99 protein-coding genes and 1 other RNA gene (2 of these 100 cut by a window edge) are annotated in these 115,343 nt (G+C 68.6%); 57 read left to right on the top strand and 43 right to left on the bottom strand.

Annotated features, from left to right (window positions below; genetic code table 11):
- A protein-coding gene (locus tag ACO0LU_RS09975) for a hypothetical protein (RefSeq protein ID WP_424791206.1) crosses the window boundary here: on the bottom strand, positions 1 to 230 show its 5' portion. The gene continues 49 nt to the left of window position 1, outside the view; the window shows 230 of its 279 coding nt (coding positions 1-230); the start codon lies at positions 228 to 230; its stop codon lies beyond the left edge, outside the window.
- 232 nt (positions 231 to 462) lie between these two features.
- Here ACO0LU_RS09975 and ACO0LU_RS09970 point away from each other — a divergent pair, with 232 nt between their 5' ends.
- Positions 463 to 1,773 (top strand): alpha/beta hydrolase, encoded by a 1,311-nt coding sequence (locus ACO0LU_RS09970; protein ID WP_424791205.1) that lies wholly within the window; start codon positions 463 to 465, stop codon positions 1,771 to 1,773.
- Here ACO0LU_RS09970 and ACO0LU_RS09965 read toward each other — a convergent pair.
- A complete protein-coding gene (locus tag ACO0LU_RS09965; RefSeq protein WP_424791204.1) occupies positions 1,700 to 2,008 on the bottom strand; it encodes a DNA cytosine methyltransferase in 309 nt (102 codons plus the stop codon). The two genes, ACO0LU_RS09970 and ACO0LU_RS09965, sit on opposite strands and share 74 nt — an antisense overlap.
- A gap of 296 nt (positions 2,009 to 2,304) precedes the next feature.
- Between ACO0LU_RS09965 and ACO0LU_RS09960 the strand changes: the two genes are divergently transcribed.
- Positions 2,305 to 3,216, top strand: a complete 912-nt coding sequence (locus ACO0LU_RS09960; RefSeq protein ID WP_424791203.1) for an SDR family NAD(P)-dependent oxidoreductase — start codon at positions 2,305 to 2,307, stop codon at positions 3,214 to 3,216.
- A gap of 85 nt (positions 3,217 to 3,301) precedes the next feature.
- On the opposite strand, the gene ACO0LU_RS09955 is transcribed toward ACO0LU_RS09960, so the two are convergent.
- The 4 genes from ACO0LU_RS09955 to ACO0LU_RS09940 form a co-directional block, all read right to left on the bottom strand.
- Positions 3,302 to 4,084, bottom strand: a complete 783-nt coding sequence (locus tag ACO0LU_RS09955) for a methyltransferase domain-containing protein (protein WP_424791202.1) — start codon at positions 4,082 to 4,084, stop codon at positions 3,302 to 3,304.
- A 9-nt stretch (positions 4,085 to 4,093) separates the two neighbouring features.
- Entirely contained in the window at positions 4,094 to 4,654 is a 561-nt protein-coding gene (locus ACO0LU_RS09950; RefSeq protein WP_424791201.1) for an OsmC family protein, read from the bottom strand.
- A gap of 125 nt (positions 4,655 to 4,779) precedes the next feature.
- Positions 4,780 to 7,365, bottom strand: coding sequence for an ATP-binding protein (locus ACO0LU_RS09945; protein ID WP_424791200.1), 2,586 nt, complete (start codon positions 7,363 to 7,365; stop codon positions 4,780 to 4,782).
- Between the two features lie 151 nt (positions 7,366 to 7,516).
- Positions 7,517 to 7,984, bottom strand: a complete 468-nt coding sequence (locus ACO0LU_RS09940) for an Lrp/AsnC family transcriptional regulator (RefSeq protein WP_424791199.1) — start codon at positions 7,982 to 7,984, stop codon at positions 7,517 to 7,519.
- A gap of 60 nt (positions 7,985 to 8,044) precedes the next feature.
- Between ACO0LU_RS09940 and ACO0LU_RS09935 the strand changes: the two genes are divergently transcribed.
- On the top strand, positions 8,045 to 8,929 hold the full coding sequence (locus ACO0LU_RS09935; protein ID WP_424791198.1) for a phenylalanine 4-monooxygenase: 885 nt from the start codon (positions 8,045 to 8,047) through the stop codon (positions 8,927 to 8,929).
- 34 nt (positions 8,930 to 8,963) lie between these two features.
- On the opposite strand, the gene helR is transcribed toward ACO0LU_RS09935, so the two are convergent.
- Positions 8,964 to 11,126, bottom strand: coding sequence for an RNA polymerase recycling motor ATPase HelR (helR, locus tag ACO0LU_RS09930; RefSeq protein ID WP_424791197.1), 2,163 nt, complete (start codon positions 11,124 to 11,126; stop codon positions 8,964 to 8,966).
- Between the two features lie 257 nt (positions 11,127 to 11,383).
- On the opposite strand from helR, the gene ACO0LU_RS09925 reads away from it, so the two are divergent.
- Positions 11,384 to 11,878: a beta-class carbonic anhydrase gene (locus tag ACO0LU_RS09925; RefSeq protein ID WP_424791196.1), complete on the top strand. Its 495-nt coding sequence runs from the start codon at positions 11,384 to 11,386 to the stop codon at positions 11,876 to 11,878.
- Between the two features lie 27 nt (positions 11,879 to 11,905).
- On the opposite strand, the gene ACO0LU_RS09920 is transcribed toward ACO0LU_RS09925, so the two are convergent.
- Positions 11,906 to 12,490, bottom strand: coding sequence for a TetR/AcrR family transcriptional regulator (locus tag ACO0LU_RS09920; RefSeq protein WP_424791195.1), 585 nt, complete (start codon positions 12,488 to 12,490; stop codon positions 11,906 to 11,908).
- Between the two features lie 36 nt (positions 12,491 to 12,526).
- A complete protein-coding gene (locus ACO0LU_RS09915; RefSeq protein ID WP_424791194.1) occupies positions 12,527 to 14,056 on the bottom strand; it encodes an MFS transporter in 1,530 nt (509 codons plus the stop codon).
- Between the two features lie 481 nt (positions 14,057 to 14,537).
- Between ACO0LU_RS09915 and ACO0LU_RS09910 the strand changes: the two genes are divergently transcribed.
- From ACO0LU_RS09910 to ACO0LU_RS09895, 4 genes are read left to right on the top strand one after another with little or no spacing between them, the layout of a single operon-like run.
- Entirely contained in the window at positions 14,538 to 15,350 is an 813-nt protein-coding gene (locus ACO0LU_RS09910; protein WP_424791193.1) for a serine hydrolase, read from the top strand.
- Between the two features lie 52 nt (positions 15,351 to 15,402).
- The gene (locus ACO0LU_RS09905; RefSeq protein WP_424791192.1) at positions 15,403 to 16,977 is read left to right on the top strand and encodes an N-acyl-D-amino-acid deacylase family protein; all 1,575 of its coding nucleotides are present in this window, start codon (positions 15,403 to 15,405) and stop codon (positions 16,975 to 16,977) included.
- 41 nt (positions 16,978 to 17,018) lie between these two features.
- Entirely contained in the window at positions 17,019 to 17,651 is a 633-nt protein-coding gene (locus ACO0LU_RS09900) for a bifunctional 4-hydroxy-2-oxoglutarate aldolase/2-dehydro-3-deoxy-phosphogluconate aldolase (RefSeq protein WP_424791191.1), read from the top strand.
- Entirely contained in the window at positions 17,648 to 18,589 is a 942-nt protein-coding gene (locus ACO0LU_RS09895; protein WP_424791190.1) for a sugar kinase, read from the top strand. Before ACO0LU_RS09900 ends, ACO0LU_RS09895 begins: the two co-directional genes overlap by 4 nt.
- A 173-nt stretch (positions 18,590 to 18,762) precedes the next feature.
- On the opposite strand, the gene ACO0LU_RS09890 is transcribed toward ACO0LU_RS09895, so the two are convergent.
- From ACO0LU_RS09890 to ACO0LU_RS09880, 3 genes are all read right to left on the bottom strand, one after another.
- Complete coding sequence (locus ACO0LU_RS09890) at positions 18,763 to 20,082, bottom strand: ABC transporter substrate-binding protein (protein ID WP_424791189.1); 1,320 nt, start codon at positions 20,080 to 20,082, stop codon at positions 18,763 to 18,765.
- A 47-nt stretch (positions 20,083 to 20,129) separates the two neighbouring features.
- Entirely contained in the window at positions 20,130 to 20,936 is an 807-nt protein-coding gene (locus tag ACO0LU_RS09885; RefSeq protein ID WP_424791222.1) for a carbohydrate ABC transporter permease, read from the bottom strand.
- 119 nt (positions 20,937 to 21,055) lie between these two features.
- Positions 21,056 to 22,054 (bottom strand): carbohydrate ABC transporter permease, encoded by a 999-nt coding sequence (locus tag ACO0LU_RS09880; protein ID WP_424791188.1) that lies wholly within the window; start codon positions 22,052 to 22,054, stop codon positions 21,056 to 21,058.
- 239 nt (positions 22,055 to 22,293) lie between these two features.
- Here ACO0LU_RS09880 and ACO0LU_RS09875 point away from each other — a divergent pair, with 239 nt between their 5' ends.
- Complete coding sequence (locus tag ACO0LU_RS09875) at positions 22,294 to 23,460, top strand: Nif3-like dinuclear metal center hexameric protein (protein WP_424791187.1); 1,167 nt, start codon at positions 22,294 to 22,296, stop codon at positions 23,458 to 23,460.
- Positions 23,461 to 23,462: 2 nt separating this feature from the next.
- On the top strand, positions 23,463 to 24,197 hold the full coding sequence (locus ACO0LU_RS09870; protein ID WP_424791186.1) for a zinc ribbon domain-containing protein: 735 nt from the start codon (positions 23,463 to 23,465) through the stop codon (positions 24,195 to 24,197).
- A 3-nt stretch (positions 24,198 to 24,200) separates the two neighbouring features.
- On the opposite strand, the gene ACO0LU_RS09865 is transcribed toward ACO0LU_RS09870, so the two are convergent.
- On the bottom strand, positions 24,201 to 24,971 hold the full coding sequence (locus ACO0LU_RS09865; protein ID WP_424791185.1) for a YaaA family protein: 771 nt from the start codon (positions 24,969 to 24,971) through the stop codon (positions 24,201 to 24,203).
- Positions 24,972 to 25,246: 275 nt separating this feature from the next.
- Between ACO0LU_RS09865 and ACO0LU_RS09860 the strand changes: the two genes are divergently transcribed.
- From ACO0LU_RS09860 to ACO0LU_RS09840, 5 genes are all read left to right on the top strand, one after another.
- Positions 25,247 to 26,863 (top strand): ABC transporter substrate-binding protein, encoded by a 1,617-nt coding sequence (locus ACO0LU_RS09860; RefSeq protein ID WP_424791184.1) that lies wholly within the window; start codon positions 25,247 to 25,249, stop codon positions 26,861 to 26,863.
- Positions 26,864 to 26,979: 116 nt separating this feature from the next.
- Positions 26,980 to 28,008 carry an ABC transporter permease gene (locus tag ACO0LU_RS09855; protein ID WP_424791183.1) on the top strand — a complete coding sequence of 343 codons (1,029 nt, stop codon included), beginning with the start codon at positions 26,980 to 26,982 and terminating at the stop codon, positions 28,006 to 28,008.
- The gene (locus ACO0LU_RS09850; protein WP_424791182.1) at positions 28,008 to 29,156 is read left to right on the top strand and encodes an ABC transporter permease; all 1,149 of its coding nucleotides are present in this window, start codon (positions 28,008 to 28,010) and stop codon (positions 29,154 to 29,156) included. Before ACO0LU_RS09855 ends, ACO0LU_RS09850 begins: the two co-directional genes overlap by 1 nt.
- Positions 29,149 to 30,171 carry an ABC transporter ATP-binding protein gene (locus ACO0LU_RS09845; RefSeq protein WP_424791181.1) on the top strand — a complete coding sequence of 341 codons (1,023 nt, stop codon included), beginning with the start codon at positions 29,149 to 29,151 and terminating at the stop codon, positions 30,169 to 30,171. The genes ACO0LU_RS09850 and ACO0LU_RS09845 overlap by 8 nt, the downstream gene beginning before the upstream one ends.
- Positions 30,161 to 31,531, top strand: coding sequence for an oligopeptide/dipeptide ABC transporter ATP-binding protein (locus tag ACO0LU_RS09840; RefSeq protein ID WP_424791180.1), 1,371 nt, complete (start codon positions 30,161 to 30,163; stop codon positions 31,529 to 31,531). Before ACO0LU_RS09845 ends, ACO0LU_RS09840 begins: the two co-directional genes overlap by 11 nt.
- Before the next feature lie 40 nt (positions 31,532 to 31,571).
- On the opposite strand, the gene ACO0LU_RS09835 is transcribed toward ACO0LU_RS09840, so the two are convergent.
- Positions 31,572 to 31,925 (bottom strand): cupin, encoded by a 354-nt coding sequence (locus tag ACO0LU_RS09835; protein WP_424791179.1) that lies wholly within the window; start codon positions 31,923 to 31,925, stop codon positions 31,572 to 31,574.
- A 161-nt stretch (positions 31,926 to 32,086) separates the two neighbouring features.
- Between ACO0LU_RS09835 and ACO0LU_RS09830 the strand changes: the two genes are divergently transcribed.
- Positions 32,087 to 33,205 carry a tryptophan 2,3-dioxygenase family protein gene (locus ACO0LU_RS09830; RefSeq protein WP_424791178.1) on the top strand — a complete coding sequence of 373 codons (1,119 nt, stop codon included), beginning with the start codon at positions 32,087 to 32,089 and terminating at the stop codon, positions 33,203 to 33,205.
- Entirely contained in the window at positions 33,202 to 34,368 is a 1,167-nt protein-coding gene (locus tag ACO0LU_RS09825; protein WP_424791177.1) for an aminotransferase class V-fold PLP-dependent enzyme, read from the top strand. Before ACO0LU_RS09830 ends, ACO0LU_RS09825 begins: the two co-directional genes overlap by 4 nt.
- Before the next feature lie 26 nt (positions 34,369 to 34,394).
- Here the strand turns inward: ACO0LU_RS09825 and ACO0LU_RS09820 are convergent, their stop codons facing one another.
- The gene (locus ACO0LU_RS09820) at positions 34,395 to 34,922 is read right to left on the bottom strand and encodes a pyridoxamine 5'-phosphate oxidase family protein (RefSeq protein ID WP_424791176.1); all 528 of its coding nucleotides are present in this window, start codon (positions 34,920 to 34,922) and stop codon (positions 34,395 to 34,397) included.
- Positions 34,923 to 35,051: 129 nt separating this feature from the next.
- Between ACO0LU_RS09820 and rnpB the strand changes: the two genes are divergently transcribed.
- Positions 35,052 to 35,417: RNase P RNA component class A (gene rnpB, locus ACO0LU_RS09815), an RNA gene on the top strand.
- A 104-nt stretch (positions 35,418 to 35,521) separates the two neighbouring features.
- Here the strand turns inward: rnpB and ppgK are convergent.
- Positions 35,522 to 36,331 (bottom strand): polyphosphate--glucose phosphotransferase, encoded by an 810-nt coding sequence (gene ppgK, locus ACO0LU_RS09810; RefSeq protein WP_424791175.1) that lies wholly within the window; start codon positions 36,329 to 36,331, stop codon positions 35,522 to 35,524.
- Between the two features lie 85 nt (positions 36,332 to 36,416).
- Here ppgK and ACO0LU_RS09805 point away from each other — a divergent pair, with 85 nt between their 5' ends.
- A complete protein-coding gene (locus ACO0LU_RS09805; protein ID WP_424791174.1) occupies positions 36,417 to 36,647 on the top strand; it encodes an SPOR domain-containing protein in 231 nt (76 codons plus the stop codon).
- On the top strand, positions 36,634 to 37,470 hold the full coding sequence (locus ACO0LU_RS09800) for an N-acetylmuramoyl-L-alanine amidase family protein (protein WP_424791173.1): 837 nt from the start codon (positions 36,634 to 36,636) through the stop codon (positions 37,468 to 37,470). The genes ACO0LU_RS09805 and ACO0LU_RS09800 overlap by 14 nt, the downstream gene beginning before the upstream one ends.
- Positions 37,471 to 37,497: 27 nt before the next feature.
- Here ACO0LU_RS09800 and panB read toward each other — a convergent pair whose 3' ends face one another.
- Both panB and ACO0LU_RS09790 read right to left on the bottom strand, forming a co-directional pair.
- Positions 37,498 to 38,352 carry a 3-methyl-2-oxobutanoate hydroxymethyltransferase gene (gene panB, locus ACO0LU_RS09795; protein ID WP_424791172.1) on the bottom strand — a complete coding sequence of 285 codons (855 nt, stop codon included), beginning with the start codon at positions 38,350 to 38,352 and terminating at the stop codon, positions 37,498 to 37,500.
- Positions 38,353 to 38,361: 9 nt separating this feature from the next.
- Positions 38,362 to 40,005 (bottom strand): NAD+ synthase, encoded by a 1,644-nt coding sequence (locus tag ACO0LU_RS09790; RefSeq protein ID WP_424791171.1) that lies wholly within the window; start codon positions 40,003 to 40,005, stop codon positions 38,362 to 38,364.
- A 106-nt stretch (positions 40,006 to 40,111) separates the two neighbouring features.
- On the opposite strand from ACO0LU_RS09790, the gene glnA (ACO0LU_RS09785) reads away from it, so the two are divergent.
- Both glnA (ACO0LU_RS09785) and ACO0LU_RS09780 read left to right on the top strand, forming a co-directional pair.
- The gene (gene glnA / locus ACO0LU_RS09785) at positions 40,112 to 41,446 is read left to right on the top strand and encodes a type I glutamate--ammonia ligase (protein WP_424791170.1); all 1,335 of its coding nucleotides are present in this window, start codon (positions 40,112 to 40,114) and stop codon (positions 41,444 to 41,446) included.
- A gap of 73 nt (positions 41,447 to 41,519) precedes the next feature.
- On the top strand, positions 41,520 to 44,558 hold the full coding sequence (locus ACO0LU_RS09780) for a bifunctional [glutamine synthetase] adenylyltransferase/[glutamine synthetase]-adenylyl-L-tyrosine phosphorylase (protein WP_424791169.1): 3,039 nt from the start codon (positions 41,520 to 41,522) through the stop codon (positions 44,556 to 44,558).
- 17 nt (positions 44,559 to 44,575) lie between these two features.
- Here the strand turns inward: ACO0LU_RS09780 and ACO0LU_RS09775 are convergent, their stop codons facing one another.
- Entirely contained in the window at positions 44,576 to 46,039 is a 1,464-nt protein-coding gene (locus tag ACO0LU_RS09775; RefSeq protein WP_424791168.1) for a dihydrolipoyl dehydrogenase family protein, read from the bottom strand.
- Positions 46,040 to 46,234: 195 nt separating this feature from the next.
- Positions 46,235 to 47,659 carry a type I glutamate--ammonia ligase gene (glnA, locus tag ACO0LU_RS09770; protein WP_424791167.1) on the bottom strand — a complete coding sequence of 475 codons (1,425 nt, stop codon included), beginning with the start codon at positions 47,657 to 47,659 and terminating at the stop codon, positions 46,235 to 46,237.
- 190 nt (positions 47,660 to 47,849) lie between these two features.
- Between glnA (ACO0LU_RS09770) and ACO0LU_RS09765 the strand changes: the two genes are divergently transcribed.
- Complete coding sequence (locus ACO0LU_RS09765) at positions 47,850 to 48,227, top strand: RDD family protein (RefSeq protein ID WP_424791166.1); 378 nt, start codon at positions 47,850 to 47,852, stop codon at positions 48,225 to 48,227.
- A 130-nt stretch (positions 48,228 to 48,357) separates the two neighbouring features.
- On the opposite strand, the gene ACO0LU_RS09760 is transcribed toward ACO0LU_RS09765, so the two are convergent.
- Complete coding sequence (locus ACO0LU_RS09760) at positions 48,358 to 49,068, bottom strand: DUF4191 domain-containing protein (RefSeq protein WP_424791165.1); 711 nt, start codon at positions 49,066 to 49,068, stop codon at positions 48,358 to 48,360.
- A gap of 137 nt (positions 49,069 to 49,205) precedes the next feature.
- On the opposite strand from ACO0LU_RS09760, the gene ACO0LU_RS09755 reads away from it, so the two are divergent.
- Complete coding sequence (locus ACO0LU_RS09755) at positions 49,206 to 50,606, top strand: serine/threonine-protein kinase (RefSeq protein ID WP_424791164.1); 1,401 nt, start codon at positions 49,206 to 49,208, stop codon at positions 50,604 to 50,606.
- Here ACO0LU_RS09755 and ACO0LU_RS09750 read toward each other — a convergent pair whose 3' ends face one another.
- The 4 genes from ACO0LU_RS09750 to ACO0LU_RS09735 form a co-directional block, all read right to left on the bottom strand.
- Positions 50,607 to 51,503 (bottom strand): TIGR01777 family oxidoreductase, encoded by an 897-nt coding sequence (locus ACO0LU_RS09750; protein WP_424791163.1) that lies wholly within the window; start codon positions 51,501 to 51,503, stop codon positions 50,607 to 50,609.
- A gap of 64 nt (positions 51,504 to 51,567) precedes the next feature.
- Positions 51,568 to 53,460 carry a 2-oxoglutarate dehydrogenase, E2 component, dihydrolipoamide succinyltransferase gene (sucB, locus tag ACO0LU_RS09745; RefSeq protein WP_424791162.1) on the bottom strand — a complete coding sequence of 631 codons (1,893 nt, stop codon included), beginning with the start codon at positions 53,458 to 53,460 and terminating at the stop codon, positions 51,568 to 51,570.
- Between the two features lie 25 nt (positions 53,461 to 53,485).
- Positions 53,486 to 54,871 carry a dihydrolipoyl dehydrogenase gene (lpdA, locus tag ACO0LU_RS09740; RefSeq protein ID WP_424791161.1) on the bottom strand — a complete coding sequence of 462 codons (1,386 nt, stop codon included), beginning with the start codon at positions 54,869 to 54,871 and terminating at the stop codon, positions 53,486 to 53,488.
- A gap of 118 nt (positions 54,872 to 54,989) precedes the next feature.
- Positions 54,990 to 56,471 carry a leucyl aminopeptidase gene (locus ACO0LU_RS09735; RefSeq protein ID WP_424791160.1) on the bottom strand — a complete coding sequence of 494 codons (1,482 nt, stop codon included), beginning with the start codon at positions 56,469 to 56,471 and terminating at the stop codon, positions 54,990 to 54,992.
- Between the two features lie 29 nt (positions 56,472 to 56,500).
- On the opposite strand from ACO0LU_RS09735, the gene ACO0LU_RS09730 reads away from it, so the two are divergent.
- The 3 genes from ACO0LU_RS09730 to ACO0LU_RS09720 are packed head-to-tail and all read left to right on the top strand — an operon-like array spanning position 56,501 to position 58,498.
- On the top strand, positions 56,501 to 56,857 hold the full coding sequence (locus tag ACO0LU_RS09730; RefSeq protein WP_424791159.1) for a hypothetical protein: 357 nt from the start codon (positions 56,501 to 56,503) through the stop codon (positions 56,855 to 56,857).
- The gene (locus ACO0LU_RS09725) at positions 56,854 to 57,288 is read left to right on the top strand and encodes a hypothetical protein (RefSeq protein WP_424791158.1); all 435 of its coding nucleotides are present in this window, start codon (positions 56,854 to 56,856) and stop codon (positions 57,286 to 57,288) included. Before ACO0LU_RS09730 ends, ACO0LU_RS09725 begins: the two co-directional genes overlap by 4 nt.
- Positions 57,289 to 57,313: 25 nt before the next feature.
- On the top strand, positions 57,314 to 58,498 hold the full coding sequence (locus tag ACO0LU_RS09720) for a quinone-dependent dihydroorotate dehydrogenase (protein ID WP_424791157.1): 1,185 nt from the start codon (positions 57,314 to 57,316) through the stop codon (positions 58,496 to 58,498).
- 78 nt (positions 58,499 to 58,576) lie between these two features.
- Here the strand turns inward: ACO0LU_RS09720 and ACO0LU_RS09715 are convergent, their stop codons facing one another.
- Positions 58,577 to 59,176: a DUF3043 domain-containing protein gene (locus tag ACO0LU_RS09715; RefSeq protein WP_424791156.1), complete on the bottom strand. Its 600-nt coding sequence runs from the start codon at positions 59,174 to 59,176 to the stop codon at positions 58,577 to 58,579.
- Between the two features lie 107 nt (positions 59,177 to 59,283).
- Here ACO0LU_RS09715 and ACO0LU_RS09710 point away from each other — a divergent pair, with 107 nt between their 5' ends.
- The 6 genes from ACO0LU_RS09710 (at position 59,284) to ACO0LU_RS09685 (ending at position 65,268) form a co-directional block, all read left to right on the top strand.
- On the top strand, positions 59,284 to 60,450 hold the full coding sequence (locus ACO0LU_RS09710; protein ID WP_424791155.1) for a glycerate kinase: 1,167 nt from the start codon (positions 59,284 to 59,286) through the stop codon (positions 60,448 to 60,450).
- A gap of 184 nt (positions 60,451 to 60,634) precedes the next feature.
- Positions 60,635 to 60,988, top strand: coding sequence for a HesB/IscA family protein (locus tag ACO0LU_RS09705; protein WP_424791154.1), 354 nt, complete (start codon positions 60,635 to 60,637; stop codon positions 60,986 to 60,988).
- The gene (locus ACO0LU_RS09700) at positions 60,961 to 61,962 is read left to right on the top strand and encodes an FKBP-type peptidyl-prolyl cis-trans isomerase (RefSeq protein WP_424791153.1); all 1,002 of its coding nucleotides are present in this window, start codon (positions 60,961 to 60,963) and stop codon (positions 61,960 to 61,962) included. The genes ACO0LU_RS09705 and ACO0LU_RS09700 overlap by 28 nt, the downstream gene beginning before the upstream one ends.
- Before the next feature lie 314 nt (positions 61,963 to 62,276).
- A complete protein-coding gene (gene coxB, locus ACO0LU_RS09695; RefSeq protein WP_424791152.1) occupies positions 62,277 to 63,038 on the top strand; it encodes a cytochrome c oxidase subunit II in 762 nt (253 codons plus the stop codon).
- The gene (gene ctaD / locus ACO0LU_RS09690; RefSeq protein WP_424791151.1) at positions 63,038 to 64,804 is read left to right on the top strand and encodes a cytochrome c oxidase subunit I; all 1,767 of its coding nucleotides are present in this window, start codon (positions 63,038 to 63,040) and stop codon (positions 64,802 to 64,804) included. The genes coxB and ctaD overlap by 1 nt, the downstream gene beginning before the upstream one ends.
- The gene (locus tag ACO0LU_RS09685) at positions 64,801 to 65,268 is read left to right on the top strand and encodes a cytochrome c oxidase subunit 4 (RefSeq protein WP_424791150.1); all 468 of its coding nucleotides are present in this window, start codon (positions 64,801 to 64,803) and stop codon (positions 65,266 to 65,268) included. Before ctaD ends, ACO0LU_RS09685 begins: the two co-directional genes overlap by 4 nt.
- A 176-nt stretch (positions 65,269 to 65,444) precedes the next feature.
- Here the strand turns inward: ACO0LU_RS09685 and ACO0LU_RS09680 are convergent, their stop codons facing one another.
- The 5 genes from ACO0LU_RS09680 to ACO0LU_RS09660 form a co-directional block, all read right to left on the bottom strand.
- Positions 65,445 to 66,065: a superoxide dismutase gene (locus ACO0LU_RS09680; protein ID WP_424791149.1), complete on the bottom strand. Its 621-nt coding sequence runs from the start codon at positions 66,063 to 66,065 to the stop codon at positions 65,445 to 65,447.
- 223 nt (positions 66,066 to 66,288) lie between these two features.
- The gene (locus ACO0LU_RS09675; protein ID WP_424791148.1) at positions 66,289 to 68,064 is read right to left on the bottom strand and encodes a cytochrome b; all 1,776 of its coding nucleotides are present in this window, start codon (positions 68,062 to 68,064) and stop codon (positions 66,289 to 66,291) included.
- Positions 68,061 to 69,131: a Rieske 2Fe-2S domain-containing protein gene (locus tag ACO0LU_RS09670; protein ID WP_424791147.1), complete on the bottom strand. Its 1,071-nt coding sequence runs from the start codon at positions 69,129 to 69,131 to the stop codon at positions 68,061 to 68,063. Before ACO0LU_RS09670 ends, ACO0LU_RS09675 begins: the two co-directional genes overlap by 4 nt.
- A complete protein-coding gene (locus ACO0LU_RS09665) occupies positions 69,128 to 69,907 on the bottom strand; it encodes a c-type cytochrome (RefSeq protein ID WP_424786071.1) in 780 nt (259 codons plus the stop codon). Before ACO0LU_RS09665 ends, ACO0LU_RS09670 begins: the two co-directional genes overlap by 4 nt.
- 46 nt (positions 69,908 to 69,953) lie before the next feature.
- On the bottom strand, positions 69,954 to 70,592 hold the full coding sequence (locus tag ACO0LU_RS09660) for a cytochrome c oxidase subunit 3 (RefSeq protein WP_424786070.1): 639 nt from the start codon (positions 70,590 to 70,592) through the stop codon (positions 69,954 to 69,956).
- 254 nt (positions 70,593 to 70,846) lie between these two features.
- Between ACO0LU_RS09660 and ACO0LU_RS09655 the strand changes: the two genes are divergently transcribed.
- Positions 70,847 to 71,287, top strand: coding sequence for a hypothetical protein (locus ACO0LU_RS09655; RefSeq protein ID WP_424786069.1), 441 nt, complete (start codon positions 70,847 to 70,849; stop codon positions 71,285 to 71,287).
- Positions 71,284 to 72,354, top strand: coding sequence for an anthranilate phosphoribosyltransferase (trpD, locus tag ACO0LU_RS09650; RefSeq protein WP_424791221.1), 1,071 nt, complete (start codon positions 71,284 to 71,286; stop codon positions 72,352 to 72,354). Before ACO0LU_RS09655 ends, trpD begins: the two co-directional genes overlap by 4 nt.
- 39 nt (positions 72,355 to 72,393) lie before the next feature.
- Here the strand turns inward: trpD and ACO0LU_RS09645 are convergent, their stop codons facing one another.
- From ACO0LU_RS09645 to ACO0LU_RS09630, 4 genes are all read right to left on the bottom strand, one after another.
- Positions 72,394 to 72,675 carry an Lrp/AsnC ligand binding domain-containing protein gene (locus ACO0LU_RS09645; RefSeq protein WP_424786068.1) on the bottom strand — a complete coding sequence of 94 codons (282 nt, stop codon included), beginning with the start codon at positions 72,673 to 72,675 and terminating at the stop codon, positions 72,394 to 72,396.
- Positions 72,669 to 74,564 (bottom strand): DEDD exonuclease domain-containing protein, encoded by a 1,896-nt coding sequence (locus ACO0LU_RS09640; RefSeq protein WP_424791146.1) that lies wholly within the window; start codon positions 74,562 to 74,564, stop codon positions 72,669 to 72,671. The genes ACO0LU_RS09645 and ACO0LU_RS09640 overlap by 7 nt, the downstream gene beginning before the upstream one ends.
- 128 nt (positions 74,565 to 74,692) lie before the next feature.
- The gene (locus ACO0LU_RS09635; protein ID WP_424791145.1) at positions 74,693 to 76,510 is read right to left on the bottom strand and encodes an AMP-dependent synthetase/ligase; all 1,818 of its coding nucleotides are present in this window, start codon (positions 76,508 to 76,510) and stop codon (positions 74,693 to 74,695) included.
- Between the two features lie 146 nt (positions 76,511 to 76,656).
- Positions 76,657 to 77,139: a hypothetical protein gene (locus ACO0LU_RS09630; RefSeq protein WP_424791144.1), complete on the bottom strand. Its 483-nt coding sequence runs from the start codon at positions 77,137 to 77,139 to the stop codon at positions 76,657 to 76,659.
- Between the two features lie 89 nt (positions 77,140 to 77,228).
- Between ACO0LU_RS09630 and ACO0LU_RS09625 the strand changes: the two genes are divergently transcribed.
- Positions 77,229 to 78,464 (top strand): pyrophosphate--fructose-6-phosphate 1-phosphotransferase, encoded by a 1,236-nt coding sequence (locus ACO0LU_RS09625; RefSeq protein WP_424791143.1) that lies wholly within the window; start codon positions 77,229 to 77,231, stop codon positions 78,462 to 78,464.
- 42 nt (positions 78,465 to 78,506) lie between these two features.
- Positions 78,507 to 79,859: a class II 3-deoxy-7-phosphoheptulonate synthase gene (locus ACO0LU_RS09620; protein WP_424791142.1), complete on the top strand. Its 1,353-nt coding sequence runs from the start codon at positions 78,507 to 78,509 to the stop codon at positions 79,857 to 79,859.
- Between the two features lie 50 nt (positions 79,860 to 79,909).
- Here ACO0LU_RS09620 and pknB read toward each other — a convergent pair whose 3' ends face one another.
- Positions 79,910 to 81,853: a Stk1 family PASTA domain-containing Ser/Thr kinase gene (pknB, locus tag ACO0LU_RS09615; protein ID WP_424791141.1), complete on the bottom strand. Its 1,944-nt coding sequence runs from the start codon at positions 81,851 to 81,853 to the stop codon at positions 79,910 to 79,912.
- A gap of 38 nt (positions 81,854 to 81,891) precedes the next feature.
- Entirely contained in the window at positions 81,892 to 83,049 is a 1,158-nt protein-coding gene (locus tag ACO0LU_RS09610; protein ID WP_424791140.1) for a lytic transglycosylase, read from the bottom strand.
- A gap of 7 nt (positions 83,050 to 83,056) precedes the next feature.
- On the opposite strand from ACO0LU_RS09610, the gene ACO0LU_RS09605 reads away from it, so the two are divergent.
- Complete coding sequence (locus ACO0LU_RS09605; protein ID WP_424791139.1) at positions 83,057 to 83,395, top strand: hypothetical protein; 339 nt, start codon at positions 83,057 to 83,059, stop codon at positions 83,393 to 83,395.
- 566 nt (positions 83,396 to 83,961) lie between these two features.
- Positions 83,962 to 84,354: an Rv2175c family DNA-binding protein gene (locus ACO0LU_RS09600; protein ID WP_424791138.1), complete on the top strand. Its 393-nt coding sequence runs from the start codon at positions 83,962 to 83,964 to the stop codon at positions 84,352 to 84,354.
- 89 nt (positions 84,355 to 84,443) lie between these two features.
- Here the strand turns inward: ACO0LU_RS09600 and ACO0LU_RS09595 are convergent, their stop codons facing one another.
- Positions 84,444 to 85,556: a polyprenyl synthetase family protein gene (locus ACO0LU_RS09595; protein ID WP_424791137.1), complete on the bottom strand. Its 1,113-nt coding sequence runs from the start codon at positions 85,554 to 85,556 to the stop codon at positions 84,444 to 84,446.
- Between the two features lie 226 nt (positions 85,557 to 85,782).
- Between ACO0LU_RS09595 and ACO0LU_RS09590 the strand changes: the two genes are divergently transcribed.
- The 6 genes from ACO0LU_RS09590 (at position 85,783) to ACO0LU_RS09565 (ending at position 93,424) form a co-directional block, all read left to right on the top strand.
- The gene (locus tag ACO0LU_RS09590) at positions 85,783 to 86,928 is read left to right on the top strand and encodes a DUF4192 domain-containing protein (protein WP_424791136.1); all 1,146 of its coding nucleotides are present in this window, start codon (positions 85,783 to 85,785) and stop codon (positions 86,926 to 86,928) included.
- A gap of 93 nt (positions 86,929 to 87,021) precedes the next feature.
- Positions 87,022 to 87,408: a universal stress protein gene (locus ACO0LU_RS09585; RefSeq protein WP_424791135.1), complete on the top strand. Its 387-nt coding sequence runs from the start codon at positions 87,022 to 87,024 to the stop codon at positions 87,406 to 87,408.
- A gap of 20 nt (positions 87,409 to 87,428) precedes the next feature.
- Positions 87,429 to 88,523, top strand: coding sequence for a glycine cleavage system aminomethyltransferase GcvT (gene gcvT, locus ACO0LU_RS09580; protein ID WP_424791134.1), 1,095 nt, complete (start codon positions 87,429 to 87,431; stop codon positions 88,521 to 88,523).
- Positions 88,524 to 88,542: 19 nt separating this feature from the next.
- Positions 88,543 to 88,914 carry a glycine cleavage system protein GcvH gene (gcvH, locus tag ACO0LU_RS09575; protein WP_424786054.1) on the top strand — a complete coding sequence of 124 codons (372 nt, stop codon included), beginning with the start codon at positions 88,543 to 88,545 and terminating at the stop codon, positions 88,912 to 88,914.
- 14 nt (positions 88,915 to 88,928) lie between these two features.
- On the top strand, positions 88,929 to 91,793 hold the full coding sequence (gene gcvP, locus ACO0LU_RS09570; RefSeq protein WP_424791133.1) for an aminomethyl-transferring glycine dehydrogenase: 2,865 nt from the start codon (positions 88,929 to 88,931) through the stop codon (positions 91,791 to 91,793).
- Positions 91,794 to 92,032: 239 nt separating this feature from the next.
- Positions 92,033 to 93,424 carry an RNA polymerase sigma factor gene (locus ACO0LU_RS09565; protein WP_424791132.1) on the top strand — a complete coding sequence of 464 codons (1,392 nt, stop codon included), beginning with the start codon at positions 92,033 to 92,035 and terminating at the stop codon, positions 93,422 to 93,424.
- A gap of 153 nt (positions 93,425 to 93,577) precedes the next feature.
- Here ACO0LU_RS09565 and ACO0LU_RS09560 read toward each other — a convergent pair whose 3' ends face one another.
- Complete coding sequence (locus ACO0LU_RS09560; RefSeq protein ID WP_424791131.1) at positions 93,578 to 93,802, bottom strand: DUF7455 domain-containing protein; 225 nt, start codon at positions 93,800 to 93,802, stop codon at positions 93,578 to 93,580.
- A 167-nt stretch (positions 93,803 to 93,969) separates the two neighbouring features.
- Between ACO0LU_RS09560 and ACO0LU_RS09555 the strand changes: the two genes are divergently transcribed.
- Both ACO0LU_RS09555 and ACO0LU_RS09550 read left to right on the top strand, forming a co-directional pair.
- Complete coding sequence (locus tag ACO0LU_RS09555; protein WP_424791130.1) at positions 93,970 to 96,099, top strand: DNA gyrase/topoisomerase IV subunit B; 2,130 nt, start codon at positions 93,970 to 93,972, stop codon at positions 96,097 to 96,099.
- A gap of 109 nt (positions 96,100 to 96,208) precedes the next feature.
- Positions 96,209 to 97,243 (top strand): GNAT family N-acetyltransferase, encoded by a 1,035-nt coding sequence (locus tag ACO0LU_RS09550; RefSeq protein ID WP_424786049.1) that lies wholly within the window; start codon positions 96,209 to 96,211, stop codon positions 97,241 to 97,243.
- Between the two features lie 238 nt (positions 97,244 to 97,481).
- On the opposite strand, the gene ACO0LU_RS09545 is transcribed toward ACO0LU_RS09550, so the two are convergent.
- Positions 97,482 to 99,932, bottom strand: coding sequence for a DNA gyrase/topoisomerase IV subunit A (locus tag ACO0LU_RS09545; RefSeq protein ID WP_424791129.1), 2,451 nt, complete (start codon positions 99,930 to 99,932; stop codon positions 97,482 to 97,484).
- Between the two features lie 72 nt (positions 99,933 to 100,004).
- Here ACO0LU_RS09545 and ACO0LU_RS09540 point away from each other — a divergent pair, with 72 nt between their 5' ends.
- The 4 genes from ACO0LU_RS09540 (at position 100,005) to ACO0LU_RS09525 (ending at position 105,166) form a co-directional block, all read left to right on the top strand.
- Positions 100,005 to 102,668: a GNAT family N-acetyltransferase gene (locus ACO0LU_RS09540; RefSeq protein ID WP_424791128.1), complete on the top strand. Its 2,664-nt coding sequence runs from the start codon at positions 100,005 to 100,007 to the stop codon at positions 102,666 to 102,668.
- A 79-nt stretch (positions 102,669 to 102,747) separates the two neighbouring features.
- Positions 102,748 to 103,329, top strand: a complete 582-nt coding sequence (locus tag ACO0LU_RS09535) for a DUF5998 family protein (RefSeq protein ID WP_424791127.1) — start codon at positions 102,748 to 102,750, stop codon at positions 103,327 to 103,329.
- Entirely contained in the window at positions 103,326 to 104,474 is a 1,149-nt protein-coding gene (locus ACO0LU_RS09530) for an alkaline phosphatase family protein (protein WP_424791126.1), read from the top strand. The genes ACO0LU_RS09535 and ACO0LU_RS09530 overlap by 4 nt, the downstream gene beginning before the upstream one ends.
- Positions 104,474 to 105,166 (top strand): thymidine kinase, encoded by a 693-nt coding sequence (locus ACO0LU_RS09525; protein WP_424791125.1) that lies wholly within the window; start codon positions 104,474 to 104,476, stop codon positions 105,164 to 105,166. Before ACO0LU_RS09530 ends, ACO0LU_RS09525 begins: the two co-directional genes overlap by 1 nt.
- Positions 105,167 to 105,170: 4 nt before the next feature.
- Here the strand turns inward: ACO0LU_RS09525 and sepH are convergent, their stop codons facing one another.
- Positions 105,171 to 106,373: a septation protein SepH gene (gene sepH, locus ACO0LU_RS09520; RefSeq protein ID WP_424791124.1), complete on the bottom strand. Its 1,203-nt coding sequence runs from the start codon at positions 106,371 to 106,373 to the stop codon at positions 105,171 to 105,173.
- 323 nt (positions 106,374 to 106,696) lie between these two features.
- On the opposite strand from sepH, the gene ACO0LU_RS09515 reads away from it, so the two are divergent.
- Positions 106,697 to 106,996: a DUF4193 domain-containing protein gene (locus ACO0LU_RS09515; protein WP_424786042.1), complete on the top strand. Its 300-nt coding sequence runs from the start codon at positions 106,697 to 106,699 to the stop codon at positions 106,994 to 106,996.
- A 32-nt stretch (positions 106,997 to 107,028) separates the two neighbouring features.
- Here ACO0LU_RS09515 and ACO0LU_RS09510 read toward each other — a convergent pair whose 3' ends face one another.
- A complete protein-coding gene (locus ACO0LU_RS09510) occupies positions 107,029 to 107,535 on the bottom strand; it encodes a DUF3093 domain-containing protein (RefSeq protein ID WP_424791123.1) in 507 nt (168 codons plus the stop codon).
- 89 nt (positions 107,536 to 107,624) lie between these two features.
- On the opposite strand from ACO0LU_RS09510, the gene dut reads away from it, so the two are divergent.
- From dut to ACO0LU_RS09485, 5 genes are all read left to right on the top strand, one after another.
- Positions 107,625 to 108,134 (top strand): dUTP diphosphatase, encoded by a 510-nt coding sequence (dut, locus tag ACO0LU_RS09505; protein ID WP_424791122.1) that lies wholly within the window; start codon positions 107,625 to 107,627, stop codon positions 108,132 to 108,134.
- Positions 108,131 to 108,928, top strand: coding sequence for a DUF3710 domain-containing protein (locus ACO0LU_RS09500; protein WP_424791121.1), 798 nt, complete (start codon positions 108,131 to 108,133; stop codon positions 108,926 to 108,928). The genes dut and ACO0LU_RS09500 overlap by 4 nt, the downstream gene beginning before the upstream one ends.
- Positions 108,925 to 109,770, top strand: coding sequence for a DUF3159 domain-containing protein (locus tag ACO0LU_RS09495; protein WP_424791120.1), 846 nt, complete (start codon positions 108,925 to 108,927; stop codon positions 109,768 to 109,770). The genes ACO0LU_RS09500 and ACO0LU_RS09495 overlap by 4 nt, the downstream gene beginning before the upstream one ends.
- Before the next feature lie 78 nt (positions 109,771 to 109,848).
- Positions 109,849 to 111,123 (top strand): class I SAM-dependent RNA methyltransferase, encoded by a 1,275-nt coding sequence (locus tag ACO0LU_RS09490; protein WP_424791119.1) that lies wholly within the window; start codon positions 109,849 to 109,851, stop codon positions 111,121 to 111,123.
- A 123-nt stretch (positions 111,124 to 111,246) separates the two neighbouring features.
- On the top strand, positions 111,247 to 114,090 hold the full coding sequence (locus tag ACO0LU_RS09485; protein ID WP_424791118.1) for an aconitate hydratase: 2,844 nt from the start codon (positions 111,247 to 111,249) through the stop codon (positions 114,088 to 114,090).
- A 191-nt stretch (positions 114,091 to 114,281) separates the two neighbouring features.
- On the opposite strand, the gene ACO0LU_RS09480 is transcribed toward ACO0LU_RS09485, so the two are convergent.
- On the bottom strand, positions 114,282 to 115,343 hold the 3' portion of the coding sequence (locus tag ACO0LU_RS09480) for a GuaB1 family IMP dehydrogenase-related protein (protein WP_424791117.1). The gene runs 396 nt beyond the window's last position; only the last 1,062 of its 1,458 coding nucleotides appear in the window; its start codon lies off the right edge, out of view; its stop codon occupies positions 114,282 to 114,284.

Genomic DNA, 115,343 nt, shown 5'->3' with positions numbered 1-115,343 from the left:
ACGATGCCGTCTTCGGGCAGGACGATGAGCTTGTCGAAGAAGACCTGGTTGGCGATGCGTCGAAGTTCGTCGTCGATGCTCATGTAGATCGCGTGGCAGTCTCCCGCGAGAGCGAGGCAGTCTTCGATGTGGGCTTTGGCTTGCTCGTACTCGATGTATCGATGACGCGCGGGCCTGAAGACAGCCCGCCCGCCGGGCGGGTGGCAGTCTTCATCGACCCGTTCGGCCACTGCTGGTTCCTGAACCAGCCCCCGAGAGCTGACTCACGAGCTGCTTGGCCACGCGAGTCATCCCTGGAGGAGCGGCGGTGAGTCAAGGGCTCTTGGTGAGCGGATTTCGGCTTGTTCGCGTAGTTGACGCCGACACCGTGCGGCGCACTTCGTCGGACACAGCCCTGTTGTCTGGATGCCAAGCGCACAAGGCGTGGACCGGACACACGGCAATACGACCGGGGTATCGCTGATGAGTGCTGACTCCGGGGTCCGGCGCAGTGATGAGCCGCGGCTATGGCGCCTTGTTGGGCGGGTGGCCATCGTCGTGGCCGCATCGATCACGGTGGGTATGGCCACGGTCGTGGGTGTAGCCGTCGTGAGCCTGCGTCCGATGGTGCTCCTCGTCTCCGGGCTGGGCGCGGGCGCTGCCGTTGGAGCGGCTGGAATTCTCTGGGTTGCCCGCCGTCAGGTTGGACCGCGCCGCCGGAGGCTCCTCTGGGGTACGAGTGCCATACTGGCGGTCAGCATGGGGGTGGTGACGCTGCTCTTCGCGGTGCCATCCGGCGACGTCGGGAGTCCGGCAGCGGCCGTGGACGGTGAGAGCTACTGGTCGCTGCCGACAGGCTCGAAACTGCGCTACGTCGGGGTCCCGGCCAGCGGCACCGCCCGTCCGACACCGGTGGTGTTCGTCCACGGTGGGCCGGGCACGCCGGACCTCGTCAGGGACATCGCATACTTCGGCAGGCTCGCCGAAGATGGCTTTGACGTGTACGTCTATGACCAGTTCGGCGCTGGTGGCTCGACCCGGCTGACTGATCCAGAGCAGTACGGCCGTGACCGCGACGTCGCCGACCTCGAAGCTATCCGGCAGGCTATTGGTGCCGAGCAACTCATCCTGATTGGCCATTCCTACGGCGCCACCGTCGTCGCGGGTTACCTTGCTGCCCACCCAATGCGGGTTGCTCGCACGCTGCTTGCCTCACCCGCATCGCTCGACCCAGCGGACTCAAGCGGGGGCAACCTGCAGAGCCGGCTCACCCGTGACCAGCGGTTGGAGCTGTATGCGCGACTGCTGCGTCCGCGCAACCTCCTCATATACACGCTGCTACAGGTCAATCCCGCCCTCGCGCACCAGGTGGCGGGAGACGCGGAGATGGACGCCCAGAACGATCTCGTCTACGCGGCTACGGAACCCGCCCTGCATTGTCCGGGGCACGCCCTGGAGACTCCACCAACCGGCCTGGGCTTCTACCGGCTTCAGTATCCTCAGTCCGCCGCCGCCCCCGCCGATCGAGACCTCCGTCCGCTGCTGGCCGGCAACGACACCCCGACTCTGCTGGTCAAAGGTTCGTGCGACTACCTGTCCTGGGAGTCGGTTGTCACCTACCTGGAGACGCTGTCCGACGCGCAGCTCGTCTACATGAGCGGCGGACACAACGTACACCACGACGCGCCGGAGGAGTTCCTCGCGACGGCACGCGCCTTCCTTACCGATAGTCCGCTTCCGATCGCGCCCTACAGCGGCACCACCGTACCGTCCGACTACGAAGGTGCGCGCTGACGGACCTTCGGCAAAGATCGGGCGTCGGCGTACCTCGCGCGACCTGCACAGGCAACGTAAGCGACACCTCGCTGGCCGACGGACGAAATGTCCTGGCGGGGAAGCCGCCGATGAGGATGTCCACGGGCTCGACGTCCTGCCAGTTGATGGTGGTGATGTCGCCGAGGTTCGGAATGCCGGGCCAATGGCGAGAGAAGACGGCGGCGACGGATTCGTTGAGTTCGGAGAACCACACGGTGTCGGCGATGAAGACCCTTATCGCCCCGGGCCTCGCCGTCACTCGACGGCCCGCTGCGCCGAGTCCGACCACCCCGATGGCTCGCCCCTCGGACCCACCGCCTGAGACGACACGCGTCTTGCAGGTCGAGGGTTGTCAACCTACGTTGACGGCGCATCGCGCGGTCGTCGTGCGCTCACCTGACCGTCGAAAGGCGGTGGCGCAGTGACGGTCTCGATGCGCGTGATGAGCGCGGGTGATGGCTACAAGTACCTGCTGCGCACGATCGCGGCCGCGGACGGCGACCGGACCCTGTGCTCTTCGACAGGCCACGCGAGTTGCATCGTGCCGATGACGTTCTGGAAGGCGACCTGTCTTCTGCGGGCGAGCACGAAAATGGTTCGACCGATGGACGGCCGCTACTGCTAATGTTCCCGAAGCCTATTCCTCAGGGGGAGTCGAACGTGTTGCTCGAAGGAAAGAACGCCATCATCTACGGAGCCGCAGGCCCGATCGGGCGCGCAGTCGCCCTTGGCTTGGCCCGCGAAGGAGCCATTGTCCACCTGACCGGACGCACCCTCAGCGCTCTCGATGCCGTCGCCGCCGACATTCGAGGCACCGGCGGCACGGCGCACACCGCCACGGTCGACGCCCTCGACGAACGCCAGGTCACGACCCACGCCGACCATGTCGCCGAGAGCGCAGGAAGCATTGACATCAGCTTCAACTCCATCGGCCTTGGTGACGTTCACGGCACCCCACTGGCCGAGATGTCCCTCGAACTGTTCGAGCGCCCGATTATCAATGGCGCGCGCACGATGTTCCTCACTACCCAGGCTGCCGCCCGGCACATGGTCCAGCAGCGTTCCGGGGTGCTTCTATTCTTCGGTGGGAACGGGGGGCGTGACCCGATTCGCGACTACAGCATCGGCGGCTTCCAGGTCGCGATGGGGCTGATCGATACCCTGCGTCGCCAACTCGCCGCCGAACTCGGCCCCCAGGGAATCCGTGCCGTGACATTACATTCCGGCGGGGTTGCCGAAGCCGTTCCGCTGAACGTGCCGGACCGTGAGGCCATCAAGGACATGATTATCGCCCCGACCCTGCTCGGACGGAGCGCGACCCTCGAGGACGTCGGCAACGTCGCTGCCTTCGTGTGCTCCGATAGGGCTGGCTCCATCACCGCCGCATCCATCAACATCACCGCCGGCGCCGTCGCCGACTGAAGCACTCCGCGCGGGACCGATGGCTCTCATCGATCGCCACCGGTATAGCGGTGACCGATCTCAGCGGAAAACGTGACTGGGCGTCCTAATCGGGCTGACGGGCCAAGACACAGACGCTCTTGACGCCGAACCGGTCGCTCGCGCCACGGGCCTGGTCGGACAGGAACCGGTACGGGTTGGTCGTGACCATCTCGATCCGCAGGCCTGCGTCCTCAATGGCGGCGAGGTAGGCATCCTCCTGGGGCGCGCCACCGATACACGAAGCCCACAGTTCGACGTCGTCGACGATGGCGTCGGTCAGGGTGGTTTCGGTGACGATGTCCGCCACCGCCAAGCGGCCTCGGGGACGGAGTACGCGAGCGGCCTCGGCGAAGACCTGTGACTTGTCCGGCGCAAGGTTGATCACGCCGTTGGAGATCACCGCATCGAAACTGCCGTCTCCGTACGGCAGTTGCTCGATCCTGCCGGAGCGGAAGGTGACCTGGCCGAATCCCGCAGCCGCCCGCAGGCGCTCGGCCTTGTCCAGTTGCTCGGGCGTCATGTCGACGCCGACGACCTGTCCGCCCGGGCCAACCTGCACGGCAGCGAAGAAGGAGTCCATCCCCGACCCCGATCCCAAGTCGATGACCGACTCTCCCGCACCGAGATCGGCGAGGGAGAAGAAGTACCCAACGCCGGCGAACGACTCGACGGCCCCCGTGGGAACTTGATCGAGAATCTCGGAGGGATAGCCCAGCCGGTCCGCGAGTGGCCGACCTAGTTCGAAATGGAACTCGGCGTCGGGATCCTGGGCCACCGCCCGGTACATCGCCTGCACCCGGGTGGTCAATTCATCGACATCGATGCGCGCGTGGCGAATAGTGCTCATGTCCGCTCCTCAGATCACGTCGAGGGTGGTCTCGACCGGGACGGCGTTGGCCAGGCAATCGCGCACCGGAGAGGTCTCCTGCACGTACTGGCACAGCGCCTGCAGTTGCTCCTGGCTGGCATTGGGGCTCGACACGCGGCCATGCGCACGGATCGCGGTGAATCCGGGCCGGGCGCCCTCGAGACCGAGGAAGGGCCGCACGTCCAGTTCACCTTCCACCTCGTACTCCATACGGGTGATGTGGATACCTTGGGCTGCCGCGTTCGCGACGTATCCGACGGCGTAACAGAAGGCGAGGGCCTGCAGAAGCAGTTCGACTGCGTTGGCCCCCTTGTTGGACCCGAGCAGTACCGGTGGCTCGTCACCGTGCAGCACGAACGACGCCGAGCGGCTCTCGTCGGGCTCTCCTGCGTGGGTGAATGTGGAGATCTCTCCGATGTTGTGGGTGCCCTCCTCCCAGTTGCTCCGTGCTCGGAACGTGAACGTGGCCAACTGGGGGTCGTCCTTGATCGCATCGATCGTGGCGCCGAGTCGCTCGACGTCGATGCCATTATCGGTGGTGGTAGTCACGCGTGGCTCCCTTCGCGAGTGTGTGGGCACCCGACGCTACGAGGACCACGGTGACTGCGCATCGGTGCCTCGCCCCTATCTTTCCCGGCGGCCCCACCCATATCTCCTGACCCGCCGGGCGCGGCCTACTCAGGCGAGGGGCTCAACACCCCTAGGTCGATCGCGCGGCGTACGGCCGCGCGCCGGTTGCCGACGGCAAGTCCGGTCAGGATGGCGGCCACGTGGTGCTCGATGGTCCGTTGTGATACCGCCAATCGGGCACCGATCTCGGCGTTGGTCAGATCCTGTGCCAGCAGCGCCAGCACCTCGGCCTGCCGCTCGGTCAGACCTGCTGGATTGGCGCGCGTGGAGCGAATCGGGCCACGCCGCACGGTCATGCCGTGGGCACGCATCTTGCGGCGCAGGTGCGCCTCCAGCGGTCTCGCACCCAGGTTCTGCGTGATGTGCACCGCGGCAGCCAATTCGTTTTCCCTATCGCTCATGGACAGCAGTAAGGCCTGGTCATAGCGCCAGCCCTGAGCGTCGAATGCGTGGGCGGCCTCGTGCCATGCCTGCCGGATCATGGCGGCGTGCGGCAGGGGCGCGACCCCGTGATAGTCAACAGGTACCCCCACGACCGTGGCCCAGGCGGCAAGGCGAGCGCCCAGGAAGCCCTCTACTGCGGTTTGCTGGGCGATCCTTGCCAGGAGCTGTTCGGTCCTGCTCACCGGGGGAGTGCGACTATGGGTGAGGGCCCATTCGATCTCGAGTTCGAGGACCGGACCCGACAACTTGGGTTCACCTGCTTCGTCCACCAGGGCGATCAGATCGCTCAGGCGCCCGGCGGCGTCATCGTCGCCGCGCCGCACCGCGACCTCGGCGAGCACGGTCTGGGCCTGTAGGCCCGCGATCGTGCTGCTGGCCCGTCTCCCGATCACACGTTCGGCAAGGGTCCGGGCCTCATCGAAGTGTCCCGATCGTGCCTTCAGCCAGGCGAGCAGAGTCTCGAAGTGGTCCCTGAAGACATCGCGCTGACGCTCCTCGACCAGTTCCAGACCCTGGGTGATGCTGCGAAGTGCCGCGTGAGGTCGCACCCACCCCAGATTGAAGAAGGCGAGCGCAACCAGGCCGTTCATGACCGGTTCGTGCGCACCGGCCCGGCGCGCACCGTCGATCACACTGTGCAGCGTGCTTGCCTCGGCTGGGTTGAGTTGCATACCCATCGCCGCCATCGCGACCAGCGCGCGCCATTTGGCGTCCTCGTTGCCCACTTCCTCGGCCAGACGCACGGCGCGGCGGCCGCTACGTTGCGTCTGCTCGGAGTTCCCGGAACGCGTGGCCAGGTCGCACAACTGACTGTGGGCGGAGGCCAGTTCGGTGGTGGCGCCGAGCGGCTCGAGCACCACGATTGCGCCCTGGGCTTGTTCCCAGGCCGCACGGCTGTCACCCGCCAACCAGTTGAAGCGGGCCCGGTCGGTCTTGCACCGCCCGACCCCACGCACGTCGCCGTGTTCGCGGTGCAACGCGATCGCACGGTCCGAGGCGTTGAATGCTTCGCTCAGGTCTCCGACGTGACATGCCTCCTCGGCGTACGCCTCGTACAGGCCGGCCCGGTCACCGATGGGGAACTCGTGGGCGAACTCAGCGGCGCGGCGGTAGTACTCGAACGCCTCGCGATGTGATTCCAGTGCGGTCGCCTCGCGCGCCGCGGCCAGGGCATGCGAGGCAGCCGCGTGGGTGCTCCCGGCTGCCTCTGCATGGTGAACGATGTCGGCTGCGGCGCCTCCGGTGGCCAGAAGCGCTTCCAGGACCTGCGCGTGCAGGTGACGTCGGCGGGTGGCGGTCAGGCTCGAGTGGACCGCGCGACGGATGAGTTCGTGCCGGAAACGCACGTGCGTCGGCTCGAGGGTCAACAGCCGAAGACGTTCGGGCGCCTCCGCTGCTGCCGTCCACTCAGGCAGGGCGGCGTCGAGGGCGGCGATAGGAAGACGTGTCGGCGCAACCGAGACCAGTTCAACCAGATGGCGTGAAGACGGATCGAGCCGGGCACAGCGCCCCAGGATCGCACTCGTGACCGACTGCGGCAGATCACCGGGAAGGTCAGCGACCAACTCTGTGACGAAGAAGGGGTTGCCGCCGGTCACGTCATAGACCCAGTCGGCGTTCTCCTCGCCGCTGAGCCTGGCCACGGCGGCACGTGACAACGGGGGCAGTTCCACACGCACCGCGGCGACACGGTGCAGCACGCCCAACGCCGAGTGCACCGGGTGGTCGGGGGCTGCCTCTCCGGATCGCAATGTCAGCACGAGCACAGCGGGCAGGTCGGCGATGCGGCGCCCGAGGACGGTGATGGCATCGATGGTGGCGTCGTCCGCCCAGTGGATGTCCTCGATCACGATCACCGTCGGTCGCTCGGCGGCGGCCAACTCCTCCAGAACCCGGGTGTGCAGTCGATACGGAGGGTCGCCGGCGTCGAGCATGGACTGTAAACCCCACGGCGCCTGCGCGGCGATATCCCAGAACGGCCCGAATGGCCGGGATGTGGACAGATCATCACACGTGCCCCAGTAGACCTCGGCATCGGTCGTGGGCGCGAAACTCGACACGAGCATCGTCTTGCCCATGCCGAGTTCACCGGCCACGATGGCCACCGATCCACGACCGTCGGCGGCGACGTCGACGGTCCTGCGCAGTGCGCGTAGGGCGGCGTCGCGTTCAAGCATGGCACCCATGGCCACCACCTGCACCTCGCCTTCGCCTGCAGGGTCCGACCGAATCCTGGTCCGCCTTCCCGGTTCCGATGCTAGCGGGAACCTCCCGGACCAGGGGTCTCATCAGCAAATCCGTGGTTGCCCCCAGCGGGAGTCGGTGGGCTCGGCCGGGTCAGGAGCCGTTCAGACCCGTGGGCCGGTCGACCAACACCGACAGGATCACCATCGTGCGGGTGCGGATCACCATCTCATGGCGGCGAAGGTTCTCCACCACCCGCTCCAGGTGCCGGACGCCGTCGACCTGGACGCGCAGCACCGCGTCGGGATCACCGGAGACGGTCACGGCGCTGAGCACCTCTGGCAGGTGCTGTACAGCGGCCAGCACGTCCCGGGGAGCGGTGCGCTCGGCGCAATAAACCTCCACGATCGCCTCGATGCCCTGACCGCTGATCGTGGAATCCACCACCGCCGCATATCCGCGGATCACGCCGCGCTCCTCGAGCCGGTCCACCCGACGTTTGACCGTAGGCGTGGACAGTCCCAACTCCCGGCCCAGGTCGGTGAAGGTGCGGCGACCGTCCAGGCGCAGCGATGTAAGGATCTGTCGATCCACCTCATCGATACGTACACGTGTTCCCACTTTCGATACTTTACGCAAGATCTGGTGGTACTTCACGTCACATCGGGGTACAACGGCGACATGTTCGAAGAAGCACAGTTCTACGCCCCCGTGACCACCGATGAGAACGGTGTCCAGGTGCACCTGGCCGATAACCACCCCGGCGTGAACGATCCGGAGTACCGCCGTCGTCGTAACGAGATCGCGGCCCCGGTGATGACGTGGGAGCCCGGGATGCCGATCCCACAGGTGGACTACACCGATGAGGAGAACCAGATCTGGGCCCGGGTCTGCGCGGAGTTGGCACCCAAGCATGAACGCCTCGCAGTGCGGGCCTTCCTGGAGGGAAAGGAAGCGCTGGGGCTACCCACCGACCGGGTGCCGCAGTTGGACGAGGTCTCAGCCGGCCTGGAGCCGCTCACCGGTTTCCGGCTGCATCCGGCCGCCGGACTGGTGCCCCTGGACGTCTTCTACGGGTCCCTGGCGGATCGGGTGTTTCACTCCACCCAGTACCTCCGGCACTCCTCCCAACCGCTGTACACACCCGAACCGGACATCATCCACGAGGTCGTCGGCCACGGGAACCTGCTCGCCTCCCCGCAGGTTGCCGAGGTCAAGCGCCTGGCCGGAGAGGCGGCCCGGCGGTGTGAGACCGAGGAAGGGCTGCAGTACGTTGCCGACGTGTTCTGGTTCACCATCGAGTTCGGGGTCATGTACGAAGACGGTGAACTGCGCTGCTACGGAGCCGGCCTGTTGTCCTCCTACGGGGAGATCGAGGAATTCCGCGGCGCTGATGTGCGCCCGCTCGACTTCCATCTGATGGCCACGCTGGACTACGACATCAGCAAGTACCAACCGATCCTGTTCGCCTGCGACGGCATGAACGAACTCACCGAGCGGGTCGGGCAGTTCTTCGCCGAGTTCGACGACGACACCCCCGCTCGCCTGGCCGCCGCCGCGGCCTGAGGTGCTGGGCCCGCCCGCCGCTCGTCACGCCGGGTCAGGGTGCGGAGTCGGTGAGAACGACCAGTTGCTGGGTGGCGCGGGTCATCGCGACATAGCGGTCCACGCCGCCCTGCACGCCGATGCCGAACCCCTCGGGGTTGATCAGCACCACCAGGTCGAACTCCAGGCCCTTGGCCAGTTCGGGAGTCAGGGACTGCACCCGTCGTGAAGGCAGGGCAGCGGCAAGGGGATGTGCGGCGATGACGCATCCGACCCCCTCGGCGTGAGCGGCGGCCCACTCCTGCAGGATCGCCTGTAGTTCCGAGGTATGTCCGTGCCGCACCGGCAGACCGTTGCTGCGCACCGAGCGGGGCACATTGGCATCGGGAAGCACCTTCCGGATCACCGGCTCGGCATAGGACATCACCTCGACCGGCGTGCGGTAGTTGAGGCTCAACGTCGCGATCCTGGCCTCACCCAAGCCCGCGCGGTGGAGGCGCTGGGACCACGACTCGGTGAACCCCTCCCTGGCTTGGGCACGGTCGCCCGCGATGGTGAAACTACGTGAGGGGCACCGGCGAAGCAGTATCTGCCATTGGGCCTCGGTCAACTCCTGCGCCTCATCGACCACGATGTGTGCGAACGGTCCGGCGAGCCGGTCTGCATCGGCGACGCCATCGGCCGCGTCCTGGACCAGCGCGTCGCGCAGGTCCTGCCCGTGCAGCATCGTCATCACACTCTCGCCGTCGTGATCGGCGGCGATGAGTTCGGTCACCACGGCATCGATCTGGTCACGTTCCGCCTGGGCGGCCGCTGCCTGCCGCCGCCGGCGTCGAGCATCACCTGCCTCACCGAGCCGGTGCCGCGCCGCATCCAGCAACGGCAGATCGGACTGGGTCCAGGCGTGCGGGTCCTGGCGCTGGAGCGCGCGAATCTGCTCTGGCCCGAGCCACGGGGCACACAAGCGTAGGTAAGCCGGAACCGACCAGAGATCGCCGATCAGGTCCGGGGCACTGAGCAGCGGCCACGAGTGATTCAGCGTGGCGGTCAGTTCGGGATCCCGGGACACCTCCCGGCGTACCAGGTCTGCGGGCACCTCACTATCGTGCTGATCGATCAGGAGTTGCACCAGCGCGTCCCACACCTGCTCGCGGGCCTCATTGTGCGGGGTGCCCGGATCCGGCGCAGCAAAGGCCTGCGCCCAGTCGGCATCGGTCACCTGGACGTCGGCCCAGGAGGTCGACACCTCCAGCGGCTCGGTGGGGGGTTGCTCGTAGAAGGCCACCGCCTTCTCGATCGCCCCGGCCATCCGTCCCGAGGCCTTCAGGCCGGCCACCACCGGGTCGCGCTCTGCCGGGGTGTGTTCGCGCGCACCGGCGAGGTCGGTCAGCGTGCAGGTGAGCACACCCTCCTCACCGAGGCTGGGCAGCACATCGGCGACGTAGGACAGGTAGGGCTGGTGCGGGCCGACCACCAGCACGCCGCCACTACCAACGCCCAGCCGGGGGTCGGAATAGAGCAGGTAGGCCGCCCGGTGTAGAGCCACCACCGTCTTCCCGGTGCCGGGCCCTCCGTCGACCACGAGCGGGCCGCGCGATCCGGCCCTGATGATCGCGTCCTGGTCGCCCTGGATCGTGCTGAGCACATCGGGCATCGCTCCGGTGCGGCTCGTTCCCAGGCTGGCGATGAAGGCCGACTGATCATCCAGGGCCGCGTGCCCCTGCAGCGCACCGGGAGCGAAGACCTCATCCCAGTAGTCGGTGATCCTCCCCGCACTCCAGCGGTAGCGCCGCCGGGTGGTCAGCCCCATCGGGTTGGCGTGGGTGGCGGCGAAGAACGGTTCTGCCGCCGGTGCGCGCCAGTCGACCATCAGGACCTCGCCACTCTGGTCGGTCAGGCCGATGCGGCCGATGTAGACCGGACCGGTATCGCCCGCGCGCACGATCCGGCCCAGGCACAGGTCCATCCCGTACCGGTACAGGAGCCTGAGTCGGGCGGTCAGGTGGTGCACGCGCTGATCACGCTCCAACGCCGCTTGCACACCACCACCGGGGGACTTGCGCTCGGTCGCGAGTCGGTCGGAGGTGGCGGTGACCTGCTCGCTCAGGCGTTCGGCGATGATCCGCAACCGAGCCTGGTCGGTACCGATGAGGGCGGGATCGGCCTTGGCGGTCCTGGCTTCGGAGAGGTCGAAAACGTCGGTCCGGGTGGTGGGCACGCTCAACTCCACAGGTCACAGGGGCATGGGCTCGGCTGGGGAACCCGCATTCTGCGGTACGGAGGGGGTCTTGCGGCAAGGCCCCCCTCGCGCGATACGGTAGGTGTACGGCAGAGGATTCCTCGGTGTTGAGGTGCTCGCGGCGTCCCGGTCCGCGAGACTCCCGGGTGGGTGACAACCCGCGGCCTCACCGCAGGTGAAAGGTGGCTGAGGAGGCGCCGACCGACGCCGACCCACGGACGCGAAAGGACCGAGGCATGACTGTCACCGACGACCTGCTCCGCAACGCGGAGGCCTATGCCGCAACGTTCGACAAGGGTGATCTGCCGATGCCGCCGGGGCGTCAGGTCGCCGTCGTTGCCTGTATGGACGCCCGGCTGAATCCCTACGGCCTGCTCGGCCTGGAGGAAGGGGACGCCCACGTGATCCGCAATGCCGGCGGGGTCATCACCGAGGACGAGGTCCGCTCCCTCGCGATCAGCCAGCGCCTGCTCGGCACGCGGGAGGTCATCCTCATCCATCACACCGACTGCGGGATGCTCACGTTCACCGACGATGAGTTCAAAGCTCAGATCGAGGCCGACACCGGCATCCGGCCGCCGTGGGCACCGGAATCCTTCCGGGACCCTGCCGACGACGTGCGTCAGTCCCTGGCCCGCATCGCCGCCAACCCGTTCGTGCCACACAAGGACCGGGTCCGAGGGTTCGTCTACTCGGTCACCGACGGCACGCTGACCGAAGTCAACTCCTAGATCGACCGGCTGTCGGGGCGATGGGGTTCACCCCGCCGCCGTCGCCCGCGCCGGGTTCAGTGCCCGGCACAACAGCCGGTGGATGTACTCGGGGTCTGCTGGGACGTTGTTGATGAGGACGGCCGTGCACAGGCCGTCCGAGGTGGCCACGAGGGAGGCGATCGCCTCGGGATCCTCGGTGAGGGCGGCGCCGAGTTCGGCGACGTTCTCGCGCCACCGGCGTGACACTTCGGCAAGAGCGGGCCGGCGGGCCGCCATGGTGGCCAGTTCCCGCTCGGCCAATGCCCGGTCACGACCCGGACCGGCGGAGTCGGCGATCAACTGGGCCAGGCCGTGGAGGTTGTCGCCCGGGCCATCGATGATGGCGCGGATGTGCTCGGTATAGGTGTCGGCGACGCTGGCCAGGGCCGCAACGAGCAGGTCATCCAGGGTGACGAAGTAGTAGGTGATGAGGCTGGTGGTGATGTCCGCCTGCGCGGCGACGGTGCGGTGGGTGACCCCCGACGCGCCGTCACGAGTGACGACGGCTAGGGTCGCCTCGATGATCTGGGCGCGGCGCTTGCTGCCCCGGGCACGCCGTCCATCGATGTGGCGTTCCTCGTCCGCTCCCATGCACCTCACCTCGAGTTTACAGGGTAGTGGCATCGCTCACCGCTGATCGGCCTCGACAGGTTGCTCCTGGCCGAGCGGGGGGAGGTGCCGGAGCGCCACCAGGCAAAGGAGGGTCGCGAGGATGATCGCTGATCCCGCCGTGGCGGCCGCAACGTTCATCGCGCCCGTGAATGTCTCCTGCGCACGGACAAGGACATCGGCCGAGAGCCGGTCGGCAAGGGCCAGTGCCTCGGGGAGGCTGCCGGTGAGGCCCTCGGTGATCTGCGGTGCGGTCCCGGGCGGCGCGGTCATTCTCGCGGCGTAGAGGGCTGTGGTGAGGCTGCCCAGGAGGGCGACGCCGACGGCGATCCCGAGTTCCATGACGGTTTCCGACATCGCCGCTGCCGAGCCGGACTTGGAGGCAGGGGCAGAACCGACGACCACGTCCGTGCCGAGCGCGCTGATGGCGCCCAGGCCCAGGTAGACGAACGCGAATCCGACCACCACCCACGCTCCGTCGTCGCTGCCGACGATGGTGAGCAGCACGTATCCGATCACGGACAGGCCCAGCGTGAGCGCCATCACCAACCCGGGTCTAAGGCGCCTGGCGACGAATGGGGCGCCGATGGCAGCGGCGAACATGGCCAGCGCGGGAGGTCCCATCCAGAGGCCAGCCACGAATGGTGTGAGGCCCTGCACCAGCTGCAGGTACTGGGTCACCAGGTACATGGTTCCTCCGACGCCGATCAGGCCGACCAGGAGCACCACCAGGGCGGCGGAGAATGAACGGTTGCTGAACAGGCTGACGTCGAGCAGGGGAGCGCGCAGTCCACGTTGGCGGCGAACGAACGCGGCCCCGCTGATCAGACCGACCGCCAGGAGGAACGCCGACTTCACCTCGGGGCCGTGAACGGCGGTGTGCTTGACGGCGTAGATCACCGGAAGGATGGCCGCGAGCGAGAGCGCGACACTGGCCAGGTCCAGCCGCCCCGCGGCCGGGTCGGCATACTCGGGTAGCACCCTGCGGGCGCCGAGCAGGACGATGACGGCGGCCGGAACCGCGAGCAGGAACGCCGCGCCCCACCAGAGCGCGTCCACCATGGCGCCGCCGGCCACGGGACCGGCAGCCATCCCGGCCGCGAACATCGTGGCCCATACCCCGATGGCCAGCGCGCGCTGACGCGCATCGGTGAACATGTTCGAGATCAGCGACAGCGTCGAGGGCATCAGGGTCGCGCCGGCGATGCCCAGCAGGGCCCGGGCCAGGATCAACAACTCGGCGTTCGGGGCCAGGGCCGCGAGGATCGAGGCGAATGCGAACGCTGCCATCCCGATCATGAGCAGACGCCGTCTGCCGATCCGGTCCCCGAACGTGCCCATGGTGATGAGGAACCCGGCGATGAAGAACCCGTAGGCATCCATGATCCACAGCGTCTGGGTGGTGGAGGGATCGAGGGCCGCCACCATGCTCGGCACCACCAGGTACAGCACCGTGACATCGAGACCCAACAGCATCGTTGGTACCGAGAGCAGGGCTAGGCCCGCCCACTCGCGCCGTCCGGCCAGGTGGGGTGGCGCATCGAGCATAGATCTCTCCCTCGGGGTCACTAGTTGTACAAATATGCAAGTAGGACGATCGCACAAGTAGGACGATGGTGCAAGAGAGTCTTTCGGGACGACGGTGACCGCGAAGGCCTGGACGGTGTCGCTCGGCCGGCGAGGAGAAGTAGGTAATGGGTAAGGTCCACCCCGAGATCACACTGCGGTCGCGTGAGTTCATCGCCGCACAGCACGTCTTCTTCGTGGCCACCGCGCCAGAACGGACGGATCGCCGTGGTGTTCTAACGCCTTCTCCATCGACGGACTGCCGCAATGGTCGCCGAGGACGGTCGATGAGGCGGCTCGTTAAGGCGCAGGCCTTGATTGCGCAGGATAAAGGGGGCGCGGTTGTGTGGCACCGGCGCGTGCCCACACGCGCGGTCGCAGGACCTGGGTCATGTGGGCCCCGCGTGCCCCGAGAACCTCGAGCCCATTCATGCGACAGGATGGCTGGCTGGAGGAGGTCTACATGACGACGTGGCCGGAGAAGAACCAGCACGCGCTGCAGCAGCACCTGACCACGATCGCCCGGGAGGCGCCGGGGCACTGGAGTTTCGCGGTCCGGGAAGCCGGGCAGGTGATCGCCCAGGTCGAGGCCCACCGAGTGACGACCCCAGCGAGCACCATCAAGGTCGCCGTGCTGCTGATGGTGCTGCAGGACGTGGCCGAGGAGCAGCTCACGCTCGAGCAGATGGTGGAGGTACCCGAGGAACGCGTGGGCGGTAGCGGCGTGCTGGTGCACCTGCCCTCGGTGCAGCGGCTCACCGTGGCCGAAGTGGCCGAGATGATGATCGTGGTGAGCGACAACGAGGCCACCAACATGCTGATCCGCCTGCTCGGCCTGGACCGCATCGCCCAGCACCTGGCCCGATGGGGCATGCACGACACGCAGATCCAGCGCACCCTGATGGACACCCACCTGCCGGGCCGAAACGCCACCACCGCCGCCGACCAAGCCCTGTTGCTGGATGCGCTGTGCGCCGACCTGCTGCCATCTCACCTGCGCACCCTGGCCCTGGACATGCTGTTGCGCCAGCAGTTCAACTCCCGCATGCCCGCCCGCCTGGGCCCGGACGTGCTCTGCCGGCACAAGACCGGGGAGATCATCGGCATCCGCCACGACGTGGGGGTGCTGGACTTCGACGACCGGATGATCTCCTTCGCCGCCCTGGGCAGCGACCTTCAGGAAGTGATCGACGACGACGGTCCCGGTCCCGTCGATGACATCGTCGCCCGGGCGGCAGCGACCGTGGTGGCAACCGCGCGGGGCTCGGCCGACTGAACCGTCGCAACCGATACCGCTGTGGTGACACAGCACCGGGAGGATACGCAACATGACCGACCACGACGTCGTCGTCCACGGGGGCAGCATCATCGACGGAACCGGCACCGACCCGATCCGCGCCAACCTGGGAGTGCACCGGGGACGGATCGCCGAGATCAGCCGGGCCGACCTGCGCGGAGCGCAGGTCATCGACGCCACCGGACTGGTCGTCACCCCGGGCTTCATCGACCTGCACTCCCACGCAGACTTCCGGATCCAGGGCCACCCGCAGGCCAGCACCCAACTGCCGCAGGGCGTGACCACCCTGGTGGGTGGCAACTGCGGCTTCTCCCCGTTCCCGGTGGCCGATCTGGAGACGATGCGGACGTCCTCGGCCTTCCTGGAACCCGAACTGGGCTGGGAGTGGACCGATGCCGGCGGGTTCGCCGACGCGGTGGACGCGGCAGGGCCGGCGATCAACATGGTGACCCAGGTGGGCCACAACGCCCTGCGTGAAGCCGTCATGGGCGGGGAGCAACGCCTCGCCTCCGACGACGACCTGGCTGCCATGGGTGGGTTGCTCGCCACCGCAGCGGCCCAGGGGGTACACGGGTTCTCCACCGGCCTGATCTATGCCCCCGGCACCTACTCCGACGAACGCGAACTGCAGTACCTGGTCAGCGCGGCGGGCCGGCTCGGGCTGTTGTACTCCACCCACATACGCAACGAGGGGGCCCGACTCACCGAGGCGGTCGAGGAGGCGATCCGGCTCGCCACCGCTGGTGGCGCGCGGTTGCAGATCTCCCACCTCAAGGCCGCCGGGGAGCGCCACCACGGGCGTACCGCCGAGGCACTCGGGCTGATCGACGAGGCCGCCGAGGCCGGCCTGGACGTCGCCGCCGACGTCTACCCCTACACCGCCTCCTCCACCACCTTGACCACCCGGTTGCCCACCTGGGCCCTGGACGGCGGTACTGCTGCACTGCTGCGCCGGCTGGCCGACACCGAGGCGCGTGAGGGTATCCTCGCCGAGATGCGGCAGGGGCAGGCCACGGTGGCCTCCGGGGTGATGATCGCCCACCTCGGCCCGGGCCGTTACCAGGACGCTGCCGGGCAGAGCCTGGCCCAGATCGCCCGGGCCGAGGGCGTGGACGACGCCGAGGCCACGCTGCGGATCCTGGCCGCCCACGACGGCGGGGCCAGCGTGGTGCTGCACTCCATGTCCGATGAGGATGTGGACCGGGTGCTTGCCCACCCACGGGTGGCCGTGGCCAGCGACGGGTGGGTGTTACGGGACCAGGGCCAAGGACGCCCGCACCCGCGCAGTTTCGGCACCTTCCCCAGGGTGATCTCCCATTACGTGCGCGAGCGGGGACTGCTCACCCTGCCCGAGGCGGTGTGGAAGATGACCTCCCTGCCGGCCTCCCGGCTCGGCTGGTCCGACCGTGGCATCCTGCGCGCCGGGTCCGTGGCCGACGTCGCCGTCTTCGATCCCCGCACGTTCACCGACAACGCCACCTTCTCAGACCCCTGGCGGCTGGCCACCGGGATGCACGCGGTGCTGGTGGCCGGGCGGGTCGCCTTCAACGGCGGCGAGGTCACCGGCGTGCGAGCCGGGACGATGCTGCGGGCGGGCAGCGACTAACCTGGTGGCGTGATGATGCAAGCATCTGGGCAGGGCCCGCGATGAGCACCGACGTCGGGGTGGTGGCCATTATCCGGCTCCGCCGGCACAGCCCGCCCCTGGAGGTGCTGGAGGCGCTGACCGCCGGGGGGATCGCCCGCCTGGAGGTGACGCTGCCCACGCCGGACGCACGTGCCACGATCACCGAGTGGCGGGACCGCACCGAGGCCCAGGTCGGTGCCGGGACGGTGCGCAGCGCTGACCAGGCGGTCCAGGCGATCAGCGCCGGGGCGCAGTTCCTGGTCACCCCCACGATCGACTCCGGCGTGCTCGGGGCCGCAGCACCGGCGGGCCGGCCGGTCTACTGCGGCGCGAGCACGCCCACCGAGATCGAACTGGCTCACCGCCACCCCGCGGTGGCTGCGGTCAAGGTGTTCCCGGCCGGACCGTTGGGCGGGGTGGACTACATCAAGGCGATCGCCGAGCCCCTCGATGACGTCCCGTTGCTGCCCACCGGGGGCGTGGGCGCGGCCGAGGCCACCACCTACGCCGCGATGGGATGCGTCGGCGTGGGTGTGGGTGGACACCTGGTCAACGACGACCTCGTCGCCGACCAGGCGTGGGCGGAGATCCGCGACCGGGCCGCCGCCATGGTGCGTGCCTGGGACGACGGCGTGGAACGTCGCCACCGATGAGCGGCATCGATGTGCTCACCCTCGGGGAGACCATGGGCACCATCCGCGCCGAGGGGACCCTCGGCGTCGGTCCGGAGCCGAGGATCTCGATCGCCGGTGCCGAGTCGAACGTCGCGATCGGGCTGGCCAGGCTTGGGCACCGGTCGGCATGGGCGAGCGTGCTGGGCAGTGATGCGATCGGTGACCTGATCGTGCGCACCCTGGCCGCCGAGCGGGTCGACACCACCGCGGTACGCCGTGAACAGGGCGCTCCCAGCGGCATCCTGGTGTCCCAGCAACGCCCGATGGGGCGAGCCCGGGTGGACTACCACCGGGCCCATTCGGCTTTCACCGCGATCGGGGCGGCCGACGCCCGTGCCGCGTTGGACCCGGGGCCCACAGTTGTGCACCTGAGCGGGATCACCCCGGCGCTGGGCCCAGGGCCTGCCGAGGCGACCCTGGCGCTGACCGGGGCCGCGCGGACGGCCGGTATGAAGGTCAGCCTGGATGTGAACTTCCGCTCCCGGCTCTGGTCACCGGAGCAGGCCCGGCCGGTGCTGGCCGAACTGGCCACGTACGCCGACGTCGTCTTCGGTGACCCCGGGGAACTTGCCCTGCTCACGTCCGGTGCCCAGATGGACCTCGAGGCCCTGTTCGGTCTGGGCGTGGGGGAGGTGGTGATCAAACTCGGTGGGGACGGCGCCCGGGTGCGCACCGTCGGGGATGACGTACTTCGCCCGGCCCTGCGCGTTGACGTCGTCGACCCCATCGGCGCCGGCGACGCGTTCGTGGCCGGGTACCTCTCTGCCCTGCTTGAGGACTTGCCGCTGCCGCAGCGACTAGAACGCGGGAACGCCTGCGGGGCCGCAGTGGTCTCCAGCCGCGGTGACTGGGAGGCGATGCTCACCCGCACCGACCTGGACTCCCTGGACACCGCCCCCGGCGCCGTCCAGCGCTGACCGGCCCGGTCAGGTCAGCGAGGCAGTCGATGTCGTCGCGCCCCCCGGGCCGGCATCGCCCAGCATGCGGATCGGCCCGGGCGACCGAGGGCCCGGATGGGCGCCGCGGGCGTCGCACTAGCAACGCCCGCGATACCCATCCGGGCCCACCGGGATCGGGGTGAAGGGCTGACTCAGCCCTCCACCTCCGAGGCCACGTCGGAGTCGTACAGGGACTGCAACTCCTCCTCCACGCGCTGCATCTCCTCGGCCACGTCCACGTCGGAGGTCAGGATGCGCTGCAGGGTCTGGGACAACTCCAGGTCACCACCGGGCACGAACAACCGGGCGAAGTCCTGCACCCGGGCGCGCTCGAGCTGTTCCACCGCGGTCTGGAACTGCGGGGTCTCGGCGTAGACGTCGGACATGTCCGCATCCTGGTGGACCGGCACGTACCCGGTGGCAGCGGAGAACGCGGCCGTCGAGTCCGGGTTGCCCATGAAGCCGGCGAACATCGCCGCGGCCAGCTGACGTTCCGGAGTGCTGTCGGAGGCGATCATCAGACCGGCACCACCGGTCGGGGTCTCACCCTCGGCGGCCGGACCGCCGGGCAGGAACGCGGTGCCCACCTCGAAGGATGCCGAGTCCAGGATGCCGCCCAAGGAACCGGTGGACTGCACGATCTGGCTGGTGGCGCCGGCGGAGAAGTCATCGGCCGGGTTGCCCGAGGACACCGAGGCCCAGGAGTTGGTTGCTTCCTGTGCGAATTCCAGCGCCTCGATGGTGGCATCGGAGGAGACGGGGGAGAAGTCCCACTCATCGGACCAGGCACCGCCGTAACCCCACACGATGTTCGCCATCCACCAGGCCGGGTACTCATCCTGCGGCGGGAAACTGAAGGCGGAGTTCGCCACCCCGGCGTCCATCAACTGCTCGGAGACCTCGGCGACTTCGTCCCACGTCTCCGGGGGCGCGTCGATGCCGGCCTCTTCGTAATGGTCGACGTTGTAGTAGAACAGCGGGGTGGAGCGGGCGTAGGGGACGCCGTAGTGGCTGCCTTCGTACTGGTAGTCCTCGTACAGCGCTTCGACGTATCCGCTGGTGTCGACCCCGGCCTCCTCCATCAAGCCGTCGACCGCGACCAGGGAGCCGTTCAGGTAGTTGGGGAACCAGGTGGCATCGGACAAGACCACCACGTCCACCTCAGCGCTGCCCTGTGCGGTCTGGAACCGCTGCGAGGTCTCCTCGTAGTTCGCCCCGGAGGTCACCACGTTGACCTCGATGCCGGTCTCGTCGGTGAACTGGGCGATCAATTCGTTCTCGATGTCGGCCGAACCACCGGGGTGGTTGGTCCAGAAGGTGATCTCGTCGGCCGGCTCCACGCCGGAGACATCCACGTCTTCCTGGGCGTCACCGTCACCACCGCTGGTGTCCGGGCCGCACGCGGCCAGGACGAGGGTCGCGGCACCGAGCGCAGCAAGGCTGCGTACGGTGCGGCTGGTGGACTGTTTCATGGGTACTCCTTCTTTCGTTTCTTCGTTGGTCGTCGGAGTCGATGGGTTCACTTGACCGCCCCCTGGGTGAGGCCGGCCACGATGTAGCGCTGGAGGGCGGCGAAGATGAGTAGGACAGGCACGATCACCAGGACCGCACCGGCCATCAGCACGCCGTAGTTGCCGGTCTGGCCCTCGATCGACTGCAGCATGTTCAGACCCACCGGCAGGGTCATCCGTGCCGGGGAGTCGATGATGATCAGGGGCCACAGGAAGTTGTTCCACTCGTTGACGATGGTCACCAGGGCCACGGTCGCGATGGCCGGTAACGACACCGGTGCGGCGATCTGGAACAACTTGCGCAGGTGTCCGGCGCCATCGAGTTCGGCGGCTTCGAACAACTCCTTCGGGAGTGCTTTGAAGTGCTGCCGGAGCAGGAAGGTCCCGAATGCGGTCCCGAGTCCGGGCAGGATGATGCCCCACAGGGTGTCCCGGCCGCCGAGCGCGGTGATGGTCAGGTAGTTCGGCAGCATCGACACCTCCGGCGGCACCATGAGCGCAACCAGAATACCCAGGAAGATGAGGTTCGCCCCGGGTACCTTGATGAACACCAACGCGTAGGCCGTGGTCACCGCCAGTAAGACCTTGATGGTGGCGCCGACGATGGTGACGATCACGCTGTTGCGCAGCACGGTGAGCAGCGGCACCCGGTCCGCCACGGCTCCGTAGTTGTTCAGGGTGGGGTCCTGGGGCAGCAACGTGGGTGCCAGGGTGAGGATCTCCGGCGGCGGTTTGAAGCTGGAGGAGATCATCCAGGCCAGCGGCAGCACGATCACCAACAGTGCGATCAGGATCGGTAGGTAGCCGGCCAGCATCGTGTCGGCCAGGTTGCGCGGGCTGAAGGCTTTCGTCCAGTCCGGGCGCGTCTTCTTCGTCGGCTGCCGGCCGTCAAGACGCCCGGGATCGGCTCCGGGTGTGGCGAGGGGTTGCTGCGTCACTGGTAATGCACCTTCCTCTCCACGTAGCGCAACTGGACGGCGGTGATGAGGAACAGCGTGAAGAACAGCACCACCGCGATAGCGGCGGAGTACCCGGCCCGCTGGTAGGCGCCGAAGGACTGCAGATAGATCTCGAAGATGATCGTATTGGTGCCGTGCCCGGTGGGCGTCATGATCCGCAGGATGTCGAAGGCGTTGGTCATCGAGAAGATGATGTTGGTGACCAGCAGGAAGAAGACCGTGGGAGTCAGCAGTGGTAGCACCACGGAGAAGAACCGTCGCGCCGCCCCGGCCCGGTCGAGAGTGGCTGCCTCCAACAGATCCTGGGGGACTGCCTGCAGTCCGGCGAGGAAGACCACGGCGCAGAAACCGAGGTTCTTCCAGACGTAGACGATGATCACCATCACCAGTGCCCAGTTCTCGTTCAGATACCACTGCGGTGAGGCGATACCGAGGAACCCGAGGAGGTAACTGAGTGCACCCCTGGTGGGGTCGAAGATGAAGTTCCACACCAGCGCCACCCCCACGCCGGAGAGCACATAGGGTGCGAACACGGCAGTACGGGCCGCTGTGCGCCCGGGGATCTTCTTGTTCAACACAAGGGCGATAAGTAGTCCCAGCACCATGGAGCCCACCACTGCGCCACCGGTGAAGATGGCGGTGACCCGCCACACCTCCAACCCGGAGGGCGAGGTGAAGAAGCGCGCATAGTTGTCCAGCCCCACGGGTGTGGCACTGGGGGAGCCCAGCCGCCAGTCCAGGGTGGAGTAGTACATGTTGCTGATCAGCGGGAAGTAGATGAACGCCAGGATCAGCAGGATGTTCGGCCCGGCGAACAGCAGGAAGAGCGACCAGTTCCGCGACAGCCGACGACGGTGCGCCAGTTTGCGTCGCCGCGCGCGTTCCTCCTCGTCCACCGGGCCCGCGCCGCCTGCCGCCGGCGCATCGACCGGTCCCCGCGAACGCGACCCTGCCGGACTAGGCAGTGCCGTCATCGACCCTCCTTCTGCATGCTTCGGTGCAATAGCCACCTCTCGACGCGCCAGCGTCGGGGTAACCCGCGATGAATCTACCCTGAACTCTGGCAACCGGGCACCGAGCGCTTCCTTTGCACACCCGTGGCAGACCCTCGGTGCGCAGTCGGCGAGCCGTTGTGCGCGTGCGCAGCCGCAGGCCGATCGGTGCTGCTCGAGTGGGGCTTGCTTCCCCGGCAGGTGGCCGACAGCCTGGTGACATGCACACCACCCTCACCCTGCAGGACCTGATCCAGTCCCTCGAACGACGCTATCCGCCATCGACTGCACAGGGGTGGGACGCCGTGGGTCTGGCTGTGGGCGACCCCCGGGCCCCCATCGGCCGGGTGCTGCTCGCGGTGGACCCGGTCGATGCCGTGGTGGACGAGGCGGTCGAGTGCGGGGCGGACCTGATCATCACTCATCACCCGCTGCTGCTGCGCGGCGTCCACTCGGTGGCCACGACCACCCCTAAGGGTGCGCTGGTGCACCGGCTGATCCGCTCCGGCATCGCCCTGTACGTGGCACACACCAACGCCGATGCCGCTGCGGGCGGGGTCAACGAGGCCCTCGCCGACCTGCTCGGTCTCACCGGCGCCCGGCCGCTGCAACCATTGCCCGGTGCCGACCTGGATCTGCTCATCAGCTATGTGCCCACACCCCAGGCAACCTCGGTGCGCCAGGCCCTCGGTGCTGCCGGCGCCGGGCAGGTCGGGGAGTACACCGGGTGCGCATGGTCGGTGACCGGTACCGGGGAGTTCACCCCGGTCGGGGCGGCCAACCCGACAATCGGTACCGTCGGGCAGCACGAGCGCGTGGAGGAGGTGCGCCTGGAGATGGTGCTGCCGCCCAGCCGGCGGAGCGTCGTCGTGGAGGCGTTGCGCCGGGCGCACCCGTATGAGGAACCCGCCTTCTCCCTGGTGCCCACCGCAGCGCCACCGTCTCCGGCCGGAATGGGCCGGATCGGAGAACTGGCTGATCCGATCACCGTGCGTGACCTGGCTGAACGCGTCGCCGACGCCCTGCCCGCCACGGCCCATGGGGTGCGCGTGGGCGGCGACCTGGATGCGACAGTGCGCACCGTCGCCGTCTGCGGCGGCGCCGGAGACTCGCTGCTGGAGGTGGTCGCCGCCGCCGGCGCCGATGCCTACGTGACCGCGGACCTGCGGCACCATCCGGCGGCCGAGGCTCTGGCCCGCACCGGCGCTCCGGCGCTGATCGACGTGGCGCACTGGGCCAGTGAGTGGCCCTGGCTGCCCGTGGCGGCCGAGCATCTGCGAGCCGATGCCGAGGCCGCCGGGGGACGGATCGAGGTGCGGGTCAGCACGCATCCCACCGACCCGTGGACCGATAGGCTGGAATCCACCAACCAGGAAGGACGTGTGTGACTGTGAGCACTGCGCCCGTATCCGACCAGCGAGCGTTGCTGGACCTGCAGGCACTCGACACCGCCCTGGCCAAACTCGCCCACCGGCGCAACTCCCACCCCACGCTGGCGACCCTGGCGGAACTGACCGCACGGGCCGAGGACCTGGACCGCAGCCGGGCGCAGACCCAGATGCTGGTCTCCGACACCCGCCGCGAACTCCTCAAGGCCGAGACCGATGTGGAACAGGTGCGCAACCGGGCCGACCGGGACCGCCAACGGCTGGAGTCCGGGACCGGTTCGCCCAAGGACCTGCAGGCGCTCTCGGCCGAGCTGGAGTCGCTGGGCAAGCGCCAGAACGACCTGGAAGAGGTTGAACTGGAGGTGATGGAACGCCTGGAGGCCGCCGAGCACGAACTGCAGGCCACCACCACCCAGCTCGAAGCGATCCGGGCCGATATCACCAGGGTCGAGGCCGAGCGTGATGCCGCGTTCGCCGAACTGGACGCCGAGAGCGAGCAGCACAAGGCCGCTCGGGACGAACTCGCCGCCGGGATTGATGAGGCGCTGCTGGCGCTGTACGAGCGGGTACGCGCCAAGACCGGAGGGCTGGGGGCGGTGGCCCTGCGGGGCAGTGCGACCCAGGGCGTCCAGGTACCGCTGTCCCTCACCGAGAAGGCAGCGATCGAGGCGGCCCCGCCCGAGCGGGTGCTGCGCAGCGAGGACTACGACTACATCCTGGTGCGCCTGGACGACTGAGCGTCAGTGCGACAGCACCAGTTCCAGCGTGGCCGGCCCCGACCGGACGGGGGGATGCATGCCGACGTCGGCCAGTACCGGGCCGATGAGTTCGGCCGCGGCTTCGGCCACGCCCGCCGCGGTGCGCGGTAACGGCTCGGGCCGGCGGAACAGGTGACCGGTGAGCACGCCCCGGGTGTGCTTGGCGTGATGGGAGACCACGACGGGCCTGCCCGCCCGGATGGCCACCACCCGGACCGCCAGCCACTCCCGGTCCGGGGCTGGTGACCAGGCCCGCGCGTAGTCCTGCGAACGGCAGTCGAGGACGACGTCGGAACCTCCCGGGTCGAGGGCCCCGCCCAGGTGCCGGGACCAGAAGGTGCCCAGCGGCGCCAGAGGCTGCAGCGGTGTGGACATGGACAGCCGGTAGGCAGGGATCGCGTCGTCCGGACGGAGCACCCCCCACAGCGCCGAGACGATCCGCACCGAACTGTTGCTACGCCGTCGGGCCGTCCCGGACAGGTTCGCCAGGCCGGCGGCGTCGTAGAGCACGCCGCTGTAGACCTGCGTCGCCGGCGCCGCCCGGGCGTCGCGCAACCGGGTGTTCGCCTCGACCTGCTCGGCCAGGGAGGTACCGAACCGCAGACGGGTGGTGGCGTCGGCGCCGGCCGAGGCGCGTATCAGCGTCTGCAGCACCTGCTCACGCGGGCCGGCCAGTTCCGGGTGGCTCAGCGCGCCGGGATCGAACCGGCGTCCCCGCTCGGGCGCGGCCTTGCCCTCCGAGGGAGGAAGCATGATCAGCACGGGCGTGTCCGCAGGTGCCGCCGCATTCGGGTCCTTTCGCCAACCGGTCCGGGAGACATCGGGCAGCCTATCCGCGCCGGACCACTGCGCCGGCCACCTGTTCTCACGCTGCTTCGTTGGATATCGGTTTGGACACAACCCCGCGGGGAGAGGCTGATGGGCTCGCTCGGTGGGTTAACCTGCCCAGAAGCTCGCCGGCAAGGATGCCCGACCGGCATCTGGTCCCACGCGAGATCCAAGCGATGATGACATCGAGGTAGATGCAGATGCGTGTACGTAGTTTGAAGGCCGCCGCGGCTATCGCCGCGGTCGGTGCTCTCACGCTGGCCGCCTGCGGCAACGGCAATGGCGATGAGGACACCAACGGAACCGGCACCGACACCAATGGTGCCGAGCAGGATGACGCAGCGAGCACGATGCCCGTGGTGATCGGCACCACGGACACGGTGACGAACATCGACCCAGCGGGTTCCTACGACAAGCCGTCCTGGAACATCATCTACAACACCTACCAACGACTGCTGTCGGTCCCGTTGGGGGAGACCGAGCCCACCCCGGATGCGGCCGAGGCCTGCGACTGGGACGACGAGGTCACCTACACCTGCACGATGAAGTCGGGCCTGATGTTCGCCGACGGCAGTGAGTTGACCGCAGAGAACGTGGTGCACTCGGTCGAGCGCCAGCTCGCGATCCAGCACTCCTCCAACGGGTGGCAACTGCTGGACGGCATCGAGTCGGTGGAGGCGCCGGATGAGTCCACGGTGACGTTCACGCTGTCCAACGCCGACGCCACTTTCCCGTACATCCTGACCACCGGTGCGGCGGCGATCGTGCCGATGAGTTTCCCCGGCGATGACTTGCAGCCCAACGCCGAGGTGTTCGGCTCCGGCCCGTACACGGTGGAGACCTTCGACGCCACCCAGCAGATCCAGCTCGGGCTGAACGAGAACTACTCCGGTGACTCGGAGTTGAGCAACTCCGGGGTGATCCTGCAGTTCTACCAAACCGAGTCGGCGCTGAAGCAGGCGATCGAGGAGGGTGACGTGATGGTCGCCTACCGGTCCCTGGCCGTGACCGACATCGAGGACCTGCGCGAGAACGGCGCCGAGCGCGGCGTGCAGGTGGTCGTCGGTGAGGGCACCGAGATCAACTACCTGGTGCTGCAGGTCTCGCGCCCACCCTTCGACGAGCCCGCGGTCCGGCAGGCGCTCGCGCAGGTGATCGATCGGGAGACCATCGCCTCCTCGGTCTACCGGGACACCGTGACCCCGCTGTACGGCCCGATTCCCGATGGGGTGGCCGGGCACGTGCCCGCCTTCGACGACGCCTACGGTGAACCCGATGTGGATGCGGCGCGCGCGCTGCTCGAGGACGCGGGCGTGGACATCCCGGTGGCCTTCGACGCCTGGTGGATGCCGGATCGCTACGGGGAGGAGATCGGTGACATGTACGGCGAGATCCAGCGTCAACTCAACGACTCCGGCCTGTTCGAGGTGAGCCTGGAGCAACTGTCCTGGGCGCAGTACGCCGAGACGTTCTCCGACCAGTCCATGGACGCGTTCGACCTGGGGTGGTTCCCGGACTTCCCCGATGCCTCCAACTACATCCAGCCCTTCTACGGCACGGCGAACATCTTCAACAACGGCTACTCCAACGACGAGATGGATGAGTTGATCGACACGATCGTGACCGACACCGACGAGGACGCCCGCCTGGCGGCGTTCGAGCGGGCCTCGGAGATCGCGGCGGAGGATGTGCCGATCGTGCAGTTGTGGCAGCGCGACCAGATCGCCGCCGTCCGCGACGGGGTGACCGGCGTGGAGGAGACCCTCGACCCCTCGTTCATCTTCTACTACGCCGGCGTGAGCGGCGCCACCGAGTAGGTGGCGCGGGCCGGATCGGTGCCGGTGCGTGCGGGACTCCCCAGCGCACCGGCACCGACCGGTCCCCACGAGTTCGTACCCCATCGGGGTGCGCCATGCGCGGGAAGGATGGGTGAGTGTCACAGGCCACCGGTTCACTACGCACTTACCTGATCACCAGGCTGCTGCTGTTCGTGCCCCAGGTGCTGATCATCCTGACGATCGTGTTCATCCTGATGCGGGTGGCCCCGGGGGACCCGGTCAGTGTGGCCCTGGGGGGCCAGCGCAGCGCCGAGGAACTGCAGGCACTGCGGGAGGCGGCCGGGTACAACCGGCCGATCCTGGTGCAGTACGCGGAATACATCGGGGGCGTGCTCCGGTTCGATCTGGGTACCACCATCGTGGACAACCGGCCGGTCACGCAGATCTTCGCCGTCAACGGTGGCGCCACGCTGACGCTGACGTTGGCGGCCTTCCTGGTTGCCCTGGTCCTGGCGGTGCCGCTGGGCCTGCTCGCCGGGCGGTTCCGCGACACCGCCCTGGACGCGGTGCTGAGGGTGCTGGGCATCCTGACCTACGCCGCGCCGGTGTTCTTCGTCGGGCTGTTGATGCAACTGCTGTTCGCCCGCACCTTGGGGTGGCTGCCGTCCAGTTCCCAGGCGTCGCCGGTGATGTTCGCCTCGGTGCCGGCGCGCACCAACTTCTTCCTCATCGATGCCCTCCTGGCCCAGAACACCGCGGCGTTCCTCAACGGCCTGCAGCACCTGGTGCTGCCGGCGCTGACCCTGGGGCTGCTCCTGACCGGGGTGTTCATCCGGATCATCCGCATCAACCTGATCCAGACGCTGCGCAGCGACTACGTCGAGGCAGCGCGGGCCCGGGGTGTGGCCGAATCGCGGGTGGTGATCAGCCATGCGTTCAAGAACGCGATGGTCCCGTTCGTGACCATCCTCGGATTGCAGGTGGCATTGCTGCTGGGTGGGGCGATCCTGACCGAGCAGACCTTCAATTGGAACGGCATCGGCAGCCAGTTGGTGCGCTATCTGGACTCCCGTGATTACGCCGCGGTGCAGGGCATCATCACCTTCTTCGCCCTGGCGGTGGTGACCGCGTCGTTGTTGATCGACATCATCAACGCGATGATCGACCCGAGGGTGAGGTACTGATGGCCGTCGAAGCCGTTCCGACCGCCCCGTCGTCCCAGATGCGGGGCAACGGAGGCTCGCGCCTGCGGCGGATCCTGCGCGGGATCGCCCGCCCGTACACCAACTCCCACGGCGTGGGCCGGTTCATGCTCGTCACCGGCACGGTGCTGACGGCGCTGATGCTGCTGGTGGCGCTGCTCGCGCCGGTGCTGGCCCCGTTCGGGCACGCGCAGGTGGCCGACGACGCCGGCCGGTTCGCCAACCATCTGGCCCCCGGCGGGCAGCACATCTTCGGAACCTCCACCCAGGGGTACGACGTATTCAGCCGGGTGGTCTTCGGCGCCCGGACCGCAGTGACCGTGGTGCTGCTGGCGCTGACCTTCTCGCTGGCCATCGGGGTGCTGCTGGGCCTGCTGGCCGGCTTCGTCGGGCGCTGGCTGGACCGTGCACTGGTGATGATCATGGACGCGCTGTTCACGCTGCCGGCGCTGCTGCTGGCGATCGTGGTGGCGTTCCTGCTCTCGGAGCGGCTGGGCGGTGGTGCCACCACCGCGGCGCTGGCGATCACCGCGGTGTACATCCCGCAGTACTTCCGGGTGGTACGCGCGGCCACCGTCAGCGCCAAGGAGCAGACCTACGTCGAGGCGGCCCGGGCGATGGGGGCGCGCCGCACCACCGTGATGTCCCGGTACCTTCTGAACAACGTGATCCAGTCCGTGCCGGTGATCGCCACCCTGAACGCCGCCGATGCGATCCTGACGCTCGCTGGACTGGGGTTCCTCGGTTACGGCATCCAGCCCACCGAGGCGGCGGAGTGGGGATACGACCTGCAGCGGGCCGTGGCCGATGCCGGGGCCGGGATCTGGTGGACCGGGCTCTACCCGGGCATCGCGATCGTGCTGCTGGTGATGGGGATGACGCTGATGGGGGAGGGCCTGAACGAGGCCCTCAACCCCGCCATCCGGGTGCGCCGGCTGCTGCAGGTCCGGATGCCCGGGGACGTGAACGCCTCGATGAAGCCGGGTCCGGCCCGCCTGATCCGCCGGCCCCGCACCACCGGTGGTGGCAGCGGGGGCGGTTCCGACCAGGCGCGGCGCCGGCCGGGCGCCTCGGGTGCCTCGGGCAGTACCTCGGGAACCAGCTCGGATGCGGAGGGCCGCGATGAGTGAACCAGTGCTGTCCGTGGCGGACCTGCGGGTCTGGTACGGCACCGACCGTGGTGCGGTCCGCGCCGTCGACGGAGTCTCCTTCGACCTTTACCCGGGGGAGACGCTGGGGCTGGTGGGTGAGTCCGGATGCGGCAAGACCACCCTGGGCCGCGGGGTGATGGGTCTGCTGCCCAGGGCGGCCAGCGTGGAGGGCGTGGTCGACTTCGGCGGGCAGAATCTCGTGCGGGCCAAGCCCAAGACCCTGCAGCGCCTGCGCGGACCGCAGTTGGGCATGATCTTCCAGGAGCCGCTGACGCGGCTGAACCCGCTCATGCGTGTCTCGGAACACTTCGAGGAGGCGCTGTCCGCCCACGAACCGGGGACACCCAAGGCACAGATCCGGGACCGCGCGATCGACACACTGCGCGCGATGGGCATCCCGCCCACCCGGTACCGGGCCTACCCCCACGAGTTCTCCGGGGGGATGCGCCAACGGATCATGATCGCCCTGGCCCTGGTGTTACGGCCCAAGTTCGTGGTGGCCGATGAACCCACCACTGCCCTGGATGTGCTGGTGGAAGCGCAGATCATCTCGATCCTGGCCGACCTGCGCGCCGGATTCGACACCTCCCTGCTGTTCATCACCCACAACCTGGGCATCGTGGCCGAGGCCTGTGACCGGGTGGCGGTGATGTACGCGGGCCGCATCGTGGAACAGGGACCGGTCACCGAGGTGTTCGCCCGCCCGCAGCATCCCTACACCGAGGCGCTGTTGCGCTCCACGATCTCCCTGAACACCACCGGTCTGCACTACATCCCCGGCGCCCCGCCGGACCTGATCGATCCGCCGGGCGGCTGCCGGTTCAATCCCCGGTGCGAGCATGCGATGACGGTGTGCGCCCGTCAGTTCCCGCACCCGGTGGCTATTGAGGATCAGGTGGTGGAGTGCTGGCTGCACGGGCCGGATGAGTTGATCGAACCCGGTGGGCGCGAGCCGTTGGTGCGAGAGGAGTTGAGCGTTGCAGATGAGGCCTGACGACGACGCCGCCTCCCTGGGACGGGAAGTCGCCGAGGGCGAAGCGGGTACTGCCTCGGCCGTGCCGGCTGAGGACGTGCTGATGCAGATCGAGGACCTGCGGGTGCACTTCGATCTACGCGGAAGCGCTCTGGCCCGTCTGCTTGGCAGCGGTGGCCGTACCGTCAAGGCCGTGGACGGGGTGGATCTGTCCCTGCGCAGGGGTGAGGTGCTGGGCCTGGTCGGGGAGTCCGGCAGTGGTAAGACGACGTTGGGCCGGGCTCTCCTGGGGCTTGTGGGCGCCACGTCCGGCCACATCCGGTACGGCAGTGCGGACCTGGCCACGATGGGTCAGGGGCCGATGCGGCGGTTGCGCCGCCGGTTGCAGATGGTGTTCCAGGACCCGCACGCGGCGCTGAACCCGACGATGGACCTGCGAACCGCGATCGGCCATCCGCTGCGGATCCAGGGGCTCGTGAACAACCGGGAGGAGGAACGCGACCGGGTGATCGAGGCGCTCGAACTGACCGGCCTCACCCCGACGGAGCAGTTCCTGGACAAACTCCCCGGAGAACTCTCCGGGGGGCAGAAACAGCGCGCGGTCATCGCCCGCGCGATCATCTGCGGCCCGGAGCTGCTCGTGGCGGATGAGCCGATCTCCATGCTCGACATGAGCGTGCGGAACAAGATCCTGGAACTGATGCTGGACCTGCGTGAGCGGCTGGACCTGACCTATGTCTACATCACCCACGACCTGGCCACCGCGAAGTTCTTCTGCGACCGCGTGGCGATCATGTACCTGGGCAGGATCGTGGAGATCGGGCCCACCGAGGAGATTTTCGCCGATCCCAAGCACCCCTATACCCGTGCCCTGCTCAGAGCGGTTCCCGATCCCGACCCCTCAAGATCGGTGGTCCGGGATCTGCCCCGGGGGGAGATCCCGGACGCAGCCGCGCCTCCCCATGGGTGTTCCTTCCACCCGCGCTGTCCGGCCGCGTTCGGTGCGTGTGGTTGGGAGGGCCGGGACCTGGGGGCGATGTTCGAGCGGCGGTGGCTGGAGCGCGGCGATGAGGTCTACCGCGCCGAGCAGCCACTGGTCACCGGGGTGGCCGATCTGGACGGGGGCCTGGAACAGGTGTCGCTACCGGCCCCGTCCGGTCATACCGCGCAGGAGGTCGGCGAGGTCCTGAACAGCGCACGCACCGATGATCCGGACGAGCCGCTGTGGCGGGGAGTGCGGGCCATCGATGTGACCGGCTCGGGAGTGCGGGTGGACTTCCGCGAAGGTGTGGACCCGGAACTGCGCCCGGCCGGCGGGGTGCGGGTGGCCTGCCACCTGCATGATCCCCGGTTCAACGACGAGGCGCCCCCGGCGACGTGAGCGGCCCGCAACCGATGTCGCCGGGCGGGCCGGCCCTGGCCTAGACCCCGCGCTCGGGTCCGTCCTGCTGGCCAACACTGGTGACGGTGGTGAGCAGGAACACCGAGTCCGTCAGTGCCCGGACCGCGTGCCGTTCATGGGTCAGCACCTGCAGGTGCCCCTCGGCGACCTCGACGTCCCGCTCGCCCAGACTGGTGACCAGAACGCGTCCGGTGAGCACCTGGATGCTGGCAGCGTGGGGGGAGTTGTGCTCGGCGAGTTCTGTGCCCGTGCACATGGCGATCACGGATTGCCGCAGGAATCCGTCGCGCACGATCAGTTCGGCACTGCGCCCATGAGGGTCAGCCCGGGCCGCTTCCACGTGGGTGGTGCACAGATCGTCCAAGTTGGCCACGATGCCTCCAGATGTCGTCCTCCGGCTCCACGAGCCTATCCCGGTAGCGGGGTTCGGGGGCACCCGATGGAGCCGCTATCTGGTGACCGGGTGGCCCGAGTTGGCGCGATGGGCAGTCCGAACACCGCCCGCGCCACCCCCGCAGGTGTCACCCTGGTGGCATGACCTCCGATGCCCAGGCGACCGCCGACGGCGGCGCACTGTATTACTGGGACTACCTGGGCCTGGAGCATCTGCTCAGCGCCCAGAACCCGCGCAGTGATGTCGGCGGGCGCAGCGCCCACGACGAGTTGTTGTTCATCACGGTGCACCAGGCCTATGAACTGTGGTTCAAGCAGATCCTGCACGAACTCGACGACGCCGTGCACATCATGAACGCCGGTCACATACCCGAGCATGCGATGGGACAGGTGGCCGACCGGTTGGAACGGATCACCGCGATCCAGCGGCTGTTGCTGGAGCAACTGACCGTTCTGGAGACCATGACCCCGCTGGACTTCCTGGACTTCAGGGACGCACTGGTGCCCGCGTCGGGCTTCCAGAGCGTCCAGTTCCGGTTGATCGAGAACAGGCTGGGACTGGATATCAAACGGCGGCTGAAGATCCACGGGTCGCCCTACACCGCGGTGCTGTCGGCCGAGCACGCCGAACTGCTCGCCGATGCCGAGGCCGCCCCGACGCTGCGCACCGGATTGGATGAGTGGCTGGCACGGACCCCGTTCCTGCGGTTCGGGGACTTCGACTTCTGGTCCGCCTACGCCGGGGCAGTCGACACCATGCTCGCAGCCGAACGGGACGCGATCCGGAACCTGGAGAGCCTGACCGAGGAGGGCCGTGCCGAGCAGTTGGCCTCGTTGGACGCCACGGCTGACTCCTTCCAGACCCTGTTCGACGCCGACCGCTACGCCGAACTGCAGGACCGAGGGCAACGGCATCTGTCCCGCGATGCCTTCCTGGCGGCCCTGCTGATCAACCTGTACCGGGACGAGCCCCTGTTCCAGATTCCGTTCCGGGTCCTGCGCGCGGTGGTGGACGTCGACGAGGGGTTCACCACGTGGCGCCAGCGCCACGCGGTGATGGTGCACCGGATGATCGGCGGAAAGATCGGCACCGGTGGCACCTCCGGGCACGCCTACCTGGCCGCCGCTGCGAACCGGCACCGGGTGTTCAACGACCTGTTCGACCTGCCTACCTACTACGTGCCTCGCTCGGCCCTGCCACGGCTTCCGAGGGAGGTCTCGGCCCAGTTGCGGTTCCAGTTCGAGGACGACAGCGGATGATCGGCGGGCAGGAGAGCCTCGCCGAGCACTTCAACGCTGCACTGCGCTCCGGGGTGCTGCACATGGCCGCGCACAGCCACCACCCGTGGCCGGACGTGACGCGCGAGGCACACCTGCGCGCCTGGGACGTGGCGGCTCGGGACCTGGATGGTAAGTGGGCCGGGGTGCTGGGGACCGAACTGCCGCAGGCCAGGCGCCACGTGGCCGGCCGGCTGGGCCTGAGCGATGCCGATGAGATCGCCTTCGCCCAGAACACCCATGAACTGTTGGTACGGATCTGCTCGGTGCTGCCCATGCCGATGCGGGTGCTGACCACCGACGCCGAGTTCCACAGCGCTACCCGGCAACTGGACAGGTGGACCGAGGCGGGCCTGGCGCTGGTAGAGCGGGTGCCGGCCGAACCGCTGCGCACGTTCCCGGAGCGGTTCGTCGACGCGATGGGGCCCGAGCACGACCTGATCCTGTTCTCCCATGTCTTCTACGGTTCTGGTTACGCCGTGCCCGATGTCGCCCAGATCGTGTCCGCGGTACCGGACGAGCGCACCTTCGTCGTCGTCGATGGCTACCACGCGTTCATGGCGCTACCCACCTCGATCACCCCGATCCAGGACCGGGCGTTCTATCTGGCCGGGGGATACAAGTACGCCATGGCCGGGGAGGGGGCCTGCTTCGTCAACGCACCTCCCGGGTACGCGCAGCGACCGGTCAACACCGGCTGGTTCGCCGCCTTCGATCACCTCGCGGACAGCCCCGGCACGGGTTCCAGGGCGGTCCCGTATGCCCGGGGCGGGCAACGGTTGGCGGGATCCACGTTCGACCCCTCGGGGTTATTCCGGTTCAACGCGGTGCAGCGCTGGCTCGACGACCTCGGTGTGGGCGTGGCCGAGATCCACGGGCACGTGTCCGGACTGCAGAAGAGGGTGCTGGCCGGCCTGGCGCAGCAACCGGGCATCCTCGCCGGAGCCGAACTCATCCCGGCGGCCGGGTGCGATCGCGGGCACTTCCTCACCTACCGCACCCCGGCAGCGGGCCAGATCGCACGCACGCTCGCCGAGCGGGGTGTGTTGGTGGATCACCGCGCCGACCGGTTGCGCCTGGGACTGGGCGTCTACCACGACGAGGACGACGTGGACCAGCTGCTGAACGCGTTGGACCGGACCTGACCGGCGGTGGCCACCCCACGGGGGAGTCAGCCCGGGAGCCGGAACCGGGTCTGGCTGAACGGCGTGCCTTTGCTGAACGCGAGAACTTTGGTGGGCCGGACAGCGAACACCAGCACCGGTTCGGTTCCGGGCTCCGGGTCGCCCTGGTGGGCGAAACCGCCGCTCACCACGTCGTAGGGCCAGTCGAGTTCGGCCAGCCATCGGGCCGCGAGCCGGTGCAGGGTTGTGAGGTCGGTGACGCGCTCGGCGTTGCCCTCCACGGCCACGTCGAGCCCGGAGTTCATCGCAGCGGTTCCGGTGCTCAGCACGCAGGCGGGGAAACGGGCCAGGTTGACAGCCTTCTGCTCGGCTGCGCCGGTGGCGAAGTAGAGGACCCGCTCGTGCCAGATCGCCGGTAGCGGCACCGCATGTGCTCGCCCGTCTGCCCGCGTCGTGGAAAGCCAGAACATCTGCCGTTCGTGCAACAACGCACTCACCTCACGCCAGGACGGGGGACGGGCATCGGCATCCGAGAAGCGGTGGTCGAGTTCCGGTACGGGCGTTGATTCGTTCATCCAGGTCCTCCGTGTTGATGGGGTGATGTGGTGTTGACCCTGGCACAACGCAAAACTCATCGCACTGATCAGAGCAAACCCGACCGGCCGACTGGCCCGGGCGGTTTGGTGGAATAGAATGGGGGTGGATGAGTCGGCCAGGCGGTCGCGTTGCGGAGAGATCCGTGCCGAGGAACGTCCGGGCTCCACAGGGCAGGATGGTGGGTAACGCCCACCCGGGGTGACCCGCGGGACAGTGCAACAGAAAGTAGACCGCCGCATCTCGGTGCGGTAAGGGTGAAACGGTGGTGTAAGAGACCACCAGCACACCGGGTGACCGGTGTGGCTAGGTAAACCCCATCCGGAGCAAGACCAGACAGGAAACGCCTGAGGGCTGTCCGCCCGAGTTTCCGGGTAGGTCGCTGGAGGCCTGCGGCAACGCAGGCCCTAGATGGATGGCCGCCCCCGGGGCGTACGCCCCGGCGACAGAACCCGGCGTACCGGCCGACTCATCCACTTCCCGAGCCAGCTGGTTCCGGCCCGCTCCTACCCGCCCGGGTTCTACCCCGGAACCCACGAATCCCCTCACGCCGGCCAACCCGTCGCTACGGTGGAGTTCCTCAGGCCTCTGCTTCGGCGGCCATGATCGCTGCGCCGATAATGCCGGCCTTGTTCCTCAGGTGAGCCGGCACGATCGGGGCATTGGTCGTCAGCAACGGCACGAACTTCTTGTGGTCCTTGCTGACTCCACCACCGAAGACGAACAGGTCCGGGGAGAAGAGCAACTCGACGTGGGTCATGTAGCGCTGCAGGTTCACCACCCACTGCTCATAGGACCACCCCATCTTGTCCTTCACACCGGACGAGGCGATCTTCTCGGCGCTGTCGCCGTCCATGATCAGGTGGCCCAGTTCGGTGTTCGGCACCAGTACGGAGTTATGGATCAGCGCGCTACCGATCCCGGTGCCCAGCGTCAGCACCAGCACCACCCCGGGCACATCCTTGGCAGCCCCGTACCGCATCTCCGCGTATCCGGCGGCGTCGGCGTCATTGATGATGTGTGCTGCGCGGCCCGTGTGGGTTTCGACCACCTCGGCCAGGTCGGTGCCGACCCAGTCGGAGTGCATGTTCGCCGCGGTCGCGATCACGTCGTGCTGGACGACGCCGGGGAAGGTCACTCCGATCGGGACCTGCTCGGGCAGGTCGAATCGCTCCACGATCGTCCTCAGGATCAGCCCCACCGCCTCGGGTGTGGACTCCTTCGGGGTGGGGAGGCGGAACCGGTCCGCCAGGAATCTGCCGGTGTTCAGGTTGACGGGCGCGCCCTTGATTCCCGAACCGCCGATGTCGATACCGAAGCCGATGGCGTCCGCCTCGAGGGAATGTTCCGTGGAGAGGTTCATGGTGGCCTTGTCGGTTCCTTTGCTCACGTGTGAAGGGAGCGTGCGTGGCAAACGCTATCCAGGCATCGCCGGTCCATGCCATAATCTAGCTTGCCATCAAAGGAGGTCGGTCGTGGCTGAGCACGCAGACGACTCCGTGGAACGCAAGTACTACTTCAACGTCAGCACCGGTAAGGTCGAACAGGGTTACGTCAGTGGCGTGAGCCACCGAATGGGGCCCTATGACACACCGGAGGAAGCCGCCCGTGCACTGAAGACCGCGCGGGAGCGTAACGCTGAATGGGAGGCCGAGGAGGAGCGTGAGCGCGCCTGGGCCGAAGGTGAGGATGATGACGGAGTGTAATCAGGCCCCCCGGCGCGGGATGCCCAGGCTGGGTCGGGCCATCGCGTTGCTGTGCGCGTTGGTCCTCGGGCTCGGCTTTGCCGCGCCCGCTCTCGCCGACCCCGGCGACGACGGCGGGCTGGACCTGAACCGATACAGCAAGTGGACTCGCCCCCTCCAGGGCGTGGTGGTGGCACTGGACCCGGGGCACAACGGTGGCAACTTCGGCGATCTGCGCGCCATCTCCCAACGAGTCTCCGACGGCCGTGGCGGTTTCACGGCCTGTGACACGCTCGGAACCTCCACCATGGACGGGTACACCGAACACGAACTCGCCTACGACGTGGCGCAGGTGCTGACCGAGCGGCTGGAGTACCTGGGCGCGACGGTGCTGTCCACGCGTACCGACGACCACAGCATCGGGCCGTGCGTGGACGTGCGCGGGCGGTTCGCCGAGGACAACGACGTTGACATCCTGTTGTCGCTGCACGCCAGCAGCAACCAGGACCGCACCCGGTCCGGGTTCCACGTGGTGGTGGCTGACCCGGCGCTCTCGCCGTCCCAGGACGGGCCCAGCCGGCGGCTCGCCGAAGCCGTCGTCGAGGGCATGGGTGCGGCCGGCCTACAGCCACACCCCGGGCTTGACGACGCCATCGCCGAACGCTCCGACCTGGCGACCCTGAACTTTGCGCGACGTCCCGCGGTGCAGGTGGAACTGGGCGAGATGCAGAACCCGGCCGATGCCGAGTCGATGACCTCGGCGCAGGGCCGTCTCATCTATGCCGAGGCACTGGCCGAGGGCGTGCTGCTCTGGCAAGAGGGCCTCGACGCCGGTCGGAACTGAGCCCCCGGACGTCCGAGCCGGTAGGCTCTACTCCCAGTAGGTGTGCTCGGCCGCCGGGAACGACCCGTCCCGGACTTCAGCGGCGTAGGCCTGGGCCGCGTTCTTCAACTCGGTGCCGATCTGGGCGAACTGCTTGGCGAACCGCGGCGCCCAGGATCCCATACCGGCCATGTCCAACCAGACGAGCACCTGGCCGTCACACCCCGCACCGGCACCGATGCCGATGGTGGGGATGCGCAACTGGTCGCTGATCCGTTGCGCCACCGGGGCCGGCACCATCTCCAGCACCACACCGATCACGCCGGCCTCCTGCAGGGCCAGCGCGTCGGCCAGCAACGCCCCGGCGGCGTCCTCACCACGTCCCTGCACCCGCTTGCCGCCCAGGATGTTCTCCGACTGCGGCGTCAGACCCAGGTGCCCGAAGACGGGGATGCCGCCCTCGGTGAGGAGTTTGGCGTGGGCGGCGACCCGTCGTCCTCCTTCGATCTTCACCGCATGTGCCCCGCCTTCCTTGAGCATGCGAGCGGCGGACTCCCACGCTTGCGTGGGGGAGGCCTCGTAGGAGCCGAACGGCAGATCGGCCACCACCATGGGGCGCGCGGTGGCCCGGGTCACCGCCCGGACGGCAGGGATGAGTTCGTCCATGGTGACCGGGATCGTATTGGGGTGGCCGAGCATATTGTCGCCGATGGAATCACCCACGAGCAGGATGTCGATCCCGGCCTCGTCGAAGATCCGAGCAGTCATCGCGTCGTAGGCGGTCAGCATGGTCAGTCGCTCACCGGCTGCCTTGGCGGCCTCCAGATGCTGCACCCGCACCCGCCTGGGGCGTTGGGCGTTCACCGGGGGCAGGGCAGAGGTGGGCTCGGTCGGCTCAGGCATGACGCCAGCCTACCGGGGTGCTTGCTCCCGGAAGCCGCCGGTGACGGGCAACCGTCGGTCCCGGCCGAAGGCCATCGAGGTCACCTTCGGTCCCAGGGGATACTGGCGGCGCTTCCACTCCGCCTGGTCCACCAGATCGACCACCAGATCGACCACCTCGACCGCGAATCCCTCCTGCGCGAGTTGGGCACGGCTCTGGTTCCGTTCCACATACGCTTCCAGCACCGCGTCGAGGACGGCGTAGTCGGGCAGGGAGTCGGTGTCGCGCTGATCGGGGCGCAATTCGGCGGAGGGCTCCTTGGTGATGGTGTTCTCCGGGATCGGTTCCACCTGCCCGTCCCGGCGGGCACGTTCGTTGCGGTAGCGGGCCAGTTCCCACACCCGCGACTTCGATACGTCCTTGATCGGCGCGTACCCGCCCACCGCGTCGCCGTAGATGGTGGAGTAGCCCACCGCGAGCTCGCTCTTGTTCCCCGGCGCGAGTACCAGGTGATGCTCGCTGTTGGACACTGCCATCAGGATCAAACCCCGAATGCGGGCCTGCAGGTTCTCCTCGGCCACCCCCTCCAGGCGCAGTTGAGCCTGGAAGGCATCGAAGAGGTCGGCGATGCCAACCGTGCGGAAGTTCTGCTCCGGCATGCCCAACCGCCGGGCCAGGTCGGCGGCGTCGTCGCGGGAGTGCTCCGAGGAGTAGGCCGAGGGCATCGAGATCCCCACCACCGCCTCAGGGCCGAGTGCATCGGCTGCGATCGCGGCCACGAGTGCCGAATCGATGCCGCCGGACAGGCCCAGCACCACCGAGGCGAAGTTGTTCTTGCGCGCGTAATCACCCAGGCCGAGCACGAGAGCCTGGTACATCTGATCCGGGTCCGAACCCGCGGGCGCCACAGCCTGCCCCGGACCCCCGGCCAGCTCCACGGTCACGACCTCCTCACGGAACATCGAGGCCCGGGACAGGACCTGTCCACCGGCGTCCACAGCGAAGGAGCCGCCGTCGAAGACCAGGTCGTCCTGGCCGCCGATCAGGTTGACGTAGACCACCGGGCAGCCGAGTTCATCGGCTCGCCGGCCCACCAGTTCGGCGCGCTGATCGGTCTTGCCCCGTTCGTACGGGGAGCCGTTGAGCACCAGCAACCCGGCCAGGTCCGCTCCGGCCAGGTCCTCGATGACGTTGCCGTCGCGCCAGATGTCCTCACAGATCGCCAGACCGAGCCGGTGCGCACCGACCCGGATGGTCCCCGCCTGCGTCCCGGGTGCGAAGATGCGGTACTCATCGAACACCCCGTAGTTGGGTAGATGCTGCTTGGTGTAGGTGTACTCGATCCCGCCGTGTTGCAGCACCAGGGCGGTGTTCGTAGGCCGGCCGTCGGGGGCGGAGCCCAGGGACCCGACGACGACGGCGACCTCGCCCAAACCGTCGGCCCGCAGGTCCCGGGCCAGCTCGGCCGCGCCGGCCTGGGCAGCCTCGCGAAAGGACGTGCGCAGCGCCAGGTCCTCGATCGGGTAACCCGTCAGGGCCATCTCCCCGAAGACCACCACGGTGGCGCCCTGGCGGGCGGCCGTGGCGGTGTGGGCGCGCACGAGGGCGGCGTTGCCGTCCAGGTCCCCCACAGTCGGATTGACCTGGGCCATAGCGACGCGTAGAGCATTCATGCGGCCCATCGTAGAACGCATGAACCCGCGATGACCTGCCATGATGTAAACCCGCACGGTGGCCAACCCGGGCGGGCGGCCCGATCCGAGTGGAGGTGCCCAAACGATGGACCAGCAAGCCGAGCATGTCCTGCGGGTGGTGGAAGAACGAGACGTCCGCTTCATCAGGTTGTGGTTCACCGACGTGTTGGGCACGTTGAAGTCGGTGGCGATCGCGCCGGCGGAGTTGGAGAACGCCTTCAGCGAGGGCATCGGATTCGATGGCAGTTCGATCCAGGGCCTGGCCCGGATCTCCGAATCGGACATGCTGGCCAGGCCGGATGCCTCGACCTTCCAGTTGCTTCCCGGCAGGGACAGCCCGCACACCGCACGGATCTTCTGCGACATCCTTACCCCGGAGGGGGAGCCGGCGCCGGCCGACCCACGCGCTGTCCTCAAGCGCGCTCTGGGCGTGGCCGCCGAGGACGGATTCACCTTCTACACCCACCCCGAGATCGAGTTCTACCTGTTCCACCTGAACGAGGACGAGACCGCCCCGCTGGTTCCGGTGGATACTGCCGGGTACTTCGACCACGTGGCGCGCGGCCAGAAGGGGCACGACTTCAGACGCGAGGCGATCTCGCTGCTGGAGTCCATGGGCATCTCGGTGGAGTTCTCCCACCACGAGGCCGGCCCGGGCCAGAACGAGATCGACCTTCGCTATGCCGATGCCCTGTCCACGGCGGACAACATCATGACGTTTCGGACCCTGGTGAAGGAACTGGCCCTGGAACGAGATTTCCAGGCCACCTTCATGCCCAAGCCGCTTCAGGGCGAGCCCGGTTCCGGGATGCATACCCACCTGTCCTTGTTCGAGGACGATGTGAACGCCTTTCACGCCCCGGGGGCCGAGTACCAGCTCTCACCCACCGCGCGCTCCTTCATGGCCGGACTGCTGCGGCACAGTCACGAGATCGCGGCGGTGACCAACCAGTTCGTGAACTCCTACAAGCGCCTCTGGGGTGGCCGCGAGGCGCCCAGCTATGTCTGTTGGGGTCACAACAATCGCTCGGCGCTGGTGCGGGTGCCGATGTACAAACCCCTCAAGGGCCAGTCGGTGCGAGCCGAGTACCGCGGCCTGGACGCCGCCGCCAACCCCTACCTGGCCTTCGCGGTGCTGTTGCGCGCGGGCCTGAAGGGGGTACAGGAGAAGTACGAACTGCCCGAGGAGGCCGAGGACAACGTCTGGGCCCTGTCCGACGGGGAACGCCGGGCCCTCGGGATCGATCCGCTGCCGGGCAGCCTGGAGCAGGCCTGCCGGGTGATGGAGTCCTCCGAACTGGTGGCCGACACACTCGGGGAGTCGGTGTTCCAGTACTTCCTGGAGAACAAGTACCACGAGTGGGATGCCTACCGGGCTCAGGTCAGCCCGTTCGAGTTGTCCCGGATCGGGCTGATCTGACCGGGGGCAGGATCGGCTCGTCGGCGCCATCGCCACGGGACCGGTCGCCTGCCCCGGTGGATAAGGAGATGTGATGCGCACGGAGTCGCCCACGCGGCTGCTGGCGCGTGCAGGGTTCACCGATATCGGGCGTGCCCGGCAATTGTTCGCAGACCCGGTACTGGCACCGCTGCTGGAGTGTGGCGTGGATCCTTCCGCAGCCGGCGACGCCCCGGCTGATTTGGTGGCCGACCTGGGCAGGGTGGCGGATCCGGACCTCGCCCTGCTCACTCTGGTGCGGTTGGTCGATGCGGCGGCCGAGCGAGAACCGTTGTATGAGCTGCTCTCGGAGGCAGCGCCGGTGCGATCGCGATTACTCGCCGTGCTGGGTGGGTCGGCGGCACTGGGGGACTGGCTGGTGGCGCACCCGGTGGCGGTGCAGATGCTCAGCGGCGCCGGTGAGAGATTGCAGATGCCCGCAGAGCGGGTCCGACGGCGACTGCTCACCGCAGCCGGCGCCGACCCCGACGATGCGGTCCCCGTGGGGGCCAGCCCGGGGGAGGGGGCACTGGATTCCTGGCGGCGTGCCTACCGGCGCGAACTCATGCTGATCGCGTCCGAGGACCTGACCGCGCCGGATCCCGAGGCCCTGCAGCCCCAGGTGTCAGCGGCATTGAGCGACCTGGCCGCTGCCGCGTTGGAAGGCGCGCTGGCGCTGGCCCGGGCCGAACTGGGGGACCAGGCCCGCGATGTCCGCCTCGCGGTGCTGGGAATGGGTAAGTCCGGGGGGCGCGAACTCAACTACGTCTCCGACGTCGATGTGATCTACGTGGTGGAACCGGCCGGGGACCGCACCGAGGACGACGCGGTGCGGGTCGGCACCAAACTTGCCGCCGCGCTGGCGAAGATGTGCTCGCGGCCGGCGAAGGAGCCACCGCTGTGGGAGGTTGATGCCGCCCTGCGGCCGGAGGGTAGGAACGGGCCGCTGGTGCGCACGCTGGCCTCGCACGTGACCTACTACGAACGGTGGGCGAAGACCTGGGAATTCCAGGCCCTGCTCAAGGCACGCCCGGCGGCCGGGGATGCCGAACTGGGCCGGGCGTACGTCGAGGCCCTGGCACCGATGGTGTGGGAGGCGGTGAACCGGGAGAACTTCGTGGAGGATTCCCAGGCGATGCGTCGCCGGGTGGAGGAGCACGTGCCTGCCGCGGAGGCGGACCGGCAGATCAAGCTGGGCCGCGGGGGACTGCGGGACGTGGAGTTCACCGTCCAGTTGCTGCAGTTGGTGCACGGGCGTCTGGATCCCGACCTGCGCTCGGCCAACACCCTGGAGGCGTTGGCCGAATTGTCCGCGGCTGGGTACGTGGGCCGCGACCACGCTGTGGAACTGGGGGAGTGTTACCGCTTCCTCCGGCTCCTGGAGCACCGGATCCAGTTGCACCGAATGCGGCGAACACACCTGTTTCCCACCGCGGAGGAGGACCTGCGCCGGCTGGCCCGGTCGCTGGGACACGGCGGCACCGGGGTGGAGGAGTTGACCGAGCGATGGCGCACCACGCGGGTACGGGTGCGAGCACTGCACAAGGAGTTGTTCTACCGGCCGCTGCTTCCGGCCACAGCACGGCTGTCGGCCGATGAGGCAGGGCTCTCACCGGAGTCGGCCGCGGCCCGCCTGGCGGCGATCGGTTACCGCGACCCTGCCGGTGCGCTACGGCACATTGCCGCGTTGTCCACCGGGTACTCCCGTCGTGCCAAGATCCAGCGGCAACTGCTGCCGGTGCTGCTGGGCTGGTTTGCCGAGGGCGCCGATCCGGACCAGGGATTGTTGTCCTTCCGGAAACTCTCCGAGGAACTGGGTGCCACCCACTGGTACCTGAAGATGCTGCGCGATTCCGGCGTGGCCGGTAAGCGCCTGGCCCAGTTGCTCTCGGGTAGTAAGTACGTGGCCGCGAATCTGATCCGCTCACCCGACTCGGTGGCCTGGCTGGGCGACGACGGCGAGTTACGCCCCCGTTCACTGGAGTCGCTCTGGCAGAGCCTGGACGCGATGCTGCAGCGACGGGAGGACCCGGAGGGCGCCACCAGAACGGTGCGTTACATCCGTCGGCGGGAACTGACCCGGGGCGCGATCGCGGACGTGTTGCACGGCGTACGAGTAGAGGCGATGAGTGAGATCATCGCACCCGCGGCGGATCTCGCCCTTCGAGGTGCACTACGGATCGCCACACAGGAAACCGCACCGCAGATGGGCCTGGATACCGACCCTGGCGAGTTCCTCATCGTGGCGATGGGCCGCCTCGGTGGCCAGGAGGTGGGGTATGCCTCCGATGCCGATGTACTGTTCGTCCACGAGCCGCACCCGGGCGTCGACGAGCAGTTGGCCCAGAAGTGGGCCCTGACCGTTGCCGGTCGCGTCCGCAGCCTGCTCGGTTCCACCGCGTCCGAACCAGCACTACCGGTCGACGCCGCGTTGCGCCCGGAGGGCAAGAACGGGCCGATGGTGCGCACACTGTCCTCCTACGCCGAGTACTACCAGCGCTGGGCCCAGGGGTGGGAGCGCCAGGCGCTGCTGCGCGCCCGCCCGGTGGCAGGCAACAGCGAGCTCGCGCGATCCTTCGCCGACATGATCGACCCGTTGCGCTATCCCGAGGGAGGCCTGGATGGGTCCGAGGTGCGCGAACTGCGCCGGATCAAGGCCCGGGTGGAGGATGAGCGAATGCCCCGGGGGGTCTCCTCCGCCCACCACCTGAAACTGGGCCGCGGTGGCCTGTCCGACGTGGAGTGGACGGTGCAGTTGTTCCAACTCCAGCACGGCCACGCGGTATCGGGCCTGCGCGAGACCGAGACGCTCGGGCCGTTGCGGGCCGCCCGGGACGCGGACCTGATCAGCCCGGGCGATGAAGTCAGGATGCGTGAGGCCTGGGAGTTGGCCTCACGCCTGCGCAACGCGAACGTACTGGCCACTGGCCGGCCGAACCTGCAGCGGGTCGACGTGTTTCCCGCTGGTGAGGAGCTGACCGTTGCCTCTCGATTGATGGGATACAGCCCTGGTCACGCGACGGACCTGGAAGCCGATTGGCTACGCGCCTCCCGGCGATGCCGCACCGTGGTGGAGCGCCTCTTCTTCGGCTGAGCCGGCCGCCGTCGCGGTCAGAGCCCGTATTCCTCCAGGAGCCGCAGCCACACCTCGCTGATCGTGGGGAAGGCGGGCACCGCATGCCATAGCCGATCCAGCCCCACCTGTCCCACCACGGCGACGGTGGCGGCGTGTAGGAGTTCGGACGCAGCCGGGCCCACAAATGTCGCGCCCACCACCACTCGGCGCTCCGGTTCGATCACCAGGCAGGCAGCACCGCTGCTTGCACCCTGGCTCGCACCCGCCAGGGACGCCCCGGCGACCTGGTCCATACCCACCGTCACCACCTCAGTGGTCAAGCCTGCTCGCTGCGCCTGTTCCTCGGTGTAGCCCACGCAGGCCACCTCCGGGCGGGTGAAGATCACCTGGGGCTCCCCTGCTCCGGTGGATCTGACCCGCAGCGGGCTCCATGGAGCGTCCGGCTCGCCGTCGGAGCCGGCGCCGCTGGGCTCGGCAGCACCGAACCGGTGGGCGATCACGTCTCCGACCACCCGGGCGACGTACTTGCCCTGGTGGGTGGTGTGTGTGGCGCCGGTGACGTCCCCGGCGGCGTACAACCAGTCGCCCTCGACGCCGCTGACCCGCCCGGTCTCATCGGTGGCCAGTGTCTCGTGCTCGGCCCACCCGATGCTGTCCAGGCCCAGGCCACCGGTGCGCGGCCGGCGCCCCGTGGCTACGAGGACCTCAGCAGCCCGGACCCGCCCGGCGGCATCGGTATCCAGCAGCACGCCGTCGTCGGTTCTGTGCACACCGGTCACGGAGGTATTCAGATGCACCTGCACACCCATGGCGTCCAGGCTCTCCGCGACGGCTGCGCCGGCGAACGGCTCGGTACCGGACAGCAGCCGGCCGCCCCGCACCAGCATCGTGACCTGGCAACCCAGATCCGCCAGCGCGGTCGCCATCTCGGTGGCGACCACGCCACCACCGATCACCGCCACGGAGTCGGGCACCTCGCGCAGTTCGGTGACTTCCCGATTCGTCCACGGGCCGGCGCTCCGCAGGCCCGGGACGTCCGGGACGACGGGACCGGAGCCGGTGGCTACTACGACGGCGTCGTTGGCCTGCAGGATGAGGTCGTCCGCACCACCGCTCCCGTCGACCCGGACCCGGCGGACCCCGGCGATGCTGCCGTGCCCCCGGACCAGGTCCAGCCCGGCATCGGCGAGCCACTGCACCTGTGCCGCATCGTCCCAGTGCTGGGTGAACTCATCACGGCCGGCCAGTGCTGCCCGCACGTCCACCCCGCCGGTGATCGCCTCAGTGGCCCCGGGCACGGACCGGGCAGCCGCCAGCGCCGCGCCCGGTCGGAGCAGCGCCTTTGACGGCATGCACGCCCAGTAGGAGCACTCGCCGCCGACCAACTCATGTTCCACCACGGCTACGCTCAAGCCGGACCGGCCGGCCCGGTCGGCGGCGTTCTCACCGACCGGGCCGGCCCCGATCACGATGACGTCGTAGGTTCTGTGCTCTGGCATCGCCGACCTCCCATGGGTGCTCCCACCCCATGATGGGCCGGGTCACCGCCTCGCGCGCGGTAAGGCAGCGGGCTCGCTGCGCGCACTCCTCACAGGTGGTGCTTGGTCACGACCTGTTTGCGGGGCTCGCTGCGCTCACTCCTCACAGGTGGCGCTTGGTCGCGACCTGTTTGCGGGGCTCGCTGCGCTCACTCCTCACAGGTCGTAATACAGGGCGAACTCGTGCGGGTGGGGGCGCTGGCGCAGCGAATCGATCTCCTCGGTGCGCTTGTATTCGATCCAGGTCTCGATCAGGTCCGGGGTGAAGACATCGCCCTCGGTGAGGTAGTCGTGATCATCGGCCAGTGCGGCGAGGGCGCCCTCCAAGGAGGCTGGAACCTGGGCGATCGCATTGTGCTCCTCGGGAGGCAGTTCGTACAGGTCCTTGTCGATGGGCTCGGGGGGTTCGATGCGGTTGCGGATGCCGTCCAGACCGGCCATCAGCATTGCCGAGAACGCCAGGTACGGGTTCGCTGAGGGATCGGGCACGCGGAACTCCACGCGCTTGGACTTCGGGGAGCTACCCGTGATCGGGATGCGGATGCAGGCCGAGCGGTTGCGGGCCGAGTAGACCAGGTTCACCGGCGCCTCGAAGCCGGGGACCAGGCGGCGGAAGGAGTTCGTGGACGGGTTGGTAAAGGCCACCAACGACGGTGCGTGAGACAGGAGCCCGCCGATGTACCAGCGGGCGGTGTCCGACAGGCCGCCGTATCCCTGTTCGTCGAAGAACAGCGGCTCGCCGTCCTTCCACAGCGACTGATGGGAGTGCATACCGGACCCGTTGTCCCCATACAGAGGCTTGGGCATGAACGTCGCGGACTTACCGTTGTGCCAGGCGACGTTCTTGACGATGTACTTGAACTTCATCAGGTCATCGGCTGCAGCACGCAGCGTGTTGAACTGGTAGTTGATCTCCTGCTGCCCGGCGGTGCCGACCTCGTGGTGGGCGCGTTCGGGCACCAACCCGACCTCGCGGAGCATCGAGACCATGGAGTCACGCAGGTCGGCGAACTGGTCGTTCGGCGGCACCGGGAAGTACCCGCCCTTGTAGCGCGTCTTATAGCCGAGGTTGCCACCATCCTCCTCGCGACCGGTGTTCCATGCCGCTTCGACCGAGTCGATGTGATAAAAGCCCGAGTGCTGGGTGGTGCCGTAGCGGATGTCATCGAACAGGTAGAACTCCGCCTCCGGCCCGAAGAAGACCGTGTCGGCGATTCCGGTGGAGTTCAGGAAGGCCTCGGCCTTTGCGGCGACGTTGCGGGGATCGCGGGAGTAGGGCTCATCGGTGAACGGGTCCACGATGGAGAAGTTGACAACCAGGGTCTTGTGCGTCCGGAACGGGTCCACGAACGCGCTGGAGACATCCGGGACCAGTTTCATATCGGACTCATGGATGGCCTGGAACCCACGGATGGAGGACCCGTCGAACATCAGGCCATCGGAGAAGGCGCCCTCCTCGAACGCTTCCACCGGGATGTTGAAGTGCTGCATCACCCCCGGCAGGTCGCAGAACCGGACGTCGACGAACTCCACGCCTTCGTCCTTGGTGAAGGCGATGGCTTCTTCAGCGCTGCTGAACATGCGGGCTTCTCCTTGATTGATGAGACCCATACGGGGTGCTTTGCGGCAATGCGAGTGTTATGGCTTGGGCATTATATTCACATGGTGCGGTGTTTAGGTATAGCAGGCGCAGTGTTGAGGTTGCTTGCGTCGGACTGCCGTGTCCGGGGAGGGGAGGGAGGTAGCCGGCGGCTCGTACTACCGTGGAGCGGTGACGAGTGAGCCTACTGAGCCTGCGAGCCTGGAACCCCAGGCACGGAACTTCTGGGGCCGTCGAGTGCTGGCGATCCTGGTGGACTGGTTCGCCTCGATGGCCGTAGCACTGGTGTTCTTCGCAGCGGATCCGTTGGCGAACCTGGCGATTTTCGCCGTCACCACGTGGGTGCTGCAGGCCACCCTGGGCACCACGATCGGGCACCGACTCGTGGGCGTGGCCACCCGGACCGAGCAGGGGACCACGCCCGGATTCCGGCGCGCCCTGATCCGCACGGTGGCCCTGTGCCTGTTGTTCCCGCCGATCATCACCGATGCGCACGGCCGTGGCTTGCACGAACGCTGGTCCGGCACCCACATCGTGACGTTGCGCTGAGGTCGCAGCCAACAGGTCCGCGACCGCAGGAGGTGCAGCGGCCGTCTCGCAAGCGCAGTCAGGGCAGGTAGCGCGCCAGGACCGACGAGGAGGAGTCGCCTCGCTGGTGATCCCGGTTGCCTGCGCGATCTTATCTGCCCCGCATTCCCTTGCGGTCCGGGCGCATCTTGGTGATGTCGACGCCTTTCGGGATGGGCAGGCGGCCAGAGCGCAATGCCCGCAGCCGCTTGGACACCTCCGCCACCTCGACCTTGGTCAGTTTCGGCTTCTGCCGCTGGACCGCCTTGGCGATCTTGGGCAGCGGGACCTGGCCCTCCTCTCGGCCGCACTGCAGCAGGATGATCGGAACGTTCGGCAGCACCCGGGCCACCTTGCGTCGCTCGGCCTCGAGCAACCGCTTCAGCCGGTGCGGCGGGCCCTCACCGATCAGCACCACACCGGGACGGCCCACGGCGCGGAAGACCAGGTCCTGGCTGCGCGGATCCACCGCGATCGGCTCCTCCTCGATGTTCCAGCCACGACGGATGGTGCCGAGCGCGGAGCCGGTCGCGCCGGGCCGGCCCTCGATCCGCTCGTAGGCCACCGACTCGGCCCATCTGGAGAGTAGGAACATCGCCCCGAGCAGGGTGAAGGGGAACACCAGCACGGGGACGTAGATCGGGAATCCGATCAACTGCCCCAGGACGGCGCCGACGGCGGTGCCGCCCACGATGATCAGCAGGATCCACCAGGTGATCGACGGCCGCGCCTTGCGAACCATCGTGAAGATCTCCCAGAGCTGGTGGTACCAGCGCCGCTTCTTCACCTTTGGCGTCTTATCGGATGCGTCTTTCTTGGCCATGATGCCCCCAGCCTAGTGCTCCGCGGAGCCCGGCCGGGCGCGGCGCGAGTGAGGTCCGCTCACTACTTGTGGACAACCGGAACGGGGACGGCACCGATTGTGGTTGCCTGAGCAGCATGCAGGTCCCCGGCTATCGGATGAACGGCCCGATCGGCTTCGGCGCCGACGGCGCCACCTGGCTGGCACGCGATGACGGCGGGGAGGCAGTGGCCGTACGGATGCTGGCGCAGGTACCTCCCGAGCGGCACCGCCGCCGGCTGGACCGGTTGGAACGGCTGGCCGGGGTAGAGCACCCGCATCTGGTCAGATTGCGGGAAGTCATCAGCACCGGGCCTGCGCAGGCAGCCCTGGTCACCGAGGCCGTCCCAGGACCCACACTGGCCACCCTGCGAGTGGGGCGGGGTGGCCTCGGTGTGGACGAAGCCACCGGCATCGGTGCACAACTCGCCTCGGCGCTGGTGGCGCTGCACGAAGCCGGGATCATCCACGGTGATGTCTCCCCGGCCAACGTGGTGCTGAACCCCGGGGAGGGAGCCGTCCTGGTGGATCTGGCCGGGGAACCCTCCCGAGAGATCGGGACCGGGGGGTTCGCCGCCCCGGAACAGGACCGGGGCGAGGTACCGACCGCGGCGGCCGACGTCTATGCCCTGGCCAGGCTGGTGGCCTGGCTGGTGCCCGAGCACCACCAGACCCATGTGCGGGAACGGCTCGCCCCGGCATTGGCCGCCGAGCCGCACCAGCGCTGCACCGCGCAGGAGCTCCTCGCGACCCTGGGCAGCTATCCCGCCACACCCGTCAGCGTCCCGGACCTGCGTTCCCTGGCCGGCGTGAGCGTGCGGGAGCATGCCCAGCGAGACGTGACCCGCCGCAGACACGATCACCGACCGCGCCACCGGGCCGATCCCGATAGCCGCCGGGTGGTGGTCGCCGTGCTGCTCGCCGTCGTGCTGGCCTTGGGCCTGGTCTGGATGCTGCCGCGCACCACAACCCTGCCCGGGGCGGATGCGGAGGAGACGGTCACCCCCATCGGTATGTCCACGACCACACAAGAGGCGGCACGTCCCGGCGAGCGCATCGATCGTGTCGAGGCAGCGGGCGATCCGGTCGCGGCCGTCCGGGCGCTGACGCTGGCACGGGACGAGGCCCTGAACACCGCCGATTCCCGCGCCCTCACCAGGCTGACCATCCCCGGGTCGCCCGCAGCCGCCCAGGACTCGGCCCTGGCCGAGGCGCTGGATGAGGGAGACGTGCAGGTGACGGGGCTGGCGACCGAGGTGGTCCGTGCCGAGGAGATCACCACACCCGCGACCGGGGGTGCCGGGGCGCAGGAAGCCGGGGACGCCTCGAGCCCGTGGTCGGTACCGGCCGACGACGAAGGTGTGGCATCGGCGTCGGTGCGGGCGGTTCTGCACACGCGCGAGCACAGGCTCACCACGCCGGAGGGCACCGCCACCGTCGGCGCCGAACGCACCTGCGTGGTCTTGGATCTGCGAGCCGGGAGCGACGGTTGGCAGGTGGCGCAGGTGGGCCGGTGCTGATCAGCCCAGCAGTTGCTCGGCAGCGAGGTCGATCGTGGGAGCGGTGAACGTGAATCCGTCGGCGACCAGGACGCGGGGTACCATCCGCTGCGATGCTGTGATCTCGCGGGCGAACTCACCCAGCACCAACCGGATCCCGAAGGCTGGTGCCGGGACGAACGCCGGCCGGCCGAGATGGCGGGCCAGCGTCGTCGTGACGTCCTTGTTGCGTTCGGGCGTGGGCGCGGACACGTTCACCGGTCCGGTCACCTCCGAGCGCAGCAGGTGCACCATCGCCCGGACATGGTCGGCGCGGGTGATCCATGCCCACCACTGGCGTCCCGAGCCCAACGGTCCGGCGAGTCCGAGGCGCAGCAGCGGCATCATTCGGGCCAGCGCTCCTGCGGCGGGGTCCAGCACCAGCCCCGTGCGCAGGAACGCGACCGGTACCCCGGCCCGCACCGCCGGGCCCGCCGCTGCCTCCCACGCCTGGCACACGCTCGGCACGAATCCCTCCCCGTTGGGGGAGTCCTCGGTGAGTTCCTGCTCTCCACCGTCGCCGTAGTAGCCCACCGCGGAGGCCTGCAGGAACCGGACCCGTTCCCCACCGCGCGCGCGCTCGGCGAGGGCGTTGGCCAGTAGTGCCGTGCCATGCACCCGGGAGGTGATGATCAGCCGCCGGTAGCGGGCGTTCCAACGACGATCGCCCATGCCCGCCCCGCCCAGGTTCACCACGGCGCTGGCATCCTCCAGGGCAGCCTGCGGCAGGACGCCCGCGTCGGGATCCCACTGCACCTCGTCGGCGCTGCGGGCGGGGCGGCGCACCAGTTGGCGGATCGTGTGGCCCTCTTCGGTCAGGGCGTGGGCCAGTGCCGAGCCGAGGAAGCCGGAGGCCCCGGCCAGGACGGTTACGGTCACAATTCAGCGTCCTTCCCGGTCGGGGCCCTCGGCGGCCGGCTGGGCCGGCATCTGGGTTGGGCGGTCAGAGACCGAGAGCGGCCTCGAACGCGCCCTCCTCCAACCGGTTCTTCACGGCGGTCAGGAAGCGCCCGGCGTCGGCGCCATCGACCAGCCGGTGGTCGTAGGACAGCGACAGGTAGACCATTGACCGCACCGCGATCACCTCGGCACCGTCGATCACGTCCACGACGGGGCGCTTGACGATCGTGCCGATGCCCATGATGCCCACCTGCGGCTGCAGCAGGATCGGGGTGTCGAACAGCGCACCACCGGACCCGGTGTTGGTGATGGTGAAGGTCCCGCCGGACAACTCGTCCGGGGTGATCTTGTTCGCCCGGGTCCGGTCTGCCAGATCCGCGATGCTGCGCGCGATCCCGGCGATGTTAAGGTCACCGGCGTCCTTGACCACCGGCACCACCAGGCCACGCTCGGTGTCCACCGCGATACCCACGTTCTCGGCGCCGTGGTAGACGATCTCCTCACCCTCGATCGAGGCGTTCAGGTTCGGGTAGGTCTTGAGCGCCTCGGTCGCCGCGAGCGTGAAGAACGGCAGGTAGGTGAGTTTGACGCCCTCGCGGCGTTGGAACTCCGCCTTCGCCTTGTCCCGAAGTCGCGACACCCTGGTGACATCCACCTCCACCACGGTGGTGAGCTGGGCTGAGACCTGCAGGGACTCCACCATCCGCTTGGCCACGATCTTGCGCAACCGGGACATCTTCTCCCGCGTGCCGCGCAGCGGCGAGACCTCCCCGGCCGCACTCGGCTCGGCCTTCTTCTGCGCCGGGGCCTCCTTCGGCTCCTCTTCCTTGGCCTGGGCGGCCTTGGCCGCCGCCTCGGCGGCGTCGAGCACGTCCTGCTTGCGGATGCGCCCACCGACGCCGCTGCCGCTCACGTCCGCCAGGTCCACGCCCTTGTCGGCAGCGAGTTTGCGCACGAGCGGGGTCACGTAGGCGACCGGCTCATCGCCCGAGTCCGCCGTGGGAGCCTCCTCCTGCGTGGGCGCCGGCTCGGACTTGGCTGGTTCGGACTTCTCCGGCTCGGGTTCGACGTCCTCCGGGATCTGGGCCTGACCGGTCTCCGGTGTTTGCTCACCCTCGGCCTCCGCGGCGTCGGAACCCCCGGAGGCGTCCACCTCCTGCTCGGGCTGGCTGGGCTTCTCGTCCTGCTCGGGCTCGCTGGGCTGCTCCGCGCTCTCACTGGGCGCCTCGGCCCCGGTGCCGCTGCCGGCGTCACCGGAGCCGACGTAGGCCAGTGCAGCGCCCACCTCGACGGTCTCGTCCTCCTCGGCCACGATCTCCAGCAGGGTGCCGGCCACGGGCGAGGGGATCTCGGTGTCGACCTTGTCTGTGGAGATCTCCAGCAGCGGCTCGTCCACCTCGACCTCATCGCCCACGGACTTCAGCCACTGGGTGACGGTGCCCTCGGTGACGCTTTCGCCCAGTTCGGGCAGGTTGACTGCGGTGCGCTCACCGCCGCCACCGGAGTCCTGCGACTTCGGGGCGGAGTCGGACTCACCACCCTCGTCGTCGGCTTCCGGCTCGGGCTCCGGCTCGGGCTCTTCCTCGACGGCGGGGGCCTCATCCTCCTCGGACCCGGCGTCGGCCGGACTCTCCTCCTCGGAGGCACCCGCGTCGTCGGAGGCGCCCTCCTCGGCGTCGTCGCCGCCGGAGGCACCCTCACCGCTGCCGATGACGGCCAGTTCGGCCCCCACCTCGACGGTTTCGTCCTCCTCGACCAGGATCTTCTCCAGCACTCCGGCCACGGGCGAGGGGATCTCGGTGTCGACCTTGTCGGTGGAGACCTCCAGCAAGGGCTCGTCCACCTCAACTTCATCACCGACGGACTTCAGCCACTGAGTGACAGTGCCTTCGGTAACGCTCTCGCCCAGAGCGGGCATCTGCACGGATTCGGACATGACCTTCTCAGTCTCCTTCGTCGGGTCAGTGATTCGAGTGCAAGGGTTGACCGGCCAGAGCCAGCGCCGCCTCGCCGAGCGATTCGTTCTGTGTGGGGTGAGCGTGAATGAGCGGTGCCACGTCCTCAGGGTATGCCTGCCAGCCCACCATCAACTGCGCTTCACCGATGAGTTCGCCCACACCTTGACCGATCAGATGGGCGCCCACGATCGGTCCATCGTTCACCCGCACCAGTTTGACCAGCCCCTGTACGCCCTGGATCTGGCTGCGTGCGTTGCCGGCGAGGTTGAACTCACCGGTCTGCACCGACTCCTCGCCGTGCTCCTGCCGGGCCTGTGTCTCGGTCAGGCCGACGGCGGCAACCTCGGGGTCGGAATAGGTCACCCGGGGAATGGTGTCATCCGCGACCGGCTCGGGGCGCAAACCCGCGATCTCCTCGGCGACGAAAATGCCGTGGGCGAATGCGCGATGGGCTAGTTGCGCGCCGCGCACCACGTCCCCGACGGCGTAGATCCCTTCGCGGCTGGTGCGCAGCCGCTCATCGGTGGCGACGAAACCGTCCACGAGGTCCACCCCGGCGTCCTCCAGTCCCAGGTGAGCGGTCACCGGTGTCCGGCCCACACTGACCAGCAGCACCTCGGCCGTGACCTCGGTGCCGTCGGCCAAGGTGATGGAGACCTGGTCGCCCCGATCGTCCACGTGCTCTACCCGGGCCTCGGTCCGGACGGTGATCCCGCGCTTCTTGAACGCCCGCCGCAGCCCCTTGCTCAGGTCTTCGTCCTCACCGGGTAGCAGGTGGGGCAAGGCCTCCACCACCGTGACCTCGGTGCCGAGCGAGCGCCACATACTGGCGAACTCGACACCCACCACCCCGCCGCCGATCACGATCGCCGAACTGGGGATCCACTCCAGTTCCAGCGCCTGGTCCGAACTCAGCACCCGTCCGCTCAGGGAGGCCCCGGGCAGGGTGGCTGGCCGGGAACCGGTAGCGAGCACGACGTGGCGGCCCCGCACGGGCGCGTCGTTGACCATCACGGTGTTGGCATCGGTGAGCATGCCCCGACCTGGGATGAACTCGATGCTGCGGGCCGACACGAGCGACTGCAGCCCCTTGTGCATCCGGTCCACCACGGTCCGCTTGCGGTGCTGCATCACGGCCATGTCCAACCCCTGGAGCGACGTGAGCACACCGAAGTCCTCGCCCTGGCGCACCACGTCGGCCACGTGCGCCGACTGGAGCAGCGCCTTGGTGGGGATGCAGCCGCGGTGCAGGCACGTTCCGCCCACCCGGTCGACCTCCACCATGGCTACCGACAGTCCGAGTTGGGCTCCGCGCAGAGCCGCTGCGTAACCGCCGCTACCGGCGCCGAGCACGATGAGGTCGTACGGGACGGACTCCTCGTCGTTCACGGGCTGCTCCTCGATCGCGGTACCGGATGGCGCGGGGTGCCACCATCTTGGCACTGGTTGGGCCTTCGCCCCAATCGAGCCGGGCGGTCCGGTCCGATCGGATGCGCCCCGGGCCGGCTCAGGCGTTCGCGGCGTCCTCGAGCAGGCGCAACATCGTGCGCACACCCACCCCGGTGCCGCCCTTGGGAACGTAGTGGCGGGGAGAGGCTTCGTTGAAGGCCGGTCCGGCGATGTCCAAGTGCGCCCACGGGGTGTCGCCGACGAACTCCTGCAGGAACAGCCCGGCGGTGAGCATCCCACCGAAGCGGTCCCCGATGTTGGCGAGGTCGGCCACCGTCGACTTCAGCGACGGGCGCAACTCACCCGGCAACGGCATCGGCCAGAACTGCTCACCGCTGGTGTTGGCTGCGGCCACCACCTGCTCGCGCGCGTCGTCCGTGCCCATCACGGCGCCGACCTGGTTGCCCAGGGCCACCATCTGAGCACCGGTGAGGGTGGCGATATCCACGATCAGGTCCGCCTTGGCCTCGGTCGCGGCGACCAGCGCATCGGCCAGCACCAACCGGCCCTCGGCGTCGGTGTTGAGCACCTCCACGGTCTTACCGCCGCGGATCTCGATCACGTCCGAGGGCCGCTGGGCGGTGCCGGAGGGCATGTTCTCGGCCAGCGCCAGGTAACCGGTCACGGCGATCGGCAACTTGAGCTCCGCGGCCGCCAGCACGGTGTGCAGCACGGCGGCGGCGCCGGCCATGTCCAACTTCATGGTCTCCATGCCCTTGGCAGGCTTGATCGACAGACCGCCGGAGTCGAACGTGATGCCCTTGCCGACCAGGGCGTAGTGGGTCTTGGCCTTGGCCGGCTTGTAGGTCAGGGTGACCAGCCGGGGCCCGCGGTCCGAGCCCTGGCCCACGCCGAGCAACCCGCCGTAGCCGCCGGCCCGCAAGGCCTTCTCATCCAGCACGTCGATCCCCACCTTGGTGCCCTTGACGAGGCCGCGGGCGGTCTCGGCGAAGGACTCCGGGTACAGGTCCTTCGGGGAGGTGTTGACCAGGTCCCGGGTGGCGTTGACTCCCTGGGCGAGGATCCGTGCCCGCTCCACCGCGTCCTTGACCGCCTTCTGCTTGGCGGCTCCGCAGATCACCACGATCTGGGCAGGGGTCGGCACGTCCTTCTTGTACCGCGTGAAGCGGTAGGCCCCGAGCAGGGCCCCCTCGGTGACGGCGCCGGTGGACTCGGCGTCGTCCAGCCCGAAGAGGAGGGCGATGGTCTTGGCACCCTCCAGTTCGCGCACCGCGGAACCGGCGGCGCGGCGGATCTGCTCGGCATCGGGCTGCCCATCCACCTCGCCCAGTCCGGTGAACGCCACGGTGGTTGCCGCCAGCTGCTCCGGGGCGGGCACACGGGTCACCTTGCCCGGCTCCGCGGAGATGTCCAGCAGTTCGATGGTGCCGGCGAGCGCGGTGCGCACCTGGTCATCCAGGGCGGGGTTGGCCAGCAGGGAGGCGGATCCGCCATCCTCGTGCACCGGGATCACCAGGGCGTCGGCAGGCAGGCGGGCAGGGCTCTTGGAGGTCAGCGTCAGTTCAGTCACGTACGTCATGGTACCGACCAGCGACTACTGTGCTGCCTGTGCTGGTCCTGACATGGTGCATCATCGGCGCTTCCCTGGTTCTTGCCGGGTGGGCGGGTATTCGCGGCCTGCGCGACCGTCCGGTGATCTTCATCCAACTGATCGGCAGTGCGTTGGTGGTCCTGGCGATCATCGCGCAGATGGTGGTGACCGGCATCGCTCTGGGTTCGGGGGAGCACACGGTCGACACCGTGCTGCTGTGGGGCTACCTGATCACGGCGCTGGTGTTGCTGCCGGCCGCCGGGTGGTGGGCCGTGCTGGACCGATCCCGCTGGTCCTCGGTGGTGCTGGTGGTGGCGGCCTTCACGATCGCGGTGTTGCAACTGCGGATCTGGCAGATCTGGGTGATCGGGTGAACACGGCACTGACCCCGGCTGAGGACACCCGCCGACCCGCCTACGGCGCCGGGCGCGCCTTGATCGTCGTCTACGCCGTTTTCGCGATCTCGGCCACCGCCCGGTCGGGAGTGCAGTTGATCAGGGACGCCGGTGAGGCACCGCTGGCCTACGGCCTGTCCGCCTTTGCCGCGGTGGTCTACCTGGTCGCGACCATCGCACTGGCGCACAACGGCCGGCGGTGGCGGCGGGTCGGCTGGCTAGCGGTGCTGATCGAACTGGTGGGAGTGGTGGTGGTGGGGTTGCTGACCCTGACCGATCCCGGACTGTTCCCACGGGAAACCGTGTGGTCCGGATTCGGGGCGGGTTACGGCTATTTCCCCGCAGTGCTGCCCTTCCTCGGCCTGAGCTGGCTGTGGTGGTCACGACCGGGCCGGGTCGCGGCGCAGTGACCGCCCAGGTGCGAGGGTGGACCCGATGACGACGCGCCCACCGGATCCGCAGTCCGGCCGAGCTCTCGAGCCCCAGGAATGGACCTTGCCGCGCCCGGGCCCGCCCGGCCCGGCCGCGGCCGCCTACCGGGCGGTCTTCACCCGCGTGCTGACCAGGAGCGACCCGGAACGGGCCCACCACCTGGCAGCCACCGCCATCGGGCTCGCCGGCCGGCTGGGGCCTGCGCGGACGGCAGTGTCGCTGCTCAGCGGCGCTTCGGCGAATCGGCGGGCACTGCGCACCGCGGCCGCCGATGGCGTCCGGCGCCGGGCGCCCACGGCGGGCGGCTCCGTACCGCAGCCCGCGCCGACGCTGTTCGGCAGGGCCACCGGTGGCCCGCTGGGTCTGGCCGCAGGTTTCGACAAGAACGCCACCATGGTCGCCGGACTGGCGGCCCTCGGGTTCGGGTTCGTCGAGATCGGCACCGTCACCGCACGCCCCCAGCCCGGCAATGAACGTCCGCGCTTGTGGCGCGTTCCCGAGCGGGCCGCCCTGGTGAACCGGATGGGGTTCAACAATGACGGCGCCGCCGTGGTGGCCGAGCGCCTACAGCGGTTGCGTCGCACCGCGGCCGGGCGGCGCGTGGTGCTGGGTGTCAATATCGGCAAATCCAAACTGGCCCCGGCCGCCGAGGCGGTTGCCGACTACGCCTACAGCGCGCGCCTGCTCGCCCGCTACGCCGACTACCTCGTGGTGAACGTCTCGTCGCCGAACACCCCGGGCCTGCGGGACCTGCAGCAGATCAGTTCGTTGCGCCCGATCCTGACGGCGGTGCAACAGGCCGCCGATGCCGGTGCGGCCCGCCCGGTACCGGTACTGGTCAAGATCGCCCCGGATCTGGCCGATGACGACGTCGATGCGGTGGCGGACCTGGCCGCCGAACTGGGCCTGGATGGTGTGGTGGCGGTGAACACCACGATCGATCACGACCACGGCCCCGGTGGCATGTCCGGACTACCGGTACGTGCCCGCGGCCTGGAGGTGGTCGCCAGGTTGCGGCGACGATGCGCCCCCGGGCAGGTCATCATCGGCGTCGGCGGAATCAGTTCACCGGCCGACGCGCGCGCCTATCTCGCGGCCGGCGCCGACGTGGTCCAGGCCTACACCGCCTTCATCTACGCAGGCCCTACCTGGGCGGCGTGGATGAACCGGTCGCTGCTGCGGTGCTGAGCCACGCCGTACCGCCGGGCCACGTCGGTACCGAACCGGTGCGGCCGGGAAGCCGTGTCCCCATCGGCAGCGGTCGGTTCAGACCGGGAACTCGCCGCGTTTGACCACCGGGCGGGGCAGGCGCATGCGTCGCAGGTAGAAGGCGCGGAACACCACGTACATCAGCGGGCCTCGGCCGAGACTGTCCGCGCCGAACTTCGCGCGGGCCTTGTTCCGCACCCGCACCGCCAGAACCACCGCATCGATGATCGCCAGCAGCACGAAGACGTAGGCCACCAGGATCGCAGTGATGATGACCTCGATGAAGGCGGGGAACAGGTTGCCGGCGAGCAGTACCAGGATGATCAGGATCGCCGCCGGCAGGAACAACTCACCCGGGGACCAGCGGGCATCGACGTAATCCCGCATGAACCGGCGTGCCGGTCCGCGGTGCTGCGGGGGCATTTTGTCCTCGTCGCCGGAGAGCATCGCCTCCTGCTGTTCCCGGCGGGCCCTGGCGAACTTCTCCCGCTGGCTGCGCCGCGCAGCGCCGCGATCGTTGGGGACCAGGGGTCGCCGGTTGGCGGCCTCGACGTCTTTGCGCTTGGGCGTGGGCCGACCCTTGCGGCCGTCCACCGACGTCGGCGGATCCGGTTCGCTGGGCTGAGGCTGCGGGGGATTCTTCTGGCGTCCGAACACCCCACCAGGGTAGCCGCATCGCCGCCGGTGCCCGCCGCACAGCCGGCATCCGTGGCAGGACGGCCCCGGCGTGACGCAGAACGCCGGCGGTGGGGGACAATGGCCGGGTGCGTGTGCTGATCGCCCCGGACCATTTCGGTGGCACCCTGACCGCTGCCCAGGCCGGGCAGGTCCTGGCCCGTCCCTGGGACGGGGGCGGGCACCAGGTTCTCACGGCCGCGATGAGCGATGGCAGCACCGGCCTGATCGACGCCGTACAGTCGGCCCGTGGCGGAACACTCACCCCGATCGAGGTGCCTGGTTCGCTCGGCAGGCCGGTTCCTGCCGCGGTACTGCAGGTGGGTGGCGACGGCGGCGGTACCGCCTACATCGACGGTGCCGCTCTCCTGGGATTCAACGGTGACCGGAGCAGCGTCGGGGACGCCCGCACCCGGGCGACCGAGGGTTCCAGCGACGGGCTCGCCGACCTCCTGCAGGCAGCCGTGGCCGGGGGCGCCACCCGGGTGGTGATAGGACTGGGCCCCAGCCCCACCCATGACGGTGGTGCCGGCCTGTTGCGCAGGTTGACCGAACTGACCGGCCTCGGAACCGGCACCGACGCGCCGGCCTGGTCTGCACTCGCCGGGTTGCGCGAGCACCTGGCCGGCGTGGATCTGGTCGTGGCTGCGGCGACGGACACGCCGTTGGTGGGGCTGCACGGGGCAGGTGCAGGACTGCAACGGTTCGGCATCAATGCCCTCGAGGCGCAGCAGATCGAATCGGCCACGTCCGTCTTCGCTCATGACGCCGCCGGCCACGCCCGGGCTCTGACCCCACTGCGGCCGGTCCTGGCGGGACATGAGCGGGTGCTGGAACCGAGCAGTTCGCACACCGGCGCCGGGGGAGGCGCGGCCTTTGCACTCGGACTGCTCGGCGCACGGGTGCTGCCCGGTGCCGGCGTCGTCGGCGAGGAGGTCGGATTGCGCGATCTGATGGCAGGGGCGGACCTGGTCCTGACCGGGACTGCCTCGCTGGACGCCGACGCGATGCATGAGGGAGTGGTGGCCACGGTTGGGTCATTGGCGGCCGAACGTGGGCTGCCGGTGGTAGCAGTGGCACACGAGGTCTACGTCAACCGCCGGGAGATGGCCACCGTCGGCATCAGCGCCGCCTATCCGCTGATCGACCAGCCACTGGTACCCGGAAACCGGCCCGCGGCTGCCCACCGGGCCGATCCGGTGCAGGCCCTGGGCGCTCGTTCAGCCCGGGTGATGCGCAACTGGGCGACCGCCTGAGGTCGCCCGCCTCGAGGGCGGCTCACCGCCGTCGGATGCGTCCGGGCCGCAGCGGACACGTGCCGAACCACCCTGAGCAAACGGATCGCGCAGAACCCGGGATCGGAATCTGGGCGAGTGCGGGTTAGAGTTGAGGGAGAGGTCGCGAGGCGACCGAGCGCAACCCCGAGCCGGAGAGACGACGATGAGCCAGACCACCGAGAACGATGTCACCCACGAGGTGCTGCTGACCGACGTTGCAGCGGCCAAGGTCAAGGCCCTGCTGGAGCAGGAGGGTCGTGACGACCTCCGCCTGCGGGTGGCCGTGCAGCCCGGTGGTTGTTCCGGGCTGATCTACCAACTCTACTTCGACGAGCGCTTCCTCGACGGAGACGCCGTGCGCGGCTTCGACGGCGTCGAAGTGATCGTGGACAAGATGAGCGTGCCGTACGTGAGCGGGGCGACCATCGACTTCGCCGACACGATCGAGAAGCAGGGGTTCACTATCGACAACCCCAACGCCGGCGGATCATGCGCCTGTGGGGATTCCTTCCACTGAGCGCGCAGTGGCGGCGGGGCCTGCGTGGCGCCGCGGCGATCGGTGCCGCGCTGGTGCTTCTGGCCGGCTGCGCGGGCGACCCTGATCCGGGACCGCAGGAGAGTTCCGACGACGATGCCGGGACGACTCAGACCGACGACGACGCCGGTGCGCCCGGCGATGAATTGCCGCAGGTGTCGGCCGAGTTCGGCTCCTCCGCAGAGATGACGTTCCCCGATTCGGGCGCTCCGGCGGGCCTGCAGGTGGAGGTGCTCGAGGAGGGCGACGGTGAGGTGGTCGCGGAGGAGGCGCCGGTGCTCGCCGACTACGCCGGGCACGTGTGGGGACAGGCCGAGCCATTCGACTCCTCCTTCGAACGGGGTGCCCCGGCCATGTTCGCCCTCACCTCGGTGGTGCAGGGCTGGTCCCGGGGCATCCCCGGCCACCCCGTTGGTTCGCGGTTGCTGATCTCGATACCTCCGGAACTCGGCTACGGGGCCTCCGGCAACCCCGGTGCCGGGATCGGCGGTGAGGACACCATCGTGTTCGTGGTGGACGTCATCGACACCGCCGGGCCTGATGCTGCCGGTGCCGCCGATGCCACGCCGGTTGCCGAGCCTGAGGACCTGCCGGTGACCATCGACGGCGAGCTCGGCTCGCCGGCCCTGCTGACCGTGCGGGAGGACGCACCGGAGCCGCCAGAGGCGACGGTGCAAGTCATCGCCGAGGGTGATGGTGACGTACTGGCGCCGGGGCACACCGTGGCACTCGCCTACTCGGTGGTGTCCTGGACGAACGAGGATCGGGACAGCACCTGGCCCGAGCACGAAGGTTCCCAGCACGTTCCGTGGGTCGCCCGCATCGGTCAGGGACAGTGGGCCGACCTGCTCGTGGACGTCCCGGAAGGTTCCCGGGTGCTGATCACGATGCCGCAGGGCGAGGGGGCCCCGAGTGTGGCGATCCTCACCGACATCATTCTGACCCACGGAGCCTGAACCGGCCCCGGTCGGAGCCGATGACACGACGTACCACCGGGGCTGTGTCAGAACCTGACAGCATGTCACCTCGGATGTGTTCTCGCAGGTGGGGATGGGGCGAGTTGGCGTGCTCGCATCCCGGCGGAGGGGATAGGCTTGGGGACAGTTCATCCATGAGATCGGAAGGCGTCCGCATCGTGTCCGTCCCTCCTGTACGGAGATCACCATCACGCAGAGCCAGGCCGGTGGTACTCGGCTTGATCGGCCTGCTCGTTCTGGCCGGCTGCTCGACCGAACAGGTCCAGCGTGGCTGGCTGCCCGGCCCTGAAGGTATGACCGAACACACCGACACCTTGGTGCAGTTCTGGGTGGACACCTGGATCGCGGCCCTCCTGGTGGGTGTGCTTGTCTGGGGGCTGCTGATCTGGTGCGTCATCGTGTACCGCAAGCGCAAGCACGACAACACCCTGCCGGTGCAGTTGCGCTACCACCTGCCGCTGGAGTTGCTCTACACCTTCGTCCCGCTGGTGATGGTGGGCGTGCTGTTCTACTACACGGCCGCTATCCAGGACGAGCAGACCGACGTGACCGGTGAGTACGACCTGCAGATCGAAGCGATCGGAAGGCAATGGGCGTTCGACTTCAACTACGTCGACGAGGACGTCTGGGACACCGGGGACCCGTGGGACAACGACTTCACCCCGGATGAGGTGGTGACGAGCGCTCCGGATGAGGTGCCGACGCTGGTGCTTCCGGTGGACCAGACCGTGGAGTTCGTGGTGCTCTCGCGAGACGTCGCGCACTCCTTCTGGGTGCCGGCTTTCCTGTACAAACTCGACATGATCCCGGGCGAGCGCAACGTCTTCCACATCACCCCCGGCGTGGAGGGCACCTATATCGGCAAGTGCGCCGAGTTGTGCGGTGAGTTCCACGCGAACATGCTCTTCAACGTCGAGGTCGTCTCCGAAGCGGAGTTCGAGGAGCACATCGCCGCGCTGCGCGAGGCCGGGCAGACCGGCCAATTGGATTCCAGCCTGGACCGGATCTCGATTCCGTCCGGTCAGCGGACCCCTGGCCAGGGAGAGGATGACTGATGGCTATCGACGAACGTGACACCAGCACCGGGTATGCCGTCGAGGTGGTGCCGGGACTCGCCCCGGACCGTCAGAGCCTGGGCACCTCGGTGGTCAAGTGGATCACCACCACCGACCACAAGGTCATCGGCAATCTGTACATGGTGACCTCCTTCATCTTTTTCGCCTTCGGGGGCCTGCTGGCCCTGGTGATCCGGGCCGAACTGTTCGCGCCGGGCATCCAGGTGGTGACCAGCGCCGAACAGTTCAACCAGTACTTCACCATGCACGGCACGATCATGCTGTTGCTGTTCGCGACACCCCTGTTCGCGGGCTTCGCCAACGCCATCATGCCGTTGCAGATCGGCGCCCCGGACGTGGCGTTCCCGCGGCTGAACATGTTCTCCTACTGGTTGTTCACCTTCGGCGGACTGATCGCCGTGTCCGGGTTCCTCACCCCACGTGGTGCAGCCAGTTTCGGGTGGTTCGCCTACACGCCGCTGTCGCTGGAGACCTACTCGCCCGGACTCGGGTCGGACCTGTGGGTCACCGGGCTGATCATGACCGGATTCGGCACGATCTTCGGTGCAGTCAACTTCATCGCCACCATCCTGTGCATGCGGGCGCCGGGTATGACGATGTTCCGGATGCCGATCTTCACCTGGAACGTGCTGCTCACCTCGATCCTGGTGCTGATGGCCTTCCCGCTGCTCGCGGCTGCGCTGTTCGGGCTGGCATCGGACCGGATCCTCGGGTCACAGGTCTTCGCCGCCGAGAACGGCGGTGCACTGCTGTGGCAGCACATGTTCTGGTTCTTCGGCCACCCGGAGGTCTACATCATCGCGCTGCCCTTCTTCGGCATCGTCTCCGAGGTGCTGCCGGTGTTTTCCCGGAAGCCGATCTTCGGCTACAAGGGCCTGGTCTTCGCCACCTTCGCGATCGCGGGACTGTCGGTGACGGTGTGGGCGCACCACATGTACTCCACCGGGCAGGTGCTCCTCCCGTTCTTCGCGGTGATGACGATGCTCATCGCGGTTCCGACAGGAGTGAAGTTCTTCAACTGGATCGGCACGCTGTGGCGCGGGAAACTGACGTTCGAGACGCCGATGCTCTGGTCGCTGGGCTTCCTGGCCACCTTCCTGTTCGGTGGGCTCACCGGCGTGATCCTGGCCAGCCCGCCGCTGGACTTCTTCCTCACCGACACCTACTTCGTGGTGGCGCACTTCCATTACGTGGTGTTCGGCACCGTGGTGTTCGCGATGTTCTCGGGCTTCTACTTCTGGTGGCCCAAGTTCACCGGGAAGATGCTGGACGAACGCCTCGGCAAGATCCACTTCTGGCTGCTCTTCTTCGGATTCCACGGCACCTTCCTCATCCAGCACTGGCTCGGTGTGATGGGTATGCAGCGGCGAATCCCGGACTACCTGCCTGAAGCCGACTTCGTCTGGATGAACCAGTTGTCGACGATCTCGGCCGTGGTGCTGGCGCTGTCGACGCTGCCGTTCCTCTACAACGTCTACAAGACTTGGCGCAAGCACCCGAAGGTCACCCTCGATGACCCGTGGGGCCACGGCGCCTCGCTCGAATGGGCCACCTCGAGCCCGCCGCCACGGCACAACTTCGTGACGCTGCCGCGAATCCGCTCCGAGCGTCCTGCGTTCGACCTGCACCACCCGGAGGTTGCCGCGATGGACCACATCGAACCGGATCCGAATGTGCTGGAGAAGATCTACGGTGACGCCGAGAGTTCGGCGGAGACCTCAGTCAGAGGAGGGGACGCCCGATGACCGACACCCACACCGGGGACGCGAGCGGCTCCACCGTGAACCAGCCCAACACCCGCCGTCCGATGGGCGTGGAGATGTGGTCGTTCATTGCGCTGGCGGTGTTCTTCCTTCCCGTGTCCCTCATCTACGGCCTCTGGTCGGACTGGGAGCCCGTCGGCACCACCGGCCTGGCCCTGCTGATGGGCATGTGGGCGATGGTGGGGTTCTTCCTGATGCTGCAGAGCCGCAAGATCGATGCGCGCCCCGAGGATAATCCCAGCGCCACGATCGAGGACAACCCGGCCGGCGACTACGGCCACTTCGCGCCGTACAGTTGGTGGCCGTTCGTGCTCGGTATCGCCGTCTCGCTGGTCTTCCTCGGCCTGGCGGCCGGCTGGTGGGTCTTCGGCCTCGGGGTTGCCGTCGCCGTCGTGGGTCTCATCGGCCACGTATTCGAGTTCAGCCGCGGCCCGCACGCGCACTGATTACCAGCAGGCGGTAGGTCGGCGCCCCGCTGCCGGTGCGTGGCGCCACCCGGCACCATACGACGGCCATCGGCATCTACGACGAGGCCGCAGACCCTGCCCTCCGGGGGCAGGGTCTGCGGCCTTCTCGTGTGCGGGCTCGGGTCCGGCTCGCACGTGCTGCCGGCGGTCCGGGGTCAGCCGGTCAGGCTGGCGCTGTTGGCCTTGGCGCGTTCGAGGCGAGCGGCCACATCCTGCCAGTTCACGATGTTCCAGAACGCCTTGACGTAATCCGCCTTGACGTTGAGGTAGTCCAGGTAGAAGGCGTGCTCCCACATGTCGAGTTGGAGCAGGGGAGTGATCCCCACGGGGATGTTGCCCTGTTGGTCGAAGAGCTGGAAGATCAGGGCGCGCCGGCCCAGGGCGTCCCAGCCCAGGATGGACCAGCCCGAGCCCTGGATGCCGGTGGCGTTGGCCGTGAAGTGGTCCTTGAACCCGGAGAAGGAGCCGAACTGATCCTTGATGAACTCGGCCAGTTCGCCCTCGGGCTCGCCACCGCCGTCGGGGGAGAGGTTGTTCCAGAACACGGTGTGGTTGATGTGGCCCCCGAGGTTGAATGCCAGGTTCTTCTCCAGCATGTTCACCGTGGCTAGGTCACCGGACTCACGCGCCTCGGCCATCTTCTCCAGCGCGGTGTTGGCGCCGGATACGTAGGTTGCATGGTGCTTGCTGTGGTGCAACTCCATGATCTTGCCGGAGATGTGCGGTTCGAGCGCTGCGTAGTCGTAGGGAAGGTCAGGGAGCGTGTACTGCGCCATGAATTACCTCCTGGTGGTGGTCGGTGCGGCCCTTCCGCACCGATTGGTGGCGACTGCGGATCACCCGCCGAGTGCGGGTTCCGCGGCCCTTCCTCCACCGTATCGCCTGAGCCTGCCGTGTGCTCGGGCAGGAACAGGGTCCACGATGGGACTTCGAAGCCGCGGCCCGGTGCGCGGGTAGCGCGCGCCGGGCCGCGGCTCGCGAAGGGTGCTGGGGAGGCCTTCAGCCGTGCGTGCTGGACCCGGGAGGACCGGAACTGGTGATGCCACTGCCGACGCTTTCTTCGTCCCGCTCGTGTCCGGCGCGCTCGGCTGCCTCGATGCCTTGCTCGGTGGCGATCTCGTGGGCGTCCACAGCCGCGTGGTGGTCGTGGTGGCGGTTTGCCGCAGCGAGTTCGGCCGGCGTGACCGGCTCCACCCGGTCCTCGTAGAAGAACCGGGATATCCGCTGGCGCAACCGGTCCTTGTTGTAGCCCGGGCGGCGTACTCCGGCGGAGTCCTCCGGTGGGTCGATCTCCAACGGCCGGCCCGGCTCGTGACCCACCAGAATCCAGCGCTCGTGCTCGTCGAGTGGCTTGTGCACCTCGATGTACTCACCGGAGGCGAACCGGACGATCTGCCCGGTCTCGTGACCGTGCAGCACCAGGTTGCGGTCGTTGCGCTGCAGCGCGAGGCAGATGCGTTTGGTGATGATGAAGGCGAGCACCGGGGCGACGAAGAATGCCACTCGGAGCACATGGGTGATCGTGTTCAGACTGAGGTCGAAGTGTGTCGCGATCAGGTCGTTGGCGCCGGCGAAGTTCAACACCATGAAGGCGGTGATGAAGGCGACCCCGAGACCGGTTCGCACCGGGACGTTGCGGGGCCGGTCCAGCACGTGGTGTTCGCTGTCGTCCTTGGTGACGGACCGTTCGATGAACGGGTACAGCGCGAAGAACGTGAACAGCAGACCGGGAATGATGGCCCCCGGTATCAGGATGTTCAGCGGGATGAGGTATCCGAAGACAGAGATCTCCCAGACCCCCGGCATCAGGCGCAACGCGCCTTCGAGGAAGAGCATGTACCAGTCGGGTTGAGCGCCCGCATTGACCAGAGAAGGGTCATACGGGCCGTAGTTCCAGACGGCGTTGATGCCCATCGTGGCGCCCATGAGCGCCAGGAACCCGAAGACGATGAAGAAGAAACCACCCGCCTTGGCCATGTAGACCGGGAAGAGCGGGTAGCCGACCACGTTCTTGTTGGTACGGCCCGGACCGGGGTACTGGGTGTGCTTGTGCCAGAACACCAGGAACAGGTGCACCGAGACGAGCGCCAGGATGAGCGCCGGGATCAGGAGCACGTGGAAGGTGAACATGCGCGGGATGATGTCCACACCCGGGAACTCCCCGCCGAAGATCATCATGGAGAGGTAGGCACCCAGAACGGGAATACTGCGCGCCACACCCTCGAGGATGCGCAGCCCGTTGCCGGAGAGTACGTCGTCGGGCAGGGAGTATCCGGTGAGGCCGGCTAGCAGCCCGACGATCAGCAGCGTGAACCCGATCAGGTAGTTCAGTTCACGCGGCTTCCGGAACGCGCCGGTGAAGAACACCCGCAGCATGTGCACCACGATCGCCGCCATGAACAGCAGCGCCGCCCAGTGGTGGATCTGGCGCATCAACAGGCCGCCGCGGACGTGGAAGGACATGTATGTCGTGGAGGCCATTGCCTCTGACATGTACACGCCCTGCATGGTCTCCGGGAGCGCATCCTCGGGGTAGTACACGTGCGCCATGGAGGGCACGAAGTGCATGGTGAGGAACACGCCGGAGATGATCAGCACGATGAAGCTGTACAGCGCGATCTCGCCGAGCAGGAAGGACCAGTGATCGGGGAAGATCTTGCGCAGCAGGCCCTTACCGATCTTCGCCGCGCCGACCCGGCTGTCCAGCAGGTCTCCCGCGGCAGCGGCGCGGGAGGGCTTCTTCGGTACACCGGTGGGGGCGGTGGTGGTGCTCATACTCGGTCACGCTCCCAGAAACTCGGGCCGATCGGCTCGGGGAAATCATCGGCCGCGTACAGATACCCCTCGTCGTCGACGGCGATCGGCAACTGCGGCAGCGGCCGGGTCGCCGGTCCGAACACGACCTTGGCCTGGTCGGTGATGTCGAACGTTGACTGGTGGCACGGGCACAGCACGTGGTGGGTCTGGCGCTCGTACAACGCCACCGGGCAACCCACGTGCGTGCAGATCTTGGAGTAGGCCACGATGCCCTCGTAGGACCAGTCCTGACGATCCTCGGGTTCGGTGAGTTCGCGCGGGTCCACGCGCACCAGGATCGCCACGGCCTTGGCCTTCTCGTCCAAGTAGTGCTCGTAGTTCTCGGTGAGTTCGTACGGCATCACGTGCACGATCGAGCCCTCGGTGATATCTGCGGCGCGGATTCGGCCGCCACCGGGGTCGTGGGCGAGGTAGACGAACTCGGTCCCGCCGGCGTCGTTCGTGCGGGGAGCCCACGCGGTCCGGCGGAACCGGTCGATGTTCCAGTCACCCCCCAGACCACCGATGAAGGGGACCAGGAAGGTCAGCGGGGCCAACAGCACCGCCCCGGCCAGGGTGCCCTTCAACAGGGGCCGGCGGGCGATGTTGGACTCCCGGGCACCGTCGCGCAGCATGCCGGCGATGGTCGCGCGGGTCTCCTCGTCGCTTCGCTGCTCCTCGCGGGGCTCGCTCTGCTCCACGTCCGACATCAGCGACTTGGCCCAGTGGATCGCACCGACGCCGATGCCGAGCATGCCGACACCCAGACCGAGGCCCAGGCTCAGGTTCGAGAGGCGGATACCGCCCAGGGACACGCCCTCATCCACGGGGAAGGCGTAGAACCCGACGACGCCGCCGATGGTGGCCAGGATCGAGATCCCGAAGATCAGGACCACCTGCCACTCGGACCGCTTCGCCGCGACCGGGTCCTCATCGCCCAGGCGTGGGCGGTGCGGCTCGATCCCAGGGTTCTCGAACCTCTCCGGCACGGACTCGCGATCAGCCGGCACGACCTCGGCGCGCGACTGCTGTTGCTCGATGCTCATGAGGACCGTGCTCCGATCCAGATCGCGAAGCCGATGAGGCCGCCGATCCCGACGACGAAGACCCAGACACCCTCGGGCACCGTGCCGAGCGATCCCAGGGTCAGGCCCCCGGGGTTGGGCTCACGCTGGGCGTACAGGTAGGCGATGATGTCGCGCTTCTCCTCCGGCGTCAGGGTGGCGTCGTTGAAGACCGGCATCGACTGGGGACCGGTCAGCATCGCCTCGTAGATCTCCACCCCGGTGGACTCCCATAGCGCCGGGGCGTACTTGCCCTCGGTGAGGGCTCCGCCGGCGCCGACGGCGTTGTGACACATGGCGCAGTTGGTGCGGAACAGCAGCATGCCGTTGGGGGCGTCGCCGAGTTCGGGGTCGACCTGGCTGGGGCTGGGGATCGCCGGGCCCGGACCCATGGCGGCGATGTAGGCCGCCACGTCGAATGCCTGCTGCTCGGTCAGCTGCGGGGGCTTGGCCTCCGCCTGCGGGGTATTGGCCGCCATCGGCATCCGGCCGGTGACGATCTGGAAGTGCACCGATGCCGCACCTACACCGATCAGCGAGGGGACTTCGTCACTTCCCTCGGCGTCCATGCCGTGGCAGGTGGCGCAGTTGGTGATGAAGATCCGTTCCCCGTTCGCTGCGTCGGCGTTGATCTCCTCCTCTGCTTCGGCTGCCTGTGGAGCGAAGACGGTGAACAGACCGCCCATGACCACGAGCGCAAGCATCATGAGGACAACGGGAGCCGCCCGGTGCCTTCTCTTCGCCGCGAGTGCCTTCACGATGTGTGATTCCTTCGACGTATTTCTAGTGCCAGATGAGGTGTTGCTACCTGATGAAGTAAATGGTGATGAACAGGGCGATCCAGACGACGTCGACGAAGTGCCAGTAGTACGACACCGCGTGCATGGCCGTCTCCTCGGCCTGGGTGAAGCGCTTGACGGCGTAGGAGCGACCCAGCACGAACAAGAAGGCCACCAGCCCGCCGAGCACGTGCAGTCCGTGGAAGCCGGTGGCGATGAAGAAGACCGAACCGAAACTGGAGTTGGCCATGGTCAGCCCGTGGTCGACGAGCGTGGCGTACTCCAGGATCTGCCCGGCGATGAACGCGGCGCCCAGGACGTAGGTGATGATCAACCACTCGTTCATGCCCCACTTGGTGAGCTGCCAGATCTTCCCGGTCCGCGTGCGGCGATGTTCCGCGGCAGCCCAGACGCCGAACTGGCAGGTGAACGAGGACGACACCAGGATGATCGTGATCGTCAGTGCGTAGGGGACGTCCAGGAAGCCGGTGCCCTCGGCCCACATCTCGGGGCCCGCGACGGACCTGTGCGTGAAGTACATCGCGAACAGGCCGGCGAAGAACATCAACTCGCTGGCAAGCCAGACGATGACACCGATGACGACGACATTGGGACGCTTCACGCTCACATGCGTGGTGGAGGAAGCGGTAGTTGCAGACGACACCCTGTCATTATGGCCGAGCCGGGAGCTGCGTGGCGACACACACGCCCCCGAATTGGGACTTTACGCATGACTGTGCGCGAAATCCGCCCGTGCGGCGCCTGACCTGCGGGAACGTCGTGACGAAGGGCCCGGCAACCGTCACCATCTCCCGGTCCGGCGGGCCGTCGCCGGGGCCCGCGCACCGGGACCTGACGCACTACGATGAGAAGTGACCACGGGCCGCTGCTCGGCTCACCGACCACGGGAGGATCTCGATGACCGTCGTTGCACAGGACAGCCAGCGGAGCGGTCCGCAGCCGCGGGCCCAGATCCTGCTCTACAGCGACAACTACACCACGCGCGGCAAGGTTCGGACCGCGATCGGGCGCCGGGCCTCGGTCGACACACCGCTGATCGAGTGGACCGAGGTGGCCACCCACGAGGCTGCCCAGGAGTACGTGCACAACCGCCACTTCGACCTGCTCGTGCTGGACGGCGAGACGCCCAAACACGGTGGGATGGGGCTGTGCCGCACCCTCAAGTCCGAGGTGTACAACTGCCCCCCCGTGCTGTTGCTGATCGCCCGGGCGCAGGACGCCTGGTTGGCCTCGTGGTCCGAAGCCGAGGGCGTGGTCGGATACCCCCTGGACCCGTTCGTGGTGCAGGAGGCGGTGGCCGACCTGCTGCGCGAGCACGCCACCGCCACGCAGGGCTGACCGGCCCGGCGGTCCAGGCGATGGCAGCCTTTACTTTCCCTGCGCTGATCTCCCGGCTCATCAGCGGCGAGGACCTCTCGCTGGCTGAGGCCGAGTGGGCGATGGATGAGGTGATGGGGGGCAACGCCACTGCGGTGCAGTTGGCGGCGTTCTTGGTGGCCTTGCGCGCCAAGGGGGAGTCGGTCTCGGAGATCCGGGGGCTCGCCGCCTCGATGCTGCGGCACGCGGTGACGATCGAGGTGCCCGGGCCATGCGTGGATGTGGTGGGCACCGGTGGGGACCGGCACCACAGCGTGAATATCTCCACTATGGCCGCCCTGGTGGTCGCCGGCGCCGGTGCCCGGGTGGTCAAGCACGGCAACCGGGCGGCCACGTCCTCATCGGGATCGGCCGACGTCCTCGAGGCACTCGGGGTGCGCCTGGACCTGCCGCCGCGCCGGGTGGCCGAGATCGCCGGCGAGGCCGGCATCACCTTCCTGTTCGCCCAGGTGTTCCACCCCGCCTTCCGGCACGCCGCTCCGGCTCGCCGGGAGTTGGGGCTGCCCACGGCCTTCAACGTGCTGGGCCCGCTGACCAACCCGGCCCGCCCGGAGGCCTCCGCGATCGGCGTCGGGCACAAGGAACTGGCTCCGGTCATCGCCGGGGTGCTGGCCGAGCGCGGCGACCGGGCCCTGGTGTTCCGTAGCGAGGACGGCCTGGACGAACTCTCACCCACGGCACCGGCGGTGATCTGGCAGGCCCGGAATGGCGCGGTGACCGAACACCGGCTGGACCCGGCGAGAGACCTCGGTCTGGCCCCGGCCACTCTGGCGGATCTGCGCGGTGCGGACGCGGCGTACAACGCCCAGGTTGCCCGCGACCTGCTGCACGGCAAGCGCGGGGCGGTGCGCGACGCCGTCGTCCTGAACGCCGCTGCCACCCTGGTGGCCGCGGCCCATCTGCCGGGCACCGCCACCGGAGACCTCACCGATCGGCTGCGTGCCGGGATGGCCCTGGCCGAGAAGTCGATCGACCAGGCCGCCGCGGCCGGCGTCCTGGAGCGTTGGGTGCGGGCCTCCAACGCCTGACCCGCCTGATCCACCCGTGGCGTGCCAGGCGGCTCCGGCTCAGTCCTGCATGCCCAGGGAGAAGGCCGATTCCAGGTCGTGGCGGGAGTAGGTCTGGAACGCGATGTAGGTCTGGGTGCGTCGCACGCCCGCGACCTTGCTGATCCGGTCCGCGATGACGCCAGCGAGTTCCTCGTGTCGGCGCACGCGCACCACCGCGATCAGATCGATGTCCCCGGTGACGGAATAGACCTCGGAGACGCCTTCGATCTCCGCGACCTCGGCGGCGGCCTCGGGGATCCGGTCGGCTTCGGTGTCGATCATCACGATCGAGGTCAGCATGTTTCCTCCAGAGCGGTGCGGGGTGACGAGGGTAGGTCCATCATGCCTGCTTCGATCCCGGACCGGGATGCCGGATCCGCCACGCCGACGCCCAGGGCGCGGTGCTCGGTCTCGCGCGGATCGCGGAATGCCGCCGCACCCAGGTCCTGCAGATAGGCCGAGGCACCGGCCAAGGGCATCGACCACCCTCCGGGCCGGTGGTGGGCATCCAGCCAGTGCACCAGTCGCACTCCGTCCTGGGCCAGCCACGCAGCGAGCAGTTCGGTCTCCTCGGCGCTGGCCGCACCCCCAAGATCCTCCGGGACGGGCACCGCGGCACCGGTGGCGCGCAACGCCTCGATCAGGGGCCGGGGGTCCTCGCCCGGCCGGCTGCGAGCCGATCCGACCATCCGTCCGTACCGGACCACCAGGACCTCCCACCCCGACCCCGGTCCGCCCGGGCGCCGGGCGGCCACGATCTCGGTGGCGCGCTGCAGGGGTGCCAGCCGCTCGGTACGGGCGGCTCCGCGCAGGAACGCGGACAGACGGTCCCGCACCTGTGCGGCTTCTTCGTAGCGCTGCTGGTGGGCCAGGGCGCTGATGGTGCGGTGCGCGCCGGCCACCACCACACTCACGCTGCCACCGAGCACCTGCCGGGCAGTCTCGGTGATCGCCTCATAGCCGGTGTCGATCTCGGCGCAGGGGGCCACGCACCGGCCCAGCTCGGCCTGCACGCACGCACTCGCCCCGGCCGGGGGCGTCAACGGCAATCTCAGGGTGCAGGTGCGTAGCGGCACCGCCGCCACGATCGCCTCCTGTGCCTGGCGGGCCGCCGAATGGGAGGGGAACGGCCCGATCGCCGGACCGGCCGTGGGCGTGGCGCGCACGATCGACAGGCGTGGATGGGCCTCGCTGGTCAGCCGGAGCCAGGGCTGGCGCTCAGGTGCGCGGGATCGACGGTTGTAGGGCGGTTTGTGCTCGGCGATCAGTCGCAGTTCCCGCACCTGGGCCTCCAGGGCCGTGGCGCATTCGATCACGTCCACCTCCACCGCAAGGTCGACCATCTCCCCGATCCGGGCGCGCTTCTCCGCAGCGGTGAAGTAGGTGCGGACTCGCCGACGCAGGCTGGTCGCGGTGCCGATGTAGAGCACCTGTCGGTTCGGTCCGATGAACTGGTACACCCCCGGACCGGTGGGCAGGTGCTGCGCGAGGTGGGCCTTTCGCCGTCGCGCCGCGGGTACCGGATCGGCTGCGGTGGCCAGATCCTCCAGGTGTGTCACGCCCAGGGAGGCCATCCGGCCCAGGAGCGCGTGCAGCACATCGACCGTGGCCCGGGCGTCGTCCAGGGCACGGTGCGTCGGCTCCGTCGCGGCGCCGAAGAGTCCGGCGAGTGTGGCCAGCTTGTGGTTGGGCGCCTCCTCCTTGGTCACCACCCGGCGGGCCAGCCGGACGGTGTCGACCACCTGCGGAGCGGGCCAGACCAGATCCATCGACCGGCTGGCGGCCTTGAGGAAGCCCACGTCGAATCCGGCGTTGTGGGCCACCAGGACCGCGCCGTGCGCGAACTCCAGGAAAGCGGGCAGCACCTGGGTGACCGGTGGGGCCGTGATCACCATCGCGGTGGTGATGCCCGTCAGCACGGTGATCATCGGGGGGATCGGGACGCCCGGGTTGATCAGGGACTGGAACTCGCCGAGCACGTGCCCCCCGCGGACCTTCACTGCACCGATCTCGGTGATGGCCGACGACGACGGCGAGCCGCCGGTGGTTTCCAGGTCCACCACCACGAAGGTCACCTCGTGCAAGGGCACACCCAGGTCGGCGAAACTGGGCTGCACCGGCGCACCGTGGGTCGGTGCAGCCAGCAAGCGGCGTCCCGGGATCGCGTGGTGCGACAGGTTCTCGGCCATCACCGCCCAGGCTAGGCCGCAGCACCGACAGCGCCCGGATGCGACACCTGGCCGGGCGTGGTCCCGCCGGGCAGGTCACCGGGCGCCGCCGAACCGCCGCGCCAGGCAGCCGCCCAGCCCGGCCGGACTCACATGGCTTCGCGCTCGGCGCGGGCCTTGGCGTAGAGGTCCTCGACCTCGGCGGCGTAGTCGTTGAGGACGGCGGCGCGCTTGACCTTCATCGACGGGGTCAGGTACTCGTTCTCCACCGTGAAGTCATCGGTGAGGATCTCGAACCGGCGGATCGACTCGGCCCGGGAGACCTTCGCATTGGTGCCATCGACGGCCCGCTGCAACGCCTCGCGCACCTTGGGGTGCTGCGCCGCCGCGGTGACGTCCATCTCCGGCAACTCGTTGTTGGCCAACCAGGTGGGCAGCATCTCCGCGTCCAGGGTGATCAGCGCGGCAACGAACGGCTTCTGGTCTCCGACCACCACGCACTGGCTGATCAGCGGGTGCGCCCGCAGGGAGTCCTCCAACTGCGAGGGCACCACGTTCTTGCCGCTGGCGGTGACGATGATCTCCTTCTTGCGTCCGGTGATCGTCAGGTAGCCCTCGGAGTCCAGAGCACCCAGGTCTCCGGTGTGGAACCAGCCGTCACTGATCGCCTCGGCGTTGGCCTCGTCGTTGTTGTGGTAGCCCACGAAGTTGGCGATGCCCTTGGTCAGGATCTCGCCATCCTCGGCGATCCGCAGACTCACGCCGGGAAGTGCTTTGCCGACGGTGCCGATCTTGGTGCGCTCGGGCAGGCCCACCGACACCGGGGCAGTGGTCTCGGTAAGCCCGTAGCCCTCCAGAACCGTCAGGCCCACGCCGCGGAAGAAGTGCGCCAGGCGCGGACCCAACGGGGCCCCACCCGAGATCGCGTACTCGGCCTGGCCCCCCAGCGCGTCCTGGATCTTGTGCAGTACGAGTTTGTGCGCGACCTTGTGCTTCATTCGCACGCCGAAGGGGACCTTCCCGGTATCCAGGGCCTCGGAGTAGGCCTGGGCGGCACCGGCAGCCCAGCGGAAGATCTTCTCCTTGCCACCGGCGGCGGCTTTCTGCTCGGACGCGTTGTAGACCTTCTCGAACACCCGGGGCACCGAGAGGATGAACGTGGGCCGGAATCCGGCGATGTCACGCATCAACTGGGTGGTGTCGGCGGTGTGCCCGGCGGGTGCCCCGGCAGCGATGCACAGCACCTCCACGAACCGGGCGAACACGTGCGCCAGCGGCATGAACAGCAGCGTGCGGGCGCCATCGGCCAGGATCTTCTCACCCAGGGCGGCGATTCCGTTGCGGCTCAGTTCCACGAAGTTGCCGTGGGTGAGCTCGGCACCCTTGGGCCGGCCGGTGGTGCCGGAGGTGTAAATGATGGTGGCCAGGTCGGAGGTGCGCAGTGCGTCGTAGCGGGCGCGCAAATCCTCATCCGAGACGTCCTTGCCGGCCTCGGCCAGGGCGTCCAGACCGCCGTCGGTCATCGTCCACACGTGCTCGACGGCGGCGGCCTCCTTGCGGGCCTCCTCCACGACGCCACGGTGGTCGGCGTGCTCGACGATCACGGCCTTGACGGCGGCGTCACTGAGGATCCAGGCGGTCTGATCGGCCGAGGAGGTCTCGTAGACCGGTACCGTCACGGCGCCGGCGTACCAGATCGCGAAGTCGGTGATGGTCCAGTCCGCGCTGGTGCGCGACATCAGCGCAACACTGTCACCGGGGTTGATCCCCGAGGCCATCAGTCCCTTGGCGATGGCGCTGACCCGCTCGTGCATCGCCGCGGCGCTGATGGGGGTCCACACGTTGCCGTCGGTGGTGGTCTCCAGCAGGGTGCGGTTGGGCTCCTTCCTCGCCCAGTCCACCAGCAGATCCGGGATCGACATCTCGGCCGGGGTCTCGACGAGCAGGGGAGTGGTGGATTCGTCCATGCTGGCTCCTGTGGCAGTGGCGGGATTGCTGGCACCAGCATACCGGCCCGCATCGACGTGCCGCGCCGGTAACGGCGCGGCGATCACGTCACGATCGGGTGGCCGGTGTCTCCATGGGCACCGGAGTCAACCGGCTCGGCACAGGCTCACACGACCGCGCCGTCGTCGTCATCGTCACGCCGGTGTACCGGCAGCCGCCACCACAGGGTCAGCAAGCCCGCCATCGTGACCCCCATCGCGGTCAGGTAGGCCGCCGGGGGAGCGCTTGGCCACAGCACCAACATCAGCAGCATCACGATCGGGCCCCCGATGGCGCCGACCCAGGGCAGCGTGTTGCGCGTCGGGGCACCCAGCACCGGGCCGGGGTCGGGTGCGGCGAAGTCACCGTCGTCGCCCTCGGGGCCGGGGCCGCCGTGATCGCGGGGGCCAGGGGGCGCCGGTGCAGACCCGGCCCACCTCGGAGGTGTCGGCTCCGTCGCCTCCTGGGTGCCCGGCGAGTCATCGGTCCCGGGCTCGGTGAACTCGGCCGGCAATCCAGGGTCCAGCGGTCCCAGCCTGGCCGTCAGGTCGGCCCACTGGGCGTCGAGGTCATCCGGTGGATCCGGTGGTCCATCCTCGGTGCCGGCCATGACCGCCACCCTAGTGCGCACTAGAGTGGGCAGCGCCGGTCGCTCTCGGCTCCGTCCTTGTACTCCTCATCCGAAGGAAGGCCACACGCATGTCCACCACTCCCATCCGACGGGTCGCGTTGCTCACCGCTGGCGGCTTTGCGCCGTGCCTGTCCTCGGCGGTGGCCGGGTTGGTCAAGCACTACAGCGACGAGTTGCCGGATGCGGAGATCATCGCCTACCAGTACGGCTATCACGGACTGCTGACCGGCACCAAGATCGTCATCGATGACGAGGCCCGCGCCAAGATCGATGTGCTGTACAACTTCGGGGGCAGCCCGATCGGCAACTCCCGGGTGAAACTGACCAACTCCGAGGACCTGGTCGATCGCGGCCTGATCCAGCAAGGCCAGAGTGCGCTGACCGTGGCGGCCGAGCAGTTGCGCACCGATGGGGTGGATGTGCTGCACACCATCGGCGGGGACGACACGAACACCACAGCCGCTGACCTGGCCGCCTATCTGGAGGCGAACGGTCACCACCTGACCGTGGTGGGCCTGCCCAAGACGATCGACAACGACATCATCCCGATTGCCCAGTCCCTCGGTGCCCACACCGCAGCCGAGCAGACCTCGGTGTTCGCCCAGAACATCATCGGCGAACACCGCTCCAACCCGCGGATGCTGATCGTGCACGAGATCATGGGCAGGCACTGTGGTTGGCTTACCGCCGCCGCGGCCGCGCGTTACCGGACCTGGCTGGACGCCCAGGACTGGAACCCGGCGCTGGGCCTGTCCCGGGAGCGCTGGGACGTGCACGCGGTGTTCCTGCCCGAACTCAAGATCGACCTGCCGGCTGAGGCGCAGCGGTTGCGGGGGATCATGGATGAGATCGGCAATGTCAACATCTTCCTGTCCGAAGGCGCCGGAGTGCCGGAGATCGTCGCCGAACTCGAGGCCGCCGGCGAGACGGTGGAGCGCGACCCCTTCGGCCACGTCAAACTGGACACCATCAACCCCGGGGCGTGGTTCGCCAAGCAGTTCGCCGACCTGATCGGGGCGGAGAAGACCATGGTCCAGAAGTCCGGGTACTTCTCTCGCTCCGCCGCCTCCAATCCCGAGGACCTGGACCTGATCGAGCGGATGACGGCGCTGGCCGTGCGGGCCGCCCAGCGTGGTGAGTCCGGCGTGGTCGGCCACGACGAGGAGGCAGACGAGGAACTGTCCGTGATCGCCTTGCCGCGCATCGCCGGTGGCAAGGCATTCGATGTCTCCGTCGACTGGTTCGGCGCCGTGCTCAGGGGCATCGGCCAGGAGCTGGTGCCGGCCCGGCCGTTCGAGCACTGAGCGCCGGAGCCCGGCTGCGGTGACCGGGCGTATCCTGAGCGGGTGAGCACTCTGTCTGAACCCCTCGCCCCCGAAGGCCTGGACGCGTGGCGCCGGCTGCCCGTCAAGCAGCAACCGGAGTGGCCCGACGCCGACGCGCTTGCCGACGTCACCGCCGACCTGGCCGCCCAGCCACCGCTGGTCTTCGCCGGTGAGGCTGACACCCTGCGGGAGCGGCTGGCGGCTGCCTCCCGCGGTGAGGCGTTCCTCCTCCAGGGTGGCGACTGCGCCGAGACGTTCTCCGAATTGTCCGCGGACAACATCCGGGACAAGATCAAGACGATCCTGCAGATGGCGGTGGTGCTCACCTACGGTGCCTCGATGCCCATCATCAAGATGGGCCGGATGGCCGGGCAGTACGCCAAGCCGCGCAGTTCGGGCACCGAGACCCGCGATGGGGTGAGCCTGCCCGCCTACCGCGGTGACATCATCAACGGGTTCGAGTTCTCCCCCTCCTCACGCACCCCGGATCCCCGGCGGCTGCTCGAGGCCTACCGGAACTCGGCCTCCACATTGAACCTGATCCGGGCCTTCACCTCCGGTGGTTTCGCCGACCTGCGCCTGGTGCACGAGTGGAACCGGGGTTTCCTGCGCAATCCCGCTTACGCCCAGTACGAGGCATTCGCTGCCGAGATCGACCGGGCGATCCGCTTCATGCATGCCGCCGGTGCCGATTTCGACGGTCTGCGTACGGTCGAGTTCTTCTCCAGCCACGAGGGCCTGCTGCTGGACTACGAACGGCCACTGACCCGCGTGGACTCACGCACCGGCGACGCCTACGACTGCTCGGCCCACTTCCTGTGGATCGGGGAGCGCACCCGGGAGCTGGACGGCGCGCACGTGGACTTCTTCTCCCGGGTGCGCAACCCCATCGGCGTCAAACTTGGACCGACAGCCACCGGCCAGGACGCGATCGGTCTGATGGATGCGCTCAACCCGGACGGCGAAGCTGGCCGGCTGACCTTCATCACCCGGATGGGTGCGCCGAAGGTGCGCGAGTTGCTTCCGGACCTGATCGAGGCGGTCCGGGCGGACGGTCGCCCGGTGACGTGGGTGTGCGACCCGATGCACGGCAACGGGTTCACCTCCTCCAACGGATACAAGACCCGTCGCTTCAGCGATGTGATCGAGGAAGTGCGCGGCTTCTTCGACGTGCACCGCGAGCTGGGCACCGTTCCCGGTGGCCTGCACGTGGAACTGACCGGCGACGACGTGACCGAGGTGCTCGGCGGCGCCGAACACATTGACGACCACTCCCTCGGCAGGCGCTACCAGACCCTGGTGGACCCGCGGCTGAACCACCAGCAGTCCCTGGAGATGGCGTTCCTGGTCGCGGACATGCTGCGCGTTTCCTGAGCACGCTCGGCGCGGCTCGGGCGGTCGTGCACCGTGCGGCAGGGGAGGGGTCAGACCACGGTGAGGCTGATCACGGTTCCGCGCGGCACCATCGACCCGGGCTCGACGTCCTGGGCCCGGACGGTGTTGAAGTACCCACCCAACACGTCGTCGCGGTCCACCTCGAAACCAGCCTCGGTCAGGGTCTGCGCCGCATCGCGGTAACTGGTCCCGACCACATCGGGCACCTCGAACAGTTCCGGGCCGAGCGAGACCACCAGTCCCACGGTGTCCCCCCGCAGGGCATCCCCCTGGGTGTCCTGGGAGGTCACCAGGCCCTCGGAGACCTCGTCGGAGTGCACCCGCTCGCCCACCTCCGCCACCGCACCGGCAGCCTCGAGTTCGGCGATCGCCTCCTCCTCGGCCGCACCGACCACCGAGTGCACGGTGATCGGTTCGCGCCCGTTGGAGACGGTCAGGGTGACAGCGGTGTGGTGTTCCACCTGGACCAGGGGGTCGGGGGAGGCCTCGATCACATCGCCTTGATCCACATCGGTGGAGTAGGCGGTGCTCACCTGCGTCTCGGTGCTGAAGCCCGCGTCGGCGATCGCGGCGACTGCTTCCTCCTGGCTCATTCCGGCCACGTCGGGCATCGTGACCGTGCGGACGCCGAGGGAAACCGTGACCGTGACGGTGCTCTGCCGCGCCAACTCGGCACCCACCTCGGGGTCCACGCTGATCACGAGGCCCTCGGCGACGTCGTCGTGATGAGCCGTGGCACTCACCGGGCGAAGATCCGCGGTCTCGATCTGGCTCAGCGCCCGGGCCTGTTCCTGACCCACCACATCGGGCACCGGTGTATAGGACCCCGGGCCGAGCATGAGATACCACCACCCCGCGGCGCCGGCCCCGAGCAGTAGCAGCAGCGTGATCACCACCGCGGTCACCCGCCGTCGTCTGCGGCGTCGACGAGGCCGGTCCACCTCACTTCGGGGCTGGGCGGCCGTCACCGCACCGATCGGTAGCGAGATAGTTCCCGAGTGATTGGTCGGGCGCACCGAGCGTGTTGCAGCGGTGGCGCCGTGATCGGACGTTGCGGGGTCATCGCTGTCCGGCCACGGTCCCGGCTCCGAGCCGGGTACGTCGGCCCTGATCGTCAGTTCCTCCGGGTTCAGCCCGGCGCGCACCTGGCGCAGCATCGCCACCGCGGCGCCGGCGTGGGGGAGGCGCTCCTGGACGTCCCGGGCGCTCAGCGCACCGATGAGATCCTCGACCTGCACCGGGATGCCCGGTACCCGTTCGCGGACACCGGGCAGGTCCTCGTTGACGTGTTGGTAGGCGATCTGGATGGGGGTCTCGCCGGAGAATGGCGGGGAACCGGTGAGTAACTCGTACAGCAGCACCCCGGCGGCGTAGACGTCGGCACGGGCGTCGGCCATCCCGGAGGTGACGATCTCCGGGGCCAGGTAGGCCACCGTGCCCAGCAGCGTGCCGGTGGTGGCCGCAGTGGCCTCGGTGACCGCTCGAGCGAGCCCGAAGTCGGCGACCTTGATCCGCCCGTCGTCAGCCACGAGAACGTTCTCGGGTTTGATGTCGCGGTGGACCAGGTCGGCGCGGTGGGCCGCGGCCAGGGCGTCCAGTACATCGCCGACGACGTCGAGTGCGTCGCCCACAGCAAGTGCACCCTCGGCCCGCAACACCTTGCGCAGATTCTGCCCGCGCACGTACTCCATGGTCAGGTAACTGGTCTCACCCTCACTGCCCTGGTCATACACACCGACGACACCGGGGTGGGTGAGCCGGGCCGCCGCGCGGGCCTCCCGGCGGAACCGGGCGGCGACGTCGTGGCCCTCGGCCAGGTGGGGGTGCATCACCTTGATCGCGACCTGCCGGTCCAGGCGCCGGTCGAGAGCCAGGTACACGGTGGCCATCCCGCCGCGAGCGATGCGGGAGGTCACCTCGTACCGGCCGTCGACCATGCGCCCGAGCATCGGGTCGGTCAGGGTGGTGGCCATGGCCGGAGTCTAAGCGCGGGCGCGCTGTGCCGCGGGAATCAGCCGAAGCGTGTCATCAAAGTCTGCACACTGGCCACATACCGGCGGGTGTCGGAGTACATCCCGTTGTTCCGCACCGAGCCCTGGCCCTGATAGTAGGAGGCGATGGCCGTGGGCAGATCATCGCTGGTGCGCTGCAACGCGCGCAGGATGGCCACACCGGCCACCACGTTGTCGCGGGGGTCCAGCAGGTTCAGGTTGCGTCCGACCAGGTCGTTGGCCCACAGCCCCGAGGAGGGGATCACCTGCATCGTGCCCACCGCGTTGGCGGGGGAGACCGCGCGGGCGTCGAAGCCGGACTCCTGGTGGGCGATGGCCAGCGCCAGGGCCGGGTCCACGCCCATGTCCCGGGCGGTCTGGCGCACGATCTGCTCCATCTCGCTTCGGCTCGGCACGTTCATGGCCAGCAGCGAGCGCTTGTTCTCGTTCGCTGCCGCGACCACGTCATCGGAGTAGGTGTAGTGCAGGAAGGTGTTCGGGATGAGGTCGTCTCCGGACGACGTCGGCGCCGGGATGGTGAGTCGCTGGCCCACCCGGATCATGGAGCCGGTCAGGTTGTTGGCCGAGACGAGGCGACCGATGGAGATGTTGAACTGACGGCCGATGCGGGTCAGGGTGTCCCCGGACTTGACCGTGTAGGTCGTGGCCGAGGCGTTGCCGGAGCCCGAGGAGGACCCGGTCGAGCCCGAGGAGGAACCACCGGAGGAGGAACCACCGGAGGAGGATCCGGACGAACTGCTCGAGGAGGACCCGGGGATGGTCAGGCGCTGACCGATGCGGATCAGGGCGTTGGAGCCCAGGCTGTTGGCCGAGACGATCGAGCTGATGCTGGTGCCGTAGCGGGCGGCCAGGTGGCTGACGGTCTCACCCGCGCGCACGGTGTGCGTGCGGGATGAGGAGGAGTTCGAGGAACTCGAAGAGGAACCCCCTGCGGTGGACCCGGTCGAGCCCGAGGAGGAACCACCGGAGGAGGAACCACCGGAGGAGGAACCACCGGAGGAGGATCCGGACGAACTGCTCGAGGAGGACCCGGGGATGGTCAGGCGCTGACCGATGCGGATCAGGGCGTTGGAGCCCAGGCTGTTGGCCGAGACGATCGGGCTGATGCTGGTGCCGTAGCGGGCGGCCAGGTGGCTGACGGTCTCACCCGCGCGCACGGTGTGCGTGCGGGATGAGGAGGAGCTCGAGGAACTCGAAGAGGAACCCCCTGCGGTGGACCCGGTCGAGCCCGAGGAGGAACCGCCGGAGGAGGATCCGGACGAACTGCTCGAGGAGGACCCGGGGATGGTCAGGCGCTGGCCGATGCGGATCAGGCCGTTGGAGTTCAGGTTGTTCGCCGAGATGATCCGGCTCACGCTGGTGCCGTGGCGATTCGCCAGTGCCCAGACCGTGTCCCCGGCGCGCACCGTGTGCGTGCTACCCGCGGACGAGGACGACCTGCTCGAGGACGAACCGTTCGACGACGACGAGTTCGAGTTCCCTGAACTGCCCGAACCGGACTGACCAGGGATCCGCAGCACCTGACCCACGCGGATGAAGGCCCTCGAATTCAGGTTGTTCTCCGACACGATCGCCGAGACCGAGGTTCGGTAGCGCGCGGCGATGTGACCGACGGTGTCGCCCGAACGCACGGTGTAGAGGGTGTCGCTGTTGCGTTGCGGGGCGGGCGCCACTCCGAGGGCAGATCCCGACCGGCTCGCGGCCAGACCGGACTGTGCCTGCGCGCTGAGGTGCCCAGGAGCGCGCAGCGCAGCCAGTGGGTCGGCGGAGGCCGCTGCCTGCGCCTGGGCCGGGCCCGGCACGCCGGCCAGGCCGACTGCGGTGGCCGCTCCGAGCGCGCCGACGGTCGTCAGATTCAGTCGGCGGGCGGCCCGGTTCGGGGTAGTCCTGGGGCTCATTCCTCGGTGTCTCCCGTGATCGGTGTGTCACAAGTTCATACTGTGATCACTGTGATAGATGTGAACACTGTGACAGTAGCGTGATGTGAACGTTTCCCACAAGTAGGGGGATCTCGGCGTGCTCGCACGGGCCCGCCCCGGGGCTGGGCTGCGCACGTTAACCTTGGCCACGTGGCAGCAGTGGAAGAGAACGGACCGTCTGGAACCGACGTCGAGGTGCAGTGGTTACCGCTGCCCGATGTGGCCGAATTGCTCGGGGTGCAGTTGCGCGAGGTGCGCGGCATGCTCGCCGAGCAGCGACTCCTGGCGGTACGGCGCCTCCCCGGAGCGGTGTGGACGGTCCCGTCCACGTTCTTCATCGAGGCAGCCGAGGGTGAGGGGCCCCAGCCGGTGCCCGGGCTGCGCGGCACCCTGATCCAACTCGCCGACGCCGGCATGAACAGCGAAGAGGCGTTGGCATGGCTGCACACCCGAGACGAGCAACTGGGCGGCACCCCGATCAGCGTGCTCCGGACCGGGGCCGTTCACTCGGTGCGCCGTGCCGCGCAGGTGCTGGCCTGGTAGCAGTCGAACATCATGGCCGCCTGAGGCTCTTTCCCGCTCGCCGGTCTGGGGCTGCGGCGCTGCGAACCGGTGCGCCCGGCCGCGGAGCCTCAGGTGCTGCGGGTGATTGCCGCTTCGGCCAAGTGCTGGGCGAGGTCGCGGGCGGGAGAGGGCCAACCTGACTGCTGGATCGCGGTCAGTGCTTGCTCCGCGCGGGCGGTGATCAGGCTCTCCACGGCGTCGACCGCACCGCAGGAGGTCAGGATCCGGCGGATGTCGGTGATGTCATCCTCACTGATGGGCCCGCCCAGGGATCGCCGGATCCGGTCCGCCTGATCCGGTTCGGCCAGGGTCAGCGCCGTGGTGATCAGGACGGTGCGTTTACCCTCGCGGAGATCATCACTGCTCGGTTTGCCGGTCACCTCCGGGTCCCCGAACACCCCGAGCAGGTCGTCGCGCATCTGGAAGGCCTCGCCGATCGGTAGGCCGATGGCCCTGGTGGTGGACAAGTCCTCCGGGCCCGCCCCGGCGATGGCCGCTCCCAGCAGCATCGGGTGCTCCACGCTGTACCGCGCCGACTTCGATCGCACCACTCGGTGCGCCCGCTCCAGATCCTGTTCCGGATCCGTCGACCACGCCGCGGACTGGGCGTAGATGTCCAGGTACTGGCCCATCGTCACCTCCGACATCATCTCGGTGACGAGATCGCGCACGCGCGCGCCCGCCTGGGCCGGCAGCGGCGCGGCGGCCGCGCTCAGCTCGCCGCCCGCCATCGCCACGAGCAGATCGCCGAGCAGGATCGCTGCGGCGGTACCGAAGTCCTCGGGATCGCTGATCATCTGCGCCAGTTCATGGTGCCGGGCGAACTGGCGGTGCGCCGCGGGCTGGCCACGGCGCTGGTGGGAAGCGTCGATGACGTCGTCGTGCACCAGCGCCGCCAGGTGGAACAGTTCCAACCCCACGCCGGCACGCAGCACATGGGCCGGGTCGGGTGTGTCGGCGTACCCGGTCCAGCCCAGGTAGGCGAACGCCGCACGCAGCCGTTTGCCCCCGGCGGCCAGTCGCTCAGCGACCTCGAACGCCTCGGCGGTCTCCGGCCCGATATGCGCGGTGCCGCTGCGCCGGTGCTGCAGGGCCGAGGTCAACTCCGTCGACACCTGCTGGCGGAGCCAGGACAACGTCGCGGCCGGATCATCATGGGGCGAAGGGGGCGCTGTGGTCACCACCTGACCCTACCTACGTGTGCCACTGAGCCCGGCTGCTCGCGTTCGACCCGAGCGCTCGGGCCCTGCCTTGACCCGTCACCAGGATCGAGCGGCCCGCCGCACGCCCACAGGGCCCGGCGCGGCCGACACGGCATCCACAGCACCATCTCAGGACGATCCTGTGTCAACACCGGATGGCACGGGGCCCCCGCGATCGCGGGGTGCTGCGCTGACATGTGGCGTTATGGATACCGCGAACAACACCCCCGTCGTGCTTCGCCTGGACGACCCCGTAGAGCTGCTGGCGTACCTGCCCTACCGGCTCGGGTTCTGGCCCGAGGAGTCCGCAGTCTTCTTCGCGGTCCGCTCCGCAGCACACGAACCGGACCCGGAGGTGCGATGGCGACCGGGGCTGGTGGCCAGGGTGGACCTGGTGGATCTGGCCGACCCCGCTCCGGACGGTGGTGCCCGGTTGCGCCGAGACATGCTCGGACACCTACGGGCTGACGGGGCCGAGATCGTCTTCATGGTGCTCTATACCGGTGCGGCACCCGCGCATGCAGAGGCCGGTGACCGATGGCCCACCGGTCCGGCGGGGACCGTTGCACGGTGGTGGCTGCGCGAGGGGGTCGGTGCCGACCCCTCCCGGGTCTGGGTGGTCTCGGGGGAGCGATATCGGTGCCTGGAGTGCGACGCCCAGCCATGTTGTCCACCCGGGGGACATCCACTGGCAAGGATCCGGCAGAGCCGCATCGGGGCCGAGATGGTCTTCGGCGGCATGACCTATGCCCCCAGCCGGGCCGACCTGTTGCGCCACGTCGAGGTCGGTGCCGCGCTGCGGGCCTGCGCGGTCAGAGCCGCAGCCCGGTGGCGTCGCAAGCAGGTACGGGCCGGGGGCAGCCGGATGGCCTGGTTGAGCACGCTGGCGGCTCGCTGGGACCAGGCGCTGGTCAGCACCGGTCCCCTCGACCGTGCCAAGGGGGCGGACCTGGGTGCGCTGCTGGTGGGGCTGGAGGAACCCCTGGTGCGCGATGCGGTGCTGCTCTCGGTGGCCTCCGGAGCACCCGTGCTACAGGTCTTGCACGACGACGGCGAGGCGCTGCTGGCCCAGGTGTTCAGCCCGGGCGGGGAGCCCCCGGAGCGCGATCTGGCCGCACGGGCCACCGACGTGCTGCACCACCTGGTCGCGGTGGCCGCCCGTGGACGTACCGCGCAGGTGTGGGCGGTCCTGGCCTGGCTCGCCTGGTACGAGGGCGACGGCGCGCGCGCCGACCTATGCCTGCACCAGTGCCTGGAGCAGGACCCGCAGCATCGGCTGGCGTCGTTGATCCGGCGCGCGGTGGATCACGGAATACCTCCCGGCTGGGCGCGGGCCCGCAGTGTTGCCTGAACCGAGGAGGTCCGAGCCGCTTCCGGTCACGCCGGTCCCGCTCCCGCGATAGTCTCGGGGGAACAGTCGAGGCCGATGAAGGAGCGAGTCAACATGGCAGTTGTTGTGGGTTTCATCGCCACCGCGGAGGGACGCGCGGCCCTTGAGGCAGCGATAGAGGAAGCCAAGTTGCGCTCCCAACGTCTCCTGGTGCTGGTGCACGGCGGGCGGGACGCCGAACCGGATGCGATCGAGGAAGCGATGGAGGAAGCCCGGAGCACCATCGACCCCAGTGGTGTGGGTTACGAGGTTCGCCACCTGCAGCGCGGCAAGGACGTGGCCGAGGCACTGGTGCACACTGCGATCGATACCGACGCCGAACTGATCGTGATCGGCATCCGGCGCCGCTCGCCCCTGGGCAAGTTGATCCTGGGTTCCAACGCGCAGCGCATTCTGCTCGAGTCGCCCTGCCACGTACTGGCTGCCAAACCGCAGGAGTGACCAACTCCGGGGAGGACCCCATGAGCGAGGGCACCTTGCACACCAGCCCACTGCACCAGGTTCACCTCGACGCCGGCGCTCGGATGACCGACTTCGCCGGCTGGTCGATGCCGTTGCGGTATGCCGGGGACCTGGCCGAGCACCACACCGTGCGGGAGCACGCCGGCCTGTTCGATCTGTCCCACATGGGTCAGATCGAGGTGAGTGGCCCGCAAGCGGACCAGGCGCTGGACTATGCGCTGGTCTCGGCCTGCTCCCGGCTGAAGAACGGGCGCGCCCGCTACACGATGCTGGTCGATGCCGACGGCGGCATCCTCGATGACCTGATCGTCTACCGGCTCGGGGAGATGGAGTTCCTGGTCATCGCCAACGCAGCGAACCGGATCACCGTACTCGACAGCATCACTCATCGCAGCCGGGGGTTCGCGGCCTCGGTGGTGGACCGGACACCCCACCGGGCTCTGATCGCCGTGCAGGGACCGCAGGCCGCCGGGATCCTGGCCGGTCTGCTCCCGGTGGACCTGGAGGAGTTGCGCTACTACTCCGCTGTGCTGACCAACCTCGGGAACGTGCCGGTGCTCCTGGCCCGCACCGGGTACACCGGTGAGGACGGTTTCGAGTTGAGCCTGCCTGCTGACGCCGCCGTCGGGGTCTGGCAGCGCTTGGCCGCGGCCGGTGAGGGCACGCTCGAACCCTGCGGGCTCGCCGCCCGGGACAGTCTGCGCCTGGAGGCCGGTATGCCCCTGTACGGCCAGGAACTGGGCACCGAGGTCACTCCATACGAAGTCGGTATGGGCCGGCTGGTCCACGCCGACCGGGAGTTCGTGGGCAGCACCGCCCTCGCCCATCGAGCCGCCGAAGGGCCGCGCAGTTTCCTGACGGCTCTGACCGGGACCGGTCGGCGGGCCGCCCGCACCGGTTACGACGTCCTGGACGGTGAGGAGGTGGTCGGGCGGATCACCTCCGGGGTGCTCTCGCCGACCCTGGGGCACCCGATCGCCCTTGCCCGCACCATGTCTGCCTACGAGCCCGGCCAGGTGGTCGGCGTCGACGTGCGCGGTAACCTGCAGGAGATGACCGTGGCCGAACGGCCCTTCTACACACGGCCCGCTTGAAACCCGAGGAGCACTTCTGATGAGCACCCCTACCGACAGGCAGTACACCGCAGAACACGAATGGGTGGTCATGGACGAGGATGTGGCCACCGTCGGGGTCACCGCCTACGCGGCCGAGTCCCTGGGGGACGTGGTCTACCTGGATCTGCCCGAGGTGGGCGCCGAGATCACCGCAGGGCAGTCCTGTGGTGAGATCGAGTCCACCAAGTCCGTCTCCGAGCTCTACGCGCCGGTCTCCGGTGAGGTCCTGAGCATCAACTCCGAGGCGGTGGACAACCCCGAGGTGGTCAACTCCGATCCGTACGGCGAGGCCTGGCTGTTCACCGTGCGCGTCACCGGGACCGGGGAGTTCCTGGACGCCGCCGGCTACGACGCGCTGATCGCGGACTGACCGGGCGGATCGACTTGACTGAGCACGCTCCGGAATTCCTGCGCCGTCATATCGGCCTGTCCGAGACCGACCGGGACGCGATGCTGGCCGCGATCGGGCAGGACAGTCTCGAGGCGTTGATCGACGCCGCGATGCCGCCGGCGATACGCACCGACGATCTCACCGAAGTGCCGTTCGCGGATACCGAGGCCCAGGTCCTGGCAGAGATGCGCGCGATCGCGGCCAAGAACACGGTGCGCACCTCGATGATCGGCCGGGGATACTTCGACACCCACACACCCTCGGTGATCACCCGGCACGTGCTGGAGAACCCGGGCTGGTACACCGCCTACACGCCCTACCAGCCGGAGATCTCCCAGGGCCGGCTGGAGGCCCTGCTGAACTTCCAGACGATGATCTCCGACCTCACCGGCCTGGACATCACCGGGGCCTCGATGCTCGATGAGGCCACCGCGGTGGCCGAGGCGATGCTGCTCGCGCGCCGGGTGGTGCGCGACACCGACAGGTCGGTGTTCCTGGTGGACTCCGACACCTTGCCCCAGACCAAGGCCGTACTGGCCACCCGTGCCCGTGCGGTGGGTATCGAGTTGGCCGAGTTCGACGTGACCGCCGATCCGGCCGGACTGGCCGGCGCGTTCGGGCTCCTGTTGTCCTACCCCCAGGCCAGTGGCCGGGTTCCGGCCCTGCGCCAGGTGCAGGCCTGGACCCACGCGGCCGCCGAGGCTGGTGCACAGGTGGCGGTCGTGGCGGACCTGCTCGCCCTGACCCAACTGCGCGAGCCCGGCTCCTGGGGCGCAGACATGGTGGCCGGTAGCGCGCAACGGTTCGGGGTGCCGATGGGTTTCGGGGGCCCGCACGCGGGTTTCCTCTCGGTCCGCCAGGGACTGCAACGACAGTTGCCCGGCCGCCTGGTCGGCTTGAGCAAGGACGCCGACGGCGCACCGGCGCTGCGGCTGGCCCTGCAGACCCGCGAACAGCACATCCGGCGGGAGAGGGCGACCTCCAACATATGCACCGCTCAGGTGCTGCTGGCGGTGATGGCCGCGATGTACGCCGTGTACCACGGCCCCGAGGGGTTGCGCCGGATCGGCGCCCGGGTGCACACCCACGCAACGGATCTGGCGACCAGGCTGCGCAAGGCGGGTGTCGCCGTCGTCCATGCCAGTTTCTTCGACACCGTCCAGGTCCGTGTGCCCGGCCGTGCCGACGCCGTGCTGGCCGCCGCCCTGGAACGAAACATCACCCTCTGGCGGGAGGACGCCGACACCGTCGCTATCGCCTGCGACGAGACCACCACCACTGAGGTCCTGGAGGATCTGGTCGAGGCGGTGGTCGCCGCAGCGGGCGGTGCGGGCGCAGACGACGCCGATGCCGGTGAACCGTTCGCCATCGATTCCGAACTGGCCCGCACCAGGGACTTCTGCACGCACCCGGTGTTCTCCTCCTACCACTACGAGACGGCGATGATGCGCTACCTGCGCCGGCTGTGCGACAAGGACTACGCACTGGACCAGGGGATGATCCCGCTGGGTTCGTGCACGATGAAACTCAACGCCGCCACCGAGATGGCCGCGATCAGTTGGCCCGAGTTCGCCCGGATCCACCCGTTCGCCCCGGCCGGGGACGTGGCCGGGTACCACGAGTTGATCCAGTCGCTGAACACCTGGCTCGCGGACTTGACCGGGTACGCCGCGGTGAGCGTGCAACCGAATGCCGGCTCCCAGGGGGAGTTGGCCGGGCTGCTGGCGATCCGGTCCTATCACCGCGCCAACGGCGACACCGAACGCACCATCTGCGTGGTCCCGGCCAGTGCGCACGGCACCAATGCCGCCTCCGCGGTGCTGGCCGGCCTGCAGGTGAAGATCGTGGCCAGCGCCGACAACGGCGACATCGACACAGCGGACCTGCGCCGGGTCCTGGCCGAGAACGAGGGCAGGATCGCGGCGCTCATGGTGACCTACCCCTCCACCCACGGGGTGTATGAACACGGCATCACCGAGGTGTGCGAACTGGTCCATGCCGCCGGGGGCCAGGTCTACATCGACGGCGCCAACTTCAATGCGCTGGTCGGTTACTCCGGCCTGGGGGACATCGGTGGGGACGTATCCCACCTGAACCTGCACAAGACGTTCTGCATCCCGCACGGCGGTGGGGGGCCGGGCGTGGGGCCGGTGGCCGTGGCCGAGCACCTGGTGCCGTTCCTGCCCGGGCACCCGATGGCCGAGGAACTCGGAAGTGGCGCCGCGGTCAGCGCGGCCCCGTACGGGTCGCCCTCGATCCTGCCGATCAGTTGGGCCTACATCCGGCTGATGGGCAGCGCCGGGTTGCGCGAGGCCACCGCGGCGGCGGTGCTGTCGGCGAACTACATCGCCGCCCGCCTCGATCCGTACTTCCCGGTCCTCTACCGCGGTGAGAACGGCCTGGTCGCCCACGAGTGCATCCTGGACCTGCGTCCGCTGACCGCCAGGACTGGGGTCTCGGTGGAGGACGTGGCCAAGCGGCTGATCGACTACGGCTTCCACGCCCCCACGATGTCCTTCCCGGTGGCCGGGACGCTGATGGTCGAACCGACCGAGTCGGAGGACCTGGGCGAGATCGACAGGTTCATCGAGGCGATGCGGTCCATCCACGACGAGGCAGAGCAGGTGGCCGCGGGAACCTGGTCCCGCCAGGACAACCCGCTCGTGCACGCTCCGCACACCGCGGCCAGTGTGCTCGGTGACTGGGACCGCCCCTACAGCCGAGAGCAGGCGGTGCACCCGGTACCGGCGGTGGCCGCGGACAAGTACTGGCCGCCCGTGCGCCGTGTGGACGGGGCCTACGGGGACCGCAATCTGGTCTGCACCTGCCCACCGGTGGAGGCCTACCAGGACGGCTGAACCGGGCTTCGCCGGGAATAATTGGGAATGTCTGGCGCCCGCTGACGTTATAATGGAAAGGCACCGACACCGCGCCGCAGTGGCAGGCCACCGCTTGACCATCGGCGGGGACCCGATCGATACAGGATCGCATGCAGCGTCACCGGCGTCGATGCCCAGGGCAACACATCACCGGTCCGACCCAGACCGCACTGTTCGTTGCCTTGACATGACCCCGCGACAAGGAGATTTCCGAAGAGATGCCGGACACCACGATCGAGGACAATCCCGCGACGTCGACTCGCTCCCGTCGTACCAGCGGCACCGGGGCGAAGGGCACTGCGGCCACCAAGCCTGCGGCCAAGTCGGCCACCACGAAGAAGTCGGCAACCAAGACCGCGACCAAGCCGCCCGCGAAGAGCGCTGCCAAGGCCACCACCAAGCCTGCCACGAAGAGCGCACCCAAGAGCGTCGGTACCGCCAAGAAGGCGACCAAGGCCGCTGCGAAGTCCACCAGCACCCGAAAGACGGGTGCGAAGTCCGGTGGTAACGGTTCCGAGGCCAACCTGACCGTGGTCGGGGAGACCGAGGAGCAGGTCACGGGCAAGGACGATGTTGAGAAGACCGGGACCGGGACCGAAGAGGTCGCGTTCGTCTTCTCCGACGCCGACGACGACGACGCACCCGCCCAGCAGGTCGTCACCGCCGGTGCCACTGCCGATCCGGTCAAGGACTACCTGAAGCAGATCGGTAAGGTCGCGCTGCTCAACGCCGTCCAAGAGGTGGAGCTGGCCAAGCGGATCGAGGCGGGTCTGTTCGCCGAGGAAAAGTTGGCCAACCCCCCGTACGGCCCGGATTGGGACAGGACCAAGGCCAAGGCAGAAGAGCGGCGGATGTACCGTGACCTGCAGTGGATCGCCCATGACGGTAAGCGCGCCAAGAACCACCTGCTGGAGGCGAACCTGCGCCTGGTGGTCTCCCTGGCCAAGCGCTACACCGGCCGTGGCATGCTCTTCCTGGACCTGATCCAGGAGGGGAACCTGGGCCTGATCCGCGCGGTGGAGAAGTTCGACTACACCAAGGGTTACAAGTTCTCCACCTACGCCACCTGGTGGATCCGCCAGGCGATCACCCGGGCCATGGCCGACCAGGCCCGCACCATCCGTATCCCGGTGCACATGGTCGAGGTCATCAACAAGCTCGCCCGCGTGCAGCGCCAGATGCTGCAGGATCTGGGCCGTGAGCCGCTGCCGGAGGAACTGGCCGCTGAGTTGGACATGACCCCGGAGAAGGTCGTGGAGGTGCAGAAGTACGGGCGTGAGCCCATCTCGCTGCACACCCCGCTGGGTGAGGACGGCGACAGCGAGTTCGGCGACCTGATCGAGGACTCCGAGGCCGTGGTCCCGGCCGACGCGGTCAGTTTCACCCTGCTGCAGGAGCAACTGCACGCGGTGCTGGACACTCTGTCCGAACGGGAGGCCGGCGTGGTCTCCATGCGGTTCGGGCTCACCGACGGGCAGCCGAAGACCCTCGATGAGATCGGCAAGGTCTATGGCGTCACGCGGGAGCGGATCCGCCAGATCGAGTCCAAGACCATGTCGAAACTGCGGCACCCGAGCCGATCGCAGGTGCTGCGCGACTACCTGGACTGATCCTCGCCGGGCCGAGGAGTTCCGGAAGATCCGTTCGCCAGAAGACATGACTGTGGCCGGCAGGTTTCGCTGCCGGCCACAGTTTGTGTCTCGTGGTGGGTGTCCCCGGCCGTCCTCACGCGTACGCGGACGACGGCACCGCGGCTCGGAGGATCAGACGCGCTCGTCCTGATCCTCGGTCAGTAGGCGCTTGCTCTCGTCCTGGATGTGAGTGGCCACGTCGGCCAACGGCTCGGCGTACTTGCGCCCATGGTGCGCGCAGAACAGAAGCTCGCCGGCCTCGAGGTGGACGCGGACATAGGCCTGGGCTCCGCAGGCGTCGCAGCGGTCGGCGCCGGTCAGTTCGGCAGTGGCATGTTCTGTGGTTAAGGCAGTCACACTGCTATGTAATCACCCGCCGGGCTCAAAGTCAGATCCGGGCGGGGTGGTTCGCTGACCGCGTAGCGCTATTCCCCACCCGGGGTGTGCCGTGGCCGACACCAGGACCGGCCTCGATCCGCATGGCGCTCCCGCGAACGGGCCCCTGTGCCTTCTACGATGGGGGTGTGGCACGTACTGATTCCAGTTACACCGCCCGGCACCTGTCCGTCCTGGAGGGGCTGGAGGCGGTGCGCAAGCGTCCAGGCATGTATATCGGCTCCACCGACTCGCGCGGACTGATGCACTGCCTGTGGGAGATCATCGACAACAGCGTCGACGAGGCCCTGGAGGGTCACGCCGACACCATCGAGGTGATCCTGCACCAGGATGAGTCGGTGGAGGTCCGCGACAACGGCCGTGGCATCCCCGTGGACAACCTCACCGCCCTGAACATCTCCGGGGTGGAGGTGGTCTTCACCAAGTTGCACGCCGGCGGCAAGTTCGGCAACGGTTCCTACGCCGCCTCCGGTGGTCTTCACGGCGTGGGCGCCTCCGTGGTCAACGCGCTGTCCGAGCGGCTCGAGGTGCAGGTGGATCGCGGTGGGAAAACCCACGCGATGTCCTTCCACCGGGGCGAACCAGGGGTGTTCGCCGACAACGGCCGGCTGGACCCGGCCGCTGCCTTCACCCCGTTCGTGAAGTCCTCCGAACTGGCGGTGGTGGGCAAGGTGCCGCGCAAACGCACCGGAACCCGGGTGCGGTACTGGGCCGACCGGCAGATCTTCCCGGCCAGCGCCACGTTCTCCTACGACGAGTTGATCACGCGGGCCAGGCAGACCTCCTTCCTGGTCCCGGGACTGACGCTGACCGTGCGGGACGAGCGCCGGCTGCCCGGTACCCCCGGCGCAGAGGGATCGGTGGAGGAGGTGTTCCGCCATGACGGCGGGGTGCTGGACTTCGTCGACTTCCTGGCCACTGACGGGCCCGTCAGCGACATCTGGCACGTGCAGGGCGAGGGCACCTTCACCGAGACCGTCCAGCAACTCGACAGCAAGGGACATCTGCGGCCGCACGAGGTGGAGCGAACCTGCAAGGTGGAGATCGGCCTGCGGTGGGGCGTGGGGTACGACACCGAGGTGCGCTCCTTCGTCAACATCATCGCCACGCCCAAGGGTGGAACACACCTTGCCGGATTTGAGCAGGGCCTGGTGAAGGTGATCCGCAAGCAGATCGAGGCCAACGCCCGCCGGCTGAAGATCTCGGCGAAGAGTTCCAAGGACCGGATCGAGAAGGACGACGTGCTGGCCGGGTTGACCGCCGTGGTCACCGTGAGTCTGCCCGAACCCCAGTTCGAGGGGCAGACCAAGGAGGTGCTCGGAACCTCCCAGGTGCGCTCAATCGTCGCCAAGGTGGTGGAGACGAACCTGACCGAGCGGCTCGCCGCTACCAAGCGAGCCGACAAGGTCCAGGCCTCCGCGGTGCTGGAGAAGGTCGTGGGGGAGATGCGTGCCCGCGTCTCGGCACGGATGCAGAAGGAGTTGTCCCGGCGCAAGAACGCCCTGGAGACCTCTACCCTGCCCACGAAACTGGCCGACTGCCGCACCGACGAGGTGGAGCGCTCGGAACTGTTCATCGTTGAGGGTGATAGCGCCCTGGGCACGGCCAAACTCGCCCGGAACTCCGACTTCCAGGCGCTCTTGCCGATCCGGGGCAAGATCCTTAACGTGCAGAAGGCCTCGGCGGCCGACATCCTGAAGAACGCTGAGTGTGCCTCGATCATTCAGGTGCTCGGCGCAGGATCGGGGCGTACCTTCGACCTCGATCAGGTGCGGTACGGCAAGGTGGTCCTGATGACCGACGCCGACGTGGACGGCGCGCACATCCGCACCCTGTTGCTGACCCTGTTCTTCCGGTACATGCGCCCGCTGGTGGAGGCCGGACGGGTGTTCGCAGCGGTCCCGCCGCTGCACCGGGTGCAGACCATGGCCCAGGGTTCGCGCAAGGGTGAGGTCACCTACACCTATTCCGAGGCCGAACTGCGCAAGTTCCTGGCCAAACTCGAGCGGACCGGACGCCGCTACGTCGAACCGATCCAGCGGTACAAGGGCCTGGGGGAGATGGACGCGGACCAACTCGCCGAGACCACGATGGACGTAGGCAAGCGAACGCTGCGCAAGATCACCATGGCCGACCAACAGGCGATCGAGGAGGCCGAGAGCGTCTTCGAACTGCTGATGGGCAACGACGTGGCCCCGCGCAAGGACTTCATCGTGGCGGGGGCCGGTGCATTGGATCTGGAGCGGATCGATGCGTGAGACCGCCGGCAGCGGCTCGGGAGATTTTTGCTCGAACGGCCCCGGACGCATACCCTCTCGATGTGATCTGCCCGCTGCGTGTTGACCTGGTCCGCCCGAGGAGGCTGCGGTGAGTGAGAACCCCACGTCACTGCCCGAGCGGGCCCAGGCGCCCACGGTGCTGCCGATGCCGTCGGCCGAACTGGGCCTGACCTGGCGCGCGCTGCAGGTCGAGGACGCCCCGGCCCTGCACCGCCTCTTCCGCCGGATCGAGGTGCATGACAACCCGCCGTACCGCACCACCCTGGAAGAAGCCCGGGAGAACTTCTCCGGGGAGTGGAAGGATCCGCTGAACAACTCCTTGGCCGGGTTCGACGACGAGGGGACCATCTGCGCCTACGGCACCGTTGTGGTGCACCCGGGCGACACCCGCGTGGTGCGCGCCTTCCTGGAGGGCGGGGTGGATCCGCAATGGCGGCGCCGTGGGATCGGATCGGCGCTGGTGGACTGGCAGATGGCCAGGGCCCGTCAACTCCTGGCTGCCTCGGGCAAGGATGTGCCCGGACGAATCCTGGTGCACGTGGAGGAGGGCATGGCCGACGCCTCCAGCATGCTCACCGAGCGCGGCTTCCGCCCGATCCGCCACTACACCGAGATGCGCCGGGATCTGAGCCAGCCCATCCCTGAGGGCCCCCTGCCCAATCATCTCGAACTCGTGCCCTGGCGGGAGGAACTGGACGACCAGGTCCGGTTGGCCCACAACGACGCGTTCGCCAAGCACGACGGCTCCGAGCCGCACACACCGGAGACCTGGACCGACGGACGCACCTACTTCGTGCCGTCCTGGAGTTTCCTGGTGCTGGACCGCACCACCGACCGGGCCCAGGTGGCCGGCTACCTGTACTCGGGCCGGTACGAGCAGGACTGGGAGGCCGTCGGCGGGTCCGAGGGTTACATCGACATCCTCGGGGTCCGCGAGGCATGGCGCGGCAGGGGTGTCGGGACGGCGCTGATGGCCCAGGCGTTGCGTGCCTACGCTGCGGACGGCATGCAGTACGCCGGACTCGGGGTGGACGTGCCGGCGCTCCCGGCCGACTTCGGGCTTTTCGACAAACTTGGTTTCGAACGGTTTCGCCACTCCACCATGTACGCAGTGGAGATCTGACCCCGCCGATGGGGCAGCGACGAGGTCTCCTCATCACCGGCCTACTTCTCCTGGCAGGCTCCACCGTGGTGCACTTGGTCGCCCAGTTCGGCGGCTCTGCGGTGCAGCGGAACCTGCCACAAGGACTCTTGATGCCGGCGCTGGCGGCTGGGGTGGTGCCCCTCCCGGTCGGGTACGCGCGGGGGTGCTGGTGGCCCAGGGGGACGAGGATCTGGTGCCGCGACCTGATCAGGCCTGGTCAGCCCAGACCGGCGATCGGGGCGGGTACCGTCCGTCCGGAGCCGTCCCGGCGCTCGTCGACCTCCGGCAGGTCCACCGCCTGACCACCGGAGCCCACCGCCCGTGCCGGTGCCGGAACCACCCCGGCCAGGTACAACGCGTCCTCCCCACGCAGGAACCGGTGGGCGCGCACCCCACCGGTCGCGCGTCCCTTGGCCGGGTAGGCGGCCAACGGAGTGACCTTGGCGCTACCCGGCACCGTCCCGGGAAGGGCGTCGAGCGGCCCGGCCACGGTGACCACCTGGGCGTCCGTGCCCTGGGGCACCACCGCAAAGTGGATGACCCGCCCACCCTGGGGCAGTTTCACACCGGCGACCCCGCCACCTGCCCGTCCCTGGGGACGGACCCCACCGGCGGAGAACCGCAGCAACTGGGCGGCGTCGGTGACGAACACCAGGTCGTCGTCGTCGCCGGCATGGGCGCCCCCGACCACCTCGTCGCCGCCCTTCAGGGTGATCACCGGCCAGGAGTCGCGCTGCAACTGCTCGGGCGTGACGCGCTTGACCACCCCGTCCCGGGTACCGAGCGCCAGGGGTGGGCTCGCTGCCTCCAGGCTGGTGATCGTGACGACGCGTTCACCGCGCTCAAGCATCACCATCTCCGCCACCGGGACACCGCCCGAAGCGCTCGGCGGCCCATCGGTGGGGGGCAGCGCCGGGATCTCCACCACGCTGAGGCGCACCAAGCGGCCGGTGTTGGTCAGGACCGCGACCAGGCCGCGTGCCGTGGTGCGGATCGAGGCGGTCAGGGCGTCGTGGGCACTGCGTGCACCGGCCCGGACCACCTCGGCGTCATCGGCCGTGCGGGCTAGCAACCCGGTGGCCGAGAGCAGCACGTAGCAGGGGGAGTCGGGTACCTCCAGCGGGATCGCTTCGGCCTTGGACCGACGCACCGCGCCGGCCTCCACGGCAGCATCGGGGGCCGACTCCAGGAGCACCGTTCGCCGGGGCGTGCCGTGCTCGGCAGCCACCTGCGCGAGTTCGTCACCGACCACCTGGTGCAACAGTGCCTCGTCGTCGAGGATCATCCGCAGGTTCTTGATCTCGGTGGCCAGTTCGTCGCGCTCGGCCTCCAACTCCAACCGGGAGTATTTGGTGAGGCGGCGCAGGCGCAGCGCCAGGATGTAGTCCGCCTGGGCCTCGGACAGGTCGAACACCGTCATCAGCCGGTCCCGGGCGGATTGGACGTCCTCACTGGTGCGGATCACCTGGATGACCTCATCGATGTCCGCGATCGCGACCAGCAGGCCCTCCACCAGGTGAGCCCGCTCCAACTTCTTGTTCAGGTGGTACTCGGTGCGTCGGCGCACCACCGTGATCCGATGGGCAAGGTACACCTGCAACAGTTCCCGCAGCCCCAGGGTGCGAGGCTGGCCCTGCACCAGCGCGACGTTGTTGATCCCGAAGGATTCCTCGAGGGGGGTATACCGGTACAACGCCGCCAGCACCGCCTCGGGATTGACCGAACTCTTCACCTCGATCACCATGCGGAGCCCGTGTTCTCGGTCGGTCAGGTCGGTCACCGCGGTGATGCCCTGCACCTTCTTGGACTGCACGGCGTCCTTGATCTTCTCGATCACCCGCTCCGGGCCCACCTGATAGGGCAGTTCGGTCACCACGATGGCCTTGCGCCGGGCGGTGATGTTCTCGATCCGGGCCGTAGCCCGGGTTCGGAAGGAGCCGCGGCCGGTCGCGTAGGCGTCCCGGATGCCCTCCAGGCCCACGATCTTGCCCCCCGAGGGCAGGTCGGGTCCGGGCACGAACCGGATCAGTTCGGCGAGTTCGGCGTCGGGGTTGGCCAGTAGGTGCCGCAGGGCGGCGACGACTTCGACCAGATTGTGCGGGGGCATGTTCGTGGCCATCCCGACCGCGATCCCGCTGGCACCGTTGACCAGCAGGTTCGGCAGTGCCGCGGGCAGCACCTCCGGTTGGGTGAGTTGGGAGTCGTAGTTCGGGACGAAGTCGACCACGTCGGCGTCCAGGTCCGCCACCATCGCCATCGCGGCCGGCGCCAGCCGGGCCTCGGTGTACCGGGCGGCGGCCGGACCATCGTCGAGGGACCCGAAGTTCCCGTGCCCGTCCACCAGCGGTAGCCGGAGCGAGAACGGCTGGGACATCCGCACCAGGGCATCGTAGATGGCACCGTCACCGTGCGGGTGCAGTTTGCCCATCACGTCCCCGACCACGCGGGCGGACTTCACGTGCCCACGGTCGGGGCGCAGACCCATCTGCGACATCTGGAACAGGATTCGTCGCTGCACCGGCTTGAGCCCGTCGCGGGCGTCGGGCAGTGCGCGTGCGTAGATCACCGAGTAGGCGTACTCCAGGAACGAACCGCGCATCTCGGTGGAGACGTCGACGTCGAGGATCGTGCTCTGGGCAGCATCATCTGGGGTGGAACGACGGGCCATGGTGGCTATTGTCGCCCATCTGGACCGGTCGGTCCGGCCCACACACCGTGAGTGCCCGCATAGGATCGTCAGATGGCGCACAGCGGCAACTACCCAGCGCACTGGGAAGCCGACGTGGTGCTGCGGGACGGATCCACCATGCGCATCCGACCGATCCGCCCCGAGGACGCCGACGCGCTGCAACGCTTCCACATGAGCCAGAGCGAACGCTCCACGTACTTGCGCTTCTTCGCTCCGATGGCCCGTCTCAGCGAGGAGATGCTGGCCCGGTTCACCCAGGTCGATCACCGCGACCGGGTGGCCCTGGTGCTCGTGGACGGGGAGGCCATCCTGGCCGTCGGCCGGTTCGAGCGGCTGGACGGCGGTGACGCCGAGGTCGCGTTCAATGTGGCCGACTCGGCCCAGGGGAAGGGTCTGGGGTCGGTGCTTCTGGAGCACCTGGCCGCAGCCGGGCGCGAACTCGGGGTGCGCCGGTTCGTTGCCGATGTGCTGCCGCAGAACGCGCGCATGCTGCGGGTGTTCGCTGACGCCGGGTATGACGTGCAGTCCACGATGGACGACGGCATCCTCGCGGTCTCCTTCACCATCACCTCGACCGACAAGTCCCTGGCGGTGCTGGCCGAGCGTGAGCAGCGCTCCGAGGCCCTGAGCATGGCGGCACTGATGCGTCCGGACGGGGTGTTGCTGGTGTGTGCGGGCCAGGAGGGCCAGGCGTTCGGACGGGTGCTGCTGGGATCCCTGACCCAGGAGGGTGCCCCGGGGGTGCAGGTGGTCGGCCTGGACGGGGCGCCGGGGGCAGTGAGTTCGTTGGACCAGGTGCGGCCCGGACCGGATCTGGCGCTGCTCGCGGCCCCGCCCGCGCAGGTATTGGACCTGCTGGAGCCCCTGGCCGGGCTCGGGGTGCGCGGGGTGGTCCTCTACACCGGTGGGTTCGCCGCGCAGGCCGGCGCGGAACGCATCTCCCAACGCATCCTGCGTCGTCGTGCGCGCCGGCACGGGCTGCGCTTGGTGGGCCCGAGGTCCTACGGGCTGATCACCAGCGCCGCCGACCGGGACGGGCCGGGGCCGCGGATCGAGGCGAGTTTGTACCCCAGCCCGCCGCGGCCGGGCTCGGTGGGAGTCTTCTGCCAGTCCGCCGCGGCCGGCCGGGCGTTACTGTCCGGCGCGGCGGCCCGGGACATGGGGGTGGCCTCGTTCGTCTCGGCCGGGCATCGCGTAGACGTATCCGGTAACGATGTGATGCAGCGATGGGTGGGCGATGAGTCCACCGCGGTGGCCTGCCTTCGACTGGAATCGATCGGTAACCCCCGCAAGTTCTCCCGCGTGGCCCGCCGACTGTCCCAGGAGGGCCCGGTGGTCACCACGATCGCGGGCACCACCGGCCAGTTGAACCCACCCGGCCACGAGGTAGCCACCAGTGCGCTGCCCCGGCGGGCGCTGGATGAGTTGATGCGCCAGGCGGGGGTACTCGTCGCCGAGACCGTCGATGATTCCCTGGACCTGGCCCTGTTGCTGTCCGAACAACCGCTCCCGGCCGGCGACCGGGTGCTGGTGCTGACCAACTCCGGCGCACAGGCCGCGATGATCACCGAACTGCTGCGTGGCGCCGAGCCCGCGCTCACCGGCGAAGTGCACACCCTCTCGCCCACCGCTGGGGTTGAGGCCTACACCGAGCAGGTACGCGCCTTCGCCGGCCGCGACGACTGGGACGCCGCCCTGGTGGGCTACGTGCCGCTGCTGACCGACGACGGCGTGGGGGTGGCCGGGCAGGTGGCGCATCTGAGCGCGACGTCCGGGCGCACCACCGTTGCAGTGATCGACGGGATGCGCGGCCTGGACGTCCACCTTCGTGCATCCGGGCCCGACGGGCCGGTGCGGGTACCGGCGTTCCCTACCCTGCGAACCGCCACCACGGCACTGGCCAAAGCGACGGGCTACCTGCGCTGGCGCGAGGCGGACCGGGGGGCCCGGGTGGACCCTGCGGGTGTCGACCGGACCGGGGCCAAGGCGCTCGTCCAGGCCGAACTGGCCTCTCTGCCGACCGGAAGTACCCGACGGCTCGCCGTGCAGGCGACCACCGACCTCCTTGGTAAGTACGGGATCGAGTTATGGAGCCAGCACACCGTCAGCAGCCTGGCTGAGGCACTGGAGGTAGCCGAGCAGATCGGCTGGCCGGTGGCGCTGAAGACCTCCGATGAGTTGCTGCGCCACCGGCTGGATCTGGGTGGGGTGCGCCTGGACCTGGGGTCCCCGACCGAACTCGCCGACGCCTACCGCAGCGTCCAGGAGCGGGTGCACTCGGTACTGGGACACGGGACCACCCTGGACATCCAGGCGATGGCCCCGGGTGGGACGGCGACCGTGATCGAGGCCGTGGAGGACAGCATGTACGGCCCGATCATCAGTTTCGGGCTGGCCGGGGACGCCAGTGAACTCCTCGGCGACGTCTCCTACCGGGTGCCTCCGCTGACGAACGTGGACGTGGCCTCCATGGTGCGTTCGCTGGGGGCGTCCGCCCGGCTGCTGGGCGGGGGCGGCCTGCCCGCGCTGAACATGGCGGGGGTGGAGGACGTGCTGGCGCGGGTGAGTGTGCTGAAGGAGGAACTGGCCGAGGTCTCCGCGGTGGCGTTGCACCCGGTGCTGGTCACCGAGACCACGATCACGGTGCTGGGTGCGCGCATCGATGTGGCCCACCCCGGCCGCGGGGATGCGGCCCGGCGGGTCCTGCCGGCCTGACGACGGCGGACGGCCGGGCGCCGGCAGTGAATCAGGTGTGCGGACACCGAGGGTTGGCAACAAGTGGGACACTAGAGGCGTGCCAAAGTCACACACACAGCAATTGCGGCAGTTGCGGTCCGACATCGACCGTGCCGGGTACTACCCGGCACTGGTTGCCGAGGTCCTGGAAATCGCCCTTGCCGATGAGGAGATCGTGGCCCACCTGGTCCACCCCGAGACGGTGTTCGACCGTTCCGAGGTGCGCCGTCATGTGACCGCGCTGACGCTGACCCCGACCCGGCTGATCATCGCCCACGTCGACGACGTGCCCGGTTCCAGCCCCGACGACGGGCACTCGGCTGCGGCTACCACCGAGTCGGTGGCGCTGTCCTCGATCCGGTCGGTGGCGCTGACCCACGTCGTCTCCGACCCGGCCACCTACACCCCGAACACAGGGGCCAGCGAGATCACCCTCGCCCTGAACTGGGGTTCGGTGCAGCGACTGGACCTTGAGCCCGCCAGTTGCCCGGACCCCGACTGCGAAGCGGACCACGGCTACGCCGGTACCGCAGTCCCGGATGACCTCGTGGTACGGATCAGTGCCGCCGCGGAGGGCCGCGAGGCCACGGCCGCGGCGCTGGCGTTCGCCGCCGCGCTCTCGGCGGCTACCACGCAATGACCCCGGTGTTGGGCGACGTCCTGCTCGGTGCCGCCACGGGTGATCGTGACCCCTTCAGCGACGCCGCCGGACGCGCCCGCGCGTCCCTGGGTCTACCGTCGGTGCGGTGCTGGTGTGTGGTGCTCGTCGACGGCCTCGGCTGGCACAACCTCTCCGGCCGGGGCGAGCACGCGCCGTTCCTGACCGGACAGCTGACCGCCCAGACAGGCGCCGGGGCGCCGGTGACCAAACTGGCCGCGACGCTGCCCACCTCCACCGCCACGAACCTGTCCTACCTGGGCACCGCTCAGCGCGCGGGCACCACCGCGATGCTCGGGTACGCGGTGCGCAACCCGGCCACGGCCGGGCTGCTGAACCTGATCTCCTGGAACGGGGGCGCGGATCCGGGCACGTGGCAGCGCGAACCCACGGTGTTCGAGCAGATGCTCGCCTCCGGCAGCCTGGCGGTCTCAATCGGACCGTGGCAGTTTGAGGATTCCGGGCTCACCGTCGCCGCGCTGCGCGGAGCCCGGTACCACCCGGCTGAGTCGTTGCCCGCCCGCGTCGACACCGCTATCGCCCAGTTGCGTGACCCCGGGGTGGACCTGGTCTACCTGTACTGGGGGGAATTGGACTCCATCGCCCACCAGCATGGTTGGGAGGGCGCGGACTGGGCCGGCGGACTGGCCCGGCTCGATTCCGAACTGGAGCGCCTGGCTCGGTTGCTCCCGCTGGGTACCGGCGTGCTGGTCACCGCTGACCACGGCATGATCGATATCCCCCGGGAGGAGATGCACGATAGGGCGGGTCGGATCGATGCTGCCACACACCCCGAACTCTCCCGAGGGGTGGACCTGATCGGGGGAGAGGACCGCTTCCGACACGTCTACACCCGCGAGCCGGAGGCGGTGGCCGCTCGCTGGGCCGAGGTTCTCGGGACGCGCGCGGTGGTGCTCACCAGGGCGGATGCGATGGCGGCGGACTACTTCGGCCCGGTGGCCCCGCATGCCGAGGAAATCATCGGGGACGTGGTGGTGGCCGCGCAGGGACGGGTCGCCATCCAGGACAGCGGACAGCAGTCCGCCGCATCACTGGGATTGGTGGGGATGCACGGCTCCACCTCAGCAGCCGAGCAGGACGTGCCCCTGGTGGCGGTACTGGGCTGATGGCGGAACTGGTGTTCTTCGCCGGGACGATGGATTGCGGCAAGTCGACTCTGGCGATGCAGATGGACTACACCCACGCCCGCCGGGGACGCCGGGGGCTGATCTATACCCAGCATGACCGGGCCGGTGATGCGAAGATCTCCTCCCGGCTCGGGCTGAGTCGTGCCGCGATCGAAGTGGGTCCTGGGACCGACTTCTGGGCGGATGTGACCCAGCGCCGGATGCGCGGCGGGGTGGTGGACTACCTGGTCTGCGACGAGGCGCAGTTCTATTCCGCCACACAGGTGGACCAACTGGCCCGGCTGGTCGATGAGTTGGACATCGACGTCGTCACCTTCGGAATCATGACGGACTTCCGCACCCGGATGTTCGCCGGCTCGGCCCGCTTGGTGGAACTGGCCGACCGCGTCGAGACGCTGCAGGTGCAGGCACTGTGCTGGTGCGGGCGGCGCGCCACCCACAACGCCCGGACGGTCGGTGGACGGATGGTCATCGACGGTGAGCAGGTGGTGGTGGCCGACACCGGCTCCAGTGCGCAGGTCGCCTACGAGGTGCTCTGCCGCCGCCACCACGTGCGTCGACTGACAGCAGCCGCGGCGCGCGCGGTCACGCCGTCACCGGACACGCTCAGTCTGGACGGGATCGGCGTGGACGCCAAGGCCCGCGGCCTGCCCGGGGTTGACGGCGACTGATTGCTCAGTCGTTCTTGGCGCCGAAGACGATCTCGTCCCAGGACGGCACACTGGTGCGACGACTGCGCCGTGCACGTCGGCCGGCGCGTTTGTCCGGCCCGGTGGACGCCTCGGACGGCTTCGCGCCTGGCCCGGTGGTGCCGTCATCTGCTGCGGTGCTGTCGCGACCGTTGCTGTCGGCACTGCGCTCGTTGCTCGCCGGTTCGGCCACCGCGTCCGGCGCCGATCCGGGGCCGGGCAGGATGGTGGCGTCGGTGGCGTCCTGAGGCCGCGAGGCCGCCGGATGGGCACCTGGGGCCTCATCCCACAAGGTGGGTTGCTGCTCGCCGTCGCGCAGGACCTGCTCGGCCAGTGCCTCATCGTCGATCTCCACCCGCTGGCGGACCCCGCGTGAGCCGTTCAACTCCGCCAGCAGGGTCTCGGTATTGGCCTCCTGGGCCGGCGAGTCGGCGTCGCTGTCCTCCGCCGAACCGGCCGGGGTGTCGTGGTCGGCCTCGGGATCAGCGGGACGGATGTCCGGCACGATCCGGGGCCGGGAGTCCCGGATCACCGCATCCACCGCATGCAGCGCCGGGGCGATGTCGGCGTCGGTCTCCACGTCGTAGAGGCGGGCACCGCGTACCGAACTCAGGTGCCGGCTGCCGCCGGCCAGGTCGGTCTCGGAGAGCCAGCGGCTCTCGTCGTCGAGTGCGGTGAAGGTTCCCGCAGTCAGATCCACTTCCCAGGCCGCTTCCTGGTCCTTGTCGCCGGCGTGGAAGGAGGCGACCACGTGCCAGGGGTCGGTGTTCTGACGGCGCGCGTCCCAGGTCAGCGACTCCTCGCTCACGCCCCGCGCCGCCAGCCGGTCCAGGACCACCTCACCCAGGGTGGGGGAGCCGGCGGAGTGGCCGATGTGCAGCGCGCGCGCCCGGCCGGCCACGTATTCGCGCTCGGCCAGTACCGGGCCCTCGTAGCGGCGCACCTGCTCCACCGGCAATCCGGCTTCGGCCGCCACGGTCTCAGCCGAGGCGCCGGCCCGGATCATCGATTGGATCTGGCGTGGTCGCGGCGCGACTTCGGAGCGCACCTTCTCCAGGTGCGGACGGTCCCGGCGTACGGCGGCACGCAGTGCCTCATCGATCGTGAGCCGGTGCCGATCGCCGTCGGGGTCGATCAGGATGAGGTGATCCCCGTCGGGATGGATCCCGACGAGTTCTAGATCAGCCATGGCACCTCCAGAAGGTCTGCGGTCCTCACCCTGCCAGCAGATCCCTGGCTCCGCCCGGATTCTGCTCGGTGTGGCGCATGAACTCCGGGCCGCACGCCCCTTCCACACGGTCCTCGCGGAGCGACTCCGGGCGCCCGGGCCCGGGGCCGGAACGGACTTGAGTTCACGCGATGGGCGAACAGACGTGCAATTTCGGTTCGGATCAGGCACAATCCCATCGCCACCTCCACGCACCAGAGACGATCGGAACAAAATCTGACCGCGTGCGTTGAGCATGCTACAGACCTGCCGAATCACTGTTTACGAACGGGAGTCCCCGCCCCATGGCCACCGACTACGACGCACCGCGCAAGACCGAAGAGGACCTCAGCGAGGACTCACTGGAGGAATTGAAGGCCCGTCGGGCAGAGAAGAACTCTCCCTCGGTGGACGAGGACGAGGCGGAGGTCGCCGAGGGTTTCGAACTTCCGGGGGCCGACCTGTCCGGGGAGGAACTCTCGGTCACCGTGGTGCCGCCGCAGGCCGATGAGTTCACCTGCTCCCGGTGCTTCCTGGTCCACCACCGCAGCCAGTTGGCCTACCAGGAGGGTGGCCAGCCGGTCTGCTCGGAGTGCGCCGCCTGAGTATGGCCGGGTCCTAGCGAGCCCGTGCTCGATCAGTTCGCGTGCTCCTGACCGAGCGCGGCGACGAGGCGCTCGGGGAACCGGGTGGCGACCAGCCAGTACGGGGTGGGATCGGTCGGATCGATCACCGGCACCTGTACCCCGGTGCGCACCCAGGGCCGCTGGCACACGTAGGCGTCGCTGCGCAACTGGGGGCCCATCGCCTGTTGCATCTGGTCCACGTCCAGGCTGCGGGCCGGGCCCAGGTAGTCCGCCTCGATGCGGGCCCGGCCGGCGTGCAGCCATCGCACGCCCTCCGGTGCCGCGCGGACCCGGACCACTGGGGAGCCCGCCCACAGCGCCGCCGCGACACCGAGGGCACCCAACAGCGCCACCACGGTGCCGGCCATGTTGTGCACAGCGGAGAAGATGAACCACAGGGCAAGGCCCACCGCGGGCGCGAGCAGCCACATCAGCGGGGTGGGGAGCAGACGTTCGGAGTAGACCTCATCGGTGCCCGCGGGAGCGTTCCCGGGCGGCGGTGCAGCGGAGCCGGACATGCTCCAAGCCTGCCACGCCCGGCGGCCACTGGTGCACGCCGCACGGAGACCGCGGAGAGGACGCCGAGGCACCGAGTAGGCTCGAGCGTGTGATACAGCCTGATGATCCCGGCGCGCAGGTACCGGTACTGGTCCAGCAGCTGGACGCCGACCTCCCGCTGCCCTCCTACGCCCATCCCGGCGATGCCGGTCTGGACCTGCACGCCCGCACCGACGTCGAGTTGCCTCCGGGTGCACGGGCGAAGGTGCCGACCGGAATCGCCATCGCCCTGCCCGAGGGGTACGCCGCCTTCGTGCACCCGCGCTCGGGTCTGGCCGCACGGCACGGGATCACCGTGGTGAACGCACCCGGCACCGTCGACGCGGGCTACCGGGGGGAGATCAACGTTATCCTGGCCAACACGGACACCAAGGCACCGGCCCACCTGAAACGAGGGGACAGGGTCGCCCAACTGGTCATCCAGCAGGTGAGCAGGGCCCGCCTGATTCAGGTGGACCGGTTGCCGGGAACCGTGCGTGGGGACGCGGGGTTCGGCTCGACCGGTGGTTTCCTCCCGCAGGAGCAGGCCACCCGGAGCGGAGGAGAGGCCAAGTCATGAGGTGGTTCAAACGAAAGGACCGGCGCACCCGCGCCGGAGGCGTGATCGGGCCCGACGAGTCCGAACTCGCCCACTGGAACACCAGTGCGGACGAGCGTGATGACGCGGACCTCGAGGACCCCGATGGCGCCGTCGATGCCGACGAGGACGGGTCCGAGGCCGTCGACGCCCGTGGCGAACCGGCCCATGGTCCCTGGGACGTGGCCGAAGTTCCGTCCGAGGAGGGCCTGATCGATCTTGGGGCGGTTCGTATCCCTAAGCGGCCCGGGCTGCAGGTGCGGATGGAACTGGACAAGAAGACCCGGCGCATCGTGGCGGTCAACCTTGCCCTGGAGGGGTCCGCGCTGCAGGTGCAGCCCTTCGCGGCACCCCGCAGCGAAGGACTGTGGGAGGAGTTGCGGGCCGAGATCGCCGAGTCGATCAAGAAGCAGGGCGGCAGCGCGGACGAACGCACGGGTGCGTTCGGTCGGGAACTGCTGGCCCGCCTGCCGGTGCGGATGCCCGACGGCCGCAGCGGGACCAGACCCGCGCGGTTCCTGGGGGTCGATGGCACCCGATGGTTCCTGCGCGGTGTGCTCACCGGGAAGGCGACCGTGGAGGCCCACGCCGCCGAGGTGATGGAGGACATCTTCGCCGGGATCGTGGTGGACCGTGGCAATGAACCGCGTCCCCCGCGTGAATTGCTCAGCCTGCACCTGCCTGGCCAGTCGGCGCAGCCCCAGGCACCGGCCCAGGAAGAACGGCTCACGATCCGGCTGCCCAAACGGGGGCCGGAGATCACCGAGGTGCGATGACCTCCGCCGATCACCCCGCCGGGTCCGGTCCGGCCGTGCCCGGCCGCGGCGTGCAACAACTGGGTCAGGGGCAGTTCGACCTGACCGCCTCAGTCGGCGGTGTTCGCGGGTTGCTGGAGTCGATCGCACCGGGCCTGGTGTTCGTGGTGGTCTTCGTGGCCACCCGGGATCTGACCTGGTCGCTGATCGGCGCAGGGGCATTGGCGGTGGTGGCGGCATTGAGCCGCCTGATCTCTCGCAGTTCGTTGAACTACGTCTTCGGCGGGCTGGTCGGGGTCGGCATCGGGACCGTCTGGGCGTGGCGGACCGGGCAGGCCGAGGACTTCTTCGTATGGGGGCTGTACGTCAACGCGATCGGCGTCCTGGTGGCGCTGGGCTCGATCCTCGCGCGGCGCCCCTTGGTGGGAGTCCTCGTCGGCGCGCTGATGCCCGGTTTCGGGCAATGGCGCCAGGACCGTGCCGCGGTCCGGATCCTCAGTTGGGCCACGGCGCTGTGGGTGCTCTTGTTCGGGCTGCGACTGGGGGTGCAGTTGCCGCTCTACCTCAATGCTCAGGTTGGCTGGTTGGGGACCGCCCGGCTGGTGATGGGGGTGCCGCTGTGGGCGGTGGTGCTGTATCTGACCTGGTTGCTGGTGCATCCGCTGATCAAGGCCTCGAGGCAGGCACAGGACGAGGTCATCGTCGAGGCCCCCGAGGCTGGCAGCACTGTTGACGGCCCGGCCACCACTGAGGCCGTGGCCGGCCCCGACCGCGCGCCGAACCCGGACGGCGCGCCGAACCCGGACAGCGCGGCCGGCCCGGACGGTGGCCCGAGCACGGACGGCGCCGGCCCCCGGCCCTAGCCCTGCGTTCGAGGGTCAGGCCCGGGGTCGAGGGTCAGTACGCTCGAACGTCACTCACACCCGCGAAGGCGAGCACCAATGCCCGATCAGTTGCTGGACCTGACCATCGGCCCGCCGGCCCACGGCGGCCACTGCGTGGCACGCCACGACGGGCGGGTGGTGTTCGTGCGGCACACACTGCCCGGCGAGCGGGTCCGGGCCAGGGTCACCGAGGCCACCAGCCGTTACTGGCGCGCTGATGCGACCGAGGTCCTGGAGCCCTCGCCGGACCGGGTCCCCAGCGTCTGGCCCGAGGCCGGGCCCGGTGGCGTGGGTGGCGGGGAACTGGCTCACGTTGCCCTCCCGGCCCAGCGTGCCTGGAAACGGGACGTGATCACCGACGCGCTGCGTCGCATCGGGCATATCGGCCCCGACCACGCCGCGGTGGCGTCGCTGCAGGTCGAGTACGTGCCGCTGCCCGAGGGGCCGAGCCCGGTACCGGGCACCGGGTACCGCACCCGGGTCACGTTGATAGCCGACGGCGAGGGCCGGGCCGGCATGCACGGTCACCGCAGCGATGCGGTGCTCGGGGTGGGCTCCCTGCCGCTGGCCCACGCGCGGATCCATGAGCTGGACCTGCTCGGGCGCACCTGGCCGGCCGGCGCGCGGATCCAGGCGGTCGCACCTTCCGTCGGGGCACCGGTGGTTCTCGTGGACGGCCGTCCGAGCGAGGCCAGATCACGCGGACGGCGCACCGCCGGGAACACGGACAGACCCGCCCGGGTTCGTGAGGTGGTCCGGACCGGCGAGCAGACCTACACCTACCGGGTCAGTGCCGATGGCTTCTGGCAGGCCCACGCCGGAGCCCCGGCGGCGCTGGTGGCCGAGGTGCTCCGGGCGGCAGAACTCCGGCCGGGCCAGCGCGTCCTGGAACTGTACTCCGGCTCGGGTCTATTCAGCGCGCCACTGGCCGCGGCCGTGGGTGCGCAGGGACGGGTAGACGCCGTCGAGGGCGCTGCCGGGGCGGTGCGCGATGCCCGCCGAAACGCCCACGGACTGGACCAGATCCACCTCCACGATGCCGACGTGCGCAGGTTCGTCACCGGCCAAGCCCAGGCGGGTGGCGACGACGGGAGAGCCGACGTCGTCGTCCTGGATCCGCCGCGTTCCGGCGCCGGAGAAGAGGTGATGCGCGCTCTTGTTGCGACCGGCCCGGAACGGGTGGTGTACGTGGCCTGCGACCCGGCCGCGCTCGCCCGGGATGCTGCCGCGGCCAGGGACGCCGGGTATGAACTGGCGAGCCTGACCGCGTTCGACCTGTACAGCCACACCCATCACGTGGAGTGTGTGGCCGTGCTGGCCCCCGGCGCGTGAGTGGCGCATCCGCCGGCACCCCGATAGGATTATCTCGACATCAAGATAAATTTCGGACGCTCGTGTCCCGGAAGTGCCAGGATGGTGCCAGGGACATCCACGCCGTCGACGCAAGGAGCCACCGTGAGCCACGTGGACAGTTTTTCATCCAAGTCCACCCTGTCCGTGCAGGGAACCGATTACGAGATCTACCGCCTCAGCGCGGTGCCCGGTGCCGAACTGTTGCCGTACAGCCTCAAGGTGCTCGCGGAGAACCTGCTGCGCACCGAGGATGGTGCCAACATCACCGCCGACCACATCCGCACCCTGGCCGAGTGGGACCCGCAGGCCCAGCCTTCGCACGAGATCCAGTTCACCCCGGCCCGGGTAGTGATGCAGGACTTCACCGGCGTGCCGTGCGTGGTGGACCTGGCCACGATGCGCGAGGCCGTGGCCGACCTCGGCGGGGACCCGGCTTCGATCAACCCACTGTCACCGGCTGAGTTGGTGATCGACCACTCGGTGCAGATCGACGTCTTCGGTACCCGGGACGCGTTCGCGCGCAATGTGGAGTTCGAGTACCAGCGCAACCACGAGCGCTACCAGTTCCTGCGTTGGGGTCAGACGGCCTTCGATGACTTCAAGGTGGTGCCGCCGGGCACCGGTATCGTCCACCAGGTCAATATCGAGTACCTGGCTCGCGTGGTGATGACCCGCGAGCACGGTGAGGGCGAGGATGCGGTGCTGCGCGCCTACCCCGACACCCTGGTCGGTACCGACTCCCACACCACGATGGTCAACGGCCTGGGCGTGCTCGGCTGGGGCGTCGGCGGGATCGAGGCCGAGGCCGCCATGCTCGGCCAGCCGGTATCGATGCTGATCCCGCGGGTGGTGGGGTTCAAACTCGAAGGGGAGATTCCCTCCGGCGTGACTGCGACCGATGTGGTGCTGACCATCACCGAGATGCTGCGTGAGCACGGTGTGGTCGGCAAGTTCGTCGAGTTCTACGGCGAGGGCGTGGCCCAGGTGCCGCTGGCCAATCGCGCCACGATCGGGAACATGAGCCCGGAGTTCGGCTCGACCGCGGCGATGTTCCCCATCGATGAGGTCACCCTGGACTACCTGCGCCTGACCGGCCGCAGCGACGAACAGGTCGCGCTGGTGGAGGCCTACGCCAAGGAACAGGGCATGTGGCTGGATCCATCGGCGCAGGAGCACATCGAACCTGCCTACTCCGAGTACCTCACCCTGGACCTGTCCACCGTGGAGCCCTCGATCGCCGGACCGAAGCGGCCCCAGGACCGGATCGCACTGAGCAACTCCAAGGAACAATTCCTCGCGGACCTGAAGAACTATGCGGTGAACGGCGAGGGGATCGAGAAGAGCCCGGTGGACAGCCGCCTGGCCGACACGTTCCCGGCCTCCGACGCCACGGCGCAGCCTGCCAACGCGGAGTCATCCCAGGCCGGGGCGCCTTCCCACTCGCCGACGCCACCGGCTTCCTACCACCGGGCCTCCAACCCCACCGAGGTGACCACCCCGGAGGGCACCACGTACGAGTTGGACCACGGGCACGTGGCGATCGCCTCGATCACCTCCTGCACGAACACCTCCAACCCCTCGGTGATGATGGCCGCGGGCCTGCTGGCCCGCAACGCCGTGGACAGGGGGCTGGTCTCCAAGCCCTGGGTGAAGACCTCGTTGGCACCTGGCTCCCAGGTGGTCACGAACTACTTCGAGAAGGCCGGGCTGTGGCCCTACCTGGAGAAGTTGGGTTTCCACCTGGTCGGCTACGGTTGCACCACCTGCATCGGCAACTCCGGTCCGCTGGACGAGGAGGTCACCGAGGCCGTGAACCGGCATGACCTGTCGGTGGTCTCGGTACTGTCCGGTAACCGCAACTTCGAAGGCCGGATCAACCCGGACGTGAAGATGAACTACCTGGCCTCACCGCCACTGGTGGTCGCCTACGCGCTGGCCGGCACCATGGACTTCGACTTCGCCAACGAGCCCCTGGGTACCGACAGCGATGGCAACGAGGTGTTCCTGCGCGACATCTGGCCCGACACCGACGAGGTGCAGCGCACCATCGACGAGAACATCAACCGGGAGATGTTCGCCTCCGACTATGCCGACGTGTTCGCCGGTGACGATCACTGGCGCGCGCTGCAGACCCCGGAGGGCGACACCTTCGCCTGGGACCCCGAGTCGACGTACGTGCGCAAACCCCCGTACTTCGAGGGCATGGAGCGCGAGGCGACACCGGTCGAGGACATCACCGGGGCCCGGGTCCTCGCCAAACTCGGCGACTCGGTCACCACCGACCACATCTCGCCGGCCGGTGCGATCAAGCCGGACTCCCCGGCGGGCCGGTACCTGACCGAGAACGGGGTGGCCCGGCGGGACTTCAACTCCTACGGCTCCCGCCGCGGTAATCACGAGGTGATGATCCGGGGCACCTTCGCCAACATCCGGCTACGCAACCAGTTGCTGGACGGCGTCGAAGGCGGGTTCACCAAGAACCTCCTCACCGGCGAGCAGACCTCCATCTACGACGCCGCGGAGGCTTACGCCGAGGAGAACATCCCGCTGGTGGTGCTGGGTGGCAAGGAGTACGGCTCCGGTTCCTCCCGGGACTGGGCGGCCAAGGGCACCTTACTGCTGGGCGTGCGGGCGGTCATCACCGAGAGTTTCGAGCGGATCCACCGGTCGAACCTGATCGGGATGGGTGTGCTGCCCCTGGAGTACCCCGAGGGCGAGAGCGCCGACAGCCTCGGATTGGACGGTACCGAGACGTTCGACATCAGCGGTATCACCGAGTTGAACGAGGGCCGTACCCCGAAGACGGTCAAGGTCACCGCCACCAAGGACGACAGCGAGGAAATCACCTTCGACGCCGTGGTGCGGATCGACACCCCGGGTGAGGCCGACTACTACCGCAACGGCGGCATCCTGCAGTACGTGTTGCGCTCCCTCGTGGCCGCCTGAACCGACACAGCGCGCTCCGAACCATTCCGACCCGCAGCCGGGGACACCCGACTGCGGGTCGGCCCGTCTGCCCGCTGCGGCGGCGGGTCCGCCGGGCTCCGGCCATGAGATGACTCGGCGCATCCACTGGACCTCTTCCCGGCCGCCATCGCCGGCCTGTGCGGGTAGGCACCGCCGCGCGGTGGCCCTGGCTACCATCCCGCCGGCAGCGGACGTCCCTCCTCATACCCGGCAGCCGACTGCAGGCCCACCACCGCCCGCTCGGCGAACTCGGCCATCGTGGCTGCTCCGGCATAGGTGCAGGCGCTGCGCAGGCCGGACGTGATGTGGTCCAGCAGATCCTCCACCCCCGGGCGGTCCGGGTCCAGGTACATTCGCGAGGAGGAGATGCCCTCCTCATACAGGGCCCGGCGGGCCCGCTCGAACGCGGTGGCGGCAGCAGACGCGCGGGCGGCGACCGCCCGCGCCGAGGCCATCCCGAAGGACTCCTTGTACAGGCGACCATCGGTGTCGGTGTGCAGGTCACCCGTTGACTCGTGGGTACCGGCGAACCAGGATCCGACCATTACCTGGCTGGCACCGGCCGCCAGGGCCAGGGCGATGTCGCGCGGGTAACGGACCCCGCCGTCGGCCCACACGTGGGCACCGAGCGAGCGGGCCCGCTCCGCACACTCGGCCACCGCGGAGAACTGTGGCCTGCCCACCGCCGTCATCATCCTCGTGGTGCACATCGCCCCCGGGCCCACACCGACCTTGACGATGTCGGCACCGGCCTCGACGAGGTCGCTGACGCCGTCGGCGGTGACCACGTTGCCCGCGATCACCGGCACCTGAGGATCCAGGCCGCGCACCGCCCGCAGCGCGGTGAGCATCTTCATCTGGTGCCCGTGCGCCGTGTCCACCACGAGCATGTCCGCGCCCGCCGCCAGCAACCCCTCCGCCCGCGCGACGACGTCACTGTTCACCCCGATCGCAGCCCCTACGAGCAACCGGCCCGAGGAGTCGGTGGCCGGGGTGTAGATGGAGGATCTCAGCGCTCCGAGGCGGGTGAGGACGCCCACGAGGGCACCGTCGTCGTCGATGACCGGAGAGAACCGGCGCCGGTAGCGGTGCTGGGTCTCGAACGCGGTCCGCAACGCGTCATCGCCGTCTAGCACCGACAGTGGCAGGCAGGTGGGTTCGGGTGTCATCACCTCGCGCACCTGCGTGAACTGGTCCACCCCCTGGCAGTCCCCGCGGGTGAGGACACCGAC

It is taken from the genome of Pseudactinotalea sp. Z1748 (genome assembly GCF_049725185.1).
Taxonomy (GTDB): Bacteria; Actinomycetota; Actinomycetes; order Actinomycetales; family Beutenbergiaceae; genus CALKWS01.
This window is presented reverse-complemented; position numbering and strand designations above follow the sequence as displayed.

Bases quoted from the DNA above. Each gene is read 5' to 3' on its own strand.
- ACO0LU_RS09970 (WP_424791205.1), top strand. From the start codon at position 463: ATGAGTGCTGACTCCGGGGTCCGGCGCAGTGATGAGCCGCGGCTATGG.
- ACO0LU_RS09955 (WP_424791202.1), bottom strand. From the start codon at position 4,084: ATGAGCACTATTCGCCACGCGCGCATCGATGTCGATGAATTGACCACC.
- ACO0LU_RS09945 (WP_424791200.1), bottom strand. From the start codon at position 7,365: ATGGGTGCCATGCTTGAACGCGACGCCGCCCTACGCGCACTGCGCAGG.
- ACO0LU_RS09935 (WP_424791198.1), top strand. From the start codon at position 8,045: ATGTTCGAAGAAGCACAGTTCTACGCCCCCGTGACCACCGATGAGAAC.
- ACO0LU_RS09925 (WP_424791196.1), top strand. From the start codon at position 11,384: ATGACTGTCACCGACGACCTGCTCCGCAACGCGGAGGCCTATGCCGCA.
- ACO0LU_RS09920 (WP_424791195.1), bottom strand. From the start codon at position 12,490: ATGGGAGCGGACGAGGAACGCCACATCGATGGACGGCGTGCCCGGGGC.
- ACO0LU_RS09915 (WP_424791194.1), bottom strand. From the start codon at position 14,056: ATGCTCGATGCGCCACCCCACCTGGCCGGACGGCGCGAGTGGGCGGGC.
- ACO0LU_RS09910 (WP_424791193.1), top strand. From the start codon at position 14,538: ATGACGACGTGGCCGGAGAAGAACCAGCACGCGCTGCAGCAGCACCTG.
- ACO0LU_RS09905 (WP_424791192.1), top strand. From the start codon at position 15,403: ATGACCGACCACGACGTCGTCGTCCACGGGGGCAGCATCATCGACGGA.
- ACO0LU_RS09900 (WP_424791191.1), top strand. From the start codon at position 17,019: ATGAGCACCGACGTCGGGGTGGTGGCCATTATCCGGCTCCGCCGGCAC.
- ACO0LU_RS09895 (WP_424791190.1), top strand. From the start codon at position 17,648: ATGAGCGGCATCGATGTGCTCACCCTCGGGGAGACCATGGGCACCATC.
- ACO0LU_RS09890 (WP_424791189.1), bottom strand. From the start codon at position 20,082: ATGAAACAGTCCACCAGCCGCACCGTACGCAGCCTTGCTGCGCTCGGT.
- ACO0LU_RS09885 (WP_424791222.1), bottom strand. From the start codon at position 20,936: ATGCTGGCCGGCTACCTACCGATCCTGATCGCACTGTTGGTGATCGTG.
- ACO0LU_RS09880 (WP_424791188.1), bottom strand. From the start codon at position 22,054: ATGACGGCACTGCCTAGTCCGGCAGGGTCGCGTTCGCGGGGACCGGTC.
- ACO0LU_RS09875 (WP_424791187.1), top strand. From the start codon at position 22,294: ATGCACACCACCCTCACCCTGCAGGACCTGATCCAGTCCCTCGAACGA.
- ACO0LU_RS09865 (WP_424791185.1), bottom strand. From the start codon at position 24,971: ATGCTTCCTCCCTCGGAGGGCAAGGCCGCGCCCGAGCGGGGACGCCGG.
- ACO0LU_RS09860 (WP_424791184.1), top strand. From the start codon at position 25,247: ATGCGTGTACGTAGTTTGAAGGCCGCCGCGGCTATCGCCGCGGTCGGT.
- ACO0LU_RS09850 (WP_424791182.1), top strand. From the start codon at position 28,008: ATGGCCGTCGAAGCCGTTCCGACCGCCCCGTCGTCCCAGATGCGGGGC.
- ACO0LU_RS09845 (WP_424791181.1), top strand. From the start codon at position 29,149: ATGAGTGAACCAGTGCTGTCCGTGGCGGACCTGCGGGTCTGGTACGGC.
- ACO0LU_RS09840 (WP_424791180.1), top strand. From the start codon at position 30,161: ATGAGGCCTGACGACGACGCCGCCTCCCTGGGACGGGAAGTCGCCGAG.
- ACO0LU_RS09830 (WP_424791178.1), top strand. From the start codon at position 32,087: ATGACCTCCGATGCCCAGGCGACCGCCGACGGCGGCGCACTGTATTAC.
- ACO0LU_RS09825 (WP_424791177.1), top strand. From the start codon at position 33,202: ATGATCGGCGGGCAGGAGAGCCTCGCCGAGCACTTCAACGCTGCACTG.
- ACO0LU_RS09820 (WP_424791176.1), bottom strand. From the start codon at position 34,922: ATGAACGAATCAACGCCCGTACCGGAACTCGACCACCGCTTCTCGGAT.
- ACO0LU_RS09800 (WP_424791173.1), top strand. From the start codon at position 36,634: ATGACGGAGTGTAATCAGGCCCCCCGGCGCGGGATGCCCAGGCTGGGT.
- panB (WP_424791172.1), bottom strand. From the start codon at position 38,352: ATGCCTGAGCCGACCGAGCCCACCTCTGCCCTGCCCCCGGTGAACGCC.
- ACO0LU_RS09790 (WP_424791171.1), bottom strand. From the start codon at position 40,005: ATGAATGCTCTACGCGTCGCTATGGCCCAGGTCAATCCGACTGTGGGG.
- glnA (WP_424791170.1), top strand. From the start codon at position 40,112: ATGGACCAGCAAGCCGAGCATGTCCTGCGGGTGGTGGAAGAACGAGAC.
- ACO0LU_RS09780 (WP_424791169.1), top strand. From the start codon at position 41,520: ATGCGCACGGAGTCGCCCACGCGGCTGCTGGCGCGTGCAGGGTTCACC.
- ACO0LU_RS09775 (WP_424791168.1), bottom strand. From the start codon at position 46,039: ATGCCAGAGCACAGAACCTACGACGTCATCGTGATCGGGGCCGGCCCG.
- glnA (WP_424791167.1), bottom strand. From the start codon at position 47,659: ATGTTCAGCAGCGCTGAAGAAGCCATCGCCTTCACCAAGGACGAAGGC.
- ACO0LU_RS09760 (WP_424791165.1), bottom strand. From the start codon at position 49,068: ATGGCCAAGAAAGACGCATCCGATAAGACGCCAAAGGTGAAGAAGCGG.
- ACO0LU_RS09755 (WP_424791164.1), top strand. From the start codon at position 49,206: ATGAACGGCCCGATCGGCTTCGGCGCCGACGGCGCCACCTGGCTGGCA.
- sucB (WP_424791162.1), bottom strand. From the start codon at position 53,460: ATGTCCGAATCCGTGCAGATGCCCGCTCTGGGCGAGAGCGTTACCGAA.
- ACO0LU_RS09735 (WP_424791160.1), bottom strand. From the start codon at position 56,471: ATGACGTACGTGACTGAACTGACGCTGACCTCCAAGAGCCCTGCCCGC.
- ACO0LU_RS09720 (WP_424791157.1), top strand. From the start codon at position 57,314: ATGACGACGCGCCCACCGGATCCGCAGTCCGGCCGAGCTCTCGAGCCC.
- ACO0LU_RS09705 (WP_424791154.1), top strand. From the start codon at position 60,635: ATGAGCCAGACCACCGAGAACGATGTCACCCACGAGGTGCTGCTGACC.
- ACO0LU_RS09700 (WP_424791153.1), top strand. From the start codon at position 60,961: ATGCGCCTGTGGGGATTCCTTCCACTGAGCGCGCAGTGGCGGCGGGGC.
- coxB (WP_424791152.1), top strand. From the start codon at position 62,277: ATGACCGAACACACCGACACCTTGGTGCAGTTCTGGGTGGACACCTGG.
- ctaD (WP_424791151.1), top strand. From the start codon at position 63,038: ATGGCTATCGACGAACGTGACACCAGCACCGGGTATGCCGTCGAGGTG.
- ACO0LU_RS09685 (WP_424791150.1), top strand. From the start codon at position 64,801: ATGACCGACACCCACACCGGGGACGCGAGCGGCTCCACCGTGAACCAG.
- ACO0LU_RS09680 (WP_424791149.1), bottom strand. From the start codon at position 66,065: ATGGCGCAGTACACGCTCCCTGACCTTCCCTACGACTACGCAGCGCTC.
- ACO0LU_RS09675 (WP_424791148.1), bottom strand. From the start codon at position 68,064: ATGAGCACCACCACCGCCCCCACCGGTGTACCGAAGAAGCCCTCCCGC.
- ACO0LU_RS09670 (WP_424791147.1), bottom strand. From the start codon at position 69,131: ATGAGCATCGAGCAACAGCAGTCGCGCGCCGAGGTCGTGCCGGCTGAT.
- ACO0LU_RS09655 (WP_424786069.1), top strand. From the start codon at position 70,847: ATGACCGTCGTTGCACAGGACAGCCAGCGGAGCGGTCCGCAGCCGCGG.
- ACO0LU_RS09645 (WP_424786068.1), bottom strand. From the start codon at position 72,675: ATGCTGACCTCGATCGTGATGATCGACACCGAAGCCGACCGGATCCCC.
- ACO0LU_RS09640 (WP_424791146.1), bottom strand. From the start codon at position 74,564: ATGGCCGAGAACCTGTCGCACCACGCGATCCCGGGACGCCGCTTGCTG.
- ACO0LU_RS09635 (WP_424791145.1), bottom strand. From the start codon at position 76,510: ATGGACGAATCCACCACTCCCCTGCTCGTCGAGACCCCGGCCGAGATG.
- ACO0LU_RS09630 (WP_424791144.1), bottom strand. From the start codon at position 77,139: ATGGCCGGCACCGAGGATGGACCACCGGATCCACCGGATGACCTCGAC.
- ACO0LU_RS09625 (WP_424791143.1), top strand. From the start codon at position 77,229: ATGTCCACCACTCCCATCCGACGGGTCGCGTTGCTCACCGCTGGCGGC.
- pknB (WP_424791141.1), bottom strand. From the start codon at position 81,853: ATGGCCACCACCCTGACCGACCCGATGCTCGGGCGCATGGTCGACGGC.
- ACO0LU_RS09590 (WP_424791136.1), top strand. From the start codon at position 85,783: ATGGATACCGCGAACAACACCCCCGTCGTGCTTCGCCTGGACGACCCC.
- ACO0LU_RS09585 (WP_424791135.1), top strand. From the start codon at position 87,022: ATGGCAGTTGTTGTGGGTTTCATCGCCACCGCGGAGGGACGCGCGGCC.
- gcvT (WP_424791134.1), top strand. From the start codon at position 87,429: ATGAGCGAGGGCACCTTGCACACCAGCCCACTGCACCAGGTTCACCTC.
- gcvH (WP_424786054.1), top strand. From the start codon at position 88,543: ATGAGCACCCCTACCGACAGGCAGTACACCGCAGAACACGAATGGGTG.
- ACO0LU_RS09565 (WP_424791132.1), top strand. From the start codon at position 92,033: ATGCCGGACACCACGATCGAGGACAATCCCGCGACGTCGACTCGCTCC.
- ACO0LU_RS09545 (WP_424791129.1), bottom strand. From the start codon at position 99,932: ATGGCCCGTCGTTCCACCCCAGATGATGCTGCCCAGAGCACGATCCTC.
- ACO0LU_RS09540 (WP_424791128.1), top strand. From the start codon at position 100,005: ATGGCGCACAGCGGCAACTACCCAGCGCACTGGGAAGCCGACGTGGTG.
- ACO0LU_RS09530 (WP_424791126.1), top strand. From the start codon at position 103,326: ATGACCCCGGTGTTGGGCGACGTCCTGCTCGGTGCCGCCACGGGTGAT.
- ACO0LU_RS09525 (WP_424791125.1), top strand. From the start codon at position 104,474: ATGGCGGAACTGGTGTTCTTCGCCGGGACGATGGATTGCGGCAAGTCG.
- sepH (WP_424791124.1), bottom strand. From the start codon at position 106,373: ATGGCTGATCTAGAACTCGTCGGGATCCATCCCGACGGGGATCACCTC.
- ACO0LU_RS09515 (WP_424786042.1), top strand. From the start codon at position 106,697: ATGGCCACCGACTACGACGCACCGCGCAAGACCGAAGAGGACCTCAGC.
- ACO0LU_RS09510 (WP_424791123.1), bottom strand. From the start codon at position 107,535: ATGTCCGGCTCCGCTGCACCGCCGCCCGGGAACGCTCCCGCGGGCACC.
- ACO0LU_RS09500 (WP_424791121.1), top strand. From the start codon at position 108,131: ATGAGGTGGTTCAAACGAAAGGACCGGCGCACCCGCGCCGGAGGCGTG.
- ACO0LU_RS09495 (WP_424791120.1), top strand. From the start codon at position 108,925: ATGACCTCCGCCGATCACCCCGCCGGGTCCGGTCCGGCCGTGCCCGGC.
- ACO0LU_RS09490 (WP_424791119.1), top strand. From the start codon at position 109,849: ATGCCCGATCAGTTGCTGGACCTGACCATCGGCCCGCCGGCCCACGGC.